Genomic DNA, 115,343 nt, shown 5'->3' with positions numbered 1-115,343 from the left:
TCAAGGAAGTCAACCGCAAGATGAGCGAGGGCGAGAAGCGCGCCCGCGAAGCCAAGCGCGAGATGACCGAGGCCAACCTGCGCCTGGTGATCTCGATTGCCAAGAAGTACACCAACCGCGGCCTGCAGTTCCTCGACCTGATCCAGGAAGGCAATATCGGCCTGATGAAGGCGGTGGACAAGTTCGAATACCGCCGCGGCTACAAGTTCTCGACCTACGCAACGTGGTGGATCCGCCAGGCCATCACCCGCTCGATCGCCGATCAGGCGCGCACCATCCGTATCCCGGTGCACATGATCGAAACGATCAACAAGATGAACCGCATCTCGCGCCAGATCCTGCAGGAAACCGGCAACGAGCCGGATCCGGCAACGCTGGCCGAGAAGATGGAGATGCCGGAAGACAAGATCCGCAAGATCATGAAGATCGCGAAGGAACCGATCTCCATGGAAACGCCGATCGGTGACGACGACGACTCCCATCTTGGCGACTTCATCGAAGACACCAACACCCTGGCCCCGGCCGAAGCGGCGCTGCACGGCTCCATGCGCGACGTCGTCAAGGACGTGCTGGATTCGCTCACGCCGCGCGAAGCCAAGGTGCTGCGCATGCGTTTCGGCATCGAGATGAGCACGGACCACACGCTGGAAGAAGTCGGCAAGCAGTTCGACGTSACCCGCGAGCGSATCCGCCARATMGAAGCSAAGGCMYTGCGCAAGCTGCGTCACCCGAGCCGYTCGGATAAGCTTAAGAGTTTCCTTGAAGGCAGTTGATCGGTATCATGCCGGTCTGACTTTCCAGGGCCTCTAGCTCATGCCTGGTTAGAGCAGCGGACTCATAATCCGTTGGTGCCGTGTTCGACTCACGGGAGGCCCACCATTGTTGAAAAAGCCCCGCAGATTCCTGCGGGGCTTTTTCTTTGCCGCGTCGGACTTAAGCTAAGCAGGCTGCCCTATTTGTCCATGCCGGCAGCGGGCGATTTTTTCTGGCTTGACGCCTTGCCAGGCGGCTTCTTGGTAGAAGCCTTTGAGTCGGTGAGCGCCGAGGCCGTGTTCTGGTTGGCACCCTGGGTGTACGGGTCAAACTTGTCGTTGGCCTTTGCGGTGTCCGGCACGTAGCCGTCCTTGTTGGTAGCGCGTTCGGCGTCGGGTACGTAGCCGTCTTTATTGGTCGTGCGCTGAGGGTCCGGCACATAGCCGTCCTTGTTGGTGCTACGCATGTTGTAGTCGTAGCGATCCGCTGGATTTGCAGGGCCTGCGGCGTAGACGGTAGCAGGCAGGAGAACTGCAATTGCCGTTGCGATAGCGATCTTCATGGATGACTCCTTCCAATCAAAGTCGATGCGAAGCCGGTGACCCTCGCGCGCTCAGCTGGCGCAACGGTCCGCCTATTAGCGTAGCCGTCAGGCTTGCAGAATTCCAGTGATCATTTTGCTGCGCGCTTGTGGTTGAGCCCATGTCTGCTGTTCGCTACTTCAACCGCATCCAGTGACAACGCGGCCGGCCGGGCCTGCCGCGTTTGCTGCGATTGCTGTGTCTTCCTCCGTTTCCTCGCCATCGCGCCGGAGGTACTATTCTGACCGGGCTCAGGCAAGGAGGGTGTATGCCGCAAGATTTCCACACCAGTCGCAAAGCGCATCGCATTGCCCTCGCCGGAGCATGCCTGTTGGTTTCTTGCGCCGTTGCCCAGGAGGCCGCGCCGCCTGAGCTCCAGCCCGCCGACGTCCATCGTACGATCGCGACCCTGCATGCGTCCGGCGTGCAGATCTATGTATGCAAGCGCGATCGGGGCAGTGCATTGGCGTGGGCGTTCAAATCCCCCGAAGCGGATCTGCGCGACGATTCCGGCAAGCTCATCGCCAGGCACTACGCCGGGCCGACCTGGGAGGCGCCTGACGGCAGCAAGGTAACCGGCAAAGTACTGCGGCAGGCCGCAAATGCCAGAACGCCCGACAGCATTGCGCTATTGCTGTTGCAGGCGACGAGTTCCGGAGGGGCGGGCTTGCTAGCGGGAGTGCATTACGTTCAGCGCTTGAACACGCAAGGCGGCATTGCGCCCGCTCAGGCCTGCACCGAGGAAGGACAGGAAAGCCGCGTGCCTTATCGCGCGGACTATGTATTTCTCGAATAGACGCGTCTCGTCGAGGCCGGCGCGTTCGTTCCGATTTATAGCCTCCTTGTATGGGGCTTGTGGGAAGGCTCCGCCCAACCAAAAGCAGAGCCCTTGGCCGTAGTGGTCCAGGGCTCTAGGTGGTAGCGGGCAGATTGCGGATTGACCTGCCGTGCCTGAGCGGCCCGCCATTCACGGCATCGGCAGTCCCTTATCCTCGGCGTTGTGGGTGGGCAGGGTACAGCAGCGGTGTGGGCATGCCGGCAGGAAATCTATGGAGACGGAGCGGGTAGGTTGTCCCTGTATCTTCACGTTGTACGACGCGCCCGGCCTCTCGATATGGACTCGATCCGGGCGGAAACCCCGGTCGGTGAGAAACCGGCAAGCGGTATCCGCGCGGGCCTCCGCCAAACGCCTATCCCCACGCTCGGATGCATCAACGTGGCCGACAATGAAAAAGCTCTCATAGTTCGGGAACGCCGTCTTCAGCTCGGCCACCCAATCGCCCAGGCGCATAGCCCCCGCAGCATTCAATGCCGCCGATTCATCGCCGAAAGCCAGGTCCAGCCCTCGAACCGGACTGCACGCGAACGAAGCCGAATGGGTGAAACATCCAAAAAGAAGGACGGCGCCGGCCTTACTCCGAACAAACGACATAGCCTGCGATGTTGTCAGCATTTTCTGTTGTCCTCGTATCTTTGGCATCTGCACGATCCTTGGCGTTGTGGGTGGAATACCAGTGGTCGCGGGAGCCAAAAACATCGGAGAAATGGGAAATCTCGTGGACCAGTGTTAGCAGTTGCGAATCGAACCGAGGATGTCGCGCCCGCAACGTACAGAAGTCGAGGCGGATTGCGATCGTGTGCGTGGCCGTATCCGGTGCACACACCTCAGCGACAGCTCCAGGGCTGATTTCACGCGAGACGCAACCAATCGCCCGCATGGCCTCGGCGGAGTAGCGGATGAAGTTGGCGGGCGTGAGGGCCGCAAGTATGTTCCGCATCCTGGCTAGACCGGTCGCTATCGCAACGCGGGCAGCGCGCTCCGTTGTTCCAAACCAGAGTAAGAACCACCTCGCGTCTGCGGGCTACCAGCGATTGAGCTCGGCTAGGCGATTCACCACAAGGGCAAGCGCCTCATCGCGCAACCCAATGATATGGACACGAAACTCGGCATTCGTCATGTTGGGGCAGATGCGTTCGCTATCCGTCCCTTGATCCGCCTCAGATCCGACGCAGGCAAGTTTCTGCATCGAATACTCTGGCGCGATGGCAGTGGCTCCTGACGCTAGCGACACCGCAGCCGCGCTCTCGGCTCCATCGTCATACCGGTCATTGCCAGCAAGCGTGGCAACAATGCGCTGTGGGGTCGGGCACTTGCACAACACAATGTCCTCATCCAGAGCCACCTCTCCCATGAAGTTCATCCGGCGCGGACCGCCAGCCTTGGCAATGATCCCGGTGCGCTTGCAGGCTTCGCAGTAGGCTTGGCCGCCGATTAGCGCCGCCTGGTGGCCGGCATTGCCGAACGTGCAAGTACGGCCGACATAGGGAAGAATTTTCCCGCCGTCTTTCAGTGCGTCGCCGACGCAGGCAATTCTGCGCATCATGGCGCTGCCTCCCCGCTGCCGGCGGGCCAATTGGCGTTCTGCATAGGGACTCCTGTGGACTCATTACTACGCAAATGCGCACTCCTATTTATGCGGCAATGCGGCACCAGAATCAATCAGACAAGTCCGAATATGGATGGATTTTTCTTCTCTGCGGTACACCGGAGGTGATAGCGTAGCCTTCGCGGGCCGAATCCTACGATTTGCAGATTCTCCTTTCTGTGCGTGTCCAGGCGGCTCCGCCCACAATCCTACGGGGCCTGTTCCTTTCTACAATGGCATGCATCGGCCTGTGCGCCGCTGAGTATTGCTATGCGAACGTTCAAAGCTTCTGCACGGCAGCCAGGTCGAATATCTTCGCCCAGCGCAACGCCTCCTTCCGGCTTGCCATCGGGATCTGCCAACTGCCTTGCGCTTGGTGTTCAAGGCGCAAGGCAAGCATCCATGCGCTGCCGTTCTCCAGCGCGGTGGCACTCGCTATATCCGCAAAAATAAACTTCGCCTGCTGTCCGTCGACATCCAGTGCGCCACGTTTGCGTTCCGGATCCACGCGCATCGTCCCCCATGCGCCCTCCAGCGACAGGATGCGCTCGCCCTTGATCTTGACGCCGTGGATCGCGCGGTAGCGGCGGACCAGGCTTGCGACGAATGCCACCAGCAGCGCCGTGCAGAACACGACAGCGGCGGTCCCGGCGATCGCGCCATAGGCTGCGGCGACCGTGGCGTACAGGCGGACCGCGCCGTAGATGAGGGCACCGATCAAGGCGAGGCCGGCGATGATGAATGGCACGTCTTTTCCCTTAAAGAAATTGTGGTGAATGAACTAGCTTGCGGCTAATGCGGCTATGGCCGCTGCGGCGTGACCGATGTGCCGAAGGTATTGCCCATGCGGTGGCTGGTCGCCGAGTAGTTGAACAGTCCCAAGGCGTTGGAGGGACGCTCCACGATGGCCTCGGACGCCAGCTTGCGCTCCGAGGGGGGCTGGCCCGGGGCGGGCTTGGGGCTTAGCTTCTGCGTCAGGCAAGGAAACGACGGGGCCCGCATGCCATTGACTTCGACCTCGACACAGCTCGCCGTGCCGTCCCCCGTTGGTGGGGATGCTTCCGCAGCGAGTAGCGGGCAGGCCGCGCCAAGGCTACCTGCGGCAATCACTACAGCGTTCAGCCATCTGCGCATTTCGTGCTCCGTCTTCATTGATTGCCAACCACGCCATTGGCGATATGCCTGAAGTGTAGCGCTCCATTCCGAGTAGCGCGGCATGCAATTGCTCTGCGATATCGCCGCCGTTGAGGCGCATCGCCATGCGCCGCGCCCGCACATGAAGCTTTCGTGACAAACGACAGTCGGCGCGCGGGCCGTTCGTCTAACCAATCGTACGCGGCGCTGAAATGATGACCGCTCATCATGGCCTCATCGGATGCGATCGCCTACGACTTGCCTCTGGTCGAGGCGCCGGCGCAAGGGAACGACGGCAATTGTTTCGCAAGGGATTGAGCAAACACATGCATGACAAGAACAAGAACGATGCGTCCGCGCGCTGGAGGGCGCTATGTCTGGCGGTGCTAGGGCTAGGGACGCAGGGAACCGCGATGGCGCAGGCCCCCGCTGCCACCGAGGCGGCAACGCCTGGCGTGCAGGCTGATGCGGAACGGCGCGTCGACATCAACGAGTACATCGTGCGTGGGAACACGGTGCTGGATGCGCGCGCGATCGAGCGCGCGGTCACGCCTTACCTCGGGCCGAAGCGCACGCTGAAGGATATCGAGGGCGCGCGCGATGCGCTGCTGGCGGCCTACCAGGCAAAGGGATTCCAGTCGGTGTACGTGGACCTGCCTGAGCAGCAGGCGGTTGGCGGCGTGGTCTTCCTGCAGGTGAGCGAGACCAAGGTGGGCCGCGTGCGTGTGGTGGGAGCGCAGTACAACTCGCCGGTAGAGGTGCGTGAGCAGGTGCCCGCGCTGGCGGAGGGCGCGGTGCCGGACTTCAACCAGGCGCAGACGGAGCTCACTGCCTTGAACCGGACCGCGAACCGGCAGGTGATGCCGCTGGTCAAGCAGGGCGCGCTGCCTGGCACCATGGATGTTGATCTCAAGGTCGAGGACAGCAGCCCATGGCGGGCGAGCGTGGGCCTGAACAACGATTACAGCGCGGATACCAAGCAACTGCGGGCCACGGCTTCGCTGGGCCACGACAACCTCTGGCAGTTGGGGCACAGCGCCTCGGTCAGCTTCTTTGGCGCCCCGCAGGACCTGAACCAGACCCAGGTGTGGTCCGGCTCGTATGTGGCGCCGCTGCGTGGCACTAACTGGGGCCTCGAGGCTTCCGGCTACAAATCGGACAGCAACGTCGCGACGGTAGGCGGCACCAACGTATTGGGCAAGGGCTATGCGGTTGGCGTGAAGGCCACCTACACCGTGCCGAACACCGGAGCATGGTGGCACGCGTTCAGCGCCGGCGTGGACTTCAAGGATAACGAAGAGGTGACGCGCCTGGGCAGCGCCGGCGATACGGTGCCGCTCAAGTACGCGCCGATCACGCTCGGYTACTCGGGCTTCGGCCAGACCGAGCGCGGCACCTATGGCCTGAACCTGTCGCTGGTCGCGGGCACGCGCAGCTTCCTTGGCTACGGCAGCACCGCGCAGCAATTCGACTACAAGCGCTACAAGGCGTCGCCGAGCTTCATGGTGCTCAAGGGCGATACCAATGGCTCCTACACCTTCGCGGGCAACGCGCAGCTGGGCTGGCGCCTGGCTGCCCAGATCACGGATTCCCCACTGGTCTCGAACGAGCAGATCGCGGCCGGCGGCATGAACTCGGTGCGCGGCTACCTGTCCGCCGAGACCACCGGAGACTATGGCGTGGTCGGGTCCGTGGAAATGCGCACGCCGCCGCTGGCCTTCTTCACTTCCGTGGTTGAAAACTGGCGTGCTTACCTGTTTGCCGATGCCGGCCAGGTCCGCCTGCGCGATCCGTTGCCCGAGCAGAAGAGCAACTTCTCGCTCGCCTCGGTGGGGGTGGGCACTACGTTCCGCCTCGGCCAGAAGGTCACCGGGCGCCTGGACCTGGGCTATCCGCTCAAGGACGGGCCACGCACGCAGCGTGGCGACCCGCGCGTGAACTTCAGCGTCACCGCCAGCTACTGAGCGCGTGCGGCGCGCCGCTTCCAACCTGATACATCGACTCCCGACGAGCTAACCGAGAACCACTGTCATGCGACGCATCCTTTTGCTCGTGCTCACGCTGCTGAGCACCCTCTTGCCGGACCTGGCCCATGCCTGGTGGCAGCCCGACTGGGCTTATCGCAAGCCGATCACGATCGACGCCGGCCCCAAGGCCGGCGCGATCGGCGGCGATGCCGGGCGTACCCCGGTGCTGCTGCGCCTGCATACCGGCAACTTCAACTTTGAAGGCGTGAGCGAGACCGGCGCCGACCTGCGCTTTGTTGCCGCCGACGACAAGACCGTGCTTAACCACCAGATCGAACAGTTCGATCCGCTCCTGGGCATCGCGCTGATCTGGATCGACGTTCCGTCGGTCTCGGCGGCGGGCCCGCAGCAGCTGTGGATGTACTACGGCAACGCCAAGGCACCCGCGGCGGGCAATGGCCAGCGGACCTTCGACCCTGACTACACGCTGGTCTACCACTTTGCCGAAGGCAGCGTGCCGGCGCGCGACACCACGGCTTACGGCAACCACAGCCAGACCGCTGTGGTGAGCGTCGATGGCACGGTTATTGGCAAGGGCGCGCAGCTCGGCGCCGCCCCGCTGGTGCTGCCGTCGTCGCCGTCGCTGGCGCAGGCCGCCGGCGCGCCGTTCGGTTTCTCCGCCTGGGTACGCCCCGAGAAGCTCGGCCCGCAGCAGGTCGTCTATGCGCGCCGCGATGGCGCGGGCGAGCTTGTCATCGGCATCGACCAGGGTGTGCCGTTCGTGCAGGTCAATGGCCAGCGCAGCAATCCCGGCCAGCCCGTGCAGGCGGGGCAGTGGTCGCACCTTGCAGTCAAGTCCGATGGCAAGAGCGTGTCGCTGTATGTCGGCGGACGTCCTGCCGCGTCGCTGGCAACCGCCTTGCCGGCGCTGAACACGCCGGCCACGCTCGGTGCTGACGCGGCGGCGGCCAACGCGCCGGCCGCAGCTACCGCGCTGAGCCCGTTCACCGGCGCCATCGATGAAGTGCGCTTGTCCAAGGTGGCGCGCCCGGATGCGCTGATCCTCGCCGACGCCGTATCGCAAGGTGCTGAATCGCGCCTGGCCGTGTTCGGCGCGGACGAGCAGCAGGCCGGCAAGAGCCATTTCGGCTTCATCCTCGCCGCCATGCCGCTGGACGCCTGGATCGTGGTGGGCCTGCTCGGCATCATGATGGCGCTGTCGTGGGCCATCATGATCAGCAAGGGCCGCAGCTACGGTGCCACCTCGCGCGCCAACGCTGCTTTCATGGTGCATTTCCGCGAAGCGGCCGGCGCGCCGCTGGACCAGCTGGCCAAGAGCAACCGCGTACCCGAGGCTGTCAAGGCGGATTCGTCGCTGTGGCGCTTGTATGAAATGGCGGTAGAGGAACTGCACCGCCGCCATCAGATGGGTTACGACCTCAACGCGGTCTCCGACGCGACCATCAGCGCGATCCGCGCGGCGATGGATGGCGTGATGGTGCGCGAGAGCGAGCGCATGGCCAAGCGCATGAACTGGCTGTCGACCACCATCGAAGGCGCGCCGTATGTGGGCCTGTTCGGCACCGTGATCGGGATCATGCTGGTGTTCGTCGTGGCGGCCATGGCCGGCGCGGTGGATATCAACTCGGTGGCGCCGGGCATGGCCGCGGCCTTGCTGTGTACCGCTGCCGGGCTGGGCGTCGCGATTCCCGCGCTGTTCGGCTACAACTGGCTCGCCTCGCGCTCGGATTCGATCGGCGCCGACATGGCGGTGTTCGTGGACGAGTTCGCCACGCGCCTGGCCGAAGAGCAGGGCGAGGGACGTCGCGTCCCCGCTGCCCTGCACCGGGCTTAAGGGGAGCGCGCGGCCATGGCATACGCAGCCAAGTTCGGCACCAAGAAGCGCACGGGCGGCATCAACATCACGCCCTTCGTCGACGTGCTGCTGGTGGTGCTGGTGATTTTCATCCTGACCAGCAATGCCAGCATCCCGGGCATCAAGGTGGACCTGCCCAAGGCGAGCTCGTCGGTCGCGCTGGAGAAGCCCAAGACCAAGGCCATCACGATCGACAACGCGGGCCAGGTGTTCCTCGACGCCTATCCGGTGACGCTGCCGGAGCTGGAGGAGCGCTTGCGTACGGAAAAGGCGCTCACGCCGGATTTCCCCGTGATCGTGCGGGGCGACGCCGCCGTGCAGTACGCGAAGGTGGTGGAGGTGCTGGACCTGCTCAGGCGCATCGACCTGAACCAGATCGGCCTCGTCACCGGCAAGCCGGCGTGAGGAGAGTCGGGTGAAACATCGTGATCCAACTCCTCCTCCCCGGCAGCGCGCCGTCGCCTTGTGGCGCCGCTGGGGCGGGCTGATCATCGGCGCGCTGGTCATCATCGGGCTGGCCGTGCTGGTCTGGCGCCTGCTGTCCGACACCGCCAGCACCAAGCGCGAGGTGGCGGCCACGCCGATGCTGGTGCTGCCACCGCCGCCGCCGCCGCCTCCCGAGCCCGAGAAGCCGCCCGAGCCGGTGCCGGAGAAGGTCAAGCCGGAAGTGGTCGAGCCCGAGCCCAAGCCGGCGGACCCGCAGGAAGCGCCGAAGGACGACGCACCCCCAAGCCCGTCGAAGGATCTCGGCGACCCGGTCACGATCGACGGCGCGGCGCAAGCCGGCACGGATGCATTTGGCATCCAGGCCGGGCGCGGCGGCGGCATGACCGGCGGTGGCGGCGGGCTGGGCAGCCGGTCCTATTCGAGCTACGTCTCGGGTGCCTTGCAGCAGGCCTTCGCGCGCGATCAGCGCACCCGTCAGCTGGCGTTCGAGGACATCCGCATCGAGCTGTGGCTGGACGCCGACGGCCGCGCCACGCGTGCGCAACTGGTGCGCAGCACCGGCAACGCGCAGACCGATGAAGCCGTGCTGGCCATGGTGCGCGATTTCCGGGCCGACGAACGGCCGCCGGCGTCGCTGCGCTTTCCGATGCGCATGTCGATCAAGGGGCGCCGGCCGTGACGCGGCCAGCAGGCCGCCGCCGCATGTCTCACCGCATGCCCTACCTATTCCACCTCATTCTCGTGAACGAACCGATGAACCATCCAGCAAACTCCCGGCGCCATGTGGAGCCGGCACGCAAGTCCCACGCGCTGGCCGCCGCCATGGCGATCGCGCTGCTCGGCGCAAGCGGCGCGGGCTACGCGCAAAGCGCGGCGCCCGCCGATAGCACCATGGTCAAGCTGATCCGTGGCCTGATGCAAAGTGGTGCCCTGAAAAAAGATGCCGGCGAAGCCTTGCTTGCCCAGGCCCAGACCGAAGCCATGGCGCAGCAGCAGGCGCAGCGCGTGGCATCGGCAGCCCCGGCCGCCGCTGCCGGCGGCATGCGCGTGGAGCCGGGCGACGTGCGCGTGCCCTATATTTCCGACACCGTGCGCGACCAGATCCGCGACGAGGTCAAGGGTCAGGTCATGGCCCAGGCCCAGGCCGAAGGCTGGGCGGCACCAAACGAAACGCCGGAGTGGACCAAGCGTATCCGCATCGAAGGCGACGTGCGCGTGCGCGACGAATCGCGCTTCTACTCCAGCAACAACAGCGATATCGCCATCGACTGGGCGGCCATCAACCAGGGCAGCGGCTTTGACGTCAACCCGAACACCAATCTCTCGCTGCCGCCGCTGGTCAACACGCGGCAGAACCGCGTGAGCCTGCTGCGTGCCCGCGCCAGGTTCGGCGTGCTGGCCGATATTTCCGACAGCACGCACGCGGGCATCCGCATTGCCACCGGCAACGACGACAGCCCGGTGTCCACCAACCAGACGCTGGGCGGCGGCCTGGCCAAGAAGAACGTGTGGCTCGACCAGGGCTGGCTGTCCTACAAGCCGGCGGAATGGGTCAACCTCACGGCCGGCCGCTTCGGCAACCCGTTCGTGTCGTCCGACCTGCTGTTCTCGAACGACCTGAACTTCGACGGCCTGGCCGCGCAGTTCGACAAGGCGTTGCCCAACCGGGACGTCGCCCTGTTCGGCACACTCGGCCTGGTGCCGCTCGAGTATTCCTCCGACAGCTTCCCCAGCCGTAGCCAGAACAAGGCGAGCAGCGAGAAGAAATGGCTGCTGGGTGCGCAGATCGGCGCGAGCTGGAAGCTCAACAACGACAATCGCCTGCGCGGTGCGCTGGCGTACTACGATTTCCGCAACGTCAGCGGCCAGGTGTCGCAGCCTTGCGCGTTGTACGCCGGCGCCGACGGCTGCAGCACCGACTGGTCACGCCCGGCCTTCATGCAGAAGGGCAACACGCTGATGCTGTTGCGCAATATCGCGCTCAATCCGCTGGATCCGGCCGGCACGCCGCAGCCGCAATATGTGGGCCTGGCGTCCAAGTTCCAGCTGCTGGACCTGAACTTCCGCTGGGAAACCAAGGTGGCGGGAAGCCTCGGCCTGCGCATGGATGCGAACTACATCCGCAACCTGGCCTACGACGAGGGCGGCATGTTCTCGCGCGCAAACGGCGGCATCGTCAATAACTTCGGCGGCAGCGGCGGCACCAGCCGCGCGGACTTCAAGAGCGGCGGCAACGCCTATATGTTCCAGGCCACGCTGGGCAAGCCCGTGACGCTTGCCAAGGGCGACTGGAACATGCTGCTTGGCTACAAGCGCATCGAGCCGGATGCCATGCCGGACGGCTACAACGATTCGACCTTTCACCTGGGCGGCACCAACGCACGCGGCTACTACGTGGGCGGCTCGTACGCGCTCGACAAGAACACGTGGGTGACCGGCCGCTGGACGTCGACCAAGGAGGTCTATGGCCCGCCGCTGGCGATCGATATCTTGCAGGTCGAGATCAACACGCGCTTCTAGGAGGGATACCGTGTCATCCACATCATGCTTGCGCGGCGCCTGGCGTCCGCTGGCGCTCGCCGCCAGCTTCATGATGGCCGGCGCAGCGGCTCACGCCCAGCCGGCCCAGACCATGGAAGAGCGCCTGCGCGCCCAGCTGCGCATCACCACCACGCAGCTGCAACAGGCGCAGAACGAACTGGCCGCGCTCAAGGCCGGCGCGCCACATGCCGGCGCCGCGCCATCCGGCGCGGATGCCGACGCGAAGAAGGAACTGGAGCGTGCCCGCGCGCAACTCGCTGCCGAGCGCCAGGAGCGCGAACGGCTGAGTGACAGGAACCAGCAGGCGCAACAGCAGGCACAGGCGGTTGCCGAGAAGGCCAGCACGCAGATTGCGCAGTACCGCAATGCTTATGACGAACTGCTCAAGCTCGCGCGCGCAGCCGAGGCGGACCGCCAGCGCCTGGCCCTGGAGGCCAAGACGCTGCACGCCACCGTGGCGCAGTGCGAGGCCAAGAACGCGAAGCTCTACGCAGTGGGCCAGGAGATCCTGCGCGCCTACGAGACGGTGGACCTGGGTACGGTGATGATCGCGCGCCAGCCCTTCGCCGCGCAGAGCCGGGTGAAGTTCGAGCAGATCGCGCAGGAGTATGGCGACAAGCTGTACGAAGGGCGCTTTGCGGCCGGCGCCGCGGCAGCCGCCGACGCACCCGCGCGGGCGGCTGCCGATGTCAATGCTGCAGCGAGCACCACGAGCACCACGAGCACCACAAGCGCCACGGGCGCGGCAGAGACGCCACGCCCATGACGCGCAAAGCCAGCAACGGACCGCGCATGGCGGTGGCGCCGAGCCTGCTGTTGCTGGGGCGTGAGTGTTTTGTCATGTTGCTGCGATGTAATGAGGAGCGCAGGCCAGCGCGTGGGCAAGGCGATGCCGCCGGCCCGCGCAGGCGTTCGCCCGCGCTCCCGGAGAGAAAAGGTAAGACACAGATGACTCGAATGAAATCGCATGTCCAGTCCATGCTGCCGCCCGTGCGCACGGCCATCGGCGTCCTGCTGGCCTCGTGGCTGAGCGCAGCGCCGGTGCAGGCCGCGGAGCCTGCCACGGCAAGCGGTCCGGTGGTGGCGCGCGCCGGCTCGGTCACCGTTGGCCAGGAGGACGTGGAGCGGCTGCTGCAGGGCCTGCCGGAAGCGGACCGCGCCGCGGCCAGGAGCAACCGCGCGGGCATCGAGAACTGGCTGCGCCAGCGCCTGGCCAGTGAGGCGCTGCTGCGTGAGGCACAGGGCAAGGGTTGGGCGGAACGGCCCGAGGTGAAGGCGCGCGTCGATGCCGCCGTGCGCGAGATCTCCGCGCGGATTGTCGCCTCCACCTACCTGGAGTCGGTCACGCAGTTGCCGGCGGGCTATCCGTCCGAGCTCGAGGTGAAGGCGGCCTATGAAGACGGCAAGGCGAACTTCCAGGTGCCCGCCACCTACCGCGTCGCACAGATCTTTCTGGCCACCCAGGGCAGCGATGCCGCGGCCATGGCCAAGGTACGCGACGAAGCCCGCAAGCTTGCCACGCAGGCGCGCCAGGGCGATTTCGCAGCGCTCGCCAAGAGCCGCTCGCAGGATCCCCGCGGTGCCGAACGCGGCGGGGAGGTCGGCACGCTGCCGCTGGCGCAGATGCTGCCGGAAGTGCGCGACACCGTTGCCAGGCTCAAGGTTGGCCAGGTGAGCGACCCGGTGCAATCGGCCGCGGGCTTTCATGTGATGAAGCTGCTGGACACGCAGGCTGGCCGCATTGCTACGCTCGACGAGATCAAGCCGCAGTTGGTGGCGGCCATGCGCCAGCAACGCCAGCAGCAGCTCGTGCAGGCCTATATGGCAAAGCTGGTTGCGCCAGGCGCGGCCAGCATCGACACCGCCGCGCTGGATGCCGTGCTGCAGAAGGCGAACTAAAAAGGATGCGGGCGCGGATCACGGCGCCCGGTCACGCAAGCCTCGATCCCGATCCCGATCCCGATCCAAGTTCCAATCCAAGTCCCAATCATTTAAACACCAGGATACCCATGAACACCACCGCAACCCAGATCGACACCTCGGCAGACAGCCAGCCCGCACTGTTGATGGCAGTGACTTCGGAGCAGGTCTGCGATGCCATCAAGGCCGCAGGCTGCGCCGTGACGGCCATCGAGCAGGACGGCGTGCTGCGCCTGCACAGTGCCAGCCACGGCGTTGGCTTCCAGGTCCTCTGGGGCAACTCGGTTGCGCCGGATGCGTACCTGGATTTCACGCTGAGCTGCCCGCTGCGGGTGCAAGGCGGCGCGTTGCCCGAGGGTGTGCTGGGCGACTGGCATCGCGCCAAGCGCTTCGCGCGCGTCGCGCAGCACGGCGAATTCCTGGTGCTTGAGATGGACGTGGTGATCTCCGGCGGCGTGGGCCCCGACTATCTCACCGTGGCGCTGCAGCTGTGGACGCAGATGATGGGCCAGTTCTTCCTGCATCTGCGCAACTTCCAGCCGGCGGCATCGGATGCAGCTGCGGATGCTCCCGCGGATGCACCTGCGCAGGAAGAGGCAGCCGCCGCGTAGTGACCAACGCACCATGACGAAAGACAGGAACTTCGATGCATTCCCCGATTGAGCCAAGCCGGCAGGCCAGCCCTGCCGTGCGCAAGCTGGCTGCGCCCCGGAAAATGTGGGGGCGTTTGCTTCGTACGCTGGGGCTGGTGGGCCTTGGCCTGGGCGCGGCGTCTTCCGCCGCCGCCCCGGCGCAGCCGTTCCCGCAGCACTGGATGCGCTATGCGCAACTGGCCAGCACGGAGTTCCAGGCGCGGCTGGGCGACGCGGCCGACGCGAGCGCCCTGCGTTTGCAGGATTGGATGCAGGCCCGCGCGCAGCCGTCCGCGACATTGGTGATGCGTGTGTGGCTTGCTCCCAATGGCCGCGTGGAGCGCATGGAGTTCGACTCGCTGGGCAATCCGCAGGCCGATGCGGACCTGCGCGCGGTGCTGATGACGAAGGCGCTGCCCGAGCCGCCGCCGCCGGATATGCGCCAGCCCATGGTGCTGGAGCTGGAGCTGGGGCTGGATGGCGCGCAAGCGAGCTGATGTGGCGATGGCTTTCGACCTGGGCCGCCGCAGCGGTGTCGCGCGGCGCTCGCTGGCTTTTGCCGCCATGGCGCTGCTCTTTGCGCTGGCGGCAGGCACGGCCGGATGCGCGCCGCTGCAGGCGGCGTCGGGGCGAGCCGCGCCCGATTTCTCGCGGCTGGTCCGCGAGAATGGCCCGGCCGTGGTCAACATCGGTGTGGCTCGCGAGGCATCGCCCGATCCGCTGCGCGGGCGTGCGCAGGGCCAGGACAATGTCGACGAGACCAGCCTGGGCTCGGGCTTCATCCTCAGCGGCGACGGCTATATCCTCACCAACGCGCACGTGGTCGCGCGCGGGTCGCTGGCCAGCGTGAAGCTGACCGACCGGCGCGAGTTCAAGGCCAGGCTGATCGGGCTGGATGCCGTTGCCGACGTTGCCCTGCTCAAGATCGACGCCACCGGCTTGCCGACGGTGAAGATCGGCGACGCAGCCAGCGTGGAGGTGGGCAGCTGGGCCCTGGCCATCGGCTCACCCTATGGTTTCAGTAACTCGGTCACGGCCGGCATCGTCAGCGCCAAGGGCAGGGTGCTGCCTGGCGCCGAGTACATGCCCTTCCTGCAGACCGACGTGCCGGTCAATCCCGGCAACTCCGGTGGCCCGCTGTTCAACCTCAAGGGTGAGGTGATCGGCATCAATTCCCGCATCTACAGCCGCAGCGGCGGCTATCAGGGCTTGTCGTTCGCCATTCCCATCGATGTGGCCATGCGCATCAAGGACCAGTTGCTGCGCCAGGGCGCGGTGACACGCGGTCGTATCGGCGTGGCGGTGCAGGAAGTCTCGCAGGCCCTGGCCGATTCGTTCCGCCTGCCCCGGCCTGCGGGCGCACTGGTGAGCTATGTGCAGCCCGGCGGGGCCGCCAGCCGGGCCGGCATGAAGCCGGGCGATGTGATTTTGCAGGTGGGCGCGCGCGACGTCGTGCAGTCCGCCGATGCGCTGATCTTCATTGCGGACCTGGCCCCCGGCGTCACCGTCCCGCTGCGCATCTGGCGGGACCGCGCCGCGCTCGTGCTGGAGGTGCGGCCCGATCGCTTCGACGCGCCACGGGTGGCGCGCCCGGCCGCGCCCGGGCACGCGCCGCTGGGCATGATGGTCAGGCCGCTGTGGGCGCAAGAGCGGCAGGTGCTGCGTATCGACGGCGGCCTGCTGGTGCAGCGCGTGAACGCGGCTGCGTCACGCGCCGGCATGAACGCCGGCGACGTGATTCTCGCCGTCAACGGCCAGCCGGTCGACAGCATCGAGGCGCTGGCCGACGAGGCCAGCGCGGCGGACGGCGCCGTGGCGCTGCTGGTCCAGCGCGGCAATGCACGGTTGTTTATCGCGATCGAGACGCGGCAGCCGGCGGGTCCCGGGCAGGAGGAGTGAGCCATGTCGCGGCAGTGGCTGGCACGCCTTCACGGCGGCGTCACATTGGATCCCTACGATGCGCACGGGTATGCACTTGGGCCAAGCGCCCGATGCGGCAAGGACTCCTCAACGCACATGGCATTGGATCGTGATGGCAAGCTTGGTCGCAGCCCCCGGTGCGCGCGCACTGGTCGTCTATATGGCGGTCCTGGCCCTATGCCTCGCCTGCCAGCAGACCCGCGCCCAGCAGCCGGCCAATCGCGGCGCGGTGGAGATGGCGTTCGACCTGCCGGCCCAGCCGCTCAAGCAAGCGTTGGCGCAATACGACGCGCAGACCAGCCTGTCCGTCTTCTTTTCCTCCGAGCTGGCAGCGGGGCGAACCTCGACTGCCGTCCACGGTACCTTCAGCCCGGAAAACGCCTTGCGCAAGATGCTCGAGGGCACGGGGCTGAGCGTGCAGGCAGCCGCGGCCGATGCCTTCGTGCTGGTGCCCGCGCCGCGCTACGCGGACACGGCCGTCGCGCAGCCCCCGGCCAGCGCCGCGCGGCAATATGACGGCGCCGTGCAGTCGCAGGTCTATCAGGCGCTATGCGCGCGGCCCGCGCTCGCGCTCGGGGACTATCGCCTCGCGCTCTATGTGCAGCTCAACGCGGCCGGCCGCGTTGCGCACGTGCGCCTGCTGGACACCACCGGCGACAAGGCGCGCGATGCGGCCATCATCGAGACCGTGGAGCACGTCGATGTGGGCCAGCCGCCCGGGGATCCGGCCAAGGCATTCGTGCTGCTGGTCAAGCCGGTGCGCTGTGACGCCGCGGCGGCCCGCTCCGGCTCGTGCCAGCCGCCCTGCGGCCGGCAGGCGAGCCGATAGATGAGCGATTCCAGCCGCTCCAGCTTGCGCGAGCTGCTCGCGCAACGCTACGACGACCTCAAGCGCCGCCTGACATGGCGCCTGGGCTCGGCCGAGCTCGCCAGCGATGCGCTGCACGATACCTGGGTGCACCTGGAAGACCGCAAGGAGGAGGGCGAGCCGGTCAAGAGCCCGGCCGCCTACCTGATGCGCATGGCCACCAACCTGGCGCTGGACCGGCTGCAGCGCGACCGCCGCTACATGAGCGCCGAGGAGATGGAGACGCTCATGGCCGAGATCGTCGACCCCGCGCCCGGCCCTGCGCAAACGGTTGCGGCGCGTGACGAGGTCGAGGCCGTTGCACGCCTCATCGAAAGCATGCCGCCACGCCGGCGGGCGATCTTCCTCGCGGTGCGGGTCGATGAACTGTCGAACCAGGAGGCCGCGGTGCGCTTCGGCGTGTCGCCGCGCCTGATCGGCCTGGAGCTCAAGCGGGCCCATGAGTACTGCATGGCCCATAGCCCCAAGCATGGATGAAAAAAAGCATGCCGATCTGTTGCTTCCCAACCGTCTTGTCTATGTCCACAGGCAAACCACGGTGGCGGCTCGCTTGATGCCATGATACGAATGATGATTCCTGCGCGACAACCGGAACGCACGCTTGATGCGATCGAGCGGCAGGCGCTCGCCTGGGTGCGCCGCGTGGCGGCGGGCGAGATGACACAGGCCGACGGCGCTGCGCTGCGGCGCTGGTGCATGGCCGATCCCGCCAACCAAGCTGCTTTGTCCATGGCACGGCAGCGATGGGAGCAGCTGGGCGAGGCCAGCCAGCTGGTGGTGGCCCGCAACCCGGCCAGCCTGCGTTTTGCCGGGACGCCGCGCGCGCCGAACTGGCAGCGGCGTGCATTTCTCGGCAGCGCCATGAGCGCGGCGGCAGCCGCGGCGACGGTGGCCGTCATCCGGCCGCCGCTGGGCCTGTGGCCTTCCGTGGAGGAGATGCGCGCGGACTACCGCACCGCGACCGGCGAGCAACGCCGGCTGGCGCTGGCCGAGGATGTCACCGTCGAGCTGAATACGCGCACCAGTATTGCCGTGCGCTCCGGCGCGGGGCGTGTGCAGGGCATCGACCTGATCTCCGGCGAAGCCGCCGTCGATACCCTGAATGCGCCACGGCCGTTCGCGGTGGTCGCCGGGCCGGGGCGCGCGTTTGCGCAGAGCGCGCGGTTTGAAGTGCGGGTCACGCCTGCCGGTGTATGCGTGACTTGCGTCGAGGGGACCGTGCAGGTGGCGCATGCCGCGGGCATCGCGACGCTGAGCGGCAAGCAGCAACTCACCTACGATAGTGCTGCGCTCGGACGCATCGTGCGTGTCGATCCGACATGGATGCCGGCATGGCGCGATGGCTACCTGCGGTTTGCCGATGCGCCGTTGCGTGAGGTGGTTGAGGAGATCAATCGCTACCGGCCGGGTAGGGTGGTGTTGTTGGATAAGCGGGTAGCGGGCAGGCATGTGACGGGGCGGTTTCAGATTCGGTCGCTGGATAAGGCGATTGCGCAGATGCAGCGCTCACTTGGGTTGGAGGTGCGGTCGTTGCCGGGGGGGATTGTGTTGCTTAGTTAGGTGTTTCTTAAGGGGGCTTTTTTTGCGCTGCTGGCGCAGATTGGCGTTTTTGGGCGGGGTTTTATTGCTTCTAGCTGCTGGCGCGGCTGTACGGTATTGGCCGTTTTGGAACGTGTGAGATGTCACTTCTCTTTACTCGTAAAGAGAAGTAACCAAGAGAAAGCGATCCTTGCAGGAGGCTGGCGTGGCGTCATTGGGAATCCCAAAGGTTTCGTCGTACGGCCCTGGGTGCTAATGGACTCGTGCCGTTACCAGTTTAGATCACCACGACGTTGCTAATGCCCAGGGTTTCGTGGTGGCCCCCACCGGTAGCCACCATCACGAATTTCAAGTCGTCTGTCGCTCGCGGTGCGGGCGGCCACGAAGTTGCAGGCGTCCCGTTTCCGTCGTGGGCGCGGTGGCACCGATTTGATAGGCCGAAGAATCTCTTCACCGCGCCCACCCCATCACGAAACCATCATAGCGTGATATATCGTGGCGCTTCGGACCGGTACCGGCAGATGTGTGAACGAGCAGGGATGCCGCTACCGAGCAGCCTCACCACGAAACCAGCGTCATTTGCTGGATAGTGGTCCTTTAAACCGGTAACGGCACGAGTCCTTTAAAACCCGGGGCCTGACGACGAATCCACCGGGCTGCGCAACCCAGAAAAGCCAGCCTCCTGCAAGGATCGCTTTCTTTTGGTTACTTCTCTTTACGAGTAAAGAAAAGTGACATCTCACACGTTATAAAACAGCCAATACCGTACAGCCGCGCCAGCAGCTAGAAGCAATAAAACCCCGCCCCCAAACGCCAACAGCAACCAGAAGCCGCCCAATACCCCCCCAATAACCCCCCCCTATCCCCCTGTCACGAAATCTTCAAATAAAACCTTGCCGATTCTCCCGCGCCCAACGGTCTAGATCCCAGGAGCATCGACGGCGCTTGCCATCGATGGACATGATCGCAGTGCCTGTTCGTCAAGCAATGCCAAGCAATGCCGGGCGAGCGGGCCACGCCGAATGAGCTAGACGGGAATGGAAGCCAGAATGAACATGCGCGTTCACTACAAGAAGATGCCCTCGCGACAGACAACGCGATTCAGCAGAACGGTACTCACGATCCGACCCCTGGCCCACGCCATCGCGTTGCTCGTGGCAGCCGGTGGCAGCATGCACAGCGCGCATGCGCAACAAGCCTTCAGCCGTGCCTGGATGGCGCAAAAGAACATGATGCAGGACACGGCGGCGGCAACCGGTCGCCTGCCCAATGGCCAGCCCGCCGCATCGCTTACCAACCCGCAGGCGCAACAGCAACGCGCTAACGAACAACTGCAACGCTCCATCGACAACCTGAACGTGGCGGCGCGCGGCATCGCTGCCATGCAGGCCGCGCAGGCCGCTGCGCGGCAGGCAGCGATGAACGATGCGTCGGTGCCCGATGGCCTGGCCGAAGGCGGCCTGAAGGTGGATACCAATAGCCTCACCGCGGGCTGGATCAATGCGAGGCCGCTGGACAAGGAAACCGGGCAGAAGGTCGTCGACGGCAGGACGCAGGTTACCGTCCGGCAGACCGCGGACAAGGCCATCCTGAACTGGGAGACGTTCAACGTCGGGCGTAACACGACGGTGCAGTTCGACCAGCAGCCGAGCTGGGCGGTGCTCAACCGCGTCAACGATCCGCAGGCGCGGCCCAGCCAGATCCAGGGGCAGATCAAGGCAGACGGCACGGTGATGATCGTCAACCGCAATGGCATCGTGTTCTCGGGCAGCAGCCAGGTCGACACGCGCAACCTGGTGGCGGCAGCAGCGGGCATGACGGATTCGCAATTCCGCAAGGGTCTGTACAGCGATGCGCTGGGTGTCGGCTATGTGCCGACCTTTGCCAATGACCTGGTCAGCACCCCGAGCACGTCATCGAACGGCAATGCCACGGGCGACGTGATCGTCCAGGCCGGCGCGCGCATCGAGACGCGCAAGCCGCAGTCGGTGACCGAAGGTGGCGGCTATGTACTCCTGGCCGGGCGCGAGGCGCACAACCACGGCTCCATCTCCTCGCCAAGCGGGCAGGTCACGCTGGCCGCCGGCGACAGCTTCATCATCCGCAAGGGCGTTGGCACCGATGCCAACCAGGATTCGAGCACGCGCGGCAACGAGGTCAGCGTGCAGCGCAACGCCGGCAGCCTGGCAGGCCGCGTGAGCAATAGCGGCTTTCTCCAGGCGGCGACCGGCGACATCACGCTGGTTGGCCGCAGCGTGGAGCAGTCCGGCGTGGCGCTGTCCAGCACCTCGGTCAACACGCGCGGCACCTTGCACCTCAAAGCCGTAGGCGACGCCGAGAGCCGGGTGATCCTGGGGCCCGGCAGCGTCAGCGCCATCCTGCTCGACGACAGCAACGCCACGGCCCTGGATGCGCAGCGCGATGCGCTGATCAAGGATTCCGCGCGGCTGAGCGACGGCGCCTACAACCGGCGCGACCAGTCTTTGGTGAAGATCGATTCCAGCGGCGACGTCGACTTCCAGTCCGACTCGATGACGCTCGCCACCGGCGGCCAGGTGATGGTGGGCGCCGTGCGCCGCACGCGCGTGGCGGACCGCGCCGCGATCGACGTGGCCGGCGCCGTGGGCGTCAGCGTGGCGATGGAATCCAACAACGTCATGATCAACGTGCAGGGCAACGAGCAACGCGACGCCCCGCTCAACCGCGACAGCAAGCTGCTCAACAACGCCAATATCTGGATCGACCGCCGCACCCTGGTGCGCGTCGCCGCGGGCACCAACGGCTATGCCACCGAGCGCATGTACACGGGCGGCGGCCTGCTGGAAGTCAGCGGCTACCTGAGCACCGGCGGCCACAGCATCGGCGAATGGGCCGCGCAGGGCGGCACCGTGGCCTTCAGCGGCGGCGAGCTGGTCACGCAGGCCGGGTCCGGCATCAACGTCTCCGGCGGTTCGCTGAACGTGCAGAGCGGCATCATCAAGCAGACCTGGCTCAGGGGAGCCGACGCTCGCTTGTATAACCTGGCTACCGCGCCTGCGGACAACGTCTACACCGGGCTGTATCGCGGCTTCGAGAACGCGCACGCGCGCTGGGGCAAGAACACCACGGAATACTTCCTCAGCCCGCTGATCGCGCCGGGCGAGCGGCTGGAGAACGGCTACACGGTCGGGCGCGATGCCGGGCGCGTGGTCGTTGGCACGCAGTCCGCGGTGCTCGAAGGCCATATCGACACCACGGTATTCCAGGGCGATCGCCAGCGCGACGCGCGTGATGTCAGCCTGGACGGCTACAAGCAATCGCAGATCGCCGCGCCACGTGCCGGCCAACTGATCGTCGGGCAACTCACGCCGATCTACGACAGCAAGACCGGCATGCTGCGCGACAGCCCGCAGGCACTGGTGAAACAGGTGGATATCGGCGTCGTGCAAGGCATCGCGGATGGCCTGGCCATGACGGACGCGCTGCCTGACGAGCGCAAGGGCAAGTTGCGCCTGGATGCCGGGTGGATCAATGGGCTGGGCCTGGGCGCCTTGAAGGTCTACGCCAGGGACGGCATCGACATTGGCGCCCCCGTGCAAGTGGCCGCGGGCGGCGACCTCGCGCTGCATGCCACGCAGGTGGATGTCCGGGCGGACCTTGTGGCGCGCGGCGGCCGCATCGCGCTGGGCAACATGATCAATCAGTACACCAGCAGCGCCGGTGGCGCCTGGCTGGATGTGCCGGTGGCGGTGATACCGGCCAAGGGCTATACGCCCGGCGTTTCGGTGGGGCAAGGTGTCACGCTGGATGGGCGGGGGCTGTGGTCCAACCTCGAACTGGACTTCACCCGGATCGGCGGGCTGCCCTATCTCAATGGCGGCGTGGTCACCATCAGCAGCACTGGCGACGTCACCCTTGGCACGGGCAGCGTGCTGGATGTGTCGTCGGGCGCGGCGCTGCTTGCCGGCAACAAGGTGCAAGGCGGGCGGGGCGGCAATATCACGCTGTTGTCCAACCAGAACGACGTCGCTGGCAAAGGTTCCGGCGCGTTGCGGATGAACGGCGAACTACGCGGCTATGGCGTCAAGGGCGGGGGTACGCTCACCATCGATACCGGCGTGGGCATTGCCATCGGCGGCGGCTTGCTGGCCGACAGCGGCCTGTTGCCGGCGGGCCAGTCGGTATCGGTCAACCTGACGCTGGCGCAGCCGGTCACGCTGCCGGCCGGCACGGTGCTGGCCAGCGATTTCACCTACGCGGCGGACACCGTGGCGCCGGGCCAGGCGATGCAAGGCAACCCGGTGTTCAGCGCGACGCGCAAGGTCACGCTGCAAGCGCCGTGGCTGGTGCCGCGCGGCACGACCTGGAACTTCGCGGTCATCGACGACAAGGGCCGCTTTTATTCCAACGGCAACATCGCCCCCGCCGGTACCGTGCTGGTAGGTTCATCGGGCGACCTGGCACCTGGCTACGTGGTGCCGGCGGACGTCTTTCCCAACGGCATCCCCGTGCCCGAGTTCAATAGCACCCTGCAGGCCGGCACGCCGTTGCCCAAGGACGTGGTGCTCGCCGAGGGCGCCAGGCTGCTGGCCGGCACGAAGCTGCCGGGCGCGGTGGCGGTCAAGCCGCTGCTGGTGATCGGCAACGAGGTGTTCCAGAGCGGCTTCTCGCGCTACGCCGTGGCCGCCCAGCAAGGCGTGCAGGTCGCCCGGGATGCCAACGTGGCGGTAGCGATGCCGGTGCTGCGCTTTGACGCCGCCGCGGGCCACGCGGTGGCGAGCGGCGCCGATCCGGCGCAAGTCCTGGAGCGCTGGCTGCCGCCGTTGTGGCAGGAAGACCCGCTCAAGGCCACGCTGGCCCAGCGCGGCGGCGCCGACCTGGCATTGTCGGCCGGTTCGCTCTACACCCAGGCGCCGCTGGTCATCGGGCAGGGCGCCACCGTGACCGTCGATCCGGGCCGTGCGCTGACCCTGCAGGGCAATGGCCAGATCACCGTCGAGGGCACGCTGAACGCCTGGGGCGGCAATATCGCATTGCTGCCGGGCAAGCTTGGCACCGGCAACCAGGCGGACCGGCCCAACGGCATCGCCGATGCCATGTCGATCTGGATCGGCAAAGGCGCCGTGCTCGATGCTGCCGGCCGCGCGGTCACCGCTGTCGACGCGCGCGGGAACGTATATGGCAAGGTGGGCCAGGGTGGCACGATCGAGATCGGTGCGCGCCATAACCTGGACGCTACCCAGATCGACGCCGCGGACGCCTTCGTCGTGGTTCGGCCGGGCGCGCGCATCGATGCCTCTGGGGCTTCCGCGCGGCTGGACCTGCCCGGGCTGGGCGCCACGCAGGTGGCGAGCGACGGTGGCGTCATCGCGCTGAGTTCCTTCCGCGGCCTGTTCCTGGACGGCAGCCTGCGCGCGGCCGCCGGCGGCCAGGGCGCCGCCGGCGGCACGTTGGCGCTGAACCTGGAGACACCGGCCTACGGACCGGTGGACAACTATACCCAGAAGAGCCCCAGCGTCGAGGACGCGGTGCGGGCCGCGCGCGAGCTGGTGGTGGCGCAAACGCAGGGCGCCACCGCGCTGGCGGCCGGACTGCGGCCCGGCGAGCGCGATGCCGCCCTGGCCTACGGCGCCGGGCGCATTGGCGTGGACCGCATCGGGGCGGGTGGGTTCGACAACGTTGCACTATTGGCCAACGGCTTGATCAGCTTCGATGGCAACGTCAATCTGGCCGTAGGGCAGAGCTTGCGCCTGACGACCAGCGCGATCGCGCTGGCGGAGCATGCCGCTGCCGGCACCCAGGTCAGTCTGGCCGCGCCCTATGTTCGCCTGGCCGGCACGACCCGTGTTCCGCCCGACTTCTACTACATGCCCAACCCCACTGTGAACACCGTGGGCGTGCCGCTGGTGTCGCAAGGCACCCGGCTGCAAGTCGAGGCGGATCTGCTGGACCTGGTGGCAGCCACGCAGCTCGGCGTGCGCGGCGTCATCAAACGCAACGCTGACACATCGCTGACGGTGGAGCGAGGTGCCTTCGACGAAACGACCCTGCGCAGCCGCGGCGACATGCGCATGTACCGCGCCGCCTCGCTGAGCGTACCCGGCAACCTCACGCTGGCGGCCGCGCAGATCTACCCGGGCATGGACGATAGTGGTTCGGTGACGGTCGGACAGCGCAGTTTTCTCGACAACTACGGCAACGTCCAGCGCGAATTCGACCCGGCGCGCCACCTCAACATCGAGCGCGTGGGCGATGAACTGCCCGCCATGCCCTATTCCGTCTTTGGCCGCCTGACCTTCCGCGCCCCGACCATCAACCAGGGTGGCGTGGTGCGGGCGCCGCTGGGCAACCTCGAGCTGGGATCGGTGGGCTATGGCGCTGTGACGGAGCACCTGAACCTGTTGCCCGGCAGCGTGAGCTCGATCAGCGCCAACGGCCTGGTCATGCCCTATGGCGGCTCGCTCGACGGGCTCAGCTACCTGCACGACGGCAAAGACGTGGCGTTCAACGGCGTGGGTAATGGCCCGGCCATCACCCTGGCCGGCAAGACGATCGACGTGCGGCAGGACGCGGTGCTGGACCTGAGCGGTGGCGGCACGCTCACCGGCGCGGCCTTCCTCGCCGGGCGCGGTGGCTCGGTGGACGCGCGCATGAATCCGCTGGTGCAGGTCGGCGCCCGCGGCGGCTTCACCTTGCCGGGCCTGTCGACCAACCCGGTCTATGCGATCGTGCCGGGCGTGCAGCCCGGCTATGCGCCGGTGGTGGCCGAGAAAGGGGCCAGCGATCCGGCCATCGGCCGCCAGATCACCATCGGCGCCGGCGTGCCGGGCCTGCCCGCCGGCACCTACACGCTGTTGCCTTCCACCTTCGCCTTGTTGCCCGGCGCGTTCCGCGTCGAGCTCAACGGGCTTGGCCATGGCACGTTGGCGGCCGGCGGCGCCATGGCCATGCGCAATGGCTCGTACGCGGCCTCGGCGCAGCTGGGCGTGGCCAACACAGGCATCCGCAATGCCGTGCCTACCCAGGTCTTCCTGACGCCTGCCGACGTATTGCGCAGCTATTCGCAATACAACGAGATGAGCTACGCGGATTTCGCGCTGGCCCAGGCCGCACGCGAGGGCGTGCCACGCGTCCAGCTGGAGCGGGACGCCAAGACACTGCGCTTGTCCTTCGCGCCGAGTGCGCCGCGCGCCCCTGGCGATGAACCCGTCCTGCACTTTGCGGGGCGCACCTTGTATGCGCCCGCCGCAGGCGGCTTTGGCGGCAGTGCGCTGATGATGGGCGAAACCAGCTACGAAATCCTGGCCACCGGCGCGGCGCCGACGCCGGGCTTTGTCGGCACCTCGCTGTACGCGGCGGATATCAATGCCATCGGCGCCTCGCGCATCGGCATCGGCGGGCTGCCGTCAGTGCGCTATGTCGACTACACCGGCAGCAGGCAACGCGCCAACATCGCCACGTTCGATAGCGGGGCGTGGAGCATCTTCCTGCGCGAAGGCGCGGTGCTGAAGGCCGCCGAGGTGTACCTGGTGACCAGTACCAAATCCGGTGGCATCTTCGTGGAGCAGGGCGGCGGCATCAATACGCTGGGGCAGGGCAAGGCGGCCTGGGATTCCACCAACGGCTATGTCTACGACCCGGGCTCCAGCAGCGTGCTGGCGGTCTCCAACGGCTGGCTGGACATGCTGGCTCCCGGCTATAGCGCTGATCCCCTCCGGGGCGCGGGCCGCATCGACATCGGGGCCTGCAGCCCGGGTGCTGTCTGCCACGGCACCACGCCGCTGTATTCCGAAGGCACCATCGCGGCCTCGACCGACCAGAGCTTCAACCTGCGCGACGCGGCACGCTACGGCACCCGTAACCTGGTTTTGTCGGTCGGCGGTATCAACGCGGGCAACCAGGCGACGCTGGCGGACCTGGCCGCGCGCAATGCGCTGCCGCCAGGCCTGACGCTGAACCAGGAGGTGCTGGACCGGCTCCTGAAGGGCGACACCAGCACCGGCGCGCCGGCGCTGGAGAACCTGGCGCTGACCGCGCGCGACGCGCTGCGTTTCTATGATTCGGTGGAGCTGTCCACCATCGACCCGGCCACCGGCAAGTCCTCGCTCGCGCGCCTGGTGCTGGGCACGCCGGCCATCCAGGGCTATGGCAGTGCCGATGCGCTGGCCCGCATCCACACCGATATCCTGGTGTGGAACGGCGCGACCAATGCGCCGGGGCTGGTGGCAACCGGCGGCGCCGGCACGGGCAGCGGCCGCCTGCAGGTCGACGCGAAGCAGATCGAGTTCGGCTATGGCCCCAACAGCCGCCCCGATACCATCCACGCCATGGACCGGATGGTGCTGGGCTTCGCTCAGGTCGACCTCAACGCCAGCGAGCGCATCACCGCCAACCAGAAGGGGTCGCTCGCGGTCTACCAGTCGCAAGGCGCCTGGGACGACGCCACCAAGGGCTATGCCTACAGCGGCGGCAACCTGAATCTCAACACGCCGCTGCTGACCGGCCAGGCGGGCTCGGTCAACAAAATCACCGCCGGCGGCGACATCCGCTTGACCGCGCCTGCCGGTGCCGCCGCGCCGGCCTTGTCCGGCAAGGCCCTGGCCGAGGCCCTGGGCGCGGAGATCGCGCTCAACGGCAACAGTGTGGCGCTGGATAGCACGGTAGTGCTGCCCAGCGGCAAGCTCACCGTGTCCGCCGAGCGCGACGTGGTGTTGCGCGACGGCGCGCGGCTCGACCTGGCCGGGCGCAAGCTCGATTTCTATGACGTCAGCAAGTACAGCTGGGGCGGCGACGTGGTGCTGGAAAGCCGCGCTGGCGACGTGCGCCAGTCGGCGGGCGCGCTGATCGACATTTCCGCCAAGGAGAACCGCGCGGGCAAGCTCACCGTGCTCGCGCTGGGCGCGGACGCGGGCACCATCGACCTGCGCGGCAGCGTGCTGGGCGGCAGCAGCGGCCACTACGATGCCGGCGGCACCCTGGTGCCGTTTGCAGCCGGCGGGGCGGATATCCGCGCGCAGCATATCGCCGATTTCACGGGACTGAACCAGCGCCTCAACGACGGCAAGCTCTCCGGCATCCGCAGCTTCCAGCTCAAGCAGGGCGACCTGGCCATCGGCGACGAGCTCAAGGCGCGCGAGGTCAGCGTGTCGGTGGACGGCGGCAAGCTCACCGTGACCGGCACCATCGACGCCAGCGGCGAGCAGGTCGGCAGCATCCGCCTGGCCGCGCGCAACGGCGTCACCATCGGCGGCGGCGCGCTGCTCGACGCGCACGGCACGGTGCTGCGCGTGGACAGCTACGGCCAGGTCATCGAAGCGCCTAACCGCGCCACCATCGAGATCAACGCCGGCACGGGCCGGCTCACGCTGGAGAGCGGCGCGCGCATGGACCTGCGCGCCGGCACCGGCGCAGGCGCACAGTCGCTCGGCACGGTTGAGCTCAACGCCCCGCGCCTGGGCGGCGCCACCGGCAACGATATCGATATCGTTGCCAGCGGCGCGCTGCGCATCGACGGCGCGCGCTCCATCGCGGTCAACGGCTTCTGGTCTTACAAGGACGCGGCCTGGGGCACCGATCCGATGGCCGACGGCCGTCCCTACCAGGTCATCAACCAGGCCTACCTGGACGCCAAGCACGCAGATAGCCTGGTCTTCATGGGCAATGCGCTGGCCAACGGCGACCTGATGAACCGCAAGCTCGCCGGCCTGCGCGGCTATGCGGATGCTTTCCACCTGCGCCCGGGCGTGGAGATCGTCAGCGCCACGCCGGATGGCGACCTGCACATCGACGGCGACATCGACCTGTCGCGCTACCGCTATGCCAGCGTCAACCCGCGCACGCAGCAGACCGGCGTCTATGGCTCCGGCGAAGCCGGCGCCCTCGTGCTGCGCGCGGGCGGCAACCTGAATGTCTACGGCAGCCTGACCGATGGCTTCGACGCTTCGGCGCTGCCGGTCACCCCGGACGATCAGGGCTGGGTGCTGGTCAAGGGCAGGGTGCCCTGGGGCGGCGATGTCGTCATCCCGCAGGGCCAGATGGTCACGCTGGCGGAAGACACCTTCTTCCTGTCCGGCCGCACGCTCAACTACGACCTGCCGATCAAGGCGGTGAACCTGCGTCCCGGCACGGTGCTGCCCGCTCGCGCCACGCTGGCGGCGGACCTGGTGCTGCCAGCCGGTACGATACTGGGTGGCGCGGTGCGCGATGCGCAAGGCAATGTCGTGCAAGCGGCGGGTACGGTGCTGTCGCAGCCGCTGACGCTGGCCAGCGGCATGCAGCTCGATGCCGGCAACCGGCTCACGGGCGGGGCCAGCGTGGCAGCCATGACCTGGCCTGCCGGCGTGCCGCTGCCGCAGACCGGCACGAGCGTGGAGACCGCGCCAGGCGTCTACCTGGCGAACGCGCTCGCCTTGCGCAAGGGCGCGGTGATCCCGAGCGAAACGGTGGTCAAGCTGCCGGACGACGCGGTCATGGTGTCGCTGCGCCCAGGAGACGCCAGCGGCAACCAGGGCCGCAACTGGGCGCTGGCGCCGATGCTGCCCGAGGGCTCGCAATCGTGGTCGGTGCGGCTGGTGAGCGGCGCCGACACGCAGGCCGCGGACACGCGCGCCTTGCAGGCGCACAGCAAGCAGGCGGGCATGCTGCTGGCCGACACCCACTACGGCCTGGTCTCGGTGAACGTCGTGTTGCCGGGCACCGGCTTGCCGGGCGAATACGTGTGGGGGGGGAATTCGCTGGAAATCATCGGCATCGAGCCCGGCACGCCGATCAACCTGGACGAATGGGGCGGGGAGGAAGAGGTCAAGAACCTCAACGACCAAGGATATGGCGTGCTGGTCGTCAAGGTCAAGGACGGCACGCCCCCGGTGTACAAGGCGCAGCTGCAGCCGGCCCGGCAGCAGCTCTTCAGCGTGCTGCGCACCGGCACCGGCGACCTGGACCTGATCTCGGGCGGCGACTTCACCATGACCTCTCCGTTCGGCGTCTACACAGCCGGTACGCAGTCCGCTGGCGTGGGCGCGGCGTACAACCTGCCACGCGCCACTGCCTTCGACGGCACGCTGCTGGGCCCGGATGGCACGACGTTTGCGCCGTATATCGATGGTGGCAGCCAGAGCCTGTACCGCGCCTGGTACCCGGAGCACGGCGGCAATGTGCTGGTACGCGCCCAGGGCGACGTGAAGGGTGACCTGATCGGCGTCAGAGGCAACCAGTCCCGGACCGACGCGATCGGCGTCCTACGCGCCCACGTCGGCTCCACCGCTGTTGGCAACTGGCTGTGGCGCCAGGGCACCGGCAGCGCCGTGACAGGCAGCGAAGGCGTGCCTACCGCCTGGTGGGTCAACTTCGGCAGCTATGTGGCCGGCCCGACGGGAGGCTACGACTTGTTCGCGAGCGCGCCGTTCCTGGTCGGGTTCACCGGCATCGGCACGCTGGGCGGCGGCAACCTGGTGCTGGAGGCCGGCGGCGACGCCGGCATGCTGTCGTCGCGCATGTCGGCATCCGGCAACTATGTGTCGCGCAGCCAGGGCTTGAACCTGGCGGTGGCCAGCACGGGCCGCGTTTCGGCCGATGGCAAGCAGCTCACCCTGACCGGCGGCGGCGACCTCGACATCCGCATCGGCGGAGGGCTCAACCCGGTGGCGGAAGTGCGCGCCTTCTCCTCGCAGACAGGTGACGTCACGCCGGCCACCCGCTACTCGGGGGTATATAGCGATATCAACAGCACCTTCGTCAACCTGCGCGGGGCGTTGCGCATGGAGGCCGGTTCGGTGGGCGGCATCGAGCTGCGTTTCGACCGCGCGGATCCCGCCGAATCGCGCGCCTACGACGTGTACAAGGCCACGTCCTCCATCGCCGGCGGCGGGCCGGTGCTGGTACCCGGCGATGCCGGCGTGCGCATCGACGCGCGCGGCGACCTGGTGCTCGGCGGCGTGGGCGACCCGGGGCGTGTGGCGCTGGTCAACAACGGCACGCCGTTCCGGGCCAACGGCGCCAGCTACACCGGCGACGGCTGGACCTGGTTCTCGCTGTGGACGCCGGGCACCGCCATCGACCTGTTCAGCGCGGGCGGTAATCTGACGCCATCCACCGCGGCGGCGGACAATGGCAATTCCGGCAACCATACGGCGACCGACGGGCGTTTCATGATGCCGTCGGTGCTGCGCGCGGTGGCGGCCAGCGGCAGTTTCTACTACGGCAATTCCAGCACCGGCGCCATCGATGGAACGAACCGGCCGGTCCAGTCCAGTACCACGCTGATGCTGGCTCCGTCGCCAGTGGGGCCGCAATATGCCCGCACGGGCGCGGGCCAGTTGGAGCTGCTGGCCGCCGATTCGATCTACGCCGGCGGCTATGGGATCACGCAGTCTGGCGCCGATCCCACGGCCCTGCCAAATCCGTTCAACGCCGCGTTCAGCGGCAGCACGGTGAAGATCATCTACGGCACGCTGAAGCTGAGCAATATCAGCCCGGACGGGCTGGCTGCCAGCGTGTTCCTGGCGAACAACGGCGGCGCAGATACATACCAGGCCTACCCGTTGTTCAGTTTCACGCCACCCACGGCCTCGGGCTACGCGGCCCCCGGCAGCCAGCCGGCGCGCTTCTATGCGGTCGATGGCGATATCGTCGGCCTGCGCACGGGGTCGATCATTTCCCGTGCCAATGGCGTCGGTTCGGCCCTCACGTTCGGTAACTGGTATGAAGGCAGCGGACCGGTGGCGATCCGCGCGGGGCGCGACCTTGTCAACGCGGGCACAGCGCTGGGCGAGGCCGAAGACGTGCCCGCCGATGGCCACGGCTGGCTCCTTCCTCCTCGCCGCGGCGACGGCACCTTTGCCGAGAAACCCGTCCCGGTCCTGAATGCCAGCGCGCGTGGCAACCTGATCGTGCACAACAACGCGGACGATGTGTCCGTGGTCTCCGCGGGCCGCGACATCCGCTTGAGCAACTTCTACGTGGCCGGTCCCGGCCTGCTGGAAGTCACCGCCGGGCGCGACCTGTACATGGCCGACCGGGCCGAGCTCAAGAGCATCGGGCCGGTGGCCAACGTGATCCCGGGCGACCGCGGCAGCGGCGCCAGCATTGCGGTGGCGGCGGGTGTGGGCCGCAACGGGCTGGACTTCAACGCCTTCGCCAGGCGCTACCTGGATCCCGCCAACCAGGCCGACGCGGGCCGCGCGCTTGCCGATCAGCCGGGCAAGGTGGTGGCCATCTACAGCGGCGAGCTGAAGCTGGCCGACTGGCTGCGCGCCCAGTTCGGCTACGCGGGCGACGAGGCCGGCGCGCCGGCCTACCTGCAAGGCAAGCAGGCGGAGCTTGACAGCGCGCGCCAGCAAGCCTTGGCGGCCGGCGCGGCCGCCCCCAACCGCGACCTGCGGCGCGAGTACGGGCTGGCCGGCCAGCTGCATCTGGTCAACTGGCTGAGTGGCCGCTTTGGCGGGCATAACGGCCTGGGCCTGCACTTCGACGCGGCCAGCATGGACGCACGGCAGTTCTTCGCCGCGTTGCCGCCCGAGCAGCAGCGGGCCTACCTGCGCAACGTGTACTACGCCGAGCTCAAGGCCGCCGGGCGCGAGTACAACCAGGCGGGTGGCCCGCGCGAAGGCAGCTATCTGCGCGGCCGGGAGGCCATCGCCACGCTCTTCCCCACGCATGACGCGCAGGGCAACGCGCTTGCCTACGAGGGCGACCTGACCATGTTCAGCAGCGCCAACTACTACGCCCCGGTCTCCGGGGCGCAAGCCACCAAGCGGCCGCTCAAGGGTGTCACCTACCTGCGGCGCGACGAGTACAAGGCGGCCGGCAACCCATACAACATGGGTGTGTACGACCTGCTGGACGCCGGCATCCATACGGACTTCGGCGGCGACATCGACATCATGACGCCAGGCGGGCGCACGCTGGTCGGCGTGGATGGCGGCTTCGTCCCGGGCGAGGGCTCGGGCGTGCTGACGCAGGGCGCCGGCGAGGTCCAGATCTACGCCAGGGACAGCATCCTGCTGGGGCAGAGCCGCATTTTCACCACCTTTGGCGGCAACATCCTGGCGTGGTCGGCGCAGGGCGACATCAACGCCGGGCGCGGCTCCAAGTCCACCGTGGTCTACACGCCGCAGCGGCGCGTGTACGACGGCATCGGCCTGGTCACGCTGTCGCCCACCACGCCGAACACCGGCGCGGGCATCGCCACGCTCAACCCGGTTCCCGAGGTACCGCCGGGCGACATCGACCTGATCGCGCCGCTGGGCACCATCGACGCGGGCGAAGCCGGCATCCGCGTGTCTGGCAACATCAACATTGGCGCGCTGCACGTGGTCAACGCCGAGAACATCCAGGTGCAGGGCAAGGCCACCGGCATCCCCGTGCTGGCCGCGGTGAACGTTGGCGCGCTGACCAACGCCAGCGCGGCGGCTTCGCAGGCGGTGGGCGCGGCGCAGGACGCGCTGCAGCGCGAGCGCGCGGCGGCGCGCCAGGGCTTGCCGTCGATCTTCACGGTGCGGGTGCTCGGCTTTGGCACGGATGCGGATGAGGCAGCGCCCAAGGCGAGGGAAGGCGCCAAGGTGGCGCCGGCCAGCTACGACCCCAACGGGGTGGTGCAGGTGCTGGGCCAGATGAACCTGAGTGAGTCGCAGCTCAGCCAGCTGAGCGCCACGGAGCGCCGCAATCTCCAGCGCTGAGCCCCTGGCGGGGGCGTTCCCGCGCGCGCGCCGGCTGCAATGGCGCCATCCATGGTGGGCGTGGCAAGTGTTGTCATGGAGCGTGGCGACATTGGCTGCGCCTACCTTCCTCACCATTGGCGTGCTGCTGATGCAGGACGCGCGCAGCGATCATCCGTTCTTCTGGCCGTCGCTGATGGGGATCGTGGCGGCAGCCAATGCCGTGGCGATCCTGCGCATCAACCACCTGCACCGGCATGCCGCCTTCACCGGGCGCGCGGCACTGGCGCTGCGGTATTCGTGCGCCGGCATGTCGGCGGGCTGCGCCATGTTCCTGGTCCTGGGCTGGGGCACGGGCGTGCTGCCGGAGATGGTGGCGCCGATGGCGGGCACGGTTGACGCGGCCGCGCCCGTGGTGGCGACGGCGCCGTGGAGCGCGGCGATTGCCGTGGTGTTCGGCGTCGGCTCTTTCGCGCATGCCGGCGTGCTGCATGCGTGGATCGGCTTTTGCCATGCGCAGGAGGGGGCTGGCTAGCGGATGGCTAGCCAGACTTGCGCACCACCGGCCGCGTGAAGATCAGCGCGGTCTCGGTGCCGGCGGTGTCGGGGTCGTAGAGGTCCCAGTCCAGCCCGCACAGCGAGAATCCCAGCGCGCGGTAAAAGCCGATGGCCGGGTAGTTGGTGTTTTGCGTTTCGGCGCGCAGGCAGCGGGCCGGCGTTGCTAGCAGCAGGCGGTTGATTTCCCCCAGCAGCACGCGGCCGATGCCGGTGCCGCGGAACGCGGGCGCGACGAAGATGGCGCTCAGCAGCGCGGACCGGTTCCAGGCTTCGAGCCTGACGGCGGCAAAGCCGCCGATGCCGCCGCTTGCGCTTTCGAACACCAGCGCGTGGTCGGCCTTGGCGCAATCCTGCTCGAAGCCGGATGGGTCGTAGTGGTTGAGCACGGGCTGGCCCAGCACCTGCTCCACGAGCCAGATGCCCAGCGGGCCGCTTTTGACCGCATAGATGCGATCGGTCTCGTAGGTGGTGTCGAGCTTGAGGATGCCGGCGCCGTCACGCGCCCAGTCGAGCGGTCTGATAGTCATGCGGTGATGCTTTCAAGTGCGGTGCGTGCCGGCCTTGACCCGTTTCCCATTCTAGGCGTCCAGCCCTGGTTGTGCATTGCTGATGCGCCGCCTGGACGCCGATGCCCTCAACGCCGGCGCAGCAGCGCCTCAAGCTCCCCCGCGGCGTGCTTGAGCGCCGGCAGGTAGTGCTGCTCCAGGTGTGCCGCATCCCGGCTGCCCAGCACCATGCTGAAGCCGAGTCCCGCCACCACCTTGCCGGACTCGGCGCGCACCGGCACCGAGATGCCGGCGAAGCCGTCCACCAGTTCGCTGATCAGCGTGCAGTAGCCGTCGCCGCGCACTTGCTTGAGCGTGCGCGCCAGCGCCGTGCGCGAGCTGACCGTGAACGGGGTGAGCTTGCGCAGCTGCGCGGTGGCAAGGTAAGCCTCGAGCGCCTTGTCGTCCAGGCCGGCCAGCAGCACGCGGCCGAGCGAGTGGGCGTAGGCCGGCATGCGCCGCCCCACGCCCATGTCGACGCGCAGGATCTGCGGCGGCTCTTCGCGCGCCACCAGCGCTACCGATTCTCCGTCCAGCACGCCCAGCGAGCAGGTTTCCCCCGTCTGCTCGGAGAGCGCCTTGAGATAGGGCGCGGCCAGTTGCGGCAGGTTCATCGATGCAAAGTACGCGTAGCCCAGGTCCATCACGCGCGGGGTGATGGAAAAGTCCCGGCCGTCCTGCGCGACGTAGCCGTTGTGCTGCAGGGTCAGCAGCAGCCGCCGCGCCGCGGCGCGGGTCACGTCGAGCTGTTCCGCCACGTCCTGCATGGTGAGGCTCCCCGCGCCGGAGGCGAACAGGCGCAGCAGCGCCAGSCCMTTGGTSAGCGAATCGAGCAGCTCKTCCTTTTTCTGCGGGTTGGCCAGGGGCGTTTCAGGGCTGTTCATAGCGTGAGGAGACGGAAATAGGGTGATTTTAGTGCGCTGAACGCACTTGCGCGATGCCGGCATGACTACGTATGATAGGTGTTTTGCGAACAAATGTTCGCGGAATGCGTAGTGCGGAGTGCGGTCCGGCGCAGTGCGTGCAGGCAGCACGCCGCGCCAAGAAGAACACGATGGAGACAGCCATGAAGGTCATCAGCGCGCAGCAAGCGGCAGCGCTAGTGCAATCCCGGTGGACCGTGGCCAGCGCCGGTTTCGTGGGCGCCGGCCATGCCGAGGCGGTAACGGACGCGCTCGAGCGCCGTTTCCTGGACGCCGGCATGCCGCGCGACCTGACGCTGGTGTATTCGGCGGGGCAGGGCGACCGCGGCGCGCGCGGGGTGAACCACTTCGGCAATGCGGGCATGACCGGGCGCATCGTGGGCGGGCACTGGCGCTCCGCCACGCGCCTGGCCTCGCTTGCCATGGCCGAGGCGTGCGAGGGCTACAACCTGCCGCAGGGCGTGCTGACCCACCTGTACCGTGCCATCGCCGGCGGCAAGCCCGGCGTGCTGACCAAGATCGGCCTGCACACGTTCGTGGATCCGCGCACCGCGCAGGACAGCCGCTACCACGGTGGCGCCATCAACCGCAGCGCGCAGGCGGCGATTGCCGAGGGCCGCGCGAACTGGGTCGAGGCGGTCGAATTTCGCGGTGACGAATACCTGTTCTATCCGAGCTTCCCGATCCACTGCGCGCTGATCCGCTGCACCGCCGCCGATGCGCGCGGCAACCTGAGCACGCACCGCGAGGCCTTTCACCACGAACTGCTGGCGATGGCGCAGGCGGCGCACAACTCCGGCGGCATCGTGATCGCGCAGGTGGAGTCGCTGGTGGATCACCACGACAACCTGCAGGCCATCCACGTGCCCGGCATCCTGGTCGACTACGTGGTGGTGAGCGAGAACCCGGCGCATCACCAGATGACGTTCGCGGAGCAGTTCAATCCGGCCTACGTGACGCCGTGGCAAGGGGAAGCTGCCAGCACTGTCAACGTCACCAGCGCACCTGCGCCAGAGGGGTCCCCCGTGCCCCCCGTGCTTGATGCCCGCACCATCGTGCAGCGGCGCGCGGTGCTGGAGCTGGCGCGCAGGCAGCCGCGGGTGGTCAACCTCGGGGTCGGCATGCCCGCCGCGGTCGGCATGCTGGCGGTGGAGGCCGGCGTTGACGGCTTCACGCTCACGGTGGAGGCCGGCCCGATCGGCGGCACGCCCGCGGATGGCCTCAGCTTTGGTGCGTCTGCCTATCCGGAAGCGATCGTCGACCAGCCGGCACAGTTCGATTTCTATGAGGGCGGCGGCATCGATCTCGCCATCCTCGGGCTGGCCGAGCTGGACGGGCACGGCAATGTCAACGTCAGCAAGTTTGGCGAAGGCGCCGAAGCGCTGATCGCCGGCGTCGGTGGCTTTATCAACATCACGCAGAGCGCCAAGGCCGTGGTCTTCGTCGGCACGCTCACCGCCGGTGGCCTGGAGGTACGCGCCGAGAACGGCGCCCTGCGCATCGCGCGCGAAGGCCGCGTGAAAAAGATCGTGCCGCAGGTCTCGCACCTGAGTTTCAACGGCCCTTATGTGGCCTCGCTCGGCATCCCCGTGCTCTACATCACCGAGCGTGCGGTCTTTGAGATGCGCCCCGACGCCATCGGCGCGGAGCACCTGACCCTGATCGAGATCGCGCCGGGCATCGACCTGCAGCGCGATGTGCTGGACCAGTGCGCCACCGCGGTCACCGTGGCGCCCGACCTGCGCACCATGGATGCGCGATTGTTCCGCTCAGGTCCGCTGATGCTCTGAAGCGCTGAGCCGCTGCTGCTCAGCTGCCCGATAACAAACGACCGGCCATGACCGGTCATGGAGGAGGCCATCGAAGCTTTGTCCTGTCTTTCCCGTTAGTTTTGCTGGATCGCCGACGCGCGCGCGGGCTGTCAAGCCGGCACGCGTCATTGCTGGATTACGTTTCATACTCATCATGCAGAAGACAAGCCGTCGTATGTTCTCGCGCCGCCTGGGTGCGGCCATCCTGGGCGTTTCGCTGCCGCTGTGCGCGCCGCAGGCCTTCGCCCAAGCCTATCCGTCCAAGCCCATCCGCCTGGTGGTGCCGTTCCCGCCGGGCGGCCCGACCGATACCGCCGCGCGCATCATCGGCCAGAAGATGGGCGAAGCGCTCAAGCAGACGGTGGTGGTGGACAACCGCCCGGGCGCTTCCGGCACGATCGGCGCGGAAGCCGTCGCCAAGAGCGCGCCGGATGGCTACACGCTGATGGTGCTGGCCACGCCCACGCTGCTGGCGCCGCACCTGATCAGCCGCAAAGGCTATGACATCTTCAAGGATTTCACGCCGATCGGTTCGGCCTACGACCTGCCCATCGTCATGGTGGTCAACCCGCAGGCCATGCCCGACGTGACCGACCTGCAGCAATACATCGCCCGCGCCAAGGCCAAGCCCGGCGCGCTCAACTACACCAGCGCCGGCAATGGCAGCTTTGGCCATCTGTCCACCGAACTACTCAAGAGCACCGGGCATTTCGACGTGCAGCACGTGCCCTACAAAGGCAGCGCGCCGGCGATCTCCGATCTGCTGGCCGGCCAGGTGCCGATGATGTTCTCCGACATGATCGCGGCGCTGCCGCACATCAAGGCTGGCAAGCTGCGTCCCATCGCCGTGGGCTCGGCCAAGCGCGTGAGCTTCACGCCCGATGTGAAGACGGTGGCGGAGCAGGGCTTCCCCGGTTTCGAGGCCACCGCCTGGGGCGGCCTGCTGGCCCCCGCCGGCACGCCCAAGGATGTGATCGCCAGGTTGTCGGCCGAACTGAAGGCGGCGCTGGCCGATCCCGTGGTGCAGGAAAAGATGCTCGGCGCGGGCACGGTCGCTGCCTACCAGCCGCCTGAACAACTGGCATCGCGCATGCGCAACGACTACAAGAAGTGGGGCAAGGTGATCCAGGACAACGGCATCAAGAGCGACTGAGTCTGGCCGGTACCATTGAACGTTGCCGGCCAGGATTGGACCGGTAGTAGAGAAGGGCCGGACACACGTGGTGTCCGGCCCTTTTTCTTTTTTGCGCCGCTTTGGGTGGCTACGAGGCGGGCAAGTCGGGCGGGAAACTGGATTAAGCCGCAATGGAAAAAGGGGCGCATGCAGTGAATGCATGCGGCCCCCCGCTTAGCCGGTAAGTCTCTTAGGCTGTTAGCCTATTCGCCGGTCAGCCAGCCGTCAGCTGCTGGCGTTGCTATCCGGTTCGATCTCCGGCGCGTTGGCGGCATGGCTGGCGTGCTTCAGCGGCAAGACCTGCGCGTCGTCCGTGTGCGATGCTGCTTGCGCAGCCGCGAGGCTGGGAACCAGGCCCTGCAGCGAGCCGCCGGCCAAGCCCACTTCCTTGAGCAACGAATCGATCAGCGGCGCATGCGCGCGGTAGGACAGCGCGGCGGACATCGCCTGCTCGGCGAGATTGCCGTTGCCATTTCCATTGCCGCCACCGTTGCCTGCGCCGCCGGTTGGCGCCGCGCCGCCGCGGTTGAGGCCGTCGACCTGGATGATCTTGATGCCGTCGATCGCCTTCATCGGCTCCACGCTCTGCTGGATCACGCCCGGCAGCGCCTGCAGCAGCGCCAGCTTGAACTTCAGGCTGGTCTGGTCCGACGACAGCGCGTTGATGGCGTCGTTGAGCGCGCGCTGCGCCTCGGCTTCGGCCAGGCCCTTCTTGCGTGCGGCCTCGGCCAGTTCGACGATGGCGGTGGCCTGCATCTGCGCGGCCTCGCGCTCGGCGCGCGCCTGCGTGGTGACGTGCACCGCCTGGGTCTCGGCCTCTTGCGCGGCCTCGATCAGGGCCACCTGCTTGGCCCGGTCGGCTTCCGCCGTGCGCCGCGTGGTTTCCACCATCTGCTCGGCCTTGACCGCTTCAGCCAGCGCCTCGTTGGCCCGCCCCTGCGCCTGCGATTGCGCTTCCGATTTGGCGGCGATCACGATGGCCTTTTCCTGCTCGGCGATTTCCGTCACCTTGGCCTGCTCGATGGCCGCCATCTGGGTGACGCGCTGCTGCTCGATTTCCTTGACCCGCACGTCGCGCTCGGCTTCTACCTTGCGCGTGCGCACGGCCTGCTCGCGCTGGATCTCGGACTCCTGCACCTGGCGCTCGGCGGTGATGCGGCTTTGCTCGGCCTCCTGCTTGCGCTCGGCCTCGTAGGACGCGATGCGCGCGTTCTGCTCGGCGGTGCGAGTCTTCACCTGCTGTTCCTGCTCGAGCTTCATGAACGATTCCTGCTGCTCGATCKCCAGCTTCTTGGCCAGCGCGTCGCGGTTCTTCTCGCGCACGGAGACCTCGGTGTCCTGCTCGACTTCGTTGCGTTCCTTGCGGCGGCGCTCGGTTTCCTGCGTGAGCTTGGTCAGGCCCTCGGCATCGAAGGCGTTGTTGGGGTCGAAGAACTCCTTCGAGGTCTGGTTGAAGTTGGTGAGCGACACGCTCTCCAGTTCCAGCCCGTTCTTGGTCAGGTCTTCGGCCACGGTGTTCTGCACGCCCTGCACGAACTGCTCGCGCGCATCCTGCAGGTCCTGCATGCTCATCTGCGCCGCGGTGGAGCGCAGCGCGTCGACGAACTTGTCGTCCACCAGCGCGCGCAGGCTCTCCGGCGCCAGCGTGCGCTGGCCCAGCGTTTGCGCGGCGGTGGACACGCCTTCCACGGTGGGTTTGACGCGCACGAAGAACGCCACCACCACATCCACGCGCATGCGGTCCTTGGTGATCAGGCTGTCGCGTGAGGCGCGGCTGACCTCCAGCTTGAGCGTGTTCATGTTGATCGGGATGATTTCATGGAACACCGGCAGCACGATGGCGCCGCCGCTCATGATCACCTTTTGCCCGCCCAGCCCGGTACGCACGAAGGCGCGCTCGGCCGATGCGCGCGTGTACAGGCGCGAGAAGATCATGCCGATGATGCACAGGCCGAGTACGCCGGCCAGGCCGATGACACCCCAGAAGATGATGGAATCCATATTGGTTCTGATGCTCCCTTGGAACTTGGAAAAAATACCGCGGACGGCTTGCGTCCGCGTGTGGCCTACAGCAGGTCGGGCCGCGGGTTGACGATGGCGCGATACAAGGTGCCGGAGATGCGCGCGACGATCAGTACGGTTTCGCCGCGCGGAAAACGCTGGCCTGGCTCATCCGGCTCGACGCGCAGGTAGTGGGCCTGGCCGTATTCATCGACCAGGCGCGCTTGCGCCGGATTGCCGGCCGAGGCCTCGCCGAGCGTGACCTGGGCAACGCGCCCGACGAAGTCGAGCTCGGAGATGGCGGAGGATTCATCCTGCGGAAAATAGCGACCCACCAGGCCGCCGGTGGTGCGCACGAAGGGCAGGGCGCCCAGCGTGGCGAGCACCACCGCGAGCGGCACGGGCAGCAGGTGGCCGGCCACGGCAGCGATCACCCATTGGAGGATCAGGCCGACGATGGCGAAGCCCATCAGGAACAGCACCACCAGCATCAGCAGCGGCACGCGGCCCACGTGCAGCCAGCCGAGAAACTGGCCGATGGCGCTAGCATCGGCCGCGCTGGCGTCGGTGTGGTCCAGCGCGAAATGCGTGACCAGGAAGCTGTTGGCCTGCTGCGACAGGGCGAGGCCAAGCAGCAGGGCCAGCGCCTCCAGCACGCCGATGACTACCATCAAGCCAATCGCCACCACGAACGGGGCATTGCCCGGCAATAACAGCTGATTCATTTCGGCTTTTCTTATCGTGCTGAAGCGGTCGGGATCGGCGGAGCCGGTGTTTGGTGTGCGCCGCTCAGGAGCGCGCCGCGCCGCGTGCGGCCTTCAGGCGCTCGAGGCGTTCGTTGATGCGCTGTTCCTTGTGTAGTGTTTCCAGCCGCTTGAGCAAGGAGGCATCGGCGCCGGAGCTGCCGACGCCGAGCCCGGCCACGCCGGTGGCGCCGGTCATGGCGCGGTTGAAGCCTTGCTCGAGTTGTTCGGCACGCACGCCGGCGCTGGTGCCTGGCGCGGCGCCAACGCTGGCGCCCGCGCGCTCGGCGGCTGCGCGTGCGGCCACCATGCCGGCCAGCGCCTGCTCCATCTCTGCGCGCTTGGCGCGCAGGCCAAGCAGGTCGGCTTCGGCCGCCTCGGATTTTTCAACGGCTTCCTGCAGGCTGCCGTTGAGCTTGCCGAGCTGGTCCTCGAGGTCGATCTGGCGCTCGGTGCCCGCGCGCGCCGCGGCGTCGTCGCCGTGGTGCAGCGCCACCGTGACTTGTTCGTCGAGCCGCTCGATCTCGTTGTTGAGCCGCGCGATGGCCTTGGCGGCCTGGTGCTTGGCGGCCTCGTGCTGGCCTAGCCCGACCCGCGCCTGCGCGATCACCTCGTCAAACTCGCGCAGGTACTGCTCGAGCACGGCTTGCGGCGCGCGCGCCTCCAGCGAGCTGACCAGTGCGTGCACATTGGCGGTCAGCAGTCGTTTCACACGGTTACCCAGGCCTTCTGTCGTCATGGTGTGTTTCCTCGGTAAATCGATAAGACGCCGCCTGGGCGGCGATGGCGCAACACAAAAAGTCGGGATTCTAGGTGGGTTTCCGGACACTATTGATTGATTTTGTTATTTCTAACACTTATGGGATGCCGGCGTCCAGTTCGGCGGGGTCGTAGGCCAGAGCGCGTTGGATGACCCCCGGGCGCAGCGGGCCCGGCGGCATGCGCATGGCACGTGCGGTGAGGCGCGCCTCCAGCTCGCGCGCTTGCGCAGCATCGAGCAGGGCTCACTTGCCGGGTAAGGGCGGCCAGGAGCCGCGACTTAACCGCAACACGGCGACCACGCGCCCGGTGACATAAAGTTGAAATCCGCGACGCCGAAACTGGCGTAGCCGCCACACCCGCACTACCCTTAAATGGGCCGCTAATGCTACAATCTAAGTCTTTGATTTACATGAGCTATTGATCGCGCGGCGGAATTGCCCGCAGAGGCACGGACAGACGACGGCTTGCAGTGGCGTGCGGCAGCACATCGCGCCCCACGCGGCCGGCCCTTAAATCCATGCGCAGATCTCCCCCGCTCGGTTCAAGACGCGTGTCCGTTGGCGCCGGGTTCGCCTCCTGCAAGACACGGAAACCATGACGACTACGACCACTGACCAGACCACCCCCGAGATCACCTTCGACAGCTTCGGGCTGGATGCGCGCATCCAGCGCGCGCTGTCCGAGCAGGGCTACACCAAGCCCACTCCCATCCAGGAGCAGGCGATTCCCGTGGTGCTGCTGGGCAAGGACGTGATGGGCGCGGCCCAGACCGGCACCGGCAAGACCGCCGGCTTCGCGCTGCCGATCATCCAGCGCCTCTTGCCGCTGGCCAGCGCCAGCGCCTCGCCGGCCCGCCATCCGGTGCGCGCCCTGATGCTCACCCCCACCCGCGAACTGGCCGACCAGGTCTACGACAACGTGGCCAGGTACGCGCGCTTCACGGACCTGCGCAGCACGGTGGTGTTCGGCGGCGTGGACATGAACCCGCAAACCGAGGCGCTGCGCCGCGGCGTGGAAATCCTGGTGGCAACCCCGGGCCGGCTGCTCGACCACGTGCAGCAAAAATCGGTGAACCTGTCGCAAGTGCAGATGCTGGTGCTGGACGAGGCCGACCGCATGCTCGACATGGGTTTCCTGCCCGACCTGCAGCGCATCATCAACCTGCTGCCGGCACAGCGCCAGACGCTGCTGTTCTCGGCCACCTTCTCGAACGAAATCAAGCGGCTGGCCGCCAGCTACCTGCGCCAGCCGGTCACCATCGAAGTGGCGCGCAGCAACTCGGCCAACGAGAACGTGCGCCAGACCGTGTTCCAGGTCGAAGACGGCCACAAGCAGGCCGCCGTGGTGCACCTGCTGAAGAAGCGCGCCGCCGAAGGCCTGTCGCGCCAGTGCATCGTCTTCGTCAACAGCAAGATCGGCTGCTCGCGCCTGGCGCGCCACCTGGAGCGCGAAGGCATCAACGCCGCCGCCATCCATGGCGACAAGACCCAGACCGAGCGCATGCAGACGCTGGATGGCTTCAAGCAAGGCAATATCGATGCGCTGGTCGCCACCGACGTGGCGGCGCGCGGCCTCGACATTCCCGACATGCCCTGCGTGATCAACTTCGACCTGCCGTTCAGCGCCGAAGACTACATCCACCGCATCGGCCGTACCGGCCGTGCCGGCGCCAGTGGCGATGCCCTGTCGATCTACGTGCCGGCCGATGAGCGCCTGCTGGTCGATATCGAGAAGCTGCTCAAGCGCAGCCTGCCGCGTACCGCGCTGGACGGCTTCGACCCCACCGGCGCCGGCGCCCGCGCTGACGAGAACGACCGCCGCCGTGCCCGCACTGAAGTGCGCCGCCCGCGCGCCAATGGCGATGGCGAGGAGCCGCGTGCGCGCCGCAACGATCCGGCCAGCTCGCGCAATGCGTTCCGCCCGTCCGACGATTCCTTCTTCTCGCGTCCTTACGAGCCGAGCGCCGCGGCGATCGCCGCGCAGCCTGACGTGACGGACAACAATGCCGCCGCCTTTGGCCGCGGCCGTCCGGCGCCCAAGCGGCAGCTGGCGGCGCTGCTTGGCGGCGTGCCGCGCAAGTCCTGAGCGCCACGGCGCGGCACCGCGCGTAGCGGATCGCTGCCGCCGCAGTCAACAAGAGAGGCGCCTTCGGGCGCCTCTCTTGTTTTGGGCCTCATGCCATTCAGGGGTGCGTCGCCGCTTCGCCGTGCGCCTGGGCGGGCAGGCGTTCCAGCAAGGCCGCCCAGCCGGCAGTGGCATCGCTCAGCCAGCTCTCCACCGATTGCGCCGCGCTCGTCAGCCCCAGGTGCGCGCCGGCCGTGCGCAGCGCCGCCAGCGGATCGAGGTCGTCGATGGCCTGCGCGCCGCTTTGCTTGCTGAGCTTCTCGCCCAGCGCGTTGGTCACCACCGGCACATGCAGGTACGACGGCGTGGGCAGCCCCAGCAGATGCTGCAGGTGGATCTGCCGCGGTGTGGAGTCGAGCAGGTCGGCGCCACGCACGATATGCGTGATGCCCTGGTGCCCATCGTCGACCACTACCGCCAGCTGGTAGGCCCACAAGCCATCGGCACGGCGCAGCACGAAGTCGCCGAGCTCGGTCGCGAGGTCCTGGCATTGCCGGCCTTGCCAGCGGTCGTCGAAGCAGATCAGCGCGGCGTCGCCGTCTGGCACCCGCACCCGCCAGGCGCGGGGCAGCTTGCCATGCAGGCCGTCGCGGCAGGTGCCGGGATACCCGAGCGTCTGGTGGCGCTCGCGCGCATGCAGCAGCGAGTCGGCGATTTCCTTGCGCGAGCATCCGCAGGGATAAGTCCGGTGGTCGGCATCGAGCTGGCGCAGCGCCTCGGCGTATAGCGCTTCGCGCCGGCTCTGCCATTGCGGCGGCTCGTCCGGATGCAGGCCGAGCCGCGCCAGGGCGCGCAGGATCTGCTGGTCCGCGCCGCGCACGCAGCGCGGATAGTCGATGTCCTCGATGCGCACCAGCCAGCTGCCAAGATGGGCGCGTGCGTCGAGCCAGCTGGCCAGCGCGGTGACCAGCGAGCCCATGTGCAACGGGCCGGTGGGGGAGGGCGCAAAGCGGCCCCGGTAGCTGGGCGCCAGGCTCGGGTGGGTAGACATGGCGAAAGCAGGTGTTAGGCGATGATGGGTCCGGCGATGGGTCTGGTGCTTAGTCCGGCGCTTACTCAGGCTGGCCCGGCTGCTGCTGGAGCAGGGCTTGCGCCAGGCGCGGGTCGTCCAGCTTGTTGGCCCACCATTGCAGCGCCTTGCCGCGCGTGCTGGTGCGCCAGGCGACCTTGAAATTGCCGGGGGCGCGTACCTCCAGGGTCTCGCGTGCCTGCAGTACGCCGCTTTCGATAAAGGGCTGCGCCATGGGCGCCGGCAGCCAGCCGCAGCCCAGGCCGCGGATCTGGGCTTCGAGCTTGTCGCGCATGGTGGGCACCACCAGCACGTCCTGCCCGGCGAGCACGCCATGGGTGCGGGCTGGCAGGTTGCGCGAGGTATCGCCCACGGCCACGATGCGGTGCTTGGCGATCTGCAGGGTGGTCAGCGGGCCGGGCTCGGTCGCCAGCGGATGATGCGCGGCCACCGCGAAGACAAAGGGCATGGAACCCAGCGGGCGCACCTGGAAGCCCTGGGTGCTCGGCGCATCGTAGGCGCCGCCGATCACCAGGTCGGCGCGGCTGCTGACCAGCGCATCCCACGCGCCACCCAGCACTTCCTTGGCAAAGCGCAGCCGGGTGGCATCGTTCTCGGCATAGAAGTCCTGGATGACCGGCAGCAGGGCGCGGAAATTGATCAGGTCGTCGACCACGATGGTCAGGGTGGCTTCCCAGCCGGTGGCCAGCCGCTTGACGCGGCGGGCCAGGTCGTCGGCGGCGTGCAGCAGGTGGCGGCCTTCGTCCAGCAAGGCGCGCCCGGCGGGCGTGAGCTCGGCGCGGTGGCGGCGTCGGTCAAATAGCAGCACGTCCAGGTCTTCCTCCAGCTTGCGCACCACATAGGTGAGCGCGGAGGGCACTTTGCCCATCTCGTGCGCGGCGGCTGCGAAGCTGCCCTTGCGCTCGATGGCGTCAAGAACTTCCAGGGATTCGAGAGAGAGTGCCATGTTCAGAATTTCTGAATGAATGCTTCTAAGATCGGTCCGCCAAATATACGCCTGCCACCCTAAACTGCCTAGCATCGAAACGTTGCGCAAGGCCAGGACTAGGATTAACCCAGCTCCTGCGCCGATGTGGCCTGAAGGAGGGCCGTCAAAATGATTGAAATCAGAAAGGCGGGTGAACGTGGTTATGCCGATCATGGCTGGCTCAAGTCGTACCATACGTTTTCCTTCGCGGACTACTACGATCCCAAGCACGTGCAGTTCGGGCCGCTGCGCGTCATCAACGAAGACCGTGTAGCGCCGGGCATGGGTTTTGGCACCCATGGCCACCGCGACATGGAAATCATCAGCTATGTGCTGGAAGGCGAGCTGGCCCACAAGGACAGCATGGGCAACGGCAGCGTGATCCGCCCCGGCGACGTGCAGCGCATGAGCGCGGGCACCGGCGTGCGGCACTCGGAGTACAACCACGCCGCACACGACACCACGCACTTCCTGCAGATCTGGATCCTGCCGGAGAAGTCCGACCTTGAGCCCGGCTACGAGGAGAAGCACTTTCCGGCGGCCGACAAGCGCGGCCGGCTGCGCCTGGTGGGCAGCCGCGACGGTGCCGAGGGCTCGGTGGTGATCCATCAGGACATGCGCCTGTATGCCGGCTTGTTCGACGCAGACGAGTCGGCCACGCTGGCGCTGGCACCCGGGCGCAAGGCCTATGTGCATGTGGCGCGTGGCCGTGTCACCGTCAATGGCAAGGCGCTGGAAGCGGGCGATGCCGCACAGCTGGAAGGCGCCGAGGCCGTGACCCTGGCGCACGGCGATGGTGCTGAAGTGCTGTTGTTTGACCTGCCCTGAGGCGTTGCCTCGGCAGCCCGCAGCCCGCCCGCTTTGCCGGCGGGCTGCGGTGCTTTGTCTGGGCGGGTTTGCCGTATGCTATCGTCTCGCTATAGATAAGCGATCAGCCCGGCACACACGCCGCCTGATGCGCCCTGGCCATCGACACCCAGACCAGAGATGACATTTGTATCCGTTCTCCTCGCGCTGATCGCCGAGCAGTTCCGCGCCCTGGGCCGCAACAATCCGATCTACGACATCGTGCGCGTTCTTGCCGAGCGCGCCGAGCATGCCTTTGACACCGGGCGCCCGCGCGATACCGCGCTGGCCTGGTTCACGGTGGTGCTGCCGCTCACGCTGACCGCCATGGTGGTGCACTACCTGCTGGCCTCCATCAGCGTGGCGCTCACGCTGGCGTGGAATGTCCTGCTGCTCTACCTCACCCTGGGTTTCCGGCAGTTCAGCCACTTCTTCACCGATATCCACGAGGCGCTCAACCGCGATGACCTGCCGCGCGCCCGCGCGCTGCTGCACCAGTGGACCGGTCTCGAAACCATCGAAATGCCGGTCACGGAAATCGTCCGGCACACCCTGGAAGCCGCCATCGTGGCAGTGCACCGGCACGTGTTCGGGGTGTTTTTCTGGTTCCTGGTGCCGATCGGCCCGGGCGGCGTGGTCTTGTACCGCATCGCCGAGTACCTCGCGCGCCACTGGAATATCCCGTCCACGGAGCGCAGCCCCGCGCTGGGCCGCTTTGCCGCGCGTGCCTTYTAYCTGCTGGACTGGATTCCYTCGCGGCTGACCKCGGTSGGCTTTGCCATCGTCGGCAATTTCGAGGATGCGGTCTATGCGTGGCGCAACCATGCGCGCAAGTGGAACGATGCCGTCAACGGCATCCTGCTTGCCAGCGGCGGCGGCGCGCTTGGCGTGCGCCTGGGGGTGCCGCTGGCCGAAGAGAGTACTGCCGTGGTGCTGCGCACCAGCCTGGCCGGCCCGGCGGTGGACTATGCACCGGGCATGGAAGACGATAGCGAGCCCGAGGCGGTCGCGCCGGAGTTCGGGGTGGAACCCAACGTGCGTACGCTGCAATCGGCCATCGGCCTGGTGTGGCGTGCCGTCGTGCTGTGGATGCTGCTGCTGGCGATGTTGTCGCTGGCGCTCTGGGTGGGCTGAGCCAACCCCGCTGTACCCGTTGACCGTTGACATCGACGCCCGCGCTTGCCGCGGGCGCTTTGCTTTCAGGGTTGCCGCGGCGCGCCGCATTGCCAGCACGAGCCGAACTGCGCATCGTGCCATTCCCCGCAGGACACGCAGGCCCATCGCGGCCCCGGCGCCGGATTGGCGGCGGCGTGCAATACCTCCCAGGCCTCGGCCTCCCGTTCATCGTCGATCAGCCAGACCTGGGGCGCGCTTTCGCGAAACGGGATGTCGCCCATGGCGCCAGCCAGCCATGTATTGCGCAGGTCGGCGCGGATGCCGGCGGCTTCCAGCACGTTCTGGCAGTGCGCGGCATGGACGAGGGAAGGGGTCGAGAGCAGTAGTTTCATCGGGATCGGGTGCGCCGCATGCCCGTTTGCCCGCAGGCGGCGCGCCCGATTACCTTACCACGGCTTTTGCTGGCGGGATTCGTGCAGCAGCTGCGTGTAGAGCTGGTGGCGCCGGCCGGAGATCTCGCCGGCCTTCATCGACGCCAGCACACCGCAGCCGGGCTCGTTGATGTGGTGGCAATTGTAGAAGCGGCACTCGGTCAGGCGTGGGCGGAATTCGGGGAATGCGCGCTCCAGCATGCCTTCGCTCAGGTGGTGCAGGCCGAACTCCTGGAAACCCGGCGAATCGATCAGGCAGCCACGCTGGCGCGCTTGAGGATCTGCGCCATCCGCGCTATCCACGCCATCGGCCTCGCCATCCACGCTGGCGGGCAGGTGGTAGAGGCGGGTGAAGGTGGTGGTGTGCTTGCCCGAATCCAGCTTGGCGGAGATTTCCCGCGTTTGCGCTTCCACGCCCGGGATCAGCAGGTTCAGCAGGGAGGACTTGCCCATGCCCGACTGGCCGATCAGGATGCTGGCGCGGTGCGCCAGCTGCGGGCGCAACTGCGCCAGCGTATCGTCCGGCGATCCGTGCACCGACAGGAACAGCGTCTCGTAGCCAAGCCCGCGGTACAGCGCCAGGCGGCCGCGCGCTTCGTCCAGCCGCTCGGTCAGGTCGATCTTGTTGAGGATGATCAGCGGGCGGATGCCCAGTGCTTCGGCGGACACCAGCGCGCGGCCCAGCAGGTCTTCCGAGAAGCCCGGCTCGGTCGCCAGCACGATCACTACCTGGTCGATATTGGCGGCCAGCAGCTTGGACTTGAACTGGTCCGAGCGATGCAGCAGGTTCTTGCGCGGCTTGAAGCCGGTGATCACGCACTGGTCGGACGCGGCGCGCTCGATGGTGACGCGGTCGCCGACCGCGCATTCGCTGCGCTTGCCGCGCGGGAAACCGTGCAGGCGGCTGCCGTCGTCCAGCTCGATCACATAGTGGCGGCCGTGCGCGGCGACGATCAGCGCCTCCTCGGCGGCGGCGCCATTGGCATTGGCTTTGGCAGGGCTTGGGGCGCGCTGCGGGCCTCCCCGGCTGGCGGCGCGGCTCATGCGTGCGCCAGCAGGCGGTCGATCCGCTGTGCTGCCGGTGGGTGCGAGTAGTAGAAGGCGCTGTAGATCGGGTCGGGGGTCAAGGTAGAGGCATTGTCCTTGTAGAGCTTGACGAGGGCAGAGACCAGGTGGCCGGCATCGGTCTGGCCGGCCGCAAACGCATCCGCCTCGAATTCATGGCGGCGCGAGGTCAGGCTGGCCAGGGGGCCAAGCAGGAAGGTGAAAACCGGCAGGGTCAGGAAGAACAGCACGAGGGCAAGGGCGTGATTGGTGGTGCCCAGGTTGGGCAGCACGCCCAGCCCGGTGTAGAACCACGTGCGGCTGGAAAGCCAGCCCAGCGCGGCGAGGAAGACCAGGCTCAGCGCGAAGCTGACCAGCATGCCCTTCAGGATGTGGCGCCGCTTGAAGTGGCCAAGCTCATGCGCCAGTACCGCTTCGATCTCGTCATCGGCAAGGCGCTCCATCAGCGTGTCGAAGAAAACGATGCGCTTGGCCGCGCCGAACCCGGTGAAGTAGGCATTGCCGTGCGCGCTGCGCTTGCTGCCGTCCATGACGAACAGGCCGCGGCTGCGGAAGCCGCATTTCTGCAGCAGGCGCGTGATGCGGGCTTCCAGCGAGGCATTGGCCAGCGGCTCGAAGCGGTTGAACAGCGGCATGATCACCGACGGGGCAATCATCTGCACAAAGATGGTGAAGGCGATCCACGTCAGCCAGGTCCACGCCCACCAGTACTCGCCCATATGTGCCATCAGCCACAGCACGGCCAGCAGCAGGGGCAGGCCTAGCGCGCAGCCAACGGCGGTCATCTTGAGCATATCGGCCAGGTAGAGCTTCCAGCCCATGCGGTTGAAGCCAAAGCGCTGCTCGATGCCGAACTGCCCATAGAGCGAGAAGGGCAGGTCGACCAGGCCCCCGATCACGGCCACGCTGGCGATCAGCGCCACGCTGTAGGCGTAGCCCGGGCCGAAGGTGCCGATCCAGAACTGGTTGATCCACTGCAGCCCGCCCAGCATGGTCAGCACGATCAGCAGCGCGGCGCCAGCCAGCACTTCCAGCATCGACAGCCGGGTGCGGGCGATGGTGTAGTCGGCCGCCTTCTGGTGGGACGACAGCGTAATGGTGTCGGCAAAACGGGCAGGCACCGCATGACGGTGTCGCGCCACATGGCGCACCTGGCGGGCGGCCAGCCAGAGCTTGGTCAGCACCATCAGCATCAGGGCGGCTAGGAACAGAAACGTGAACATCGGGCAGAGCCTTGTCGTGTGAAGCCTTGGCGTACGCGGTGGCGGCCGGACCGCCGAAGCGGGTTTCCGAGCGCGTTGGAACCGGCTGCGGCGGCGGATATGCGAGAATTATAAGTTGTTCGTGCCTGCTGCCCCGTGTTCCTGATCCGGAGCGCGGGCGCGCCCCCTTTTGCTTCTCTTTCGATTGCAGTCCAGATGACCAGCCAAAATACCCACGTCCCCAGCGGCGTCAAATCCGTCAAGAGCGAAAACAACCTGATCTGGCTGGACATGGAGATGACCGGCCTGATGCCCGACACGGACCGCATCATCGAGATCGCCATCGTCGTGACGGACTCCGAACTCAACATCCTGGCCGAGGGCCCGGTGCTGGTGATCCACCAGGAAGACGCCGTGCTCGATGGCATGGACAACTGGAACAAGGGCACCCACGGCCGCTCGGGCCTGATCGACAAGGTCAAGGCCTCGACCCTGACCGAAGCCCAGGCCGAGGTCGAGCTGCTGGCCTTTCTCAAGCGCTGGGTGCCGGCCGGCAAGTCGCCCATGTGCGGCAACTCGATCTGCCAGGACCGCCGCTTCATGGCGCGCTACATGCCCAAGCTGGAGGCGTTCTTCCACTATCGCAACCTCGACGTCTCCACGCTCAAGGAACTGTGCAAGCGCTGGGAGCCGGCCATCCACAAGGGCTTCATCAAGCGCCAGCTGCACACCGCGCTGGCCGATATCCTGGAGTCCGTGGAAGAGCTGCGCTACTACCGCACCCACTTCATCCGCCAGTCGGCACCGGCAGCGGCACCTGCAGCCGCGGCCGAGGCGAGCGCAACGCCGGATACCCCGGCCGCCTGATTTTTTCTCCTCCCATGTCACTGCCAAGGCGCCCTGCGGGGCGCTTTGGCTTAACGGCAGCCCGCCCATGCTTGCGCGCATCGTCTCGATCATCACGCCGGTCATCCTGATCATCCTGGTCGGCTGGCTCTACGGGCGCCGCGCGCATCCCGACATGTCCGGGATCAACCGCGCCACGCTCGATGTGATCGCGCCGCTGCTGGTGGTATCGGCTTTTGTCAGCAAGGAATTCGTGCTGGCCGACCAGCTTGTGCTGCTGGGTTGCGCGGTTGCCGTGGTGCTGGGCTCGGGGTTGCTGGCGTGGCTTGGCGCGCGGCTGCTGGGGGCGGATCCGCGCACCTTCGTGCCGCCGATGATGTTCAACAATTGCGGCAACATGGGCTTGCCGCTATCGGTGTTCGCGTTCGGGCCGGTCGGGCTGGCGCCCGCGGTGGCGCTGTTCGCCGCGTCCAACCTGATGCACTTCACCATCGGCATGAAGATCGTCAACCGGCACGCGTCGATCACGCAGATCGCGCGCAATCCGATGGTGCTGGCAACGGTGGCGGGGGTGGGATTGTCGCTGGCGCGGCCGTGGTTCTCGCTGCCGGAGCCGGTGTTCCAGTCGATCAAGCTGCTGGGCGACGCCACCGTGCCCCTGATGCTGTTCGCGCTCGGCGTGCGCATGAAGGACGTGAGCCTGCGCAACTGGGGCATGGGCGCGATCGGCGCCGTGGTCTGTCCGCTGACCGGCATCGCCTGCGCCTTGCTGCTGGCGCAGGTGGTGCCGCTGACCCAGCTCCAGCGCGGGCTGCTGTTCGTGTTCGCGTCGCTGCCGCCGGCCGTGCTCAACTTCCTGGTGGCCGATCATTTCCGGCAGGAGCCGGACCAGGTGGCGTCGATCGTGCTGCTGGGCAATGTGGCGGCCGTGTTGTTCGTGCCGGTGGGGCTGTATCTGGGGCTGCGATAGCGTGGCTGCCCCCTGAGGTTTACGCGGCGGGTTTGGCGCGGATCGCGTGCTTGGGGCGCCACACCTTGGCCACGGCTTCGTCAGTCTCGATGTAAGGCCCGCCGATCAGGTCGACGCAGTAGGGCACGGCGGCAAAGATGCCTTGCACGATGGATTTGCCGTCCTCGCCGCGCAGGCCTTCCAAGGTTTCACGGATGGCACGCGGCTGGCCCGGCAGATTGATGATGAGGGCGGCGCGGCTGGCGGTTTCGCGAATCACCGCCACCTGCCGCGACAGGATGGCCGTGGGCACGAAGTGCAGGCTGACCTGGCGCATCTGCTCGCCAAAGCCAGGCATTTCCTTGGTGCCTACCGCCAGCGTGGCCTCGGGGGTGACGTCGCGGCGCGCCGGGCCGGTGCCGCCGGTGGTCAGCACCAGATCGCAGCCGGCCACGTCGACCAGCTCGATCAGCGTGCGCGAGATCAACGCCTGTTCGTCAGGGATGAGGCGCTCCACGGCCTGCCAGGGTGAGCTCAGGGCGCGCCCGAACCAGTCGCGCAGCGCCGGGATGCCCTCGTCCTGGTAGGTGCCGGTCGAGGCACGGTCGGAGATCGAGACAAAGCCAACCAGCAGTTCGTCCGGGTGCCTGCGGGTAACGGGATGGACCAGCGCGGGCGTTGTGGTTTGCATCATCTTGTCCCCATTTCCTTGGTTGCTGCGTTTGGGATGTCGGCTATATGCCGGTTATTCGCCGGCTTCCGGCTCGGGTTCCTGCTCGCCGGTGGCTGTGGCCTGCTTGCTTTCCAGCGCGGTCTTGACGGCCTGGAACAACTCGCGGAAGTAGCGCGGCGGCTTGTTCATCTCGTGCTCTTTGCGCGCGTTGCGGATGATGTTGCGCAGCGCCTGGACGTCGCTGGCCGGATGCTCGGCCAGGAATTTCGTCAGCGCGGCGTCGTCCGCCAGCAGCAGCTCGCGCCAGCGCTCGACTAGGTGCAGCTTAGCCGTCTCGGCCTTGCTGGTGCCCTTGAAGCCTTCCAGCACGCGCTGGATGGCGGCCACTTCGTCATCGTCCAGCCTGCGCATGACCTTGCCGACATACTGCATCTGGCGGCGCTTGCCTTCGTGGTTGGTGATGCGCCGCGCGTCGCGGATGGCGTCGGCCAGCGCTTCAGGCATGGGCACGCGCGCCAGGCGGTCCTTGGGCAGGGCCTCAAGTTCCACGCCCAGGTCCTGCAGGGCGAGCATGTCGCGCTTTTTCTGCGACTTGCTCTTGAGCATGTCGTCGTCGTCGGCCGGCTCAGGGGTGAACGGGTCGGGGAAGCCGGAGGCGTTCCGGGGGGAGGGGCGGGTGTTTCGCGTCATGGTTGGCATTTTATCTTGCTATGATTCTTGTTTGGACTTTTGATGACCGCGCCCACAATGGATCAATCCGCAGACCAGACCACCCACTTCACTTATACCCAGGCCCAGCTCAGCGAGATGGCCGCCGATGTGCTGCGGGTGGCACGCGAGCTGGGCGCCACCGACGCGGCTACCGAGATCTCCGAGGGCAGCGGCCTGTCGGTGTCGGTGCGCAAGGGCCAGGTGGAAACCATCGAGCAAAACCGCGACAAGGTAGTGGGCGTCACGGTCATGATCGGCCAGCGGCGCGGCAACGCCAGCACCTCGGATTTCTCGCCGGCGGCCCTGCGTGCCACGGCCGAGGCGGCTTACAACATCGCCCGCTTCACCGCGGAAGACGATTGCGCCGGCCTGGCCGAAGAAGCGCTGCTCGAGCGCAACCCGCAGGATCTCGACCTGTTCCACCCCTGGAATATCGACGCCGAGCAAGCCATCGAGCTCGCGCGGCGCGCCGAGGCGGCAGCCTTCGCGGTCTCGCCGCGCATTCGCAACAGCGATGGCGCCAGCGTCTCGGCCCAGCATTCGCAGTTCGTGCTGGCCACTTCGCGCGGCTTCACGGGCGGCTACCCGTATTCCCGCCACTTTATTTCCTGCGCGCCGATCGCCGGCACCGGCAGCGGCATGCAGCGCGACGACTGGTACTCGTCCAAGCGCGCGCCCGGCGCGCTGGCTGCGCCCGAGGACATCGGCCGCTATGCCGCCGAGCGCTCGCTGGCCCGCCTGAATGCGCGCCAGTTGTCGACGCGCCGCTGCCCGGTGCTGTTCGAGGCACCTCTGGCCGCCGGTCTGCTCGGCGCGTTTGTGCAAGCCGTGTCTGGCGGCGCGCTGTACCGCAAGTCGACCTTCCTCTACGACACATTGGGCAAGGCGGTGTTTGCGCCGCATATCCATATCCACGAGCAGCCCCACCTGCCGGGCGCCATGGGCAGCGCACCCTTTGACGAAGAAGGCGTGAAGACCCACGCGCGCGATGTGGTGCGCGGCGGCGTGGTGGAAGGCTATTTCCTCTCCACGTACTCGGCGCGCAAGCTGGGCATGACGACCACCGGCAACGCCGGCGGCTCGCACAACCTGACGCTCTCCAGCAAGCTGACCACGCCGGCAGACGACTTCGCCGGCATGCTGCGCAAGCTGGGCACCGGCCTGCTGGTGACCGAGCTGATGGGGCAGGGCGTGAACTATGTGACGGGCGATTACTCGCGCGGCGCGTCGGGCTATTGGGTCGAGAACGGCGTGATCCAGTACCCGGTGGAAGAGATCACCATCGCCGGCAACATGAAGGAGATGTTCCAGCAGATCGTGGCCATTGGCGCCGATGCGCTGGTGCGCGGCACCAAGGAAACCGGCTCGGTCCTGATCGAGCAGATGACCATCGCCGGCGGCAACTAAAACGACAGCGGCGGCCTGAAGACAGGCCGCCGCGCGCGTAAAACGTCAGCGACGTCAGCGTCGCTTGAAACTTACCGTTTGAGGCGGCCGTTATTCCTCGCCCGAGGGCGGGCGCTCGTACGTCACGAACGCGTAGTCGAAACCGTTCGCCTCCGAATGATGCCGTTCGCGCTGCGTCGCGATCCACTGCTGCGGGTCGATGGCCGGAAACACCGCGTCGCCTTCCACATCCGCATCGATTTCCGTCACCACCAGCCGGTCTGCGCTGGGCAGGGCCTCGGCATACAGCTGCGCGCCGCCGATCAGGAAGATCTGCGGGGCCCCCACGCATAGCCGCTGTGCTTCTTCCAGCGAGTTCGCCACGTCGCAGCCTTCGATGCGCAGGTCGCGGTTGCGGCTTACCACGATATTGCGTCGGCCCGGCAGCGGCCGGCCGATCGACTCCCACGTCTTGCGGCCCATCACGATGGGCGCGCCCATGGTGGTGCGCTTGAAGTGCGCCAGGTCCTCGGGCAGGCGCCAGGGCAGGGTGTTGTCGCGGCCGATCACGCCGTTGCGGGCTTTCGCCACGATCAGGGTCAGCAACGTCATACGGCCACCGGTGCCTTGATGGCCGGATGCGATTCGTAGCCCACCAGTTCGAAGTCCTCGTATTTGTAGTCGAAGATGCTGTCCGGCTTGCGCAGGATCTTCAGTTGCGGCAACGCCTTCGGTGCGCGTGCGAGCTGGGTTGCCACCTGCTCGGCATGGTTGCTGTAAATGTGGCAGTCGCCGCCGGTCCAGATGAAGTCGCCTACCTCCAGCCCGGTCTGCTGCGCGATCATGTGCGTCAGCAGCGCATAGCTGGCGATATTGAACGGCACGCCAAGGAAGATATCGGCGCTGCGCTGGTACAGCTGGCAGGACAGGCGGCCGTCGGCCACGTAGAACTGGAAGAATGCATGGCAGGGCGGCAGCTTCATCTGCGCGATCTCGCCCACGTTCCAGGCCGATACGATCAGCCGGCGCGAATCGGGATTGCTGCGGATCTGCGCCATCAGGTCGGTGATCTGGTCGATGTGGCGGCCGTCCGGCGTGGGCCATGCGCGCCACTGCGAGCCATAGACCGGCCCGAGCTCGCCGTTTGCGTCGGCCCATTCGTCCCAGATGCTGACGCCGTTGTCCTTCAGGTACTGGATGTTGGTCGAGCCCTTCAGGAACCACAGCAGTTCGTGAATGATCGACTTCATGTGCAGCTTCTTGGTGGTCACCACCGGGAAGCCTTCGCGCAGGTCGAAGCGCATCTGGTAGCCAAACACCGAGCGCGTGCCGGTGCCGGTGCGGTCGGCCTTTTCGGTGCCATGCTCTTGCACATGGCGCATGAAGTCGAGGTACTGTTTCATCGGCGCGGGTGTTGGGGAAAAGTGACGCGACAGCGGTGTGCGCGTATGGCAGGCAATCTGCTAACCGAATAGCAAATTGCTAAAGGTTTAGCATTTTATCGCAAAGCAAAACGGGCCGCCTTTCGGCGACCCGTGGCGACCCGTTTTCAGGTTCCAGCTAGCTCGGCGGCGCTGGCGCCGTCGCGCATTACTGCGCGGCCGTAGCTGGAGCCCGACGCTTTTGCACCAGGTAGCCACCGCCCAGCACGCCGCCGACGACCACCACGAACAAGCCGTAGTAGGCCAGTGCGTTGCTGTTGAAGAACTCCTTCACCAGCGGCTCGCTGACGATCATCTTGACTGCCGTGAAGGCCAGCACGCCGGCACCCACGAAGATGATCGAGGGGAAGCGCGACATCAGCTTGAGCACCAGGCTCGAGCCCCACACCACGATGGGGATGCTGATGAGCAGGCCCAGCACCACCAGCAGGAAGCTGCCGTGCGCCGCGCCGGCCACAGCCAGCACGTTGTCCACGCCCATCACCGCATCGGCGATGATGATCGTCTTCATCGCGCCCACCAGGGTGGTTGCGCCCGCGCCATGCTCGTCGCCATTGCCGTCATCGGACAGCAACTTGTAGGCGATCCACACCAGGGCCGCGCCGCCGATCAGCAGCAGGCCAGGGATCTTGAGCAGCCACACCACGCCGACCGTCATGGCCGAACGGACCACGACCGCGCCGACAGTCCCCCAGATGATGGCCTTCTTCTGCAGGTGAGGTGGCAGGTTGCGCGCCGCCAGGGCGATCACGATCGCATTGTCGCCGGCCAGCACAAGGTCAATGACGACGATGGATAGCAGTGCCGTCAGGAACTGCATCGTGAACAAATCGGTAAACCATTCCATGAAATCTCCTCGAACAACGAATAGCTAAGAGCCGTGCGTACGCACCGGTTTGGCCTGGAGACATGATGTGTGGGAGCTTGGGGGCGCCTTTGCAAACCATGAAACCAGGTTGCAAAGGTCTTGCTCGACCGCTGATGGTACTTGGCGCGGTCAGCACAACCGGAGACTGTCAGTCCCGGAATGACGATTGTGCTAAGGGCATGGCCCCGGAGCTACTCCCCTTTGAGGGGCGATCCAATCCGGGCGAGCCCGAAGCAGATACGCTGAAGCGGATTATAAACGATGCTGTGTATTTTTTGTGGGGCGCTGTGGCGGCATTGTGGCGGCAAACTGTTGTTGAACAAGGCGCACTTTCTGGTTTTCATTGCACTGAGGATTTTGTGCAATGCGGTAAGCACACTCCGCGCTCGCCAGCTATCCTGAGAAGACTTGCATCGGCTGATGCGCCCCAGACGTTACCGGAGGCGGATCCCTTGCAACTCCCGCGCATGCCGTGACGTGCGGGCCCCTGGGGGTTTTATGCAGTGCCCATCGACCATCAAGGAAACGTCATGCCGGCAGTCCCGACCCCGCTGAATCCACTGAACGTACGCCTCAATCACACCCAAGCCAATCACAACGGCACCGCGGCCCTGAAACCCAACGGCCCCCCCGCCAGCAGCGTCGTCGTCGGCAGCGGCCATGCACAACCGAACCCGGTGCCCCGGCTGGATTTCATCCAGCAGTACCACGAGGACAGCGGCGCGCTACGCGGCGAGATCACGCGGGGCCTGCTGGCCAGCGCCGCCAGCATCTGCCCCAAGTTCTTCTACGATGTGCTCGGCTCGCGCCTGTTCGAGGCCATCACCGACCTGCCCGAGTACTACCCCACGCGCACCGAGGCCTCGGTCTTTTCGGCATTTGCTCCCGCCATGGCTGCGCGCGCCGGCAGTGGCTGCGTGCTGATCGACCTCGGCGCGGGTAACTGCCAGAAGGCGGCCCGGCTCTTCGGCAGCCTGCAGCCGGCGCAATACGTGGCGCTGGATATCTCGGTGGAGTTCCTGCGCGGCACGCTGTTCTGCCTGCAGCAGCAGCATCCGCAGATTCCCATGCTTGGCCTGGGCGCCGACCTGTGCGTGCCGCTCGACCTGCCGCCCGAGGTCAGGAGCGGGCGCCGCCTGTTTTTTTATCCAGGATCCAGCATCGGCAATTTCGCACCAGCCCAGGCGCAGGCCTTGCTGCAGCGGCTGCGGGCCGCGGCGGGCAGGGGGGATGGCGTGCTGATCGGCGTGGACCTGCTCAAGGACGAGCAGGCGCTGGTGGCCGCCTATGATGATCCGCTGGGTGTGACCGCCGCCTTCAATCGCAATGTGCTGCGCAACCTGAATCGCATCGTGGGCAGCGACTTCCAGCTTGAGGACTGGCGCCATGTGGCTAGCTTCGACCGCGAGGGGTCGCGCATCCAGATGCACCTGCAAGCTGAGCGCGAGGTCACCGTGCGCTGGGCGGAGGGTAGCCGCGGGTTCCGCGCGGGCGAGCAGATTCATACGGAGGATTCGTATAAATACCGGCCAGACGACTTCGCCGCCTTGCTCGAGGCTGCGGGCTTCGATGATCCGGTCTGGTGGAGCGATCCGCGCGGATGGTTCGCGGTGTTCCACGCCCGGGCCTGAAGCCTGAAGCCACCAGGCACACCGCGAGGGGGCAGGTGGGGCTGGTGTCATAATGCCCGCATCTCTTCGGCGAAAGGTGCGGCGCATGGCGCACGCGGCTCGCCGGATCACGCAACCGGGTGCCAATCCCATTCTCCGGCAGGGTGTTCGATGAGCGGCTTTTCCATGCTTCCCGACCTTCATTTCGACGGCGGCAAGGCCGTCTGGGCCGATGCCCGGCGGCTGCCGCGCGAAGGCCTGGCGCAGGCGCTGGTGGAAGCGCGCAACCGCACCCTGGCCTGGCTGGCAGCTTTTGGCCAGACCCGGCGCGGCTGGGAGGTGCCTCGCCAGGATTTTGCCGACCCGCCGCTGTGGACGCTGGGGCATGTGGCCTGGTATGCCGAATGGTGGTGCCTGCGTGACGTGCGCACGCTCGAGCGCGATGGCGCCTGGCTGCAGGTGGCCAGTGTGCCGTCGCTGCTGACCGGCGCGGACGAGTGGTTCGATCCCGATCGCATTGATCCCGATGCCCGTTGGGAGGTCACGCTGCCCGACGTGGCCGTGGTCAAGCGCTACGCCGCCGACGTGCTCGATGCCGTCCTGCGCCGGCTGGCGGCGCAACCCGATGATGGCGATGCCACGCTCTACGCCTGGCGCCGCGCGCTGTTTCACGAGGACTGCCAGGGCGAGGCCATCGCCGCGCTGCTGCAGGCGCTGGGCGTTGTCCCCGTGGAGCCTGCGGTCGTCCTGCCGTCGGTATCGGTGCCGCACGGCGGCACCTTGCAGTTTCCCGGCGGGCGTTTCATCCAGGGCTGGAACGCGCCAGATGGCTTCGCGCTGCCCGACGAGTTGCCGCCGCAGCCTACCTATGTGCCAGCTTTCGAGATGGATGCCGCGCCCGTCAGCAATGCGCAGTTCCTCGATTTCGTGGAGGACGGCGGCTATGAGCGCGCCTCTTGGTGGTCGGCGGCGGGTCGCCAGTGGCTGATGATGCAGGATCGCTCGGCGCCGCGCTACTGGGCCCGCCATCCTGAGTCGCGGACCTGGATGGCCTTGCGCTTCGGCAGTCTGCGCACGTTGAACCCAGACGAAGCGGTACGTCACGTCAGTCTGTTCGAGGCGCAAGCCTGGTGCGCCTGGGCAGGCCGGCGCCTGCCGACGGAAACGGAATGGGAGCTGGCGGCGGTCCRGGATCGGGGCGGCCTGCGCTGGGGCATGGTGCGCGAGTGGACGGCGACGCCGTACGAGCCCTACGCGGGATTCGAGGCGGACCCCGCCGATATGGAATACGTGTACTGCTTTGCCAGCCACCAGGCGGTGCGGAGCACGTCTTTCGCCAGCCCGGCGCGCCAGCGTCATGCACGCGCGCGCATGGCGCTGCTGCCCGAGGACGATTTCGCGTTCGTCGGCTTTCGCAGTTGTTCGATGTAGCGGGGCGCTGATTGTCCGTGGCGAGCGGCATTGGTTGAGGCGGCCAAAGAAGGCGGCCAAAGAAAAAGGCACCCGAAGGTGCCCTTTTCTTTGGCTTTGCGAGGCATCACCGCCTAAGCGGTGAACCTGTTCAGCCCGGCGAATTAACGCTCGAAACGCGAGCGGCCACCGGTGTTGCCGTTGCCGCTGCGCTGACCGCCGCCGAAGCTGCGGGGCGCGCCTTCACGGTTGCCATCGCGGTTGCCGAAGCTGCGGCCTTCGCCGCCACGGTAGCCACCGTTGCCGCCATTGCCGGCTGCACCGCCGCCAAAGCCGCCACGATTGCCGTCGCCGAAGCTGCGGGGAGCCGCGCTTTCACGATTGCCGAAGCCACGATTGTCGCCGCCACGGTAGCCGCCGCCTTCGTTGTTGAAGCTGCGCTGGCCGCCGGCTGCGCCCTGGCCGCCCTGGCCACGATAGCCGGTGCTGTTGCCATTGGGGTTGCCCAGGCTGCTGCGGTCGCCGAAGCCACGGTTGCCGTCACGGTCGCCGAACGGGCGATCGCCTGCGGGACGCGGGGCGCCGTCACGGCTGCCGAAGCCGCGGCTTTCGCCGCCGCCGAACTTGCGGTCGCCAAAGCTGCGGTTTTCACCGCCGCGATAGYCGCCGCCATTGCTGTTGCCACGGTAGCCACCGCGGTCACCACCCGGCTTGCCGGCGAAGCCCGAACGCGGCTTCGGCGAGCGACGCGGCTCCAGGCCTTCGATCACCGATGCGTCGACACGGTTGTTGGTGAAGCGCTCGATGCGCTTCCACTGGAACATGTCGCCGTGGTTCACCAGGTTGATGGCGACGCCCGAGCGGCCAGCACGGCCGGTACGGCCGATACGGTGGACGTAGTCTTCCGCTTGCTTGGGCAGGTCGAAGTTGACCACGTGGGTGATGTCGGGCACGTCGATGCCGCGTGCGGCCACGTCGGTTGCCACCAGGATGCGCAGGTTGCCGCGGCGCAGCGAGGTCAGGGTGCGGTTACGCGCGCCCTGGGTCATGTCGCCGTGCAGCGCGCCGGCTGCGAAGCCGGTGTCCGACAGGCGCTCGGCCAGCGAATCGGCATCGCGCTTGGTCGCAGTGAAGACGATGGCTTGCTTGAGCGTGGTGTCGCGCAGCAGGTGGTCCAGCAGCTTTTCCTTGTGCGACATGTCGTCGGTGAAGTGCAGGCGCTGTTCGATATTGCTTTGGTCGGCGCGGGTCGCGGCGATTTCGATGCGTTGCGGATCGCGCAGCTGACGCGAAGCCAGCTGGGCGATGCGGCCGTCCAGCGTGGCCGAGAACATCAGCGTCTGGCGGGTGGCCGGGGTRGCGGCAACGATGGCGTCGATATCGTCGGCGAAACCCATGTCGAGCATGCGGTCGGCTTCGTCGAACACCAGCATGTCCAGCTGGGACAGGTCGATACGGCCGGCTTCAACGTGGTCCAGCAGGCGGCCCGGGGTAGCGACCAGGATGTCAGGCATCTTGGACAGCGCGGCGAGCTGCTTCGGGTAAGGCATGCCGCCCAGGATGCTGGCGCAGACGATGCGGCGCAGGTGGCGGCCGTACTTGGCGGTGGCTTCGGTAACTTGCAGGGCCAGCTCGCGGGTCGGGGTCAGCACCAGCAGCGCGGGTTGCGCCGGCGACGGACGGGGGCGCTTGCCCTTCATGCGCTTGACCGGATCGTCCGAACGCGGGCGATTCGGCGAAGCCTTCTCGCTGATGCGCTGGATCGCCGGCAGGATGAAGGCGCCGGTCTTGCCCGAGCCGGTCTGGCTCGACACCAGCAGGTCGCGGCCAGCCAGGAAGGCGGGGATCGCTTGTGCCTGCACCGGGGTCGGCGTGGTGTAGTTCAGTTCAACCAGGGCGCGAAGAATGGCTTCTTCGAGGCCGAGCTTGGCGAAGCCGTTTTCGGCATTGATGGCAACAGCGGCAGGCGCCACGGCGGCTTCCGGGCTGAGGATGGCGTCGAGCTTGTCGAGCGGGCTCAGATCCTGGATAGCGGGGGTGGCGATGGCTGCGGCTTCGATCGATGCGTCGGCGGCGGAGGCAAAATCTTGCTCCGCACGAATGTCGTGCTGGGTCATGTCGTAATTTTCTTTAAATGCATGGCACCCCATGCCGAACTAGCGAACAGGGGCGGGCGCAGTGCAAAGTCTTAAAAAGGCTTCGGCGCCAATCGGTGAGGCCGTTACGACAGACACAGCTGGCAGTACGGCGGCAGGCAGGGTGACACCGGGCACAAGGCCGGGCGGCAGTCCCTGGCAGGCAAACAGCTCTATAGAGCTATTCAACAGGATCGGAGACGAGGCGACGTCGGTGAGAAATGCGTTCTGTCGGGTATCACCACTTGGCCTTGATGCAGCAAACAGCACGGCAACATAAAGCAGGCCAGTCGGCGGGACCGGGGAGCAGAGCTTGAGAGCGGGGGCGGTATCGCCTGCCGGAAGAACCCGGCTGGCGTGTTGCACAACTCACAGTGCGAACTCACGGCGCGAATTATAGCAGAAACAAAAGTAGGTTTGTTGCACTGCGATAGGAATTCCTTTTTGAGGCCGAAATGCGGCCGAAGCGCGAGATTTTGCGTGTCATTGCGCACTTTCTTCGAGATGTCCCCCGCCGCGTTCAAAGTTGCATCCGTGGGCTGCCTGCCTATACTGAAGCCGTCGGGCACACGGTTGCCCGGCAAGGTGGTGGACCTGGAATACCCGCTGACCTTCCTCGGCGCTTTGCTTTAAGTGCTGCTAGCCGCTGATATCGCGGCAGTCGGCGTCACTGCCAGCTTTCCTTCGACTCTCCGGGTGGTCCGGAGGGACGTCCGCGTCATGGGCGGAATCATGGGAAACGCTGCTTGCAACGACTGTTGCCGCGATAGCGCCGGCGTTGACCTGGAAGGTCCGGACCGTCCGCAACCAGCCCGCCAGTTTCCTGGCGGGCTTCTCGTTTGTGGGGCTGGCGGTTCTGCTAACCGCACCTAGCCATGCCGCTGCGTTTCCTTCGCGCGACAAATGTCATCCATGGATACCTTTGCTAACAGCCTGAAGTTCCGGGTCAGGCTATTCTCGCTCCTGAACAACACAGGCAAGCGAGAGAACAATATGCGAAAGATTCTGTTGTGCGCGGCGGCAGTAACGGGCTTGGCGGGTGGGTTGGGCGTGGCGCCGGCGGTGCAGGCCCAGGTGTCAATCAATGTGGCGATTGGCGTTCCGCCGCCGGCCCCCGTCTATGAAGCCGTCCCGGTTGCGCGTCCCGGCTACGTCTGGGCCCCCGGCTACTGGGATTGGGACGGTCGCGGCCACAAGCACAAATGGAAAAAGGGCAAATGGGAGCGCGAGCGCGCCGGCTACGTCTACGAGGCGCCGCGCTGGGTGCAGGCCAGCGGTGGCTGGGTGTTGATGCCCGAGCGCTGGGACGGACGCGGCGATGGCGGGTATGGCAAGAAAGACAAGGGCTATCACTGTCCCCCAGGGCACGCCAAGAAAGGCGAGTGCTGAAGAGGGAGTGGCGCGTTTCTTGGGCGGTGAGGATTTTGATATACTCCGGCCTGCTCCGGATCCGCGCCACCAAGGCGCACTCACCGATCCGGGAGTGTCTATCGTCTCGCCGTAGTTCAATGGATAGAACACGCGCCTCCTAAGCGTGAAATGCAGGTTCGATTCCTGCCGGCGGGACCACCCCATTGTCTCAGCGATTCATCAAAGCTTCGCCCAGTTGAAATGCAGAGGCTTGCCGCCGCACGGCGCACGCGTCTCAGTGCGTCCCCATCTTCGAAAACAGCTGAATCACCGCCACCCCCGCAATAATCAGCCCAATCCCCGCCCAGGCCGCCAGATCCGGCACTTGCCGATACAACACGCTGGCGATCAGCGTCACGAGCACGATTCCCGCGCCGCACCAGATCGCGTAGGCGATGCCCACGGGCACGGTTTTCATGACTTGCATCAGCAGGACGAAGGCGCTGACATAGCCGGCCACGACCAGCACGCTTGGCCACAGGCGCGTGAAATTCTCGGCGGCCTTGAGGCTGCTGGTGGCAATGACTTCGGCCGCGATGGCGAGGGCCAGTAGTACATAGGCATTCATGGATGGGTCCTTGACGTTGGCTGTCGCTGGGGCCACATTTTCCCATAGCTGCCCGGCGGGCCTTGCCAGGTGTACAGTGCAAAGCATGGTCGAGGCCGTTTTTCGGTCTGACGATCCCTCCTTTCAGGTGGTTGTCCCTTGCCGGGATGCCATCTTCAATCGAGGTAGAGCGCGTTGTTCAAGCGCCGGTAGTCCGGAGCATCGTTGTGGGGTGGTCGCGGTTGTCCCGACCAGCTGGCAGTCGTGATAAAGCCAGTGGCGGGTGAGTCAGGTTCGCAGGGGGAGCGCCATGAAAGGCGAGGATGAGGTTCAGACCGTGTGGCCGCAGGTGGATGGCCAGACGACGGGTCAGGGGCTCTGGCAGAACACGATTGCCGCAGCGGATGTGGCGCTGGAAGAGGCGTCGCGCATACAGCGAGGCGTGCAGCACAACCTGAAGCTCCAGCAGGAGGTGAGGGCGCTGCGCGAGGAGTTGCGCAAGGCGCACGGCGAGCTGGATCGCTACCGTGGCATGCACGCGCGCGTGGTGGTCGGCATGCGTCAGCTGGAGGAGGATAACGCCGGCGAGATTAGCCGCCTGCGCGCCGAGAGCGAGATGCTGATGGTGCGCCACCGGGTCTACAAGCTGCTCTCCGAGCACTATGCGCTTACCGCGCTGCGCTTTGATCCCGCCACGTTTGCCGAGCACCGCGACCGGGTGCTGCAGCACATCTTGTTCCAGCGGCGCAAGGGCACACCGGTCTCCGGGATCGGCGCCGCCGACATTGCTTTCCTGCTGCTGTAAGCGCTCGCGCTTATCCGGCCTTGGCAGCGGTACGCGGCCGCAAGACGATCAGCGCCAGCATGCCGCCCACCACACCCCAGAAGGCCGACCCCACGCCGGCCAGCGTCATGCCTGAGGCGGTGATCATGAACGTCAGCAGGGCGGATTCGCGCTCGGCCGGCGTTTGCATGGCCGTGGTCAGGCCGCTGGCGATGGAGCCGAGCAAGGCAAACGCGGCCACCGCCACGACCAGCGCTTTGGGGAACGCCGCGAACAGCGCGGCGATGCTGGCTGCCAGTGCCCCCGCGACCAGATAGCCAATGCCGCAAACCACCGCTGCCGTATAGCGCCGGTTGCGGTCCGGATCCGCTTGCGCGCCGGTGCAGATGGCCGCGGTAATGGCCGCCAGGTTGATGCCGTGCGAGCCGAACGGGGCGAGCATGGCGGAGGCGATGCCGGTGACGGTGATCAGCGGCGAGGCCTGTACGTGATAGCCGTCGGCGCGCAGCACCGCCAGCCCGGGAATATTCTGTGACGCCAGCGCCACGATGAACAAGGGTACCGCGATGCTGACGAAGGCTTGCAGCGAGAACGCTGGCGTGGTCCACACCGGCTTGGCCAGCGCGAAATGGAACGATTCGAAATGCAGCTGGCCAAGCGCGCCGGCCAGCGCCACGCCCGCCAGCAGCACGCCCGGCACCGCGTAGCGCGGCCAGAAGCGCTTGCCCAGCAGGTACAGCGCGAACATCACCAGCAGCAGCAGGGTCTGATGCTGGGCTTGCACGAACACGTCGACGCTGATGCGGAACAGGATGCCGGCCAGCAGCGCTGAGGCAATGCTGGCCGGCAGCGCGCGCATCAGTTTGTCGAACCAACCGGTCATGCCGGCGGCGGTCATCAGCACCGCCGCCATGACGAAGGCGCCGATGGCCTGCGCGTAGGGCACGCCGGGAAGGCTGGCGATCAGCAGTGCGGCGCCAGGGGTGGACCAGGCAACGACGATGGGCGCCCGCGTCAGCAGGGACAGTCCGATGGTGGTCACGCCCATGCCGATGGACAAGGCCCAGATCCACGAGGCGACTTGCGCGTCCGACAAATGGGCTGCCTGGCCGGCCTGGATCATCAGCACCAGCGAACTGGTGTAGCCGGTCAGCATGGCGATCAGCCCGGCGACCAGGGCGGAGACGGAGAGATCGGTCAGCTTCAGGGGCGTGCTGGATATAGGGCTGGACATGGGACGGCACTCGACGCAACGCGTGCGGAAAAAGCGGCTGGGCCGCCATCTTCGCACGAGTTGTGCCGTTCCGGACGCGCGCTCAGTCGGCGACCTTGTCGCTGGGGAACTTGAAGGAATCGCGCAGCAGGTGGCTCATCGGGATGTCGAGGTTGACCCCTTGCGGCGGGATCGGCGACTGGAACCATTTCTTGTAGAGCTTCTGGGTATCGAGCGAATAGATGGAGGCGACCAGGGTCTTGTCCACCAGCCGCTTGAACTCGGCGTCCTGTTTCGACAGCATGATGGCGTAGGGCTCGATCGTCAGTAGCTCGTTGGTGGCGGTGTAGCGGGCCGGCGTGACAGGAACGAATTCCACTCTGAGGCCCGGGAGCCGGAGCGCGCCGCGCAGGGCGTCGGCCACCCGCAGGCACAGGTCGATGGCATAGCCGTAGGGCTTGCCGTCGGACACGAAGGAGAACGGCACCGAGCTCCCGCGGTGGGCGATGCGCAGCACGCCGGTCTGTTCGATGCGCTGCAGCACTGGCGTGCCGCCAGACTGCACGGCGCGCAACAGGCGCGTGGCAGACGTGTAAGAGGCGCGCCGCAAGGGGGCGTTGACGGGACTTTCCCTTACGGACTTGTACGACTAGAGCCAGCCCGGGGCGCTTGCTATGCTCCTTTCCGTGCCTTGCGAGCAGGGCACCGAGGAGAGACTCTTGGGCCCGCGCGAGCGCGGGCCCTTCTTTTTTTGTGGCGGCCGCAGGCCAGGGGTTTGCGCCGCCTCCGGCGAGCGCGGGCGCCGGTGGTCTACAATGCCGGCTACCTGGCACCCCGCCGCCCGGTTGCTGTCCGACGCCGGCGCGCGGCCGCGGGTTCAAGCCGCTTGAACTGCCCCCTTGAACTGCCTCCTTTTCGCTGTCTCCTTTCGTATTGCTCCCATGGCCCTGTTTTCGATTTCCGACGCCCAGCTTGCCTTCGGGCATGTGGCCTTGCTCGACCATGCCGACTTCTCGCTGGAAGCCGGCGAGCGCGTCGGCCTGATTGGCCGCAACGGCACCGGCAAGTCGTCGCTGCTCAAGATCGTGGCCGGCCTGTCCGCGCCGGACGATGGCCTGATCGCGCGCCAGAGCGGCGTGACCTCGGCGTATGTGCCGCAAGAGCCGCAGTTCGAGGCGGGTGTGACCGTATTCGACGCCGTATCCCAGGGCCTGGGCAAGATCCACGACCTGCTGGTTGCCTATGAAGCGGCGCTGGCGGGGCTGGACGACAACCACGACGAGGACTCGCTGGCCGAGCTGCACCGCCTGCAGTCGGAAGTCGACGCCGCCGGTGCCTGGGGTTTGCGCACGCGGGTCGAAACCACGCTGGCGCAACTCAGCCTGAGCGCCGATGTGCGCGTGGATGCGCTATCCGGCGGCATGCAAAAGCGCGTGGCGCTGGCGCAGGCCCTGGTGGCCGAACCCGACATCCTGCTGCTGGACGAACCGACCAACCACCTGGACGTGGAAGCGATCCGCTGGCTGGAAGACCTGCTGCTGGCCTTCCGCGGCAGCGTGCTGCTGATCACCCACGATCGCGCCTTCCTGGACCGCGTGGCCACCCGCATCATCGAACTCGACCGTGGCCGGCTGATTTCCTTTCCTGGCAACTTCGCCGCCTATCAGGCGCGCAAGGCCGAGCTGCTGGCCGCCGAGCAGGTCGAGCAGGCCAAGTTCGACAAGCTGCTGGCGCAGGAAGAAGTCTGGATCCGCAAGGGCGTGGAAGCGCGCCGCACGCGTAGCGTGGCGCGTATCCAGCGCCTGGAGACGATGCGAACGGACCGCGCGGCGCGCCGCGACGTGCAGGGCAACGTCAAGCTGGAAGTGTCGCAAGGCGAGCGCTCCGGCAAGATCGTTTCCGAGTTGACGGATGTCAGCAAAGCCTTTGGCAGCAAGATGGTGGTGCGCGACTTCACCGGCACCATCATGCGCGGCGACAAGGTCGGCCTGATCGGCGCCAACGGCGCGGGCAAGACCACGCTGCTGCGCCTGATCCTGGGCGAGCTGGCACCGGATGCCGGTACGGTCAAGAACGGCAGCAACATGCAGGTGGCGTATTTCGACCAGATGCGCACGCAGCTGGACCTGGAGCGCTCGCTGGCCGATACCATCAGCCCTGGCAGCGACTGGGTCGAGATCAACGGCCAGCGCAAGCACGTCATGAGCTACCTCAGCGATTTCCTGTTCGCGCCGGAACGCGCGCGCTCGCCGGTCAAATCGCTGTCCGGCGGCGAGCGCAACCGCCTGCTGCTGGCGCGCCTGTTCGCGCGCCCGGCCAATGTGCTGGTGCTGGACGAGCCGACCAACGACCTCGACATCGACACGCTGGAACTGCTTGAAGAACTGCTGCAGGACTACAGCGGCACTGTGTTCCTGGTGTCCCACGACCGGGCCTTCCTGGACAACGTGGTGACCTCCACCATCGCCGCCGAAGGCGACGGGCGCTGGCGCGAGTACGTGGGCGGCTACTCCGACTGGCAGGTCCAGTCGGCGCGCAGCGCGGCCATGCAGGACGCGCGCGGTGGCGAGGGCAAGGCCGCCGCGGAAAGCACGAAGCCGCGCGAAGCCCGCGCGGCTAACCGCCTGGTCAAGCTGTCGTACAAGGAACAGCGCGAGCTGGACACACTGCCGGAGCGTATCGCTTCGCTGGAAAACGAGCAGAAGGCCGTCAGCGCACAGCTGGCGGACGGCTCGCTGTATGTGAGCGACGCGGGCAAGGCCGCGCAGCTGGCGGCCCGCCACGATGAGATCGACCTGGAACTGCTGGAGGCGCTGGAGCGCTGGGAAGTGCTGGAAGCCAAGACCAAGGCCGAGGCGCCGTAAGGCCAGCACCGCTTGCCATGACGACGGCTCTCTCTCCCTCTCCCCTCAGGGGAGAGGGCCGGGGAGAGGGGTGGCTTAGCTAGGAGCCACTAGAAGCGGAGCTACGGTTTTTTCCAGCACGCGGGGGGAGGGGAACAATGGGCGATTGTTAGTCTTCGCATCCTCACCCGCACCAGGCGAGCACCATGTTCGTCAGATCCACCATGAAAGCCGGCCGCAGGTAGGCCATGAAGGCCAGCGCCAGCACCCCGGCCAGCGCCGCGAAGCCTGCTGCCCGAAGCGCAAGGCCGGCGGGGCGTGCCGTGATCATGCCGCGGCCCCTTGCGGCCGCGCGATCGCATGCTCGCGGATCGGCAGGTTGACCAGGGCGGCCACTACGCCCAGCCCGATCGCGATCATCCAGACCGTGTTGTAGGTGCCGGTCCGGTCATACAGGAAGCCACCCAGCCACGCACCCAGGAAGCTGCCGATCTGGTGCGAGAAAAACACCACGCCCGACAGCATCGACAGGTACTGCACGCCAAACACCTGCGCGATGATGCCGTTGGTCAGCGGCACCGTGGACAGCCACAGGAAACCCATCATCGCGGCGAACACCCAGGTGCTGGTGGCCGTGAGCGGCAGCAGCAGGTAGCCGGCAATCACCACGGACCGGGTGATGTAGATCAGCGAAAGCAGGAAGCGCTTGGGCACACGCTGCCCCAGCGCGCCAGCGCTATAGGTCCCGAACACATTGAACAGCCCGATCAGCGCCAGCGCCACGGTCGCGATCTTCGGGTCGGTCAGGCCCCGGTCCTTGAGATAGGGCGCCAGATGCACGCCGATGAACACCACCTGGAAGCCGCAGACGAAGTAGCCCAGCGTGAGCAACTGGAAGTTGCGGTTGCCGAACGCTTCGCGCACGGCCTGGCCGATGGTCTGCTGGAAGCCGGGCACGTGCGTCGCGCCCTGCGGCTCGCGCAGGCTGAAGGCCAGCGGCAGCATCAGGCAAGCCAGCACCGCCAGGATGAACAACGCATTCTGCCAGCCGGCAGTCGAGATCAGCGTCTGCTCCACCGGGATCATCAGGAACTGCCCGAACGAGCCCGCGGCCGCCGCGATGCCCATGGCCCACACGCGCTTCTCGGGGCTGGCCACGCGGCCAATCACGCCGTACACCACGCTATAGGTGGTGCCGGACTGCGCTATGCCAATCAGGATGCCGGCGCCAGAGGCGAAGGCGGTGCCGGAGGTGGCCATCGCCATCACGACCAGGCCCGCCACGTACAGCGCAATGCCGACCAGCATGATGCGGAAGCCGCCGAACTTGTCGGCCAGCGCGCCCGTGAACGGCTGGGTCACGCCCCACATCAGGTTTTGCAGCGCCAGCGCGAAGGCAAAGGTCTCGCGGCTCCAGCCGTGGGTCTGCGTGATCGGCAGGTTGAACAGGCCGAAGCCGTGCCGGATACCCATCGACAAGGTGACGAGCAGGCCACCACAAATCAATACGGTTGTCAGGGAGAGTGGTTTTCTTGGTGTGTGTTGAATCGTGTTCTGCATGGCGTCCTGCATCCTGGCTGGGTGTGCGTAGTGCTGTTTTAGTTTTGTCGGCGCGGTCCGGAACCGCCTTGGCCACGCCGGTGCGAGCGAGTGTACCCCGCATCCCGGGAGGACGTCGGGCGTCACTCCGGTGCCGCCCGCGACACCGGATGTGCCGAATCGCGCATGGCAATTGCTGGTGACGATTGGCATCAAGACGGCTACCCGCTTCCATTACAATGCAGGCTGCCCGGCCCCCCTGGCTGGCGTGCGGCAACCGCGCCCCCGCCAAGGCTGGCCGAGAATCCCACTAAGCAAGCGACTCCATGGCGAGCAAAATCAGTCAGTACAGCGAATCCTCCATCCGGGTCCTGAAGGGCCTGGAGCCGGTCAAGCAACGACCCGGCATGTACACCCGTACCGACAATCCCCTGCACATCGTGCAGGAGGTGATCGACAATGCCTCCGACGAGGCCCTGGGCGGCCACGGTTCCGAGATCATGGTCACACTGCACCGCGACGGCAGCATCAGCGTCGAGGACGATGGCCGCGGCATCCCGGTCGGCATCCATCCCGAAGAGCAGGTCCCGGTGGTGGAAATCGTGTTCACGCGCCTGCACGCGGGCGGCAAGTTCGACAAGGGCAAGGGCGGTGCCTATGCCTTCTCGGGCGGCCTGCACGGTGTGGGCGTCTCCGTTACCAATGCGCTGTCGACCCGTCTCGACGTGACCGTATGGCGTGACGGCAACTGCTCCACGCTGACCTTCTCCGGCGGCGACGTCACCGTGCCGCTCGCCACACGCAAGCTTGAGCGCGGCGAGAAGAAGGGCGGCACGCGGGTGCAGGTCTGGCCCGACGCGAAGTACTTCGATTCGGCTGCGATCCCGATGGCCGAGCTGCAGCGGCTGCTGCGCAGCAAGGCGGTGCTGCTGCCGGGCGTCAAGGTCACGCTGCTGCAAGAGAAAAACGGCGAGCGCCAGACCTGGCAGTACGAGCAGGGCCTCAAGGGCTACCTGGTGGAAGCGCTGGCGCAGGGCAGCGGCGCCGAGCTGGTGGTGCCGATGTTCGAAGGCGAGCACTTCGCCGACCCGGACGCCAACCCGGCGGAAGATGGCTTTGCCGAGGGCGAGGGCGCTTCCTGGGTGGTGGCGTGGACCGAAGATGGCGCGCCGGTGCGCGAGTCCTACGTCAACCTGATTCCCACGCCGGCTGGCGGCACGCACGAGTCCGGCCTGCGCGAAGGCCTGTTCCAGGCGGTCAAGAGCTTTATCGAGATGCACGCGCTGCAGCCCAAGGGCGTGAAGCTGATGAGCGAGGACGTGTTCGCCCGTGCCTCGTTCGTGCTGTCCGCCAAGGTGCTGGACCCGCAGTTCCAGGGCCAGATCAAGGAGCGCCTGAACAGCCGCGACGCGGTGAAGCTGGTGTCCACCTTCAGCCGCCCCGCGCTGGAGCTGTGGCTCAACCATCACGTCGAGTACGGCAAGAAGTTGGCCGAGCTGGTGATCCGCCAGGCGCAGGCGCGCACGCGCGCGGCGCAGAAGGTGGAAAAGAAGAAGGGTTCCGGCGTGGCCGTGCTGCCCGGCAAGCTGACCGACTGCGAATCCACCGACGTCACCCGCAACGAACTCTTCCTGGTCGAGGGCGACTCGGCCGGTGGCTCGGCCAAGATGGGGCGCGACAAGGAGTTCCAGGCCATCCTGCCGCTGCGCGGCAAGGTGCTCAACACCTGGGAGACCGAGCGCGACCGCCTGTTCGCCAATAACGAGGTGCACGACATCGCGGTGGCAATCGGCGTGGACCCGCACGGGCCCAACGATGAGCCCGACCTGTCCAACCTGCGCTACGGAAAGATCTGTATCTTGTCCGACGCTGACGTGGACGGTGCGCACATCCAGGTGCTATTACTGASCTTGTTCTTCAAGCATTTCCCCAGGCTGATCGACAACGGCAACGTGTGCGTGGCCCGCCCGCCGCTTTTCCGGGTGGATGCGCCGGCGCGCGGCAAGAAGCCGGCCCAGAAGCTCTATGCGCTGGACGACGGTGAGCTGGTGGCCATCCAGGACAAGTTGATGAAGGATGGCATCAAGGAAGGCGGCTGGCAGATCTCGCGCTTCAAGGGCCTGGGCGAGATGAATGCCGAGCAGCTGTGGGAAACCACCATGAATCCCGACACGCGCCGCCTGTTGCCGGTGGCGCTCGGCCATTTCGACCTGCCGCAGACCGTGGGCGTGATGAATATGCTGATGGGCAAGGGCGAGGCCGCGCAGCGGCGCACCTGGCTCGAGGAGCGCGGCAACGAGGTGATCGCCGATATCTAGGCGGCACGAATCGAACCGTTCGATACCCGCATGACGCAAGGAGTCCCGATGGCTAAGACCAGACCTGGCAGCACCCGTGCGCGGCAATGGATTGCCGCCGGCATGCTGCTGGCCGGCTTGGCCGGCCTGGGTTTCATGCCAGCGGCCCACGCTGCGCTGTATGGCTATATCGACGACGACGGCGTGGCGCATTTCTCGGACGAGAAGCTGGACGAGCGCTACACGCTGTTCATGAAGAACGGCGGCGAGCTCAAGAGCCCGCTGCCGTACCGTGCCGGAGCCGGTGCCGGCAACCAGATCGACCTGGAGACGCACAAGCTTTACCGCTATGTCGTCAACCATCCCAATATCGCCACGGTCGAGCCCATGATCCGCCAGATCGCGGCGGCGCAGAATGTCGACGCGGCGCTGGTCAAGGCAGTCATGGCGGTAGAGTCCGGCTTCAACGCAGGCGCGGTCTCGCCCAAAGGCGCGATCGGGCTGATGCAGGTGATTCCCGACACCGGCGCGCGCTTTGGCGTGAGCGCCGATGCCCGGCGCACGGTCGAGCAGAAACTGGCCGACCCGCGCACCAATATCTCGGCCGGCGTGCGCTACCTGCGCTGGCTGATGGAGCTGTTCCCCAACGACCTCGAGCTGGTGCTGGCCGCGTACAACGCGGGCGAGGGCGCGGTGCAGCGCTATAACAACAAGATTCCGCCTTTCCCCGAGACCCAGCAATATGTCAGCACGGTGCTGCAGTTCTATCGCTTCTACCGTCCGGGCGGCGCGCCCGCGGGGTTGGGCGGGGCGGGCGTCAATCGCGTCAAGATGGTGATCGGCGGCCGCCGCAACATGCCCTGATCCCATTCCGAACCCTACGACGAACCGCATAACGAACAACATGCAACCGGCGCACCGGCCAACGATGCGGTGCGCCGTCTTCTTGCCAATCCATGGAACAACAAGACATTCCGCTTGACCCAGGTTCGCCCGACAACGGAGCGGACTCGCTGACCCTGGCGCACTATGCCGAGCGCGCCTATCTCGACTACGCCATCAGCGTGGTCAAAGGCCGCGCGCTGCCGGAAGTGGCCGATGGCCAGAAGCCGGTGCAGCGCCGCATCCTGTACGCCATGCACGAGATGGGGCTGCGCTCCGACGCCAAGCCGGTCAAATCGGCGCGCGTGGTSGGCGAKGTGMTGGGTAAMTTCCACCCGCACGGCGACCAGTCSRYCTAYGACGCSCTGGTGCGCCTGGCSCAGGACTTCTCGCTGCGCTACCCGCTGATCGACGGCCAGGGCAACTTCGGCTCGCGCGACGGTGACGGCGCAGCGGCCATGCGCTACACCGAAGCCCGGCTCACGCCGATCGCGCGCCTGCTGCTCGACGAGATCGACCAGGGCACGGTGGACTTCATCCCCAACTACGACGGCTCGATGGAAGAGCCCAGGCTGATGCCGGCGCGCCTGCCCTTTGTGCTGCTCAACGGCGCATCGGGCATTGCCGTGGGCATGGCCACCGAAGTGCCGCCGCACAACCTGCGCGAAGTGGCGGCGGCCACCGTGGCGATGATCCGCAACCCCAACATCACGCTGGCCGAGCTGCTGGCGCTGATGCCGGGTCCGGACTATCCGGGCGGCGGCCAGATCATTTCGCCGGCGGCCGACATTGCGCAGATCTACGAGAACGGCCGCGGCAGCCTGAAGGTGCGCGCGCGCTGGATCATCGAGGAAATGGCGCGCGGCCAGTGGCAACTGGTGGTGACCGAGCTGCCGCCGAGCACCTCGTCGCAGAAGGTGCTCGAAGAGATCGAGGAAATCACCAACCCGAAGGTCCGCGCGGGCAAGAAGTCGCTGACGCCCGAGCAGTTGCAGCTCAAGCAAGGCATGCTGGCGGTGCTCGACGCGGTGCGCGACGAATCCGGCAAGAACGCGCCGGTGCGGCTGGTGTTCGAGCCCAAGAGCAAGAACATCGAGCAGCAGGAATTCATCCAGACGCTGCTGGCGCACACCAGCCTGGAGTCAGGCGCCTCGATCAACCTGGTGATGATCGGCACCGATGGCCGCCCGCGCCAGAAGGGCCTGGCCGACATCCTGCGCGAGTGGATCGCCTTCCGCTTCGCCACCGTCACCCGCCGCACGCGCCATCGCCTGGGCAAGGTCGAAGACCGCATCCACATCCTCGAAGGCCGGATGCTGGTGCTGCTCAATATCGACGAGGTGATCCGCATCATCCGCGAGAGCGATGAGCCCAAGCCGGCGCTGATGCAGGCCTTCGGCCTGTCGGACCGCCAGGCCGAGGACATCCTGGAAATCCGCCTGCGCCAGCTGGCCAGGCTGGAAGCGCTGCGCATCGAGCAGGAGTTGAAGAGCCTGCGCGACGAGCAGGCCGAGCTGGATGTGCTGCTCAAGTCCGAGACCATGATGCGCCGGCGCATCATCAAGGAGATCGAGACCGACGCCAAGCAATACAGCCCGGAAGACAAGGATCCGCGCCGCACGCTGATCCAGGAAGAGCGCCGCGCCAACGCCGAGGTGCGCGTGGTCGACGAGCCCGTCACCGTGGTGGTCTCCCAGAAGGGCTGGGTGCGCACGCGCCAGGGCCACGGCCATGACGCGCAGCAGTTCACCTTCAAGGCGGGCGATGCGCTCTATGGCACCTTCGAGTGCCGCAGCGTGGACGTGATGCTGGTGTTCGGCACCAATGGCCGCGCCTACACGGTGCCGGTGGCCGGCTTGCCGGGCGGGCGCGGCGACGGCGTGCCCGTGACCACGCTGATCGAGTTGCAGCCTGGCAGCCAGATCGCCCACACCTTTGCCGGCAGCGTCGACCAGCGCCTGCTGATTGCCACGCGTGGCGGCAATGGCTTCCAGACCAAGGTCGGTGACATGGTCAGCCGGCAGAAGGGTGGCCGCGCCTACCTGACGCTGGACGAGGGCGATGCGCCACTGTTGCCCGCGCCGATCGGCGAGGAGGCCACGCACGTGACCTGTCTGTCAGCCAACGGCCGCATGCTGCTGGTTGCGCTCGACGAAATCAAGTCGCTCTCGGCCGGTGGCCGCGGCGTGATCCTGATGGAGCTGGAACCCAAGGAGACGCTGCAGCAGGCGATTGCCGTCGGCGCCCCTGGGCTGGTGGTGTCCGGTGCCGGGCGCGGCGGCAAGCCGAGCTCGCAGAAGCTCTACGGCCAGCTGCTGCTGCCATATGTGGGCAAGCGCGCCCGCAAGGGCCGTGCGCTGGATCTCAAGCTCAAGGAGCCGAGCATCGAGCCGGTACGGATCGTGCCGCCGGCGAGCGGCAACTAAGCCGCGTCCACCCGAACTGGCCCTGCGCGACAATGCGCGGGGCCTTTTTCTTTCCCGGCATGCCGGACCGCCCCGGCGGCCATGCCTCTCCCGTTACAAGCGATGCCAGTTACTCCCTCTCCCGCCGGCGACGATCCGATGGTAGCGCTAGCACCCCCACCCACGCCGCGGCGCCTGTTCATCGAATTCGCCCGCATGGGGCTGTCTGGCTTTGGCGGCGTGCTGCCCTTCGTGCGGCGCGCCGTGGTCGACCGCAACCGCTGGCTGGGCGACCGCGATTTTGTCGAGCTGCTCAGCCTCGGGCAGGTGCTGCCCGGCCCCAACGTGATCAATCTCGCCCTGATGCTGGGCTTGCGCTTTGCCGGGCTGCGCGGCGCGCTGGCGGCCTTTGCGGGGCTGGTGATGGTGCCGATGGTGGGCGTGCTGGCGCTGATGCTGCTGTACGAGCATTACCGCGACGTGGCGGCGGTGCAGCGCATGCTCACGGGCATGACAGCGGTGTCGGCCGGGCTGGTGCTGTCGACCGGCTTCAAGCTCGCACAGAGCCAGCCGCGCACCGTGAGCGGACTGATGATCGGCGGCGCGGCGTTTGTCGGCATCGGGCTGTTGCGCTGGCCGCTGGTGCCGGTGATGGCGGTGCTGGTGCCGATGGGCCTGGTGCTGGAGTGGCGCAGCGAGCAGCTTGCGCGGCGCGCGCAGGCGGCGGCTATCGAGGCGTCGTCCACGCCGCCCGCGCCGCATGTACCCGGGGAGCCGCGGCAATGAGTTCACCGAACGTGCTTTCCAGCCTGCTCACGCATTTCCTGATGCTGTCGTTCCTCGCCATCGGCGGGGCCAGTACCACGATCCCCGACATGCATCGCTTCCTGGTGGAGTCGAACGCCTGGATGAGCGACGCGCAGTTCTCCGCCATGTACGCCATCTCGCAGGCCGCGCCCGGGCCGAACATCTTGTTCGTTGCCTTGTTCGGCTGGCAGGTGGCGGGCCTGGCCGGCGCCATTGTCGGCATGATCGGCATCTGCGGGCCATCCAGCGTGATCGCGCTCGGCTTCGAGTATTTCGCCGGCCGCTCGCCGCAAGCACGGTGGCCCGGCCTGATCCGACGCGGCCTTGCCACGCTGACCATCGGGCTGCTGTTTTCCACTGGCTGGATCCTTGCCGCGAGCGTGGATCACCGCTGGACCGCCGTGGCGGTGACCGTGGTCACCATCGGGCTGATGCTGAAGACGAAGGTGCATCCGCTGGTGCTGGTGGCGTTGGGGGCTGGGGCGGGGGTGATGGGGTTGGTTTGAGCCTGATGGTGGATGGAGGATGCGGTGTTTGGCTGTTGGGCCCAAGAGCCTCCATGCTCGGTCTTTCGCTGCTTCTTTGAGCGGCGTTGGTTTTTGGACCCAAGTGCCATACGACATCCCCCTGCGGGGGCTGCCGGTCACTCTTCTTTGCGTCGGCAAAGAAGACTAACGAGAAGAAAGCCGACCCTGCCGGGAGCAGAGCAATAAGGCTGTTTTTGCCTCGGTGGTTGCGTCGTACGGCCCGGAGTGTTGGCTAGCGAATCCTACCGGCCCCAAGGACATCATTTCTGCATGACCCATGGGTTACGTCGTGCAGCCCCTGACCTCGCTTGCGGTGACCATTCCCACATCTGCCGTTCGCGGGGCGAAGTGCTGCGCCATTTCGGGTGTGGCTGGTTTCGTGGTTTTGTCTCGGAGGACGAGGGCCGTGAGGTGCGAGCGCGGCCCTCGCAGACGGGCCACGGTGCCCACCACGAACCCAGGGGCGTTGATAGCAAGGTGCCGCTCGCGCCGGCGGCAGGGCCTCAAATGGCCGGGCGCCCGCCGCCAGAGACAAAACCACGAAACCACCAATGCAGGCAGTGTCGCGGCCCTTCGATCCGCGAACGGCAGATGGCCGAACGCTCACCGCGCACGAGGTCAGGGGCCCCACCACGTAACCCGTAGGTCATGCAAGTACGATGTCCTTTGAGCCGGTAAAACACGCCAGCCAACACTCCGGGCCGTACGACGCAACCAACGATATCGAATAGCCTTATTGCTCTGCTCCCGGCAGGGCGGCTTTCTTTTGGTTACTTTGCTTTGCCGCGCAAAGAAAAGTGACCGGCAGCCCCCGCAGGGGGATGTCGTACGGCCCTTGGGTGCAAAAACCAACGCCGCAAAAACAAGCCACAGACAACGCATACAGGCCCTTGGGCACAAAAGCCAACGCCGCCTACATCAATCCCCCCTAATCCACCCCCACAAACCCCCCAGTCTGATGCGCCCACAACCGCGCATAAAGCCCCCCACGCGCCAGCAACTCCGCATGCGTCCCGCTCTCGGCGATCCGCCCATCCTCCAGCACCACCAGCCGGTCCATGCGCGCGATGGTGGACAGGCGGTGCGCGATGGCGATCACGGTCTTGCCCTGCATCAGCGTCTCCAGGTTCTCCTGGATGGCAGCTTCCACTTCGGAGTCCAGCGCCGAGGTGGCTTCGTCCAGGATCAGGATCGGTGCGTTCTTCAGCAGCACTCGTGCCACGGCAATGCGCTGGCGCTGGCCGCCCGACAGCTTCACGCCACGCTCGCCCACCTGCGCATCCAGTCCCGTAGCCCCATGCGCATCGCGCAGGCGTGGAATGAACTCGCCGGCATGGGCGTCGTCGGCCGCGGAGAGCAGCTCGGCCTCGCTGGCGCCGGGGCGGCCGTAGCGCAGGTTGTCGCGGATCGAGCGGTGCAGCAGCGACGTATCCTGCGTCACCATGCCGATCTGCGCGCGCAGGCTTTCCTGCGTGACGCCGGCGATGTCCTGGCCGTCGATCAGGATGCGTCCTTGCTCCACGTCGTACAGCCGCAGCAGCAGGTTGACCAGCGTCGACTTGCCGGCGCCGGAGGGGCCGACCAGGCCGATCTTCTCGCCCGGGCGCACCACCAGGTCGATGTTCTCGATCACGCCCGAGCCCTTGCCGTAGTGAAAGCCCACGCCTTCGAAGCGCACCTCTGCGCGCGTGACGCGCAGCGCTTGCGCGTTGTCGCGATCGCCGACCGTGCGCGGCACGGCGATGGTCTGCAGGCCATCCTGCACCTGGCCGATGTTCTCGAAGATGCCGCTGATCACCCACATGATCCAGCCCGACATGCTGACGATACGGATCACCAGCCCGCTCGACAGCGCAATCGCGCCGACGCTGACGTGGCCCTGGCTCCATAGCCACAGCGCCAGTCCCGTGGTACCGGCGATCAGCAGGCCATTGAGCGAGGTCACGGTGAAATCCATGGCGCTGACCATGCGCCCGGACAGGCGTGCCTTGTCGGTCAGGTCGGCCATGGCTTCGCGCGCGTAGTCCTCTTCATGGCGCGTGTGGGCGAACAGCTTGAGCGTGGTGATGTTGGTATAGCCGTCGACGATGCGCCCCATCAGCCGCGAGCGCGCGCCGGTGGCGGCAACCGAGCGCGCCTTCACGCGTGGCGTGAAGTAAAGCATGGCGGCCACGTAGCATGCGATCCACGCCACGAGGGGAATCATCAGGCGCCAGTCGGCTTGCGCGAACAGGTAGAGGGAGCTGGCCGCGTAGATCAACACATGCCAGATGGCATCCACGGCCTGCACCGCTGAATCGCGCAGCGAGAAGCCGGTCTGCATGATGCGCTGCGCGATGCGCCCGGCAAAGTCGTTCTGGAAAAACGACAGGCTCTGCTTGAGGACGTAGCGGTGGTTCTGCCAGCGCACCAGGTTGCCCAGGCTCGGGTTGATGACCTGGTGCACGAGGATGTCGTGCAGGCCGTTGAAGAACGGACGCAGCAGCAGCGCCACCACCGCCATCCACATCAGCTCGACGCGGTGGCGCGCGAAGAAATCGGCGGGCGGCGTTGCTTGCGCCAGGTCGACCAGGCGGCCGAGAAAGCCGAACAGCGAGACTTCGATCAGCGCGCCAGCCAGCCCCACGCCCAGCAGCAGCGCAAAGACCGGCCACACCTCTCGCAGGAAATAGGCGTAGAAGCGCCAGATCTGGCCGGGGGGCTGGGTGTCGGGGAGGGCGCGGAACGGGTCAATCAGCCGTTCCAGGAAACGCATCAGCATGGGAGTCCAGGGGTGTTCCGCGGCGACCGCTTCGTCCGGGTCGCTGGCGTGCTTGCAAGGGCCGTATCGATGCCATGGGCATGCGGCGGATCAGGAACATCATACCGCGCTTGCGCATCGCCGATGCCCGTACCCGCGGGAGGGTCGTCCATGTCGCGGTGCTTGAGTGCGCGCTCGGAACGGCGGGCACTTTCCGTCGCCTTCATCATTTAAGCAACCATAAGCGCACTTTTTCGTCCATGCCTGCGGATTATTTTCGGGAATACCCCAATTTATCCGAGCTTGTCTATACAACACTATACATACCTAGCATGGCTGAACAGACCGGTTCGAGCCGGCCTTATTGACCCAAGGAGTTCCCGTGAGCAACACCGACCGCTTTCGCGATGTAGAGATCCGCGCCCCGCGCGGCAACCAACTGAACGCCAAGAGCTGGCAGACCGAAGCGCCGCTGCGCATGTTGATGAACAACCTCGACCCGGAAGTGGCGGAGAACCCCAAGGAACTGGTGGTGTATGGTGGCATCGGCCGCGCCGCGCGCAACTGGGCGTGCTACGACAAGATCGTCGAGACGCTCAAGACGCTGAACGACGATGAGACCCTGCTGGTGCAGTCCGGTAAGCCGGTTGGCGTGTTCAAGACCCATAGCAACGCGCCGCGCGTGCTGATCGCCAATTCCAACCTGGTGCCGCATTGGGCTACGTGGGAACACTTCAACGAGCTCGACGCCAAGGGCCTGGCCATGTACGGCCAGATGACCGCCGGCAGCTGGATCTATATCGGCAGCCAGGGCATCGTGCAGGGCACCTACGAGACCTTCGTGGAAGCCGGGCGCCAGCACTACAACGGCAACCTCAAGGGCCGCTGGGTGCTGACCGCGGGGCTGGGCGGCATGGGCGGCGCGCAGCCGCTGGCCGCCACGCTGGCCGGCGCCTGCTCGCTGAACATCGAGTGCCAGCAGACTAGCATCGATTTCCGCCTGCGCACCCGCTATGTCGACGAACAGGCCACGGACCTCGATGACGCGCTGGCACGCATCGCCAGGTACACCGCTGAAGGCCGCGCCGTTTCCATCGCGCTGTGCGCCAACGCCGCCGAAGTGCTGCCCGAACTGGTGCGCCGCGGCGTGCGCCCGGACATGGTCACCGACCAGACCAGCGCGCACGATCCGCTCAACGGCTACCTCCCGGTGGGCTGGACCTGGGGCCAGTACCGCGACCGCGCGCAGACCGAGCCGGCTCGTGTGGTCAAGGCCGCCAAGCAATCGATGGCGTTGCATGTGCAGGCCATGCTGGACTTCCAGAAGATGGGCGTGCCCACGTTCGACTACGGCAACAACATCCGCCAGATGGCCAAGGAGGAGGGCGTGGACAATGCCTTCGACTTCCCTGGCTTCGTGCCGGCCTACATCCGCCCGCTGTTCTGCCGYGGYGTCGGCCCGTTCCGCTGGGCSGCGCTGTCCGGCGATCCGCAGGACATCTACAAGACCGACGCCAAGGTAAAGGAACTGATCCCCGACGATGCGCACCTGCACCGCTGGCTGGACATGGCGCGCGAGCGCATCAGCTTCCAGGGCCTGCCGGCGCGCATCTGCTGGGTTGGCCTTGGCCTGCGCSMCAAGCTKGGCCTGGCGTTCAACGAGATGGTGCGCAGTGGCGAGTTGTCGGCGCCGGTGGTGATCGGCCGCGACCACCTCGACTCTGGCTCGGTCGCCAGCCCCAACCGTGAAACGGAAAGCATGCAGGACGGCTCCGACGCCGTGTCCGACTGGCCGCTGCTCAATGCGCTGCTCAATACCGCCAGCGGCGCGACCTGGGTCTCGCTGCATCACGGCGGCGGCGTGGGCATGGGCTTCTCGCAGCATTCGGGCGTGGTGATCGTGTGCGACGGCACCGACGAGGCGGCCGCGCGCATCGCCCGCGTGCTGCACAACGATCCCGCCACCGGCGTGATGCGCCATGCGGATGCCGGCTACGACATCGCCATCGACTGTGCACGAGAACAGGGCCTGAACCTGCCGATGCTCAACAGCAAGAAGGAAGCCTGAACGTGAACGCGCTGAACCTCAAACCTGGTCAACTGACCCTGGCGCAGCTGCGCCAGGCCTATCTGCAGCCGCTGCGCGTGAGCCTGGATGCCGGGGCCGCCGAGGCCATCGCCGCCAGCGTTGCCTGTGTTGAGAACATCGTTGCCGAAGGCCGGACCGCCTACGGCATCAATACCGGCTTCGGCCTGCTGGCGCAGACCCGCATCGCCCGCGAGGATCTGGAGAACCTGCAGCGCTCGCTGGTGCTGTCGCATGCCGCCGGTGTGGGCGAACCGCTCGACGACGCCATGGTCCGGCTGATCATGCTGCTTAAGATCAATAGCCTGGCGCGCGGCTTTTCCGGCATCCGCCGCAAGGTGATCGATGCGCTGATCGCCCTGGTCAATGCCGAGGTCTATCCGCATATCCCGCTCAAGGGCTCGGTGGGCGCCTCCGGCGACCTGGCGCCGCTGGCGCATATGTCGCTGGTGCTGCTGGGCGAAAGCCGTGCCCGCTACCAGGGCGAATGGCTGCCGGCGCGCCAGGCGCTGGCCCGCGCCGGCCTGGAGCCGCTGACCCTGGCCGCCAAGGAAGGCCTGGCCCTGCTCAACGGCACCCAGGTATCCACCGCATACGCGCTGCGCGGCCTGTTCGAGGCCGAGGATCTGTTTGCCGCGGCCACGGTCTGCGGCAGCCTCAGCGTCGAGGCCATGCTCGGCTCGCGCGCGCCTTTCGACGCGCGCATTCATGCGGTGCGCGGCCAGCGCGGCCAGATCGATGCGGCCACCACCTATCGCGATCTGCTGACCGATACCAGCGAGCTGGCGCGTTCGCATGCGCAGTGCGACAAGGTGCAGGATCCCTACTCGCTGCGCTGCCAGCCGCAGGTGATGGGCGCTTGCCTGACGCAATTGCGGCAGGCCGCCGAAGTCCTGGAAGTGGAGGCCAACGCGGTCTCGGACAACCCCTTGGTGTTTGCCGCCGAAGGCGACGTGATCTCGGGTGGCAACTTCCATGCCGAACCGGTGGCGATGGCCGCCGACAACCTGGCGCTGGCCATTGCCGAGATCGGCTCGTTGTCCGAGCGCCGCATCTCGCTGATGATGGACCGCCATATGTCGCAGCTGCCGCCTTTCCTGGTGGCGAACGGCGGCGTCAACTCTGGCTTCATGATCGCCCAGGTCACTGCCGCCGCGCTGGCCAGCGACAACAAGGCACTGGCCCATCCGCACAGCGTCGACAGCCTGCCGACCTCGGCCAACCAGGAGGACCACGTGTCGATGGCGCCGAATGCCGGCAAGCGCCTGTGGGCGATGGCCGAGAACGTGCGCGGCATCCTTGCCGTGGAGTGGCTGGGCGCCTGTCAGGGCCTGGACTTCCGCGAAGGCCTGAAGAGCTCGCCCAAGCTGGAGCAGGCACGCAGCCTGCTGCGCGCCGAAGTGCCCTACTACGAGAAGGACCGCTTCTTCGCGCCGGATATCGAGACGGCGAGCCGGTTGCTGGCGGCCGGCACCCTGAACGCGCTGCTGCCCGCGCGGTTGCTGCCCAGCCTCTGAGGCTTGGGCATGACGCCCGGGGGCGGGACGCCTGCCACGCAGCAGGCCGCAGCCCGCGCCTCGGGCGGACAGAAGACAGAATAATGATTCGGAGACAAATAGATGCAAGAGCAGTCGCAAGGCCTGCAGCGTGGCCTCAGCGCCCGTCATATCCGCTTCATGGCGCTCGGATCGGCCATCGGCACGGGACTTTTCTACGGCTCGGCCTCGGCCATCCAGGCCGCGGGACCGGCGGTGCTGCTGGCCTACGTGATCGGTGGCGCCGCGGTCTACATGGTGATGCGCGCGCTGGGCGAGATGGCGGTGCGCAATCCGGTGGCGGGTTCGTTCGGCCAGTACGCCAGCACCGGCCTGGGACCGCTGGCGGGCTTCCTGCTCGGCTGGACCTATGCCTTCGAGATGATCGTCGTTTGCCTGGCGGACGTGACTGCCTTCGGCATTTACATGGGCTTCTGGTTCCCGGACGTGCCGCGCTGGATCTGGGTGCTCGGCATCGTGTTCCTGATCGGCGGCCTCAACCTGCTCAGCGTCAAGGTGTTCGGTGAGCTGGAGTTCTGGCTTTCGCTGCTGAAGGTCGGCGCCATCGTCGCGATGATTGGCGGCGGCGTTGCCATCATGCTGTTCGGCTTCGGCATGGCCGACGGCGGCGTTGCCACCGGCATCCACAACCTCTGGGCCCACGGCGGCTTCATGCCCAACGGCATGGCTGGCGTGATCGCCTCGTTTGCCGTGGTGATGTTCGCCTTTGGCGGCATCGAGATCATCGGCATCACGGCCGGCGAGGCGCGCGACCCGCAGCGCGTGATTCCGCGTGCGATCAACGCGGTGCCCCTGCGCATCCTGCTGTTCTATGTGCTGACGCTGGCGGTGCTGATGTCTCTCTATCCCTGGCACCGCATCGGCAGCGAGGGCAGCCCCTTTGTGCAGATCTTCAGCCGGCTGGGCATTGGCTCGGCCGCCGCGTTGCTCAATGTCGTGGTCATCTCCGCCGCGGTATCCGCCATCAATAGCGACATCTTCGGCGCTGGCCGCATGCTGTATGGCATGGCGGTGCAACGGCAGGCGCCACGCATCTTCGCCAGCGTATCGCGCAAGGGCGTGCCCTGGATGACGGTGGTGGTGATGGCTTTCGCGCTGCTGGCCGGCGTGGTGCTCAACTACGTGATGCCCGAGGACGTGTTCACGCTGATCGYTTCCATCGCCACCTTTGCCACGGTCTGGGTGTGGCTGATGATCTTGCTGTCGCAGGTCGCCCTGCGCAGGCGCATGAGCCGCGCCGAAGTGGCGGCGCTGAAGTTCCCCGTGCCGTTCTGGCCGGTAGCGCCTCTGGCGGCCATCGCCTTCATGCTGTTCATCTTCTGCGTGCTTGGCTGGTTCCCGCAGACCCGCGCAGCGCTGCTGGTGGGCGTGGTGTGGCTGCTGCTGCTGGTGGTGGCGTGGTGGTGCTGGGGACGGCCGCGCGGCCAGGAGGAGGCGCCTGCTTCCTCCTTTGCGGCGGACTGATACATGCGCGGACCCCGCCTCGGCAGGGTCCGCGTTGCCTGGCATCTGCCTAGCCGGATGCCAGGGTAACCGGCAGCGCGCGCCAGCCCGGCGCGCTGCCGTAGTGGCGCGAAGAACACCCTGTCTGGGTTGCGCTCACCGCCCGCTTGCGGGCGGCCAGGATTATCTTGCTTCGGAGTTACATCATGTCCATTGACAACACCATTCCCGGGATCGCGGCCCAGCATGCCGCCACGGCCCAGCCGCTGTCCAGGTTCAAGTCCATCGCTGCCATCACCGTCGGCAATGGCCTGGAGTTTTACGACTTCGTGGTCTACAGCTTCTTCGCCACGCTGATCGGCCGCCTGTATTTCCCGGTTTCCGATCCCACCGGGCAGTTGCTGTTGTCCTTCGCCACCTTCGGCGTAGGCTTCCTGATGCGCCCGCTGGGCGGCCTGCTGATCGGTATGTATGCCGACCGTGTCGGGCGCAAGCCGGCAGTGGCGCTGACGCTCTGGCTGATGGGCCTGAGCTCGGTGATCTTCGTGGTGACGCCGACGTATGCGCAGATCGGCATGCTCGCGCCGATCATGATCCTGCTCGCGCGCCTGGTGCAAGGCTTTGCCATCGGCGGGGAGATGGGTGCCTCCACGGCACTGCTGCTGGAATATGCCGACGACCGCTCGCGCGGCTTCTATACCAGCTGGCAGCCGTTCAGCCAGGGCCTGGCGGCGCTGTTCGGCGCGCTGGTTGGCTTGCTGCTCAGCAATGTGCTGGAGCAGCAAGCGCTGGAGGCATGGGGCTGGCGCCTGGCCTTCGTGATTGGCATCCTGGTGATCCCGGTGGGCCTGGTGATTCGCCGCCGCCTGGAAGAGACGGCGCCGGCCGCCGGCGAGTCGGAGCGCGGTTCCACGCTGCAGCTGTTGCGCGAGCACGGGCGCGCGCTGGTGGCCAGCATCCTGCTGATGATCGGCGTGGCTTCGTCGACCTATATCGTGGTGTATTACCTGAGCAACTATGCCGTTAGCCAGCTGCACATGCCGCTGTCGCTGGGCATCTGGGCCGCTTGCGTGGCCGCTGCCGTGCAGGTCGTGCTGTCGCCGTTCGCGGGCTGGCTGAGCGACCGGGTGGGGCGGCGCCCGGTGGTGCTGTGGTCGCGCGTGGCCTTGCTGCTGATGATCTATCCCGCTTTCGTGCTGATCAACGCCGAGCCCAGCCTGACGCGCCTGCTGCTGGTGGTGGGCTGCCTTTCGGTACCGATGTCGATGACGTCGCCCGCGTCGATGGTGCTGGTCAGCGAGGTGCTGCCGCAGCGCATGCGCGCCACCGGCCTGTCGATTGCCTACTGCGTGGCGATTGCCATCTTCGGTGGTTTCGCGCAGTTCTTCTCGACCGAGCTGATCCATCTCACCGCCAATCCCAACGCGCCCGCGTTCTACGTGATCGGCTGCGGCCTGGTCTCGCTGATCGGCCTGGCGATGGTGCCGGAAACCCTGGGCCGCCGCCTGTCATGAGCGAAAGGGATCCAATGGCCGCAGCGCCGGGCAGCATGTGGCGCGGCCGCAGCGATGCGGGCGAGCTGGGCGACACGCGCCGGCTATTCAATGTCGTGCGCGTGCAAGGCGCCGAACGCGTGCCTGGCGCGCCCGTGCTGCTGGGCTTTTGCTGCGACGCCGGCGTGCTGCGCAACCAAGGCCGCGGCGGCGCGGCGGGTGGCCCGCGCGAGATCCGCCGCGCGCTGGCCGGCATCCCGGCCCACGGCCTGGAAGCGTTCCACGATGCGGGCGACGTCGTCTGCCACGATGGCGATCTCGAGACGGCGCAGCAAGCGTTGGCAACAGCGGTCGCGGCCGAACTGGCGCAGGGTGCATTCCCGCTGGTGCTCGGTGGTGGCCACGAGATCGCCTGGGGCACCTGGCAGGGGCTGCGCGCGCATCTCGATGCGCGTGGCGACCGCGGCCGCGTGCTGGTGATCAATCTCGATGCGCACTTCGACCTGCGCACCGGCCGTCCAGGCAGTTCGGGCACGCCCTTCGACCAGATCGCGCGGGCCTGCCACGAGCGCGGCGAGCGTTTCGAATACGCTTGCCTGGGYGTCAGCCGGCTCGGCAATACCGCCGCGCTGTTCGCGCATGCCAAGGCGCTTGGCGTGCACTACGTCGAGGACGTGCGAATGCAGGAACGGCACCTGGACGCGCGGCTTGCCGAGTTGCAGGGGCTGATGGATGCGGTCGATCACGTCTACCTCACGATCGACCTGGACGTGCTGCCGGCGGCAGTGATGCCGGCAGTCTCGGCGCCCGCCCCTTATGGCGTGCCCCTGCCCGTAGTGGAGGAGGTGGTGGCGCTGGTGCGCGCCAGCGGCAAGCTGCGCGTGGCGGACCTGGCGGAGTTCAATCCGCTCTATGACCGCGACACCTGCGGCGCTCGGGCTGCGGCGCGGCTGGCTTACCGGTTGATGGCCTGAGGGCCGTAGTCATCGCCATTGCCATCGCCGTAAAGAAAACCGCCGCCTGCAAGGGGCGGCGGTTCTTCATGGGCGCGCGGCGCGCCAGCTCAGTGAATCACCATCTGCGTGAACGGATGCACATAAGCCTGCAGCGTAATGAACAGCCCGACCAAAATCGCCAGCGCGATCGAGTGGAAAAACACATAGCGCAGGATCTCGCCTTCGTGCCCGTACCACTTGGTGGCGGTGGACGCCACCACGATGGACTGCGCATCGATCATCTTGCCCATCACGCCGCCCGAGCTGTTGGCCGAGGCCATCAGGATCGGCGATAGGCCCAGCTGCTCGGCCGTGGTTTTCTGCAGGCCGCCAAAGAGCACGTTGGAGGCGGTGTCGGACCCGGTCAGCGCCACGCCCAGCCAGCCCAGCATGGTGCCGAACAGCGGGTAGAGCACGCCGGTGTGGGCAAAGGCCAGACCCAGCGTGGCATCCAGGCCCGAGTAACGGGTCAGGTAGCCCACGCCGAACATCGCGCAGATGGTCAGCAGCGAATATTTCACCAGCTTGATGGTCTCCCAATATTCCTTGACGAGGCGCGGCACGGAGTAGCCCATCAGCAGGCCGCCGAGAATGCCCGAGACCAGGATGCCGGTGCCGGCCATCGACAACACATTGAATGTGAAGACCGCGCCTTCGGCAGTGGCCTTCGGCACCACCGGCGGCACCTTGAACACGGCTTTGTCGAGGCCGGGGATGGGAAATTTCCATTGCCACAGGCCGTCCATCAGCTTCTTGAATTCCGGCACGCCCCAGACAAAGACGAACACGGTCAGGATCACCCAGGGCATCCAGGCCTTGACCACCGAGATGCCGGCGGAGGCGGCGCTGGCGCGGGCTTCGGCGGCTACCGCTTCGGGGTCGTCGACCTTGGAGTCGTCCCTGCGGCCGAGGATGCGCGTGGAGGTCCAGATTTCCTTGGGCTTCCAGACCTTCAGGAACAGCGTCAGGCAGCCCATCGACACCAGCGCGGCAATCACGTCCACCAGCCAGGGGCCGTGGTAGTTCGACACCAGGAACTGCGGCACGGCAAAGGTGACGCCAGCCACCAGGATCGCCGGCCAGATCGCCAGCATGCCGCGGAAGCCGGCAAAGGCCCAGATCAGCCAGAACGGCACGAGCACCGAGAAGAAGGGCAACTGGCGGCCGACCATGGCCGAGAGATGCAGCAGGTCCAGGCCCGTCACCGCGGACAGGCCGATCAGCGGCGCGCCCAGCGCGCCGAAGGCCACCGGCGCGGTATTGGCGATCAGCGCCAGGCCGGATGCCGCCAGCGGCGAAAAACCGAGGCCGATCAGGATGGCGCCGGTGACTGCCACCGGCGTGCCGAAGCCAGCGGCGCCTTCGAAGAAAGCGCCAAAGCTGAAGGCCACCAGCAGCAGTTGCAGGCGACGRTCTTCGGTGATGCCGGAGATCGAGTTCTGCAGCACCTTGAAGGAGCCGTTGATGGTGGTCAGCCGGTGCAGGAAGATGATGTTCAGCACGATCCAGCCGATCGGGAACAGGCCCGATACGATGCCCAGGCCGGCGGCCTTGCCAGCCATGTCGGCGGGCATGCCGAACACCGCGGAGGCAATGACCACGCCGACCACCAAGGCCAGCCCGGCGGCCAGGTGGGCCTGCAGGTGAAAGAAGGCTAGCGCCGCCAGCAGTACGGCGACGGGAATCCCCGCTGCCAGCGTGGACAATGCCAGGCTGCCAAGCGGGTCATAGACTTGAGTCCACACGATGAGTCCTCCTCGGGTTGGGGCGACAGGTTGCTTTTGTATTAGGCCCAGGCTGCCGTGTCGTCTTTTTTGTCCGGGCGCGCATTGCCAACCTGCCAACCTGTCAGCCGCGCGACCGGCAAACTTCGGATTTTATGGATGGGTTCCTGCCGCGCTGCCCTAAATCCAGTCACCGTCATCGTGAGCCGGATTCATGGATCAGGGTTTGCCTGGGGGGCAGGTTGGCGCACTCGCGGCCTTATTGGCAGAGTACTCCAAACCACTCGATACGCAAATGTATGCTGGCCAGGCCCGCGGTGGCAGAATGTGCCGGTCGTCCTTTTGCGCCTTGGCGCTGCCGATTAGTCGGCCAACCCGGCATGAAAGGTGGCGTTCCTGTTTCTGGAGGAGCATTGCCATGCTGCACATCCTTCCCGGCGGTCACGTGCTTGCCGCTTTCCTGCTGTCCAGCCTGTTGCTTGCGGTGACGCCGGGGCCGGCGGTGATCTACATCGTTGCGCGCACGCTGTCGCTAGGCCGGCTTGCCGGCCTGGCTTCGGTGACGGCCGTGGTGTTGGGCAACCTGGTCAATGTGCTGGCGGCCGCGTTGGGGCTGGCGGCGCTGTTCGCGGTATCGTCGCTGGCCTTTGCCGTGATGAAGTACACCGGCGCGGCCTACCTGGTCTACCTGGGGGTGCGGGCGCTGCGCGCGCGACCGTCCGCTGCTGCGCAGGCGGGCCCGGCTGCTGGCAGCGCCGGGCTGCGGCGGGTGTTTCGCGATGGCTTCGTGGTGGCCTTGTTCAACCCCAAGACCACATTGTTCTTCGCCGCCTTCCTGCCGCAGTTTATGGATCCCGCCATCGCGGCGCTGCCGCAGAGCGTGGCCCTGGGCGGCACCTTCGTCCTGATCGCCGCCACCACCGATTGCTGCTATGTGCTGGCCGCGGCGGCGTTGTTGCCCCTGCTCGCGCGCGCCAGGGGCGCGCAGGCCGTGGGCCGCTACCTGACGGGTGGCGCGCTGATCGGGCTGGGGGTGCTTGCCGCGGTGTCGGGCGGGCGCAACAACAAGTAAATCAGCAGGCAAATCGGCAGGCAAGTCGGCAAATAAGGGGGGCGGCTCAGACCAGCGGCAGCGTCAGGATGGTGCGGGCGGCAGGCCGTGCACGCATGGCCGCTGCCCAGCGCTCAAGGTGCGGGCGGGGCTGGTGTGTGACCGGCAGGCCCAGCCAGCGGTGGGCAGCGCAGGCAACCGGGATGTCGGCCATGGTGAAGCGGTCGCCGCAGATGAATTCACGCTGCGCCAGGGCTTCGTCGAGCCGGGCCGCGAGCGGCTCGGTGCGTTCCAGGGAACGGGCGATCAGGTCGGGGTCACGCTGCTCGGCGGGCAGCCGCACCAGGTGGCGGAATGCGTCGACCATGGCCGGGCTGAAGGCGTTGGTTTGCCAGTCCATCCAGCGGTCGGCCAGCGCGCGCGCTTTGACGTTGCCGGGCCACAGGGTGTCCTCGCCGTCGTGCGCGCACAGGTAGCGCACGATGGCGTTGGATTCCCACAGCACAAAGGGCTCGCCGCCCACGTCGGTGCCGCGGAAATCCTCGATCACCGGGATGCTGCGGTCGGGGTTGAGCCGGACATAGGCTTCGGTGTCGAGGTCGCCCTCGCTGACGCCAATGTCGATGCGTTCGTGGTCCAGGTGCAGCTCGCGCGCGCACCAGACCACTTTTTGCACGTTGATCGATGAGAGTCGACCCCAGATACGCAGCACGAAAACCTTCTCCTCAAGGCGTGGGCCGCGCATGCGCAATGCCTGCGCGTTCGTGGCCCGGACTGACAGGCGATGGCCATTATCTTGCCATGAAGCCCGCCAGCCCGGTATCAGCCAGGAGACGTATCCGTGCCATGCGTGTCGCTCAAGCGACGCTCAGGCAGCCTTGGCTTGCGGCGCGTGCTTGGCGATGGCTTCGCGGAACAGCGTGCCGAGGATGGCCACGCCTTGCTCGATGCGCTCCGGCGCCACCGTGACAAAGGCCAGGCGCAGCGCATTGCGGCGCGGGTTGCTGGCGTAGAACGGCGCGCCCGGCACATAGGCCACATTGCGGTTGACCGCTTCTTGCAGGATCTCCATGCTGTCCAGGCCCTCGGGCAGCTCCATCCAGATGAACATGCCGCCTTCCGGCGCGTTCCAGGTCACGCCTTCCGGCATGTGGCGCGCGAGCGAATCCAGCATGGCCTGGCACTGTGCCGCGTAGAGCGTGCGGATGGTTGGGATATGCGAGTCCAGCAGGCCATCGCGCACCACTTCATAGGCAAGGCGCTGGGTGAAGCTGGGCGTATGCAGGTCCGATGCCTGCTTGGCCTGGCACAGCTTGAAGTGCAGCTCGGGCGGGGCGATCACAAAGCCCAGGCGCAGGCCGGGGGCCAGGATCTTGGAGAACGAGCCCATGTAGATCACGCCGTCGGGGTTCATCGACAGCAGGCTCGGCAACTGGTCGCCGCGATAGCTCAGTTCGCCGTAGGGATCGTCCTCGACCAGCAGCACGCCGAGCTCGCGGGCGCGCGCCACCAGGGCCTGGCGGCGCTCCAGCGGCATGCGCCGCCCGGTGGGGTTCTGGAAGTTGGGCAGGGCGTAGAGGAAGCGCGCGCCAGCGGTAAGCTCGGGCGTGAGCGATTCCGGCAGCAGGCTCTTGTCGTCGCCCGGCACCGAGACGAACTCAGGCTCGAACAGCGAGAAGGCTTGCAGCGCGCCGAGGTAGCTGGGCGTTTCCACCAGCACCGGGCTGCCCGGGTCGATCATCACCTTGGCGATCAGGTCCAGCGCCTGCTGCGAGCCGGTGGTGATCAGCACGCGCTCCACGTCCACGTTATGGCGCTTGGCGATGAATTCGCGCAGCGGCATGTAGCCTTCGGTGGCGGCGTACTGCAGGGCGGCTTGCGGGTTGTCGGCGAAGATCCGGGCCACCGCTTGTTCCATGGCCGCTACCGGGAAGGTGGCCGGCGACGGCAGGCCGCCCGCGAAGGAAATGACTTCCGGACGCTCGGTCACTTTCAGGATTTCGCGGATAGCCGAGCTGGTCAGCTGTTGCGCCCGGCGGGAAATGGCCCAGTTCATGATGTTCTCTTGGTGTGTGTGGAGTCGGGTTGGCTCGACTCAGTCAACGATAAAAAGCCGCGCCCCGGTCGGGGTGGACGAACGGTGCGGCTCGGCCTGGTCGGCGACCTGGTAGCTCGTGCCCGCGCGGAGCACGAAATGCCGGCCGTCTTCCAGCTCGGTATGCAACTCGCCTTCCAGCACAAAAAGGATGTGCCCTTTGGTGCACCAATGATCGGCGAGGTACCCGGCAGAATACTCCACGATGCGAACGCGAATGTCGCCGAACTGGCGGGTGCGCCAGAGGGCTTCCCCGGTGTCGCCGGGGTGGCGGGTCGGGGTGATGCCGGACCAGTCAGTGGTGCCGAAAGGCAGGTTGTCGATGCGCATGGGTGGGGGGTGCCTTCAGCTGGTTGGGCGCAGGGCGGGGGGAGCCCCCGGTCCCTGGCCTGACTTCCATTCAATTGGTTCTGCTTTCTCGCTTCTCGCAGGCTTACTTCACTTCGACGATCATCTCGATCTCGACGCAGGCGCCCAGCGGGATCTGCGCTACGCCGAAGGCGCTGCGGGCATGCTTGCCGGCCTCGCCGAAGACTTCCGCCAGCAACTCCGAGGCGCCGTTGGTCACCAGGTGCTGCTCGGTGAAGTCTTCCGTGGAGTTGACCAGGCTCATCACCTTGACGATGCGGGTGACGCGGTCCAGGTCGCCGCTCAGGTGGGTATTCAGCGTGGCCAGCAGGTCCACGGCGATGGCGCGCGCGGCAACCTTGCCGTCTTCGGTGCCGAGGTCCTTGCCCAGCTTGCCTACCCAGGGTTTGCCATCCTTGCGGGCAATGTGGCCCGAAAGGAACACGGTGTTGCCGGTTTGCGCGGCCATGACGTAGGCGGCGGCCGGTGCGCCAGCGGTCGGCAGTGCGATGCCGAGGCGGGCAAGGGTGTCGTGAACGGACATAGGGTCTCCAGTCAGAGGGATCGTCCCGTAGGGGCAGGGTGGGGTTCTTCGGCGGCGGGCGCGGGCATTGGACTCGCGGGGGCGCTGCGCACGGCGGTTCGGCGGCCCAGGGCTACCACGCCGATCACCGCCACCGCAAACGCCAGGGTGACGGCATCGAGCGGCTCGGCCAGCAGCAGGGCGCCGCCCGCCAGCGTGAGGAACGGCTGCAGCAATTGTATCTGCCCGACGCGCGCCACGCCGCCTTTTGCAAGCCCGGCGTACCAGAACAGGAAGCCGATGAACATCGAGAATACGGAAACATAGCCCATGCCGAGCCAGGCGCGCGGCGAGGCGGCTGCGATCTGGCCGGCATGCGCAAGCCCCAGCCACGCCACCACCGGCAGTAGCAGCGGCAGCGCCACGGCCAGCGCCCAGCTGATGGTTTCCAGCCCGCCAAGCTCGCGCGACAGCTTGCCGCCCTCGGCATAGCCCAGCGCGCCCAGCACCATCGCCGCGAACAGCAGCCAGTCGGCATGCTGCAGCCCGCCGGCGCCCTGCCACAGGGCAAAGGCGACCACCAGCGCACTGCCGACGGCGGCCGACAGCCAGAACGCCGGCGACGGCCGCTCGCGGCCGAACCAGGCGGCGAAGACCGCCGTGGCCAGCGGCAGCAGGCCGGTAATGATGGCGCCGTGGCCGGCCGGCACTTCACGCATGGCCAGTGAGGAAAACAGCGGAAAGCCCACCACCACGCCCAGCGAGGTCACCCCCAGGCGCCACCACTGGCCGCTCCGGGGACGGCGCGCGCGGGCGAATGCGCCGCGCTGCCACAGCAGCACCAGCGCCAGCAGCGCAGCCACCACCGCACGGCCGAGCGCGACGAAGGTGGCGTCCAGCTCGGCCACCGCCATGCGCGTGAAGGGCAAAGTCTGGCTGAACACGGCCACGCCGATAAAGCCGAGCAGCATGCCGCCGCTGTGGGTGTCGGCAGGGATGCTAGCGACGGGTTGGACAGAGGTGGTATTGGCAGCCATGGCGTTTGAATTAGTGCAGGGTGGGCCGGCCAGCCAGCGCAATCCACAGCGCCGTGAGTGCCAGCGCCAGGCCCATTGCGCGGTTGAACCAGCGGATGCGGTGGCCCACCTGCAGCCATTGCCGCAGCGTGGCGCCAATCACGCCGTACACGCCATTGCTGACAAAACCGAACACGCCGAACACCGCGCACACCAGCACGGCCCGATGCACCGGCGACTGCGCGCCCGCCATATACGAGGCGGCCGTCGCCAGCGCCAGCATCCACGCCTTGATATTGGCGTACTGCAGCACCGCCGACTGCCACACCGACAGCGGGCGCAGCACCTGTTTGTCCGACAGCACGGTACTGCGCGCCAGTTTGAGCGCCAGCCGCAGCAGGTAGAGCACGCCGGCGGCATGCACCAGCAGCGCTAGCGCCGGGCTGGCCAGGATCAGCGCGCCAATGCCCGCCGCGCACAGCGCCAGGATGCTGGCAAAGCCGAACGCTACGCCCACGCAGTGCGGCAGCGTGGCGCGCAGGCCAAAGTTGGCGCCCGTGACCGCGGCAATCGTCGTGTTGGGGCCGGGCGTGAAGGCGCCGACTGCCATCAGCGACAGCAGCGCGGCGAACTGGGCGGCCGACAGCCCGGTGAGCAGAGCGGGATCCATCTATCGTCCTGCCGCTCTCACGCAGCGAACTGCACGACCACGCGGCGGTTGGTGCGGCTCTTCTTCTCGATCTTGGTCACCAGCACGGCGCCGATCTCGCCGGTGGCCGCCACATGGGTGCCGCCGCAAGGCTGGCGGTCCACGCCGGGGATGTCGATGATGCGGATGACGCCGCTGCCCGCGGGCGGCGCCGCGCCCACCGTGCGCACCAGCTCGGGCTGCTCGGCGAGTTGCTCGGACGTGATGCGCTCCACCTGCACGCGGCTGTCGGCGCCGATCAGCGCATTGAGCTGCTCGGTGAGCACGGCCTTGTCGAGCGTGGATTCCGGCAGGTCGAAGTCGATGCGCGCCGAGTCGGGCGAGATGCCGCAGCCGGTCACTGGCACCGGGATCAGCGAGCCCAGCAAGTGCAGGCAGGTATGCAGCCGCATCAGCCGGTGGCGGCGCTCCCAGTCGATCGTGACGGCCACGATGTCGCCCGCCTCCGGCAGCGCCGTACCCGGCGCCGGCACGTGCAGGATATGGCTGCGGTCCGGGGCGTACACGGTTTCCAGCAGTGCGATGGTCGCGCCGTTGGCCAGCTTGAGCGTGCCGGTATCGCCCGCCTGGCCGCCGCTGCGCGCGTAGCACACGGTCTGGTCGAGCTCGATGCCGTCAGCGTGCACGGCTACCACGGTGGCGGTGCAGCTGCCGAGATAGGCGTCGTCGTCGAAGCGTTTGCGGGTGGCGGACATCAGAGGGGCTCCTTGGCGGTTGTTCTTGTGGTGACAGTATTTTTTTGCGTTTTGCGTTTTGCGTTTTGCGTTTTGCGTCTTGCGTCTTGCGTCTTGCGTCTTGCGGCAGGCGGCAGGCGGCAGGCGGCAGGCGGCAGGCGGCGCCCCGGTTCAGCGCAGCGTGCGCACGCCATCGGGCGTTTCTATCTCCGCGCTCAGTTCCGCGAGCGTGGATGCTTCCGGGACGAACTGGGTGCCGCCCAGCCATTGCAAGGCCTCGGCCAGCCGCGCGGCCTGCGGATGGCGTGCCCGCAGCGAGCGCAGCGCCAGGCCCTGGTTCGGCAGCCGGGACGACGGATGGGTCGATACATCCCACTGGATCAGCGTGGGGAGGATGCCGTCGCCCGGCGTCGCCGGGCCGTCCGTGCCATCCGCATCGTCAGCCGGCCACGCGGGCAGGCTGCCGTCTTGCGGCACGGTGATGCGCCAGCGCAGGTCGCCACGGGTCATCGGGATGACCGGCGGGATGCGCGTGGGGGCCGGTGCCTCGGGGTCGATGGCGATGACTTCCAGGTAGATGCCGCCGAACAGGCCGAGCAGGCAATTGTGGGTGCCCATGCCAGGGTGCGCGCCGCCCGGCTGGGGCGTCACGCCGAGCGCGTCGGTGACATGCTGCGCCCCCGCTTCAAGCGTGGGGGCGGCGATCACGAGATGGTCGAGGGCAATTGTCATTGTGTGTTGATGGTAGACAAGGTTGTCGGTACAGTACCGATACAGTTATGCAGAACATTCTCAGTACAGTGGCGGGAGCAAGGCATGAACAGCAGGGAACCGGTTGCGCCAGGGCTCAAGGATAAAGGAGCCGGGGCGGGCAAGCAGGAGGGCGCGGCTCCCCAGGCTGGCGAGCAGGTGCGCTCATTGCGCCTGGTCATGCCGCCCCCCACCGAGCGCATGCCCGACCCGGTGCCCTCGGCGCAGATGACGCTGGTGGAGCAGTTGACCGAGTGGGCGCGGCTGCGCATCGACGAGCGGGTCTTCCGCGCCGGCATGCGCATGCCCTCGATCCGCCAACTCGCGCAGGAAAAGGGCATCTCGCGCTTCACCGTGGTCGAGGCCTATGAGCGGCTGGTGGCGCTGGGCTACCTCGAATCCCGCCGCGGCTCGGGCTTCTACGTGCGCGAGCGCACGCCGCAAGTGGTGGCGGTGGCCCCGGTCTCGACCGGCGCGCGCAACATCGACGTCACCTGGCTGCTGCGCAGCATGTTCCACTCGACCGAGCCGCATAAATCGCCCGGGATGGGGTTCCTGCCCAACGACTGGCTCGACGGCGACCTGATCGCCAGCGCGCTGCGCGGGCTGGGCCGCCAGCCGGGCAGCCATTTCCTGGCCAGTGGCACGCCGCAGGGCTTCCTGCCTTTGCGCCAGCAACTGCGCAACCGCCTGGCCGAACTGGAGATCGGCGCCACCCCCGAGCAGATCGTGCTCACCTCCGGCATCACCCAGGCGCTCGACCTGATCGCCCGGCTTTACCTGCGCCCCGGCGACGCCGTGCTGGTAGGCGACCCGGCGTGGTTCGTCATGTTCGGCCGCTTCGCCGCCCAGGGCGCGCAGCTGATCGGCATGCCCTACACCGCCGAGGGCCCGGACCTGGAGGCGCTGGAGCGCATCTTGCAGGCGCGCCGCCCGCGCCTGATGGTGATCAACTCGGTGCTGCACAACCCCACTGGCACCTCGCTGTCGGCCGCCAAGGCCTTCCAGCTGCTGCGCCTTGCCGAGCAGTACGACCTGCTGATCGTCGAGGACGACATCTATTGCGACCTGTGCCCGCCAGGTCACTCCGCCACCCGGCTGGCCAGCCTGGACCAGCTGCGCCGGGTGATCTACCTGGGCAGCTTTTCCAAGACGCTGGCCGCCAACCTGCGCGTGGGCTTTATCGCCGCCCATCCGGAGCTGGTCGCCAGCCTGACCGACAGCAAGCTGCTGGCGGGCCTGGCTTCGCCAGAGATCAACGAGCGCGTGCTGTACAAGGTGCTGACCGAAGGCCACTACCGCAAGCACGTGGAGCGTGTGCGCAACCGGCTCGACCGGGCGCGCGACGAGACCCGGCGCACCATTGAGCGGATGGGCCTGTCGCTCTTTGCGGGCCAGCACGCCGGCATGTACCTGTGGGCGGACACCGGGCGCGATACCAACGCCATCGCCGTCGCCGGGCATGAGGAGGGCTACCTGTTCGCCCCCGGCAGCTTGTTCTCTCCGTCGCAGATGCCGTCCGGCTGGATGCGCTTCAATGTGGCCAGCAGCCAGGACCCTGCCATGCTGGCCTTCCTGGCGCGCCAGCTGGAGCGGCGCTAACCGGGTCCTAACCTGGTCCTAGCCGGGCCATGTCTTGAAAACCGGTCGGATGCCCTTATGTCTCGGGTCACCGGCCTGACGCCGGCCCGCAGCCCCCGGCTGCAGGCCCGTCACATTGCCTAGATTCCCAAATCAGCCAAGTTAGCCAAGATTGTTAAGAGGAGAACCATGACCGCACCGCACGAGACGATGAGCTTCCAGGCGGAAGTGAAGCAACTGCTGCACCTGATGATCCACTCGCTGTACAGCAACAAGGAAATTTTCCTGCGCGAGCTGGTTTCGAATGCTTCCGACGCCACTGACAAGCTGCGCTTCGAGGCGATTGCCAACCCGGCCCTGCTCGAGAACGACGCCGACCTGGCGATCCGCATCGAGGCCGACGCCAAGGCCCGCACGCTGAAGATCACCGACAACGGCATCGGCATGAGCCGCGACGAGGCGATCCGCAACCTTGGCACCATCGCCCGCTCGGGCACCAAGGAATTCTTCCAGCAGCTCTCCGGCGACCAGCAGAAGGACGCCGCCCTGATCGGCCAGTTCGGCGTGGGCTTCTATTCGGCGTTCATCGTGGCTGACAAGGTCACCGTGGAAACGCGCCGCGCCGGCCTGCCCGCCAGCGAAGCCGTGCGCTGGGAAAGCGCAGGCGACGGCGAGTTCACCGTCGATGCCATCGATCGTGCCGAGCGCGGTTCCACCATCACTCTGCACCTGCGCGAAGGCGAGGACGATTTCCTCTCCGCCTGGAAGATCAAGGGCATCATCCAGAAGTATTCCGACCACATCTCGCTGCCGATCCGCATGCCCAAGGAAGTCTGGGATGCCGAGACCAGCGCCTACAAGGACACGGGCGAGTGGGAGAGCGTGAACCAGGCCAGCGCCCTGTGGACCCGCTCCAAGTCCGACATCACCGAAGAGCAGTACACCGCTTTCTACCAGCACATCGCGCACGACAACGAAGCGCCGCTGGCCTACACCCATAACCGCGTCGAAGGCCGCAGCGAATACACGCAGCTGCTGTACGTGCCGGCGCGCGCGCCGTTCGATATGTGGGACCGCAACCACAAGGCCGGCCTCAAGCTCTATGTGAAGCGCGTCTTCATCATGGACGATGCCGAGCAGCTGCTGCCGGCTTACCTGCGCTTCGTCAAGGGCGTGGTGGATTCGGCCGACCTGCCGCTCAACGTCTCGCGCGAATTGCTCCAGGAAAGCCGCGACGTGAAGGCCATCCGCGAAGGCTGCACCAAGCGCGTGCTGTCGATGCTGGAAACGCTGGCGGACAGCGAGGACGAAGCCGAACGCGCCAAGTACACCACCTTCTGGCAGCAGTTCGGCCAGGCGCTCAAGGAAGGCCTGGGCGAAGACGCCGCCAACCTGGAGCGCATCGCCAAGCTGGTGCGCTTTGCCTCCACGCATCAGGACAGCGCCGAGCAGAGCGTGGCGCTGGCTGCCTACGTGGGCCGCATGAAGGAAGGCCAGGACAAGATCTACTACGTCACGGCCGATAGCTGGGCCGCGGCCAAGTCGAGCCCGCACCTGGAAGTGTTCCGCAAGAAGGGCATCGAAGTCCTGCTGCTGACCGATCGCGTGGACGAATGGATGCTGTCCTTCCTGCGCGAGTTCGATGGCAAGGAACTGGTCTCGGTGGCACGCGGCGACCTGGAGCTTGGCGCGTTGGCCGACGCCGACGAGAAGGCCGAGCAGGAAAAGGCCGAAGGCGACTGGAAGGACGTGCTGGAACGCGCCAAGGCTGTGCTGGATGGCAAGGCCAAGGACGTGCGCGTCACGCTGCGCCTGACCGAGTCGGCATCCTGCCTGGTGTCGGACGAAGGCGACATGAGCGGCTACCTGCAACGCCTGCTGAAGCAGGCCGGCCAGAAGGCGCCCGACGCCCAGCCCATCCTGGAGCTGAATCCCGACCACGCGCTGGTGAAAAAGCTGCGCGCGCTGGTGGAGGCCGGTCCCACGGACGACGCCTTCGGCGACCGCGTGCACGTGCTGTTCGACCAGGCCCTGCTGGCCGAGGGCGGCACGCTCGAAGATCCGTCGATCTACGTGCAGCGCGTCAACAAGCTGCTGGCGTAAGCGTAGCGGGTTTGCTCCTCTCCCGCCTGCGGGAGAGGGACCAGGAGAGGGCGGGCGCCGGCAGCAAGCATGATGCATGCAAGCCGCGCAGGCGCCTGTCCTCCCCCGGGGCCAAGTACACTCACCCCATGTCCGTCCCATCTCCCGCATCCCCTCTGGCTCTTCCCCCCGATCTACAGCAAGGCCTTGCACCGGTCATCGATCGGCACATCCGCGTACTGGTGCTGGGCAGCTTTCCCGGCGCGGCGTCGCTGGCGGCGCAGCAGTATTACGCGCATCCGCGCAACCAGTTCTGGCCGCTGCTGGGCGCGCTGACCGGCGAGCCCCTGCCTGATTTGCCTTACGCCGATCGTTTGGCGCGGTTGCTGTCCCACGGCATCGGCGTGTGGGATGTGCTCGGCGCCTGCGTGCGCCACGGCAGCCTGGACAGCAATATCCGCCATCCGCAGGCCAACGACTTCGTGCGGCTCAAGGCGCTGGCGCCTGCGTTGCGCCGCGTCGGCTTTAACGGCGGTACGTCGGGTCGTTTCGCCGCGCAGTTTGAGGCGGCAGGCTATGAGACCGTGGTGCTGCCCTCATCGAGCCCGGCACATGCGGCGCGCAATTTTGAGCAGAAGCTGGCGTTGTGGCGTGCGCTGCTGAACTAAGCGCTGATATTCGTGCCGGCGGGCAAGCCGTCGGCTGCCGTAGAGGGGGAAATTACCGCAGAGCCGCTCGGGCGTCTATGATCGAAATCTCGATATGCCAACCGGCGCGAAGCCGCGCCGGGCGCCCAAGGCTGTTGTTTTGTTCGCAGTCATTTCAGTGAAGGTTCCCATGCCACGCTCTGACTGGACCCGCGAAGCGATTCGCAAGATCGAAGCCGACTTCAACCGCTGCGCCGATACGCACCTGATTCCGCTGGACCTGCCGGGATATCCGCAAATCCGCTTCTATTTCAAGGATGAATCCAGCCATCCGACCGGCAGCCTGAAACATCGCCTGGCGAGATCGCTGTTTCTCTACGCGCTTTGCAATGGCTGGCTGAACGAAAAAAGCACCGTCGTGGAGGCGTCCAGCGGCTCGACGGCCATCTCCGAAGCCTACTTTGCCAGGCTGCTCGGCTTGCCCTTTGTGGCGGTGATTCCGGCGGGCACCTCAAGGGCGAAAATCGAGGCGATCGAATTCTATGGCGGGCGCTGCCAACTGGTTGCCAATCCGGCGGACATCTATACGGAATCGCACTGCATAGCGGTGGAAACCGGTGGCCATTTCATGGACCAGTTCACTTATGCGGAGCGTGCTACCGACTGGCGCGCCAACAACAATATCGCCGAGTCGATTTTCAAGCAGATGGCTGACGAGGAACACCCGGTTCCGACGTGGCTCGTGGCCAGCGGAGGTACCGGTGGCACTGTCGCAACATTGGGCCGCTACGTTGCCTACAGCCGGCATAGAACCCGCATTCTTTGCGCCGACCCGGAGAACTCCGTGTTTTTTGACTATTTCAAAAGTACGCTGGCGGGCCACCCGGACAGCAGCCTGAGCCTGGACGTCGGATCGCGGATCGAGGGCATCGGCCGCCCGCGTGTCGAGCGCTCCTTTATTCCGACGTGCATCGATGCGATGCTCAAGGTGCCCGATGCCTTGTCCTTTGCCGCGATGCGCTATCTGGCCGCGCGCTTCGGGCGTCGCGTGGGCGGCTCGACAGGCACCAACTTCGTCGGTGTGCTGTACCTGGCCGAGCGGATGGCGGCGGCGGGCGAGCAGGGCGCCATCGTCGGCTTGCTGTGTGATAGCGGTGAACGCTATGGCACTACTTACTATGATGATGCATGGTACCGGGCGCAGGGAATTCCCGTTGCGCAGCCCGATGCCCTGATCGCTCGCGCAGTCAACGGCGAACCCCTGCTGACACGGCAGGCTCATGCGGGGATCGAGGCTGCCGGGCTTGGGGTTCAGGACGCATCCTAGCTGCCGAGATCAACTGGCAGCGATTCCACTCACAAGGCCAGCGCAGCCATCTCCCCATAAGCCCGGTTCAGCCAGACCTTGACGCGCTGGCGCTCCAGCATGCCGAGCCCGGTGGCGGCGCGATCCGGATGATTGACCGCGGCCCAGAAGCTGGTGCTTTGCTGGTCGATCTTCTGCATGGTCGTATCGGGCAGGTGGCGCAGCGTCATCACGCTGGCGCCCAGCGCTTCGGCGCGGGCGCGTTCGCCCGAGGCTTCCAGGATCTCGAAGCGATCGCCGCGGACTTCGTTGAGGACCAGCACCAGCTTGATGCGGCCGCCGAACTGGTCAAGCCACTGGCGCAGCAGGTCGACCGAGTCGCGGCCCGCATCCATCACGTGCCACCAGGTGAGCGTCAGGCCATGCGCTTCGGCCAGCGCCAGCACGTCGGCGTCGTCCATCCATTTTGCAAGTGCGTGCTGCGTCTGGGCCGCGAGGTCGACCAGGATGCGCCGCTGCGGGTCATCCACGGCGTGCTCGATAATGGGGTCCAGGCTGTCGTGCTTGTCCAGCACGGCGGGCGCGGCAAAGTCGGCATAGAAGCGCAGCAGGGCGCCGTGCGATTTGTCGGTGTCGAAGCCCAGGAACGGCATGCTCCGGTCGATAAAATGCTGGGCTAGCAGGCGGGCGACGAGCGATTTGCCGACGCCGCCTTTTTCACCACCGATGAAGTGGATGTAGCTCATATCTGCGGGTCCTTTGTCGTGGAGGGCCAGGTTGGAGGGAGCGTCTCGGGGTTTGGTAAGGCAAGCCAGGCAGGTAAGCCAGGCAGGTAAGCCGGGAAGCCAAGCGCAGAACGTAAGCGCAAGACAGCCTTACCGTAAAAGGCATTTGTGACAGTAGCAAGTAGCATGCCGCATCGGGCACCCCGGCCGCATCTGTCACAATCACGGCTATGCATGCCGGTGGGAAGGCCGCCGGCCAACGCTTTGCAGGATAGATAGACAATGCCGTATCTAGGAATTGGTTTTCACGTCATCATCGCCGTGTTCTTCGCCGTGCACGCGGTGCGCACCCAGCAGAACATGTACTGGCTGCTGATCCTGTTTGCCTTCCCGGGCCTGGGCAGCGTGGTGTATTTCTTCGCCATCTACCTGCCCGGGTTGCGCCAGACGCGGGGCGCGCGGGCTGCCAAGCGTGCCATTGGCCAGTTGGTCGACCCCAACCGCGCGGTGCGCGAGGCGCGCGAGGCGTTCGACCGCGCGCCCACCGTGGATCACCGCATGCGCCTGGGCGCCGCCTTGCTCGAGGCCGGCGAGCCCAAGGCCGCGCTGGAACACTATGAGGCCGCCGCCAGCGGGCCGTTCGCCACCGACCCGGCGCTGCTGCTGGGGCTGGCGCGCGCGCAGTTCGCCACCGGTGGCCATGCCGCTGCCGTGGCTGCGCTGGAGCGCTTGTTTGCCTCCCAGCCCCAGGCCCGCCAGCAAGCGGACCCTGCATTGCTGTACGCTCGCGTGCTGGCCGCGTCGGACGCGCCCGGCACGCGGGCCGCATTCGAGCAGGCGCTGACCTGCGCCAGCGATGCCGCCGCGCGTTGCCTGTTTGCCGACTGGCTGACGGCCCGCGGGGAACCAGCCGACCGCGAGCGCGCCCAGGCGCTGTACGCGGAGATCGTGCACGACGGCAAGCACTGGCCGCGCCACGCCCGCGAGCACAACCGGGAGTGGCTGCAGCGTGCCCAGGGCGCGCTCGGCAAAGCCTGATCCCGGATCGATCCGAACTGATTTACGTGCCGCCCCGCTGGGCGGCACGCTTACACGCATTCTTCCTGATCACCATGACTCTTCTCAAACGTAAATCGATTGAAGCCGTGGCCTCGCGCCGTCCCGCGCGCGGCGCACGCAGCCCTGAGGACGGACGCGGCGCACGCGGCGCGCAAGCTGCGCAGCGCGAGGAAAAGCGCATGACCCCGCGCTTCGCGCCGGTGACCTTCTCCGAGATGGATGGTGTGCGCTACCTGCATTTCGGCACCGAATGGGTGCAAGGCGCCATGCGCCTGCGCAAGCCCGATGCCATCGAGCTGGAGTACGCGCAGCAGATGATGGCGTGGCTGTTGTTCCTGTCGCCCTCGGCACCGGAGTTTCACGTGACGCAGCTGGGCCTGGGCGCGGCTGCGCTCACCAAGTTCTGCCATCGCCAGTTCAGCCGCGCGCGCGTGACGGCGGTGGAGCTCAACCCGGCCGTGATCATTGCGGGCCGCAGCATGTTCGGCCTGCGTGAAGACGACGAGCGCCTTACCGTGCGGGAGCAGGATGCGTGGGATTACGTGATGGATGGCGCGCACACCGGCGCGCTGGATGTGCTGCAGGTGGACCTGTATGACGCCACCGCGCGCGGGCCGGTGCTTGACACCACAGCGTTCTACAAGGCGTGCCGCCGCGTGCTCAAGGCGCCGGGCGTGATGACGATCAACCTGTTCGGCGACCACGATAGCTTCCCGAAGAACATCGTGCGGATCTGCGAAGCGTTTGATAACCGCGTGCTGGTGTTCCCCGAAGTGCACGATGGCAATGTCATTGCGCTTGCCTTCAATGGGCCGGCGATCGATGTGTCGTGGGATGTGCTGGAGATTCGCGCGAAGGTGCTGGAGGATACGACCGGGTTGCCGGCGCGGGAATGGGTCAAGGGCTTGCGCGCGGCGAACGCAAACCAGGAAGACGGCCTGCGGATCTGATCCAAGCCGCCAGGTAGCTGGCGGCGCCGGGTTCAACGCCCAGCGCCGCCTCGCGAAACGCCTCTCTGCCTCTCTCTTACTGCTTGTGGAAGAACTGCGCCAGCGACCATTCGTCGGTGCGGGCTTCGTATTTCAGATCCTTGCGCATGGCCCACATCGCCAGCTGGCTGTGCGAGGGGATGATGGCGTGGTCGGCCAGGGCGAACCTGGCTGCGGCGCGGGCGTTCTCCTCGCGGGCCTTGTCGCTGGTCACCGTGGTCAGCGATTTCTCGATCAGCTGGTCGAGCTGGGTATTGCTGTATTTGCCCCAGTTCCACGTGCCGTATCCCGTCTTGGGGTTCGGCGTGCCAGTGATCGATCGCAGCGCCACGTCGGCCGCTGCCGAACCCCAGCCCAGCATCTCGAACGCAAAGTCGCCCTGGCGCGCGCGGGTGAAGTACGCGGCTACCGGTAGCGTCTCCACCTTGGTCTGGATGCCGATGCGCGTGAGCATGCTGGCGGTGGCCTGGGCCACGGCGGCATCGTTCAGGTAGCGGTTGTTGGTGGCGTGCAGCGTCAGGCCGAAGCCATCCGGATAGCCCGCCGCGGCCAGCAGCTTCTTGGCGCCTTCGGGGTCATAGGCATCCGGCTTGGTGCCGGGGTGGCCGAAGATCTGCGGCGAGACGATCGACGAGGCCGGCACGGCCAGGCCTTCCATGATGCGGCTGACGATTGCCTCGCGGTTCAGCGCGTGGCTGATGGCGGCACGCACGCGTGCGTCCTTGAAGGGGTTCTTGCCCAGCGGCTTGCCGGCCTTGTCGGTGACGTAGGGCGGGTTGTCGCGCGACTGGTCCATCTGCCAGAAGATGGTGCGCCACGAGACCTGCTGCTCGATGCGGAACTTGGGGTTCTGCTTGAGCTTGGCCACGTCCGCGGACGGCACGCTTTCGATCACGTCGACGTCGCCGGACAGCAGCGCTGCGCTGCGCGCGCCGTTGTCCGTGATGATGCGAAAGATCGCGCGATCCCATTCCGTCTTCGGGCCCCAGTAGTCGGGGTTCTTCGCCATCACGATTTCCTGCCCGCGCGCGAAGCGCACGAACTTGAATGGGCCGGTACCGATCATGGCCTTGCCGGAGTCGAAATCCGCCTGGCTCAGCGTGGCAGCTACCTTCTTGGGCATGATCGGCACGCTGTTCAGGTCGTTGGCCAGGTTGGCGTAGTTCGGCACGCTCATGGTCAGGCGCACGGTCAACGGGTCGGGCGTGTCGATGCGCGCGATCGGCTTGGTGTAGCTGGTGAAGGAACCCGGGCTGTTGGTGAGCTTGTCGGGGCGCTCGAGCGAGGCCTTGACGTCTTCGCTGGTAAACGGCGTGCCGTCATGCCATTTCACGTTGGGGCGCAGCTTGATTTCCCAGGTGATGGCGTTGACCGGTTTCCACGACAGCGCCAGGCCGGGGATGTAGCGGGCATTCTTGTCGAGGAACACCAGCGACTCGAAGATATGCAGCGCGATGGCGTTGTTGGGGCCGGAGTTGTTCCACTGCGGGTCCATCGAGGTCACATCGGCGGACAAGCCGATGCGCAGGTCTTCGGCCTGCGCCGCACCGGCGGGCAACAGCATCAGCGCGGCACTGCCGAGCGCGAGCGCGGCACCGGCTTGCAGCAGCGCGCGGCGCGGCATCATGGCGGTGAGGCTGGAAGTGTGGCGTGTGCGGCGTGTGGCGGTCATCGGGATGCGCTCCTCGTACGGGCTGCCGCCAGGATGAGATGGCGGCGGCGGGTTCTCAGATGGGGTGGCGGGACACGCTTGGGCGGCCCGCTTGTCCACCCCGGTTGCCCGCATTGTGCCGTCAAAACGACATCTGCGTGCGACATCGACGTCATATCCTTATGCTCGCAGCAGTGGATGGCATTTGTCCATGCCCGTTGCCAGAGCCGCAAGCCCCGGCGAGCCCGCGGCGCTCGGCAGCCGGGTAGAATCCCGCCCATGTTTGCCAACTCCCGCACCATCACCTCGGCCCAGGCCGATGTCCACGACCACCTCGAGGCGCGCCTTGCCCGCCACCTGGCCGAGCCCTTTCGCAAGCCCATCGGCGAGCCAAGCCGGCGCGCGCTGGATCTTGCGTTGCAGCAATGGCAGCAGGCCGGGGCGGCTCCGCTGATCCTGGACGCTGGCTGCGGCGTGGGGGAGAGCACCTTGCACCTGGCCACGGCGTTCCCCGGGCATTTTGTGATCGGCGTGGATCAGTCGGAAAAGCGGTTGACTGGGGGGAAGGACTGGTGGGATGGCCCGATGCCGGCCAATTTTGCCTGGGCGCGCGCGGACCTGGTCGACGTCTGGCGGATGCTGCAGTCAGATCGCATCGCGGTGGATCGCCACTACGTGCTGTATCCCAACCCCTGGCCCAAGATCGGGCACCTGGGGCGGCGCTGGCAGGGGCATGCGGTGTTTCCGGCGCTGGCTGCGTGCGGCCGGTACCTGGAGTGCCGCAGCAACTGGCAGGTCTATATCGACGAGTTTGCCCAGGCCCTGGGGCTGGTCGGCCGGCCAGCGCAGGTCGAACTGTGGCGGCCGGCCGAGGCCATCACGCCGTTCGAGCGCAAGTACGCGGCCTCCGGCCATGCGCTGTGGCGCTGCGTCAGCCCGGCGGCCGCCGGCTGAAGGAAAAACGGCCCGCGCAAGGCGGGCCGTTGGTCGGGCAGGGCGAAGCGACGCAGGACGCAGGACGCAGCTCAGTGGAACAGCGGCTGCTGCGTAGGCGCGTCTTCCGGCAACTCGGCGTGGACGATCTCGCCAGAGCGGTCGGCGTAAAGCGGCGTGCCGCAGTCTTCGCAATACTCGGGGTCAAACAGCGCGGCGTGGCGGAAGATGTCTTCCACCCCGGCGTTGCGCAGTTCCTCGCAGATCTGCTCCAGCGGGTTGTCCTTCTCGCTGGCATCGATCTCGCCGGACTCGCGGCCATACACCGGCCAGACGATGCCGTAGATCACATCCTTCTCGCCGCGCATGGTGAAGCCCACGCGGTATTCCTCGACTTCCTCTTCGCCGAATGCCGCCACCACGGCCGCCATCTGGCCGGCCGGCACATCCAGCGTGCCGCATAGGTAGTTGACGGCGGCGCGCACGGTCAGCGGGCGGATGCTCTTGTCGGATTCGCGGCAAGACAGGAAGAAGGCGTCGGGCAGCAGCAGGTCGAACTCGCAGCCGGGCATCAGCAGCGCGATCGAGGGCTGCACCTGGGTGCGCCATTGCTCCAGGCAGACGCTGCGCTCGGCATGGTGCTCCTTGGCGTCTTCCTGCCAGCGGAACAGGGCCTGCTCGTGCGGCGCCACCACCACGGCCAGCAGGTAGCGCGGATCGGCCAGGATCGGCGCGGTTTCCGGCAGGTCGCGCAGGTCGACCTTGGGCGTGGTGCCGGCCATGGCGGCCGATACCAGCTTGTAGGTCAGGGCAAAGGTGTCGCTGTGCGTGCGCGGCAGCTGGTCGATGCTGTACAGGTAGGGCGACAGCGCCATCTTGGTGTTGGCCGCCAGCACATGCGCCTGCATGTGCACAGCCAGCGTCTGCGACAGCTCGGGCTTGAGCGCGCCGGACGGGATGGCATAGCGGGTGTGGGCCAGGATGGGCGCGGCGATCAGCAGGGCGTCGTAGCTGACGCCGTCGATTTCGACGGTAGMCGATTCGGCCAGGGTCTCGGCTTGCTCGGCGAGCACGTCGGAGGCGTCGGCATTGTGCTTGAACAGGTGTTCGAGCGCTGCGTCGAGCGCGGATTGGCTGCCGTTCTTCAGGAGCCGGCCAAGGCGTTGCGAAAGACGCCGCTCCCAGTAGCCATCCTCCATGCGGCTGCCCGAGGCATCGAGCGCAAGCGCATCGGCCACCAGACGCTCGGCGTCAGGCGAAAGACGTTGGGAAGCCTTGGGGCGAAAACCTGCCATAAGTCGAAATCATCCGTTTTTCGGTAAAACGGTATTCTACTCGCTGCGTTGACAAAAAAAGCCGCCAGGGGGCCGGGCGGCTGTATTGCGTTGCGTCAGGCAGCGCCGCGCAGCGGCGGAACCGACCGGGTTTTACTTCTGCGCGGGCGCTTGCGCAGCCTCCGGCGCGTGGGTTTCCACGCCGTGCTGCTCGCCGCCCATCGAGATGTCGCCGCCTTTTGACAGCATATACAGTGCCGCGCCGGCAATGACGACGAATGCGATGAAAATCTTTGCCATGATGTCTCCTGTGCGTTTCAGGCGGGGTTGGCCGGCATGGCTGGCCCGCGCAAGGCGTTTTCTTTGTGGATGCCGGGCAGTTTGGCAGGGCAGCCTTGCGTGGAACTTACACCGGCCAACCCTTGGGGCAAGCCCGGTACAAGCGACGGCTGATGCGCTTTGGGGCCAGCGCGGATGGTGCCCCAAAGAAAAACGCCGCTGGCCATGGCCTCCAAAAGAGGCGCAGGGCCGGCGGCGTCACCCCTTGGCCCCGAAGGGCCAGGGGCACTCCGGTCAGGCAGCCAGCAACTGACGCAGCACGAACGGCAGGATGCCGCCGTGGTTGTAGTAGTCGACCTCGATCGGGGTGTCGATGCGCAGCAGCACCGGCACGCGCTGCACGTCGCCATTGGCGCGCTTGATCACCAGCGTCACGTCCTGCTGCGGCTTCAGGTCGCCTTCGATGCCTTCGATGTCGAAGGTCTCGTCGCCGATGATGCCGAGCGTCTGCACGCTGTCGCTGCCCTTGAACTGCAGGGGCAGCACGCCCATGCCGACCAGGTTGGAGCGGTGGATGCGCTCGAAGCTGCGCGTGATCACGGCCTTCACGCCGAGCAGCTGGGTGCCCTTGGCCGCCCAGTCGCGCGACGAGCCCGTGCCGTACTCTTCGCCGCCGAACACCACGGTGGGCGTGCCTTCGGCGATGTACTTCATGGCGGCGTCGTAGATCGACAGCTCTTCGCCGGAAGGCTGGTGCAGCGTCACGCCGCCTTCCACGCGGGAGCCGTCGGCCTTGACGGGCAGCATCAGGTTCTTGATGCGCACATTGGCAAAGGTGCCGCGCATCATGACTTCATGGTTGCCGCGGCGCGAGCCGTAGCTGTTGAAGTCCGCCTTGAGCACGCCGTTGGCCAGCAGGTACTTGCCCGCGGGCGACGATTCCTTGATGGAGCCGGCCGGCGAGATGTGGTCGGTGGTCACGGAGTCGCCGAAGACGCCCAGCGCGCGCGCATTGCGCACGCTCGACTGCGTGGCGGCCGGCTCCATGCCGAAGCCGTCGAAGAAGGGCGGCTCGGCGATATAGGTGGATTTCGGCCAGTCGTAGACCTGGCCCTTGGTGCCCTTGACCTTGGCCCACAGCTTGCTCGGCTTCTTGACCTGCTCGTAGTTGACCTTGAACACCTTCGAGTCCATCGCGAACTTCATCAGCGCATGGATTTCTTCCGAGGTCGGCCAGATGTCGCCCAGGTAGATCTCGCGTCCGCCCTTGCCCGTGCCCACCGGCTCGGTCATCAGGTCGCGCGTGACGTTGCCGGCGATGGCGTAGGCCACCACCAGCGGCGGCGAGGCCAGGAAGTTGGCGCGGATGTTCGGGTGGATGCGTGCTTCGAAGTTGCGGTTGCCCGACAGCACGGCGGCGGCCACCAGGTCGTTCTTGGTGATGRCCTCGTTSAKYTCSGGCGTCAGGTCGCCGGCGTTGCCGATGCAGGTGGTGCAGCCGTAGGCGGTCACGCCGAAGCCAAGTTTTTCCAGGTACGGCAGCAGGCCGGCGGCCTGCAGGTATTCCGTGACCACGCGGCTGCCAGGGGCCAGCGACGTCTTGATGTGCGGCGCCACCTTGAGGCCGGCTTCCACCGCCTTCTTGGCCAGCAGGCCGGCTGCCAGCAGCACGCTCGGGTTGGAGGTGTTGGTGCAGGACGTGATGGCGGCGATCAGCACGTCGCCGCTCTTCACATCGAGGCCGTCGGTCGTGGTGTAGGTCCGGTCCAGGTCGGCGATATCCTTGTTGAAGCCGTTTTCGGCCGTCGGCTTGGCGAACAGCGAGGCAAAGGTGGACTTGACGTTGCCGATCTCGATACGGTCCTGCGGGCGTTTGGGGCCGGCCAGCGAGGGGGCCACGGTGCCCAGGTCCAGCGTGACCACATTGGTGTAGTCGATTTCGCCGGCCTTGGGCACGCCGAACATCTTCTGGGCACGGAAATAGCCCTCGAAGGCGGCAATTTCTTCTTCGGTGCGGCCGGTCCCCTTGAAGTAGTCGATGGTTTTCTCGTCGACCGGGAAGAAGCCCATGGTGGCGCCGTACTCCGGTGCCATGTTGCCGATGGTGGCGCGGTCCGGCAGTGCCAGGCTGGCCGTGCCTTCGCCGAAGAACTCGACGAACTTGCCGACGACCTTCTCGCGGCGCAGCATTTCGGTGATGGTGAGCACCAGGTCGGTTGCCGTCACGCCTTCGCGCAGGCGGCCCTTCAGTTCCACGCCGACCACGTCGGGCGTCAGGAAATAGACCGGCTGGCCCAGCATGCCGGCTTCCGCCTCGATGCCGCCCACGCCCCAGCCCACCACGCCGATGCCGTTGATCATGGTGGTGTGGCTGTCGGTGCCGACCAGGGTGTCGGGGTAGTACACGCCGTCCTTCTTGTGCACGCCGCGGGCCAGGTACTCCAGGTTCACCTGGTGCACAATGCCGAAGCCCGGCTGCACCACGCCAAAGGTATCGAAGGCCTGCATGCCCCATTTCATGAACTGGTAGCGCTCGTTGTTGCGCTGGAACTCCAGTTTCATATTCAGGTCCAGCGCGTTCTTCTCGCGGAAGTGGTCAATCTGCACCGAGTGGTCGACCACCAGGTCCACGGGAACCAGGGGCTCGATCTTCTTCGGGTTCTTGCCCATCTTCTCGGCCACGTTGCGCATGGCGGCCAGGTCGGCCAGCAAGGGCACACCGGTGAAATCTTGCAGCACCACGCGCGCCACCACGAAGGGAATCTCGTCGACACGCTCGGCGACGGGCTTCCAGTGGGCGAGCTGCCTGACGTGCTCCTCGGTGACCTTTTTGCCGTCGCAATTGCGCAGCACCGATTCCAGCACGATGCGAATCGATACCGGCAGGCGCTCGACCGCCACGCCTAGTGCCTTGCCCAGTTGCGGCAGGGAGTAGAACTGGCCCTTGCTCGACGGGCCGGTCTTGAATTCTTTTAGCGTCTTATTGAGATTGTGGGGCATTGCCTTACTCCAATCGATGGATGGTGCGGACTTGCTTGGACTCGTAAATCGTCTATCGCCGCCAGCTGCCGGAGAAGCAGGGTTGCCGCGCGGCGCGCGGCGCGGGTTGCGCGCCGTGTTCATGCCTACTGCTTTTCTTGCTGATTGATCTTGCAGGACTGCTTTGCTGCTGAATCGCTAAACCAAGGTACGTGCCGCGTGGATTTTAGGCCAAGGCGTCAGCCGCCGTCAGCCCCCGTTGGCTCTGGCGCGCGCGAATCGGCCCTGTTTTTTGCTCAGGCCACCCAGTTCACTCAGATCACGTACAGGTCGACATACTCATTGACCGGCATGGCCTCCAGGCGCGCCTGGTCCAGCGACACCGCCAGGATCGCTTGCTGCTGCCTGGCCGGAAAACGGCGGGCGAGGTTGGTCTTGAATTTCTCCACCAGCAGCGGGATGCCCTCGTCGCGCCGGCGCTTGTGGCCGAGCGGGTAGTCCACCAGGACTTCGGGCAGCACCGTGCCGTCGTCCAGCGTCACTGTCAGCGCATTGGCGATGGAGCGCTTCTCCGGGTCGTGGTAGTCGGCGGTGAACTGCGGATCCTCCACGCACACGATCTTGTCGCGCAGGGCGTCGATGCGCGGGTCCGCCGCTATCTTGTCTTCATAGTCCTCGGCGGTCAGCCGGCCGAACAGCAGCGGCACAGCCACCATGTACTGGATGCAATGGTCGCGGTCGGCGGGGTTGGCCAGCGGGCCTTTCTTGTCGATGATGCGGATGCAGGCCTCGTGGGTGCGGATGGTGACCTGCCTGATCTGCGCTGCCGTCTTGCCCGCGGCGGACAGCTGGCCGTGCAGGGTCATGGCGGCCTCTACCGCGGTTTGCGAGTGGAATTCGGCCGGGAAGGCGATCTTGAACAGCACGTTCTCCATCACGTAGGTGCCATACGGGCGCTGGAACCTGAAGGGCTGGCCCTTGAACAGTACGTCGTAGAAGCCCCAGCCCTTGGCGCTCAGCACCGAGGGATAGCCCATCTCGCCGGTCCGGGCGATCAGCGCCAGGCGCACCGCGCGGCTGGTGGCGTCGCCGGCGGCCCAGCTTTTGCGGCTGCCGGTATTGGGGGCGTGGCGGTAGGTGCGCAGCGCTTGCCCGTCGACCCAGGCAAGGGACACCGCGTTGAGGATTTCGTCACGGGCAAGGCCGAGCATCTGCGCAACCACGGCGGTGGAAGCCACCTTGACCAGCACCACGTGGTCCAGGCCCACCTTGTTGAAGGCGTTTTCCAGCGCGATGCAGCCCTGGATCTCATGGGCTTTGATCATGCCGGTGAGCACGTCCTTCATGGTCAACGGCTTGCGCCCGGCGGCCACGTTGTTGCGCGAGAGCCAATCGGCGGTGGCAAGGATGCCGCCGAGGTTGTCGGACGGRTGGCCCCATTCGGCSGCCAGCCAGGTGTCGTTGAARTCGAGCCAGCGGATCATSGYGCCGATATTGAAGGCGGCCTGGACCGGGTCGAGCTGGAATTGGGTGCCAGGCACCTTGGCGCCGTTGGGGACCACCGTGCCGGGCACGATCGGGCCCAGCAGCTTGGTGCAGGCCGGATACGACAGGGCTTCCAGGCCGCAGCCGAGCGTGTCGATCAGGCAGTTGCGAGCCGTGTCGTAGGCCAGCGCGCTCTTGACCTGATACCTGGTGACGTAGTCGACGATGTCGGCCAGTACCGGGTCCGGTTCGGGGCGGACGTTCGAAATAGGCGCGGACATCGGATTCCCTCGGATGTTTGTGCTTCCTGGTGCCCATGAGGCCGTAGCCGGACGATGCCAGGCTACGGCCCCTTACTACTGATTACCGCTTACTACTCTGACTACTCTGACTACGCTTACTGCTTATAGGTTGGTGCTTACTGCTTGGGGGCGGCCGGTGCCTGCGAGGCATCGGCTGCCGGTGCCGACGGGGCGATCAGCAGCGGGGTGGCTACCGGAGCGCGCAGCGCGCCAGCCTGGGTCGGGGCCGAGCCGCCAGCCTGCATGTCCGCGGTCTGGCACTCGTCGGCCAGGCGCTGGCCGGCGTTCTTGTTGAACAGCATGGCCTTGCTCGGGATCACGACCAGGTCCAGGCCGGAGCGGGCGTCGAAGTAGCGGTCGGCGCCGGTTACGGTGGACAGGCGGGGCAGGCGGTATTCCTTGCCCTCCCAGTTCACGGTGATGACTTCATCGCGCTGCATGTTGCCGCCGATGTACAGGACATGGCCCAGTTCGCACTGCCATTTTTCGCCGCTCGGGACGGCTGCGGATGCTGCTGCCGCAGTCTTCTTGGTGTGCTTCGCAGGAGCCTTCTTGGCGGGAGCGGCCTTCTTGGCCGGTTCCTGGGCCATCGCAACACCGGCGGTGGCCAGCGTAAATGCGCCGATGCAGGCGGCGAGGACAAGATGCTTCATTCTGTGGGTTCCTTCTGGAGTTGGGTCAATGGCGGTGGCTTGCCGGCAAGGCCGGCAGTCATATCCGCCGCTATTCTCTACGATTTGAAAGTCGGGGCGTAGTGCCCCTACCATCCGTTACATAATTCGCTGTAGCCCCAGGCCCGGCAAGGGGGCGCCTTCGCTACATGGCAAGGCAGTTTGCGGCCTGTCCGGCCTATTTCCGTTTTCCGATCGGCACGAACTTCAGGTTTTCCGGCCCGGTGTAGTTGGCGCTGGGGCGGATGATCTTGTTGTCGATGCGTTGCTCGATGATATGCGCAGCCCAGCCCGAGGTGCGCGCGATCACGAACAGCGGGGTGAACATGGCGGTGGGCACGCCCATCATGTGATAGCT

Annotated in this window: 94 protein-coding genes and 2 tRNA genes (1 of these 96 running past the window's edge); 51 read left to right on the top strand and 45 right to left on the bottom strand. The window is 66.6% G+C overall.

Annotation, left to right across the window (positions count from 1 at the left end; translation table 11 throughout):
* Window positions 1-773: the 3' end of an RNA polymerase sigma factor RpoD gene (gene rpoD, locus AC1DQR_RS02765; protein ID WP_477132484.1), read on the top strand. It extends 1,504 nt beyond the left edge of the window; only the last 773 of its 2,277 coding nucleotides appear in the window; the start codon falls outside the window, past its left edge; the stop codon is at window positions 771-773.
* Window positions 774-800: 27 nt separating this feature from the next.
* Window positions 801-879, top strand: a tRNA-Ile gene (locus tag AC1DQR_RS02760).
* A 73-nt stretch (window positions 880-952) separates the two neighbouring features.
* Here AC1DQR_RS02760 and AC1DQR_RS02755 read toward each other — a convergent pair.
* Complete coding sequence (locus tag AC1DQR_RS02755) at window positions 953-1,315, bottom strand: hypothetical protein (RefSeq protein WP_416049295.1); 363 nt, start codon at window positions 1,313-1,315, stop codon at window positions 953-955.
* 287 nt (window positions 1,316-1,602) lie between these two features.
* On the opposite strand from AC1DQR_RS02755, the gene AC1DQR_RS02750 reads away from it, so the two are divergent.
* Window positions 1,603-2,130: a DUF3455 domain-containing protein gene (locus tag AC1DQR_RS02750; RefSeq protein WP_416049294.1), complete on the top strand. Its 528-nt coding sequence runs from the start codon at window positions 1,603-1,605 to the stop codon at window positions 2,128-2,130.
* A gap of 171 nt (window positions 2,131-2,301) precedes the next feature.
* On the opposite strand, the gene AC1DQR_RS02745 is transcribed toward AC1DQR_RS02750, so the two are convergent.
* The 5 genes from AC1DQR_RS02745 to AC1DQR_RS02725 form a co-directional block, all read right to left on the bottom strand.
* Window positions 2,302-2,787 carry an OmpA family protein gene (locus AC1DQR_RS02745; protein ID WP_477132483.1) on the bottom strand — a complete coding sequence of 162 codons (486 nt, stop codon included), beginning with the start codon at window positions 2,785-2,787 and terminating at the stop codon, window positions 2,302-2,304.
* On the bottom strand, window positions 2,747-3,112 hold the full coding sequence (locus AC1DQR_RS02740) for a M35 family metallo-endopeptidase (protein WP_416050368.1): 366 nt from the start codon (window positions 3,110-3,112) through the stop codon (window positions 2,747-2,749). Before AC1DQR_RS02740 ends, AC1DQR_RS02745 begins: the two co-directional genes overlap by 41 nt.
* 84 nt (window positions 3,113-3,196) lie before the next feature.
* The gene (locus AC1DQR_RS02735) at window positions 3,197-3,718 is read right to left on the bottom strand and encodes a PAAR domain-containing protein (RefSeq protein ID WP_416049292.1); all 522 of its coding nucleotides are present in this window, start codon (window positions 3,716-3,718) and stop codon (window positions 3,197-3,199) included.
* 322 nt (window positions 3,719-4,040) lie between these two features.
* Window positions 4,041-4,508 carry a hypothetical protein gene (locus AC1DQR_RS02730; RefSeq protein ID WP_477132482.1) on the bottom strand — a complete coding sequence of 156 codons (468 nt, stop codon included), beginning with the start codon at window positions 4,506-4,508 and terminating at the stop codon, window positions 4,041-4,043.
* Window positions 4,509-4,561: 53 nt separating this feature from the next.
* Entirely contained in the window at window positions 4,562-4,894 is a 333-nt protein-coding gene (locus tag AC1DQR_RS02725; RefSeq protein WP_416049290.1) for a hypothetical protein, read from the bottom strand.
* 326 nt (window positions 4,895-5,220) lie between these two features.
* Between AC1DQR_RS02725 and AC1DQR_RS02720 the strand changes: the two genes are divergently transcribed.
* The 15 genes from AC1DQR_RS02720 (at window position 5,221) to AC1DQR_RS02650 (ending at window position 33,772) form a co-directional block, all read left to right on the top strand.
* Complete coding sequence (locus AC1DQR_RS02720; protein WP_416049289.1) at window positions 5,221-6,858, top strand: ShlB/FhaC/HecB family hemolysin secretion/activation protein; 1,638 nt, start codon at window positions 5,221-5,223, stop codon at window positions 6,856-6,858.
* A 67-nt stretch (window positions 6,859-6,925) separates the two neighbouring features.
* Window positions 6,926-8,716, top strand: a complete 1,791-nt coding sequence (locus AC1DQR_RS02715; RefSeq protein WP_416049288.1) for a DUF2341 domain-containing protein — start codon at window positions 6,926-6,928, stop codon at window positions 8,714-8,716.
* Window positions 8,717-8,731: 15 nt separating this feature from the next.
* Window positions 8,732-9,142, top strand: a complete 411-nt coding sequence (locus AC1DQR_RS02710; protein ID WP_006158977.1) for an ExbD/TolR family protein — start codon at window positions 8,732-8,734, stop codon at window positions 9,140-9,142.
* A 10-nt stretch (window positions 9,143-9,152) separates the two neighbouring features.
* Complete coding sequence (locus AC1DQR_RS02705; protein WP_416049287.1) at window positions 9,153-9,863, top strand: energy transducer TonB family protein; 711 nt, start codon at window positions 9,153-9,155, stop codon at window positions 9,861-9,863.
* Window positions 9,864-9,937: 74 nt separating this feature from the next.
* The gene (locus AC1DQR_RS02700; RefSeq protein ID WP_416049286.1) at window positions 9,938-11,704 is read left to right on the top strand and encodes a putative porin; all 1,767 of its coding nucleotides are present in this window, start codon (window positions 9,938-9,940) and stop codon (window positions 11,702-11,704) included.
* Between the two features lie 10 nt (window positions 11,705-11,714).
* On the top strand, window positions 11,715-12,491 hold the full coding sequence (locus AC1DQR_RS02695; protein WP_416049285.1) for a hypothetical protein: 777 nt from the start codon (window positions 11,715-11,717) through the stop codon (window positions 12,489-12,491).
* Window positions 12,492-12,682: 191 nt separating this feature from the next.
* Complete coding sequence (locus AC1DQR_RS02690; RefSeq protein ID WP_477132481.1) at window positions 12,683-13,624, top strand: peptidylprolyl isomerase; 942 nt, start codon at window positions 12,683-12,685, stop codon at window positions 13,622-13,624.
* Between the two features lie 110 nt (window positions 13,625-13,734).
* Complete coding sequence (locus AC1DQR_RS02685) at window positions 13,735-14,256, top strand: YbjN domain-containing protein (protein WP_416049283.1); 522 nt, start codon at window positions 13,735-13,737, stop codon at window positions 14,254-14,256.
* Between the two features lie 35 nt (window positions 14,257-14,291).
* Window positions 14,292-14,774, top strand: coding sequence for a YbaB/EbfC family DNA-binding protein (locus AC1DQR_RS02680; RefSeq protein WP_477132480.1), 483 nt, complete (start codon window positions 14,292-14,294; stop codon window positions 14,772-14,774).
* Window positions 14,755-16,176, top strand: a complete 1,422-nt coding sequence (locus tag AC1DQR_RS02675) for a trypsin-like peptidase domain-containing protein (protein ID WP_477132479.1) — start codon at window positions 14,755-14,757, stop codon at window positions 16,174-16,176. Before AC1DQR_RS02680 ends, AC1DQR_RS02675 begins: the two co-directional genes overlap by 20 nt.
* A 133-nt stretch (window positions 16,177-16,309) precedes the next feature.
* Complete coding sequence (locus tag AC1DQR_RS02670; RefSeq protein WP_416049281.1) at window positions 16,310-17,026, top strand: STN domain-containing protein; 717 nt, start codon at window positions 16,310-16,312, stop codon at window positions 17,024-17,026.
* Window positions 17,027-17,542, top strand: a complete 516-nt coding sequence (locus AC1DQR_RS02665; protein ID WP_150984208.1) for an RNA polymerase sigma factor — start codon at window positions 17,027-17,029, stop codon at window positions 17,540-17,542.
* 90 nt (window positions 17,543-17,632) lie between these two features.
* Window positions 17,633-18,625 carry a FecR family protein gene (locus tag AC1DQR_RS02660; RefSeq protein ID WP_416049280.1) on the top strand — a complete coding sequence of 331 codons (993 nt, stop codon included), beginning with the start codon at window positions 17,633-17,635 and terminating at the stop codon, window positions 18,623-18,625.
* Between the two features lie 1,028 nt (window positions 18,626-19,653).
* Window positions 19,654-33,258: a filamentous haemagglutinin family protein gene (locus AC1DQR_RS02655; protein ID WP_477132478.1), complete on the top strand. Its 13,605-nt coding sequence runs from the start codon at window positions 19,654-19,656 to the stop codon at window positions 33,256-33,258.
* Window positions 33,259-33,349: 91 nt separating this feature from the next.
* Window positions 33,350-33,772: a hypothetical protein gene (locus tag AC1DQR_RS02650; RefSeq protein WP_416049279.1), complete on the top strand. Its 423-nt coding sequence runs from the start codon at window positions 33,350-33,352 to the stop codon at window positions 33,770-33,772.
* A gap of 7 nt (window positions 33,773-33,779) precedes the next feature.
* Here the strand turns inward: AC1DQR_RS02650 and AC1DQR_RS02645 are convergent, their stop codons facing one another.
* Both AC1DQR_RS02645 and AC1DQR_RS02640 read right to left on the bottom strand, forming a co-directional pair.
* On the bottom strand, window positions 33,780-34,322 hold the full coding sequence (locus tag AC1DQR_RS02645) for a GNAT family N-acetyltransferase (protein WP_416049278.1): 543 nt from the start codon (window positions 34,320-34,322) through the stop codon (window positions 33,780-33,782).
* A 107-nt stretch (window positions 34,323-34,429) separates the two neighbouring features.
* Complete coding sequence (locus tag AC1DQR_RS02640) at window positions 34,430-35,224, bottom strand: IclR family transcriptional regulator domain-containing protein (RefSeq protein WP_477132477.1); 795 nt, start codon at window positions 35,222-35,224, stop codon at window positions 34,430-34,432.
* Between the two features lie 182 nt (window positions 35,225-35,406).
* Between AC1DQR_RS02640 and AC1DQR_RS02635 the strand changes: the two genes are divergently transcribed.
* Window positions 35,407-37,053 carry an acyl CoA:acetate/3-ketoacid CoA transferase gene (locus tag AC1DQR_RS02635; protein ID WP_416049276.1) on the top strand — a complete coding sequence of 549 codons (1,647 nt, stop codon included), beginning with the start codon at window positions 35,407-35,409 and terminating at the stop codon, window positions 37,051-37,053.
* Between the two features lie 175 nt (window positions 37,054-37,228).
* Window positions 37,229-38,227 carry a Bug family tripartite tricarboxylate transporter substrate binding protein gene (locus AC1DQR_RS02630; RefSeq protein ID WP_416049275.1) on the top strand — a complete coding sequence of 333 codons (999 nt, stop codon included), beginning with the start codon at window positions 37,229-37,231 and terminating at the stop codon, window positions 38,225-38,227.
* Window positions 38,228-38,473: 246 nt separating this feature from the next.
* Here the strand turns inward: AC1DQR_RS02630 and AC1DQR_RS02625 are convergent, their stop codons facing one another.
* From AC1DQR_RS02625 to AC1DQR_RS02615, 3 genes are all read right to left on the bottom strand, one after another.
* Entirely contained in the window at window positions 38,474-40,249 is a 1,776-nt protein-coding gene (locus AC1DQR_RS02625) for a flotillin family protein (RefSeq protein ID WP_477132476.1), read from the bottom strand.
* A gap of 65 nt (window positions 40,250-40,314) precedes the next feature.
* Entirely contained in the window at window positions 40,315-40,974 is a 660-nt protein-coding gene (locus AC1DQR_RS02620; RefSeq protein WP_477132475.1) for an OB-fold-containig protein, read from the bottom strand.
* Between the two features lie 64 nt (window positions 40,975-41,038).
* Window positions 41,039-41,731, bottom strand: a complete 693-nt coding sequence (locus tag AC1DQR_RS02615) for a PspA/IM30 family protein (RefSeq protein WP_416049272.1) — start codon at window positions 41,729-41,731, stop codon at window positions 41,039-41,041.
* 617 nt (window positions 41,732-42,348) lie between these two features.
* On the opposite strand from AC1DQR_RS02615, the gene AC1DQR_RS02610 reads away from it, so the two are divergent.
* Window positions 42,349-43,839, top strand: coding sequence for a DEAD/DEAH box helicase (locus AC1DQR_RS02610; RefSeq protein ID WP_416049271.1), 1,491 nt, complete (start codon window positions 42,349-42,351; stop codon window positions 43,837-43,839).
* 97 nt (window positions 43,840-43,936) lie between these two features.
* Here AC1DQR_RS02610 and gluQRS read toward each other — a convergent pair whose 3' ends face one another.
* Together gluQRS and AC1DQR_RS02600 are read right to left on the bottom strand one after the other, a co-directional pair.
* Window positions 43,937-44,869: a tRNA glutamyl-Q(34) synthetase GluQRS gene (gluQRS, locus tag AC1DQR_RS02605; RefSeq protein WP_416049270.1), complete on the bottom strand. Its 933-nt coding sequence runs from the start codon at window positions 44,867-44,869 to the stop codon at window positions 43,937-43,939.
* Window positions 44,870-44,930: 61 nt separating this feature from the next.
* On the bottom strand, window positions 44,931-45,854 hold the full coding sequence (locus tag AC1DQR_RS02600; protein WP_416049269.1) for a LysR family transcriptional regulator: 924 nt from the start codon (window positions 45,852-45,854) through the stop codon (window positions 44,931-44,933).
* 150 nt (window positions 45,855-46,004) lie between these two features.
* Here AC1DQR_RS02600 and AC1DQR_RS02595 point away from each other — a divergent pair, with 150 nt between their 5' ends.
* Together AC1DQR_RS02595 and AC1DQR_RS02590 are read left to right on the top strand one after the other, a co-directional pair.
* Complete coding sequence (locus AC1DQR_RS02595; RefSeq protein ID WP_477132474.1) at window positions 46,005-46,703, top strand: pirin family protein; 699 nt, start codon at window positions 46,005-46,007, stop codon at window positions 46,701-46,703.
* A gap of 159 nt (window positions 46,704-46,862) precedes the next feature.
* Window positions 46,863-47,855 (top strand): CobD/CbiB family protein, encoded by a 993-nt coding sequence (locus AC1DQR_RS02590; protein WP_477132473.1) that lies wholly within the window; start codon window positions 46,863-46,865, stop codon window positions 47,853-47,855.
* A 65-nt stretch (window positions 47,856-47,920) separates the two neighbouring features.
* On the opposite strand, the gene AC1DQR_RS02585 is transcribed toward AC1DQR_RS02590, so the two are convergent.
* From AC1DQR_RS02585 to AC1DQR_RS02575, 3 genes are read right to left on the bottom strand one after another with little or no spacing between them, the layout of a single operon-like run.
* A complete protein-coding gene (locus tag AC1DQR_RS02585) occupies window positions 47,921-48,229 on the bottom strand; it encodes a putative signal transducing protein (protein WP_150990815.1) in 309 nt (102 codons plus the stop codon).
* A gap of 54 nt (window positions 48,230-48,283) precedes the next feature.
* Window positions 48,284-49,312, bottom strand: a complete 1,029-nt coding sequence (gene rsgA, locus AC1DQR_RS02580) for a ribosome small subunit-dependent GTPase A (RefSeq protein ID WP_416049266.1) — start codon at window positions 49,310-49,312, stop codon at window positions 48,284-48,286.
* Window positions 49,309-50,556, bottom strand: coding sequence for a M48 family metallopeptidase (locus tag AC1DQR_RS02575; protein WP_416049265.1), 1,248 nt, complete (start codon window positions 50,554-50,556; stop codon window positions 49,309-49,311). Before AC1DQR_RS02575 ends, rsgA begins: the two co-directional genes overlap by 4 nt.
* 195 nt (window positions 50,557-50,751) lie before the next feature.
* Here AC1DQR_RS02575 and orn point away from each other — a divergent pair, with 195 nt between their 5' ends.
* Together orn and AC1DQR_RS02565 are read left to right on the top strand one after the other, a co-directional pair.
* The gene (gene orn, locus AC1DQR_RS02570) at window positions 50,752-51,402 is read left to right on the top strand and encodes an oligoribonuclease (protein ID WP_043348190.1); all 651 of its coding nucleotides are present in this window, start codon (window positions 50,752-50,754) and stop codon (window positions 51,400-51,402) included.
* 67 nt (window positions 51,403-51,469) lie between these two features.
* Entirely contained in the window at window positions 51,470-52,351 is an 882-nt protein-coding gene (locus AC1DQR_RS02565) for an AEC family transporter (protein WP_416049264.1), read from the top strand.
* 19 nt (window positions 52,352-52,370) lie between these two features.
* On the opposite strand, the gene mog is transcribed toward AC1DQR_RS02565, so the two are convergent.
* Together mog and yjgA are read right to left on the bottom strand one after the other, a co-directional pair.
* Window positions 52,371-53,024 (bottom strand): molybdopterin adenylyltransferase, encoded by a 654-nt coding sequence (gene mog / locus AC1DQR_RS02560; RefSeq protein WP_253931791.1) that lies wholly within the window; start codon window positions 53,022-53,024, stop codon window positions 52,371-52,373.
* Between the two features lie 51 nt (window positions 53,025-53,075).
* A complete protein-coding gene (gene yjgA, locus AC1DQR_RS02555) occupies window positions 53,076-53,693 on the bottom strand; it encodes a ribosome biogenesis factor YjgA (protein WP_416049263.1) in 618 nt (205 codons plus the stop codon).
* A gap of 57 nt (window positions 53,694-53,750) precedes the next feature.
* Between yjgA and pmbA the strand changes: the two genes are divergently transcribed.
* Window positions 53,751-55,121: a metalloprotease PmbA gene (gene pmbA, locus AC1DQR_RS02550; protein ID WP_477132472.1), complete on the top strand. Its 1,371-nt coding sequence runs from the start codon at window positions 53,751-53,753 to the stop codon at window positions 55,119-55,121.
* Between the two features lie 90 nt (window positions 55,122-55,211).
* On the opposite strand, the gene AC1DQR_RS02545 is transcribed toward pmbA, so the two are convergent.
* From AC1DQR_RS02545 to AC1DQR_RS02535, 3 genes are all read right to left on the bottom strand, one after another.
* Entirely contained in the window at window positions 55,212-55,712 is a 501-nt protein-coding gene (locus AC1DQR_RS02545) for a dihydrofolate reductase (protein WP_174427374.1), read from the bottom strand.
* On the bottom strand, window positions 55,709-56,503 hold the full coding sequence (locus tag AC1DQR_RS02540) for a thymidylate synthase (protein ID WP_477132471.1): 795 nt from the start codon (window positions 56,501-56,503) through the stop codon (window positions 55,709-55,711). The genes AC1DQR_RS02545 and AC1DQR_RS02540 overlap by 4 nt, the downstream gene beginning before the upstream one ends.
* A 187-nt stretch (window positions 56,504-56,690) precedes the next feature.
* Window positions 56,691-57,389 (bottom strand): TerC family protein, encoded by a 699-nt coding sequence (locus tag AC1DQR_RS02535; RefSeq protein ID WP_183036309.1) that lies wholly within the window; start codon window positions 57,387-57,389, stop codon window positions 56,691-56,693.
* Window positions 57,390-57,940: 551 nt separating this feature from the next.
* Between AC1DQR_RS02535 and egtD the strand changes: the two genes are divergently transcribed.
* Together egtD and AC1DQR_RS02525 are read left to right on the top strand one after the other, a co-directional pair.
* Complete coding sequence (egtD, locus tag AC1DQR_RS02530) at window positions 57,941-59,041, top strand: L-histidine N(alpha)-methyltransferase (protein ID WP_416049262.1); 1,101 nt, start codon at window positions 57,941-57,943, stop codon at window positions 59,039-59,041.
* Between the two features lie 150 nt (window positions 59,042-59,191).
* Entirely contained in the window at window positions 59,192-60,451 is a 1,260-nt protein-coding gene (locus AC1DQR_RS02525) for an SUMF1/EgtB/PvdO family nonheme iron enzyme (protein ID WP_477132470.1), read from the top strand.
* Window positions 60,452-60,594: 143 nt separating this feature from the next.
* On the opposite strand, the gene AC1DQR_RS02520 is transcribed toward AC1DQR_RS02525, so the two are convergent.
* The gene (locus AC1DQR_RS02520) at window positions 60,595-62,547 is read right to left on the bottom strand and encodes a DEAD/DEAH box helicase (RefSeq protein ID WP_477132469.1); all 1,953 of its coding nucleotides are present in this window, start codon (window positions 62,545-62,547) and stop codon (window positions 60,595-60,597) included.
* Between the two features lie 498 nt (window positions 62,548-63,045).
* On the opposite strand from AC1DQR_RS02520, the gene AC1DQR_RS02515 reads away from it, so the two are divergent.
* The 3 genes from AC1DQR_RS02515 (at window position 63,046) to AC1DQR_RS02505 (ending at window position 64,134) form a co-directional block, all read left to right on the top strand.
* Window positions 63,046-63,198: a hypothetical protein gene (locus AC1DQR_RS02515; protein ID WP_477132468.1), complete on the top strand. Its 153-nt coding sequence runs from the start codon at window positions 63,046-63,048 to the stop codon at window positions 63,196-63,198.
* 360 nt (window positions 63,199-63,558) lie between these two features.
* Window positions 63,559-63,954 (top strand): YXWGXW repeat-containing protein, encoded by a 396-nt coding sequence (locus tag AC1DQR_RS02510; RefSeq protein WP_477132562.1) that lies wholly within the window; start codon window positions 63,559-63,561, stop codon window positions 63,952-63,954.
* A gap of 105 nt (window positions 63,955-64,059) precedes the next feature.
* Window positions 64,060-64,134, top strand: a tRNA-Arg gene (locus tag AC1DQR_RS02505).
* Window positions 64,135-64,210: 76 nt separating this feature from the next.
* Here AC1DQR_RS02505 and AC1DQR_RS02500 read toward each other — a convergent pair.
* A complete protein-coding gene (locus AC1DQR_RS02500; protein WP_416049259.1) occupies window positions 64,211-64,543 on the bottom strand; it encodes a DMT family transporter in 333 nt (110 codons plus the stop codon).
* Window positions 64,544-64,832: 289 nt separating this feature from the next.
* On the opposite strand from AC1DQR_RS02500, the gene AC1DQR_RS02495 reads away from it, so the two are divergent.
* Entirely contained in the window at window positions 64,833-65,327 is a 495-nt protein-coding gene (locus AC1DQR_RS02495; protein ID WP_150990765.1) for a hypothetical protein, read from the top strand.
* Window positions 65,328-65,337: 10 nt separating this feature from the next.
* On the opposite strand, the gene AC1DQR_RS02490 is transcribed toward AC1DQR_RS02495, so the two are convergent.
* Window positions 65,338-66,540 (bottom strand): benzoate/H(+) symporter BenE family transporter, encoded by a 1,203-nt coding sequence (locus tag AC1DQR_RS02490; protein ID WP_477132467.1) that lies wholly within the window; start codon window positions 66,538-66,540, stop codon window positions 65,338-65,340.
* Window positions 66,541-66,622: 82 nt separating this feature from the next.
* Window positions 66,623-67,129: a type 2 periplasmic-binding domain-containing protein gene (locus AC1DQR_RS02485; RefSeq protein WP_477132466.1), complete on the bottom strand. Its 507-nt coding sequence runs from the start codon at window positions 67,127-67,129 to the stop codon at window positions 66,623-66,625.
* A gap of 331 nt (window positions 67,130-67,460) precedes the next feature.
* On the opposite strand from AC1DQR_RS02485, the gene AC1DQR_RS02480 reads away from it, so the two are divergent.
* Window positions 67,461-69,383 carry an ATP-binding cassette domain-containing protein gene (locus tag AC1DQR_RS02480; RefSeq protein ID WP_477132465.1) on the top strand — a complete coding sequence of 641 codons (1,923 nt, stop codon included), beginning with the start codon at window positions 67,461-67,463 and terminating at the stop codon, window positions 69,381-69,383.
* Window positions 69,384-69,546: 163 nt separating this feature from the next.
* On the opposite strand, the gene AC1DQR_RS02475 is transcribed toward AC1DQR_RS02480, so the two are convergent.
* Window positions 69,547-69,693 carry a hypothetical protein gene (locus AC1DQR_RS02475; protein ID WP_174427383.1) on the bottom strand — a complete coding sequence of 49 codons (147 nt, stop codon included), beginning with the start codon at window positions 69,691-69,693 and terminating at the stop codon, window positions 69,547-69,549.
* Window positions 69,690-70,922, bottom strand: a complete 1,233-nt coding sequence (locus AC1DQR_RS02470) for an MFS transporter (protein WP_477132464.1) — start codon at window positions 70,920-70,922, stop codon at window positions 69,690-69,692. The genes AC1DQR_RS02475 and AC1DQR_RS02470 overlap by 4 nt, the downstream gene beginning before the upstream one ends.
* 305 nt (window positions 70,923-71,227) lie before the next feature.
* Here AC1DQR_RS02470 and AC1DQR_RS02465 point away from each other — a divergent pair, with 305 nt between their 5' ends.
* The 5 genes from AC1DQR_RS02465 (at window position 71,228) to AC1DQR_RS02445 (ending at window position 77,798) form a co-directional block, all read left to right on the top strand.
* The gene (locus AC1DQR_RS02465; protein WP_477132463.1) at window positions 71,228-73,219 is read left to right on the top strand and encodes a DNA topoisomerase IV subunit B; all 1,992 of its coding nucleotides are present in this window, start codon (window positions 71,228-71,230) and stop codon (window positions 73,217-73,219) included.
* A 48-nt stretch (window positions 73,220-73,267) separates the two neighbouring features.
* Entirely contained in the window at window positions 73,268-74,062 is a 795-nt protein-coding gene (locus AC1DQR_RS02460; protein ID WP_477132462.1) for a lytic transglycosylase domain-containing protein, read from the top strand.
* A gap of 92 nt (window positions 74,063-74,154) precedes the next feature.
* Entirely contained in the window at window positions 74,155-76,506 is a 2,352-nt protein-coding gene (parC, locus tag AC1DQR_RS02455) for a DNA topoisomerase IV subunit A (RefSeq protein ID WP_477132461.1), read from the top strand.
* Window positions 76,507-76,644: 138 nt separating this feature from the next.
* Window positions 76,645-77,271, top strand: a complete 627-nt coding sequence (locus tag AC1DQR_RS02450; RefSeq protein WP_416049251.1) for a chromate transporter — start codon at window positions 76,645-76,647, stop codon at window positions 77,269-77,271.
* Window positions 77,268-77,798, top strand: coding sequence for a chromate transporter (locus AC1DQR_RS02445; RefSeq protein WP_309405605.1), 531 nt, complete (start codon window positions 77,268-77,270; stop codon window positions 77,796-77,798). The genes AC1DQR_RS02450 and AC1DQR_RS02445 overlap by 4 nt, the downstream gene beginning before the upstream one ends.
* 949 nt (window positions 77,799-78,747) lie before the next feature.
* On the opposite strand, the gene AC1DQR_RS02440 is transcribed toward AC1DQR_RS02445, so the two are convergent.
* Window positions 78,748-80,580, bottom strand: coding sequence for an ABC transporter ATP-binding protein (locus AC1DQR_RS02440; protein WP_416049250.1), 1,833 nt, complete (start codon window positions 80,578-80,580; stop codon window positions 78,748-78,750).
* 361 nt (window positions 80,581-80,941) lie between these two features.
* On the opposite strand from AC1DQR_RS02440, the gene hutU reads away from it, so the two are divergent.
* From hutU to hutG, 5 genes are all read left to right on the top strand, one after another.
* Complete coding sequence (gene hutU, locus AC1DQR_RS02435) at window positions 80,942-82,627, top strand: urocanate hydratase (protein ID WP_477132460.1); 1,686 nt, start codon at window positions 80,942-80,944, stop codon at window positions 82,625-82,627.
* 2 nt (window positions 82,628-82,629) lie between these two features.
* Window positions 82,630-84,162 carry a histidine ammonia-lyase gene (gene hutH / locus AC1DQR_RS02430; RefSeq protein WP_477132459.1) on the top strand — a complete coding sequence of 511 codons (1,533 nt, stop codon included), beginning with the start codon at window positions 82,630-82,632 and terminating at the stop codon, window positions 84,160-84,162.
* Window positions 84,163-84,264: 102 nt separating this feature from the next.
* Window positions 84,265-85,665: an amino acid permease gene (locus tag AC1DQR_RS02425; protein ID WP_477132458.1), complete on the top strand. Its 1,401-nt coding sequence runs from the start codon at window positions 84,265-84,267 to the stop codon at window positions 85,663-85,665.
* Window positions 85,666-85,850: 185 nt separating this feature from the next.
* Complete coding sequence (locus tag AC1DQR_RS02420; RefSeq protein WP_416049246.1) at window positions 85,851-87,158, top strand: MFS transporter; 1,308 nt, start codon at window positions 85,851-85,853, stop codon at window positions 87,156-87,158.
* On the top strand, window positions 87,155-88,111 hold the full coding sequence (gene hutG, locus AC1DQR_RS02415) for a formimidoylglutamase (RefSeq protein ID WP_477132457.1): 957 nt from the start codon (window positions 87,155-87,157) through the stop codon (window positions 88,109-88,111). The genes AC1DQR_RS02420 and hutG overlap by 4 nt, the downstream gene beginning before the upstream one ends.
* Before the next feature lie 89 nt (window positions 88,112-88,200).
* On the opposite strand, the gene AC1DQR_RS02410 is transcribed toward hutG, so the two are convergent.
* On the bottom strand, window positions 88,201-89,877 hold the full coding sequence (locus AC1DQR_RS02410) for an L-lactate permease (RefSeq protein WP_416049244.1): 1,677 nt from the start codon (window positions 89,875-89,877) through the stop codon (window positions 88,201-88,203).
* Between the two features lie 397 nt (window positions 89,878-90,274).
* Between AC1DQR_RS02410 and AC1DQR_RS02405 the strand changes: the two genes are divergently transcribed.
* Entirely contained in the window at window positions 90,275-90,928 is a 654-nt protein-coding gene (locus AC1DQR_RS02405) for a LysE family translocator (protein ID WP_416049243.1), read from the top strand.
* Between the two features lie 46 nt (window positions 90,929-90,974).
* Here the strand turns inward: AC1DQR_RS02405 and AC1DQR_RS02400 are convergent, their stop codons facing one another.
* From AC1DQR_RS02400 to AC1DQR_RS02365, 8 genes are all read right to left on the bottom strand, one after another.
* Window positions 90,975-91,619, bottom strand: a complete 645-nt coding sequence (locus tag AC1DQR_RS02400; RefSeq protein ID WP_043352127.1) for a glutathione S-transferase family protein — start codon at window positions 91,617-91,619, stop codon at window positions 90,975-90,977.
* A gap of 156 nt (window positions 91,620-91,775) precedes the next feature.
* Window positions 91,776-92,963 (bottom strand): aminotransferase-like domain-containing protein, encoded by a 1,188-nt coding sequence (locus tag AC1DQR_RS02395; protein ID WP_416049242.1) that lies wholly within the window; start codon window positions 92,961-92,963, stop codon window positions 91,776-91,778.
* A 39-nt stretch (window positions 92,964-93,002) separates the two neighbouring features.
* A complete protein-coding gene (locus tag AC1DQR_RS02390) occupies window positions 93,003-93,332 on the bottom strand; it encodes a DHCW motif cupin fold protein (protein WP_416049241.1) in 330 nt (109 codons plus the stop codon).
* A 103-nt stretch (window positions 93,333-93,435) separates the two neighbouring features.
* The gene (locus AC1DQR_RS02385; RefSeq protein ID WP_416049240.1) at window positions 93,436-93,894 is read right to left on the bottom strand and encodes a RidA family protein; all 459 of its coding nucleotides are present in this window, start codon (window positions 93,892-93,894) and stop codon (window positions 93,436-93,438) included.
* Window positions 93,895-93,905: 11 nt separating this feature from the next.
* Window positions 93,906-94,844 carry a DMT family transporter gene (locus tag AC1DQR_RS02380; protein ID WP_416050364.1) on the bottom strand — a complete coding sequence of 313 codons (939 nt, stop codon included), beginning with the start codon at window positions 94,842-94,844 and terminating at the stop codon, window positions 93,906-93,908.
* Between the two features lie 76 nt (window positions 94,845-94,920).
* Entirely contained in the window at window positions 94,921-95,559 is a 639-nt protein-coding gene (locus AC1DQR_RS02375) for a LysE family translocator (RefSeq protein WP_477132456.1), read from the bottom strand.
* Between the two features lie 17 nt (window positions 95,560-95,576).
* The gene (locus AC1DQR_RS02370; protein ID WP_477132561.1) at window positions 95,577-96,416 is read right to left on the bottom strand and encodes an alanyl-tRNA editing protein; all 840 of its coding nucleotides are present in this window, start codon (window positions 96,414-96,416) and stop codon (window positions 95,577-95,579) included.
* Window positions 96,417-96,443: 27 nt separating this feature from the next.
* Entirely contained in the window at window positions 96,444-97,004 is a 561-nt protein-coding gene (locus AC1DQR_RS02365) for a VOC family protein (protein WP_477132455.1), read from the bottom strand.
* Between the two features lie 198 nt (window positions 97,005-97,202).
* On the opposite strand from AC1DQR_RS02365, the gene AC1DQR_RS02360 reads away from it, so the two are divergent.
* From AC1DQR_RS02360 to AC1DQR_RS02345, 4 genes are all read left to right on the top strand, one after another.
* Complete coding sequence (locus tag AC1DQR_RS02360; protein ID WP_416050363.1) at window positions 97,203-98,624, top strand: aminotransferase-like domain-containing protein; 1,422 nt, start codon at window positions 97,203-97,205, stop codon at window positions 98,622-98,624.
* Window positions 98,625-98,792: 168 nt separating this feature from the next.
* Window positions 98,793-100,706, top strand: coding sequence for a molecular chaperone HtpG (htpG, locus tag AC1DQR_RS02355; RefSeq protein WP_477132454.1), 1,914 nt, complete (start codon window positions 98,793-98,795; stop codon window positions 100,704-100,706).
* A 128-nt stretch (window positions 100,707-100,834) separates the two neighbouring features.
* Window positions 100,835-101,353: a DNA-deoxyinosine glycosylase gene (locus AC1DQR_RS02350; RefSeq protein WP_477132453.1), complete on the top strand. Its 519-nt coding sequence runs from the start codon at window positions 100,835-100,837 to the stop codon at window positions 101,351-101,353.
* Between the two features lie 169 nt (window positions 101,354-101,522).
* The gene (locus tag AC1DQR_RS02345; protein ID WP_416050362.1) at window positions 101,523-102,659 is read left to right on the top strand and encodes a PLP-dependent cysteine synthase family protein; all 1,137 of its coding nucleotides are present in this window, start codon (window positions 101,523-101,525) and stop codon (window positions 102,657-102,659) included.
* A 29-nt stretch (window positions 102,660-102,688) separates the two neighbouring features.
* Here AC1DQR_RS02345 and AC1DQR_RS02340 read toward each other — a convergent pair whose 3' ends face one another.
* Window positions 102,689-103,384 (bottom strand): P-loop NTPase family protein, encoded by a 696-nt coding sequence (locus tag AC1DQR_RS02340; RefSeq protein ID WP_477132452.1) that lies wholly within the window; start codon window positions 103,382-103,384, stop codon window positions 102,689-102,691.
* A 261-nt stretch (window positions 103,385-103,645) separates the two neighbouring features.
* On the opposite strand from AC1DQR_RS02340, the gene AC1DQR_RS02335 reads away from it, so the two are divergent.
* Entirely contained in the window at window positions 103,646-104,401 is a 756-nt protein-coding gene (locus AC1DQR_RS02335) for a tetratricopeptide repeat protein (protein WP_477132451.1), read from the top strand.
* A gap of 74 nt (window positions 104,402-104,475) precedes the next feature.
* Window positions 104,476-105,372 carry a class I SAM-dependent methyltransferase gene (locus AC1DQR_RS02330; RefSeq protein WP_150986349.1) on the top strand — a complete coding sequence of 299 codons (897 nt, stop codon included), beginning with the start codon at window positions 104,476-104,478 and terminating at the stop codon, window positions 105,370-105,372.
* A 76-nt stretch (window positions 105,373-105,448) separates the two neighbouring features.
* On the opposite strand, the gene AC1DQR_RS02325 is transcribed toward AC1DQR_RS02330, so the two are convergent.
* Window positions 105,449-107,083, bottom strand: coding sequence for an ABC transporter substrate-binding protein (locus AC1DQR_RS02325; protein ID WP_416049233.1), 1,635 nt, complete (start codon window positions 107,081-107,083; stop codon window positions 105,449-105,451).
* Window positions 107,084-107,341: 258 nt separating this feature from the next.
* On the opposite strand from AC1DQR_RS02325, the gene trmB reads away from it, so the two are divergent.
* Window positions 107,342-108,016 (top strand): tRNA (guanine(46)-N(7))-methyltransferase TrmB, encoded by a 675-nt coding sequence (trmB, locus tag AC1DQR_RS02320; RefSeq protein ID WP_477132450.1) that lies wholly within the window; start codon window positions 107,342-107,344, stop codon window positions 108,014-108,016.
* 71 nt (window positions 108,017-108,087) lie between these two features.
* Here trmB and AC1DQR_RS02315 read toward each other — a convergent pair whose 3' ends face one another.
* From AC1DQR_RS02315 to AC1DQR_RS02290, 6 genes are all read right to left on the bottom strand, one after another.
* A complete protein-coding gene (locus AC1DQR_RS02315; RefSeq protein ID WP_477132449.1) occupies window positions 108,088-109,290 on the bottom strand; it encodes a DUF2863 family protein in 1,203 nt (400 codons plus the stop codon).
* A 132-nt stretch (window positions 109,291-109,422) separates the two neighbouring features.
* Window positions 109,423-109,569: a hypothetical protein gene (locus tag AC1DQR_RS02310; RefSeq protein WP_170301880.1), complete on the bottom strand. Its 147-nt coding sequence runs from the start codon at window positions 109,567-109,569 to the stop codon at window positions 109,423-109,425.
* 273 nt (window positions 109,570-109,842) lie between these two features.
* Window positions 109,843-112,548, bottom strand: coding sequence for an aconitate hydratase AcnA (gene acnA, locus AC1DQR_RS02305; RefSeq protein ID WP_477132448.1), 2,706 nt, complete (start codon window positions 112,546-112,548; stop codon window positions 109,843-109,845).
* Between the two features lie 293 nt (window positions 112,549-112,841).
* Entirely contained in the window at window positions 112,842-114,293 is a 1,452-nt protein-coding gene (locus AC1DQR_RS02300) for a bifunctional 2-methylcitrate dehydratase/aconitate hydratase (protein ID WP_477132447.1), read from the bottom strand.
* A 137-nt stretch (window positions 114,294-114,430) separates the two neighbouring features.
* Window positions 114,431-114,967 carry a hypothetical protein gene (locus AC1DQR_RS02295; protein WP_477132446.1) on the bottom strand — a complete coding sequence of 179 codons (537 nt, stop codon included), beginning with the start codon at window positions 114,965-114,967 and terminating at the stop codon, window positions 114,431-114,433.
* Between the two features lie 196 nt (window positions 114,968-115,163).
* Window positions 115,164-115,343 (bottom strand): citrate/2-methylcitrate synthase (locus tag AC1DQR_RS02290; RefSeq protein WP_477132445.1); only part of this gene is annotated, 180 nt, incomplete at its 5' end.

The organism is Cupriavidus sp. 05L411, assembly GCF_056398045.1.
The sequence above is the reverse complement of the archived record's forward strand: the minus strand, read 5'-3'. Positions and strand labels throughout refer to the sequence as shown.

What these genes read in the sequence shown, in the direction of transcription:
- AC1DQR_RS02755 (WP_416049295.1), bottom strand. Translation starts at nt 1,315, where the DNA reads ATGAAGATCGCTATCGCAACGGCAATTGCAGTTCTCCTGCCTGCTACC.
- AC1DQR_RS02750 (WP_416049294.1), top strand. Translation starts at nt 1,603, where the DNA reads ATGCCGCAAGATTTCCACACCAGTCGCAAAGCGCATCGCATTGCCCTC.
- AC1DQR_RS02745 (WP_477132483.1), bottom strand. Translation starts at nt 2,787, where the DNA reads ATGCTGACAACATCGCAGGCTATGTCGTTTGTTCGGAGTAAGGCCGGC.
- AC1DQR_RS02740 (WP_416050368.1), bottom strand. Translation starts at nt 3,112, where the DNA reads ATGCGGAACATACTTGCGGCCCTCACGCCCGCCAACTTCATCCGCTAC.
- AC1DQR_RS02735 (WP_416049292.1), bottom strand. Translation starts at nt 3,718, where the DNA reads ATGATGCGCAGAATTGCCTGCGTCGGCGACGCACTGAAAGACGGCGGG.
- AC1DQR_RS02725 (WP_416049290.1), bottom strand. Translation starts at nt 4,894, where the DNA reads ATGCGCAGATGGCTGAACGCTGTAGTGATTGCCGCAGGTAGCCTTGGC.
- AC1DQR_RS02715 (WP_416049288.1), top strand. Translation starts at nt 6,926, where the DNA reads ATGCGACGCATCCTTTTGCTCGTGCTCACGCTGCTGAGCACCCTCTTG.
- AC1DQR_RS02710 (WP_006158977.1), top strand. Translation starts at nt 8,732, where the DNA reads ATGGCATACGCAGCCAAGTTCGGCACCAAGAAGCGCACGGGCGGCATC.
- AC1DQR_RS02700 (WP_416049286.1), top strand. Translation starts at nt 9,938, where the DNA reads ATGAACCATCCAGCAAACTCCCGGCGCCATGTGGAGCCGGCACGCAAG.
- AC1DQR_RS02690 (WP_477132481.1), top strand. Translation starts at nt 12,683, where the DNA reads ATGAAATCGCATGTCCAGTCCATGCTGCCGCCCGTGCGCACGGCCATC.
- AC1DQR_RS02685 (WP_416049283.1), top strand. Translation starts at nt 13,735, where the DNA reads ATGAACACCACCGCAACCCAGATCGACACCTCGGCAGACAGCCAGCCC.
- AC1DQR_RS02680 (WP_477132480.1), top strand. Translation starts at nt 14,292, where the DNA reads ATGCATTCCCCGATTGAGCCAAGCCGGCAGGCCAGCCCTGCCGTGCGC.
- AC1DQR_RS02675 (WP_477132479.1), top strand. Translation starts at nt 14,755, where the DNA reads ATGGCGCGCAAGCGAGCTGATGTGGCGATGGCTTTCGACCTGGGCCGC.
- AC1DQR_RS02670 (WP_416049281.1), top strand. Translation starts at nt 16,310, where the DNA reads ATGGCAAGCTTGGTCGCAGCCCCCGGTGCGCGCGCACTGGTCGTCTAT.
- AC1DQR_RS02665 (WP_150984208.1), top strand. Translation starts at nt 17,027, where the DNA reads ATGAGCGATTCCAGCCGCTCCAGCTTGCGCGAGCTGCTCGCGCAACGC.
- AC1DQR_RS02660 (WP_416049280.1), top strand. Translation starts at nt 17,633, where the DNA reads ATGATGATTCCTGCGCGACAACCGGAACGCACGCTTGATGCGATCGAG.
- AC1DQR_RS02655 (WP_477132478.1), top strand. Translation starts at nt 19,654, where the DNA reads ATGAACATGCGCGTTCACTACAAGAAGATGCCCTCGCGACAGACAACG.
- AC1DQR_RS02645 (WP_416049278.1), bottom strand. Translation starts at nt 34,322, where the DNA reads ATGACTATCAGACCGCTCGACTGGGCGCGTGACGGCGCCGGCATCCTC.
- AC1DQR_RS02635 (WP_416049276.1), top strand. Translation starts at nt 35,407, where the DNA reads ATGAAGGTCATCAGCGCGCAGCAAGCGGCAGCGCTAGTGCAATCCCGG.
- AC1DQR_RS02630 (WP_416049275.1), top strand. Translation starts at nt 37,229, where the DNA reads ATGCAGAAGACAAGCCGTCGTATGTTCTCGCGCCGCCTGGGTGCGGCC.
- AC1DQR_RS02620 (WP_477132475.1), bottom strand. Translation starts at nt 40,974, where the DNA reads ATGAATCAGCTGTTATTGCCGGGCAATGCCCCGTTCGTGGTGGCGATT.
- AC1DQR_RS02615 (WP_416049272.1), bottom strand. Translation starts at nt 41,731, where the DNA reads ATGACGACAGAAGGCCTGGGTAACCGTGTGAAACGACTGCTGACCGCC.
- AC1DQR_RS02610 (WP_416049271.1), top strand. Translation starts at nt 42,349, where the DNA reads ATGACGACTACGACCACTGACCAGACCACCCCCGAGATCACCTTCGAC.
- gluQRS (WP_416049270.1), bottom strand. Translation starts at nt 44,869, where the DNA reads ATGTCTACCCACCCGAGCCTGGCGCCCAGCTACCGGGGCCGCTTTGCG.
- AC1DQR_RS02600 (WP_416049269.1), bottom strand. Translation starts at nt 45,854, where the DNA reads ATGGCACTCTCTCTCGAATCCCTGGAAGTTCTTGACGCCATCGAGCGC.
- AC1DQR_RS02595 (WP_477132474.1), top strand. Translation starts at nt 46,005, where the DNA reads ATGATTGAAATCAGAAAGGCGGGTGAACGTGGTTATGCCGATCATGGC.
- AC1DQR_RS02585 (WP_150990815.1), bottom strand. Translation starts at nt 48,229, where the DNA reads ATGAAACTACTGCTCTCGACCCCTTCCCTCGTCCATGCCGCGCACTGC.
- rsgA (WP_416049266.1), bottom strand. Translation starts at nt 49,312, where the DNA reads ATGAGCCGCGCCGCCAGCCGGGGAGGCCCGCAGCGCGCCCCAAGCCCT.
- AC1DQR_RS02575 (WP_416049265.1), bottom strand. Translation starts at nt 50,556, where the DNA reads ATGTTCACGTTTCTGTTCCTAGCCGCCCTGATGCTGATGGTGCTGACC.
- orn (WP_043348190.1), top strand. Translation starts at nt 50,752, where the DNA reads ATGACCAGCCAAAATACCCACGTCCCCAGCGGCGTCAAATCCGTCAAG.
- AC1DQR_RS02565 (WP_416049264.1), top strand. Translation starts at nt 51,470, where the DNA reads ATGCTTGCGCGCATCGTCTCGATCATCACGCCGGTCATCCTGATCATC.
- mog (WP_253931791.1), bottom strand. Translation starts at nt 53,024, where the DNA reads ATGATGCAAACCACAACGCCCGCGCTGGTCCATCCCGTTACCCGCAGG.
- yjgA (WP_416049263.1), bottom strand. Translation starts at nt 53,693, where the DNA reads ATGACGCGAAACACCCGCCCCTCCCCCCGGAACGCCTCCGGCTTCCCC.
- pmbA (WP_477132472.1), top strand. Translation starts at nt 53,751, where the DNA reads ATGGATCAATCCGCAGACCAGACCACCCACTTCACTTATACCCAGGCC.
- AC1DQR_RS02545 (WP_174427374.1), bottom strand. Translation starts at nt 55,712, where the DNA reads ATGACGTTGCTGACCCTGATCGTGGCGAAAGCCCGCAACGGCGTGATC.
- AC1DQR_RS02540 (WP_477132471.1), bottom strand. Translation starts at nt 56,503, where the DNA reads ATGAAACAGTACCTCGACTTCATGCGCCATGTGCAAGAGCATGGCACC.
- AC1DQR_RS02535 (WP_183036309.1), bottom strand. Translation starts at nt 57,389, where the DNA reads ATGGAATGGTTTACCGATTTGTTCACGATGCAGTTCCTGACGGCACTG.
- egtD (WP_416049262.1), top strand. Translation starts at nt 57,941, where the DNA reads ATGCCGGCAGTCCCGACCCCGCTGAATCCACTGAACGTACGCCTCAAT.
- AC1DQR_RS02510 (WP_477132562.1), top strand. Translation starts at nt 63,559, where the DNA reads ATGCGAAAGATTCTGTTGTGCGCGGCGGCAGTAACGGGCTTGGCGGGT.
- AC1DQR_RS02500 (WP_416049259.1), bottom strand. Translation starts at nt 64,543, where the DNA reads ATGAATGCCTATGTACTACTGGCCCTCGCCATCGCGGCCGAAGTCATT.
- AC1DQR_RS02495 (WP_150990765.1), top strand. Translation starts at nt 64,833, where the DNA reads ATGAAAGGCGAGGATGAGGTTCAGACCGTGTGGCCGCAGGTGGATGGC.
- AC1DQR_RS02490 (WP_477132467.1), bottom strand. Translation starts at nt 66,540, where the DNA reads ATGTCCAGCCCTATATCCAGCACGCCCCTGAAGCTGACCGATCTCTCC.
- AC1DQR_RS02480 (WP_477132465.1), top strand. Translation starts at nt 67,461, where the DNA reads ATGGCCCTGTTTTCGATTTCCGACGCCCAGCTTGCCTTCGGGCATGTG.
- AC1DQR_RS02475 (WP_174427383.1), bottom strand. Translation starts at nt 69,693, where the DNA reads ATGATCACGGCACGCCCCGCCGGCCTTGCGCTTCGGGCAGCAGGCTTC.
- AC1DQR_RS02470 (WP_477132464.1), bottom strand. Translation starts at nt 70,922, where the DNA reads ATGCAGAACACGATTCAACACACACCAAGAAAACCACTCTCCCTGACA.
- AC1DQR_RS02460 (WP_477132462.1), top strand. Translation starts at nt 73,268, where the DNA reads ATGGCTAAGACCAGACCTGGCAGCACCCGTGCGCGGCAATGGATTGCC.
- AC1DQR_RS02450 (WP_416049251.1), top strand. Translation starts at nt 76,645, where the DNA reads ATGGTAGCGCTAGCACCCCCACCCACGCCGCGGCGCCTGTTCATCGAA.
- AC1DQR_RS02445 (WP_309405605.1), top strand. Translation starts at nt 77,268, where the DNA reads ATGAGTTCACCGAACGTGCTTTCCAGCCTGCTCACGCATTTCCTGATG.
- AC1DQR_RS02440 (WP_416049250.1), bottom strand. Translation starts at nt 80,580, where the DNA reads ATGCTGATGCGTTTCCTGGAACGGCTGATTGACCCGTTCCGCGCCCTC.
- AC1DQR_RS02420 (WP_416049246.1), top strand. Translation starts at nt 85,851, where the DNA reads ATGTCCATTGACAACACCATTCCCGGGATCGCGGCCCAGCATGCCGCC.
- AC1DQR_RS02405 (WP_416049243.1), top strand. Translation starts at nt 90,275, where the DNA reads ATGCTGCACATCCTTCCCGGCGGTCACGTGCTTGCCGCTTTCCTGCTG.
- AC1DQR_RS02395 (WP_416049242.1), bottom strand. Translation starts at nt 92,963, where the DNA reads ATGAACTGGGCCATTTCCCGCCGGGCGCAACAGCTGACCAGCTCGGCT.
- AC1DQR_RS02390 (WP_416049241.1), bottom strand. Translation starts at nt 93,332, where the DNA reads ATGCGCATCGACAACCTGCCTTTCGGCACCACTGACTGGTCCGGCATC.
- AC1DQR_RS02385 (WP_416049240.1), bottom strand. Translation starts at nt 93,894, where the DNA reads ATGTCCGTTCACGACACCCTTGCCCGCCTCGGCATCGCACTGCCGACC.
- AC1DQR_RS02380 (WP_416050364.1), bottom strand. Translation starts at nt 94,844, where the DNA reads ATGCTGCTCGGCTTTATCGGCGTGGCCGTGTTCAGCCAGACTTTGCCC.
- AC1DQR_RS02375 (WP_477132456.1), bottom strand. Translation starts at nt 95,559, where the DNA reads ATGGATCCCGCTCTGCTCACCGGGCTGTCGGCCGCCCAGTTCGCCGCG.
- AC1DQR_RS02365 (WP_477132455.1), bottom strand. Translation starts at nt 97,004, where the DNA reads ATGACAATTGCCCTCGACCATCTCGTGATCGCCGCCCCCACGCTTGAA.
- AC1DQR_RS02360 (WP_416050363.1), top strand. Translation starts at nt 97,203, where the DNA reads ATGCCGCCCCCCACCGAGCGCATGCCCGACCCGGTGCCCTCGGCGCAG.
- htpG (WP_477132454.1), top strand. Translation starts at nt 98,793, where the DNA reads ATGACCGCACCGCACGAGACGATGAGCTTCCAGGCGGAAGTGAAGCAA.
- AC1DQR_RS02350 (WP_477132453.1), top strand. Translation starts at nt 100,835, where the DNA reads ATGTCCGTCCCATCTCCCGCATCCCCTCTGGCTCTTCCCCCCGATCTA.
- AC1DQR_RS02345 (WP_416050362.1), top strand. Translation starts at nt 101,523, where the DNA reads ATGCCACGCTCTGACTGGACCCGCGAAGCGATTCGCAAGATCGAAGCC.
- AC1DQR_RS02340 (WP_477132452.1), bottom strand. Translation starts at nt 103,384, where the DNA reads ATGAGCTACATCCACTTCATCGGTGGTGAAAAAGGCGGCGTCGGCAAA.
- AC1DQR_RS02335 (WP_477132451.1), top strand. Translation starts at nt 103,646, where the DNA reads ATGCCGTATCTAGGAATTGGTTTTCACGTCATCATCGCCGTGTTCTTC.
- AC1DQR_RS02330 (WP_150986349.1), top strand. Translation starts at nt 104,476, where the DNA reads ATGACTCTTCTCAAACGTAAATCGATTGAAGCCGTGGCCTCGCGCCGT.
- AC1DQR_RS02325 (WP_416049233.1), bottom strand. Translation starts at nt 107,083, where the DNA reads ATGACCGCCACACGCCGCACACGCCACACTTCCAGCCTCACCGCCATG.
- trmB (WP_477132450.1), top strand. Translation starts at nt 107,342, where the DNA reads ATGTTTGCCAACTCCCGCACCATCACCTCGGCCCAGGCCGATGTCCAC.
- AC1DQR_RS02310 (WP_170301880.1), bottom strand. Translation starts at nt 109,569, where the DNA reads ATGGCAAAGATTTTCATCGCATTCGTCGTCATTGCCGGCGCGGCACTG.
- AC1DQR_RS02295 (WP_477132446.1), bottom strand. Translation starts at nt 114,967, where the DNA reads ATGAAGCATCTTGTCCTCGCCGCCTGCATCGGCGCATTTACGCTGGCC.